Annotated in this window: 128 protein-coding genes and 4 pseudogenes (2 of these 132 running past the window's edge); 65 read left to right on the top strand and 67 right to left on the bottom strand. The window is 63.1% G+C overall.

Annotation, left to right across the window (positions count from 1 at the left end):
* Both BT264_RS17005 and BT264_RS17000 read left to right on the top strand, forming a co-directional pair.
* Positions 1-34, top strand: the 3' portion of a protein-coding gene (locus BT264_RS17005) for an extracellular solute-binding protein (RefSeq protein ID WP_072439022.1). 998 nt of this gene lie to the left of the window's left edge; 34 of the gene's 1,032 nt are visible here — the last part of the coding sequence; the start codon falls outside the window, past its left edge; its stop codon occupies positions 32-34.
* A gap of 533 nt (positions 35-567) precedes the next feature.
* Positions 568-867: an H-NS histone family protein gene (locus BT264_RS17000; protein WP_072439020.1), complete on the top strand. Its 300-nt coding sequence runs from the start codon at positions 568-570 to the stop codon at positions 865-867.
* Positions 868-1,546: 679 nt separating this feature from the next.
* On the opposite strand, the gene BT264_RS16995 is transcribed toward BT264_RS17000, so the two are convergent.
* The 3 genes from BT264_RS16995 to BT264_RS16985 form a co-directional block, all read right to left on the bottom strand.
* The gene (locus BT264_RS16995) at positions 1,547-1,966 is read right to left on the bottom strand and encodes a hypothetical protein (protein ID WP_218173347.1); all 420 of its coding nucleotides are present in this window, start codon (positions 1,964-1,966) and stop codon (positions 1,547-1,549) included.
* 317 nt (positions 1,967-2,283) lie between these two features.
* On the bottom strand, positions 2,284-2,505 hold the full coding sequence (locus BT264_RS16990) for a type 2 periplasmic-binding domain-containing protein (RefSeq protein WP_072439018.1): 222 nt from the start codon (positions 2,503-2,505) through the stop codon (positions 2,284-2,286).
* Between the two features lie 15 nt (positions 2,506-2,520).
* A complete protein-coding gene (locus tag BT264_RS16985; protein ID WP_072439016.1) occupies positions 2,521-3,147 on the bottom strand; it encodes a TetR/AcrR family transcriptional regulator in 627 nt (208 codons plus the stop codon).
* Positions 3,148-3,502: 355 nt separating this feature from the next.
* Here BT264_RS16985 and BT264_RS16980 point away from each other — a divergent pair, with 355 nt between their 5' ends.
* Positions 3,503-3,838: an H-NS histone family protein gene (locus tag BT264_RS16980; RefSeq protein WP_072439014.1), complete on the top strand. Its 336-nt coding sequence runs from the start codon at positions 3,503-3,505 to the stop codon at positions 3,836-3,838.
* A 76-nt stretch (positions 3,839-3,914) separates the two neighbouring features.
* Here BT264_RS16980 and BT264_RS16975 read toward each other — a convergent pair whose 3' ends face one another.
* A complete protein-coding gene (locus tag BT264_RS16975; RefSeq protein ID WP_072439012.1) occupies positions 3,915-4,673 on the bottom strand; it encodes an SDR family oxidoreductase in 759 nt (252 codons plus the stop codon).
* 139 nt (positions 4,674-4,812) lie between these two features.
* On the bottom strand, positions 4,813-5,757 hold the full coding sequence (locus BT264_RS16970; RefSeq protein ID WP_072439010.1) for a LysR family transcriptional regulator: 945 nt from the start codon (positions 5,755-5,757) through the stop codon (positions 4,813-4,815).
* A gap of 166 nt (positions 5,758-5,923) precedes the next feature.
* On the opposite strand from BT264_RS16970, the gene BT264_RS16965 reads away from it, so the two are divergent.
* Positions 5,924-7,138 carry an FAD-dependent monooxygenase gene (locus BT264_RS16965; protein ID WP_072439007.1) on the top strand — a complete coding sequence of 405 codons (1,215 nt, stop codon included), beginning with the start codon at positions 5,924-5,926 and terminating at the stop codon, positions 7,136-7,138.
* Positions 7,139-7,247: 109 nt separating this feature from the next.
* On the opposite strand, the gene BT264_RS16960 is transcribed toward BT264_RS16965, so the two are convergent.
* Together BT264_RS16960 and BT264_RS16955 are read right to left on the bottom strand one after the other, a co-directional pair.
* Entirely contained in the window at positions 7,248-8,189 is a 942-nt protein-coding gene (locus BT264_RS16960) for an alpha/beta hydrolase (RefSeq protein ID WP_072439005.1), read from the bottom strand.
* A 61-nt stretch (positions 8,190-8,250) separates the two neighbouring features.
* Positions 8,251-9,348, bottom strand: a complete 1,098-nt coding sequence (locus BT264_RS16955) for an OpgC domain-containing protein (RefSeq protein ID WP_072439101.1) — start codon at positions 9,346-9,348, stop codon at positions 8,251-8,253.
* A gap of 380 nt (positions 9,349-9,728) precedes the next feature.
* On the opposite strand from BT264_RS16955, the gene BT264_RS16950 reads away from it, so the two are divergent.
* Complete coding sequence (locus tag BT264_RS16950; RefSeq protein ID WP_072439003.1) at positions 9,729-10,883, top strand: porin; 1,155 nt, start codon at positions 9,729-9,731, stop codon at positions 10,881-10,883.
* 43 nt (positions 10,884-10,926) lie between these two features.
* Here BT264_RS16950 and BT264_RS16945 read toward each other — a convergent pair whose 3' ends face one another.
* Positions 10,927-11,838: a LysR family transcriptional regulator gene (locus BT264_RS16945; protein ID WP_072439000.1), complete on the bottom strand. Its 912-nt coding sequence runs from the start codon at positions 11,836-11,838 to the stop codon at positions 10,927-10,929.
* A gap of 69 nt (positions 11,839-11,907) precedes the next feature.
* Between BT264_RS16945 and BT264_RS16940 the strand changes: the two are divergent.
* Together BT264_RS16940 and BT264_RS16935 are read left to right on the top strand one after the other, a co-directional pair.
* Positions 11,908-12,294 (top strand): annotated as a pseudogene (locus BT264_RS16940) (aldo/keto reductase); the annotation flags it as partial.
* An 88-nt stretch (positions 12,295-12,382) separates the two neighbouring features.
* Positions 12,383-13,123 (top strand): sulfite exporter TauE/SafE family protein, encoded by a 741-nt coding sequence (locus BT264_RS16935; RefSeq protein WP_072438998.1) that lies wholly within the window; start codon positions 12,383-12,385, stop codon positions 13,121-13,123.
* Between the two features lie 102 nt (positions 13,124-13,225).
* Here BT264_RS16935 and BT264_RS16930 read toward each other — a convergent pair whose 3' ends face one another.
* The 3 genes from BT264_RS16930 to BT264_RS16920 form a co-directional block, all read right to left on the bottom strand.
* Positions 13,226-15,391, bottom strand: coding sequence for a hypothetical protein (locus BT264_RS16930; RefSeq protein ID WP_072438996.1), 2,166 nt, complete (start codon positions 15,389-15,391; stop codon positions 13,226-13,228).
* Positions 15,392-15,891: 500 nt separating this feature from the next.
* The gene (locus BT264_RS16925; protein WP_072438994.1) at positions 15,892-16,278 is read right to left on the bottom strand and encodes an ester cyclase; all 387 of its coding nucleotides are present in this window, start codon (positions 16,276-16,278) and stop codon (positions 15,892-15,894) included.
* Positions 16,279-16,324: 46 nt separating this feature from the next.
* On the bottom strand, positions 16,325-17,221 hold the full coding sequence (locus tag BT264_RS16920; protein ID WP_072438992.1) for a LysR substrate-binding domain-containing protein: 897 nt from the start codon (positions 17,219-17,221) through the stop codon (positions 16,325-16,327).
* Between the two features lie 504 nt (positions 17,222-17,725).
* On the opposite strand from BT264_RS16920, the gene BT264_RS16915 reads away from it, so the two are divergent.
* The 3 genes from BT264_RS16915 (at position 17,726) to BT264_RS16905 (ending at position 20,652) form a co-directional block, all read left to right on the top strand.
* Complete coding sequence (locus BT264_RS16915; RefSeq protein WP_072438990.1) at positions 17,726-18,574, top strand: peptidoglycan DD-metalloendopeptidase family protein; 849 nt, start codon at positions 17,726-17,728, stop codon at positions 18,572-18,574.
* A gap of 210 nt (positions 18,575-18,784) precedes the next feature.
* A complete protein-coding gene (gene bla / locus BT264_RS16910) occupies positions 18,785-19,684 on the top strand; it encodes a class A beta-lactamase (RefSeq protein ID WP_072438988.1) in 900 nt (299 codons plus the stop codon).
* 95 nt (positions 19,685-19,779) lie between these two features.
* Positions 19,780-20,652, top strand: a complete 873-nt coding sequence (locus BT264_RS16905) for a LysR substrate-binding domain-containing protein (RefSeq protein WP_072438986.1) — start codon at positions 19,780-19,782, stop codon at positions 20,650-20,652.
* Positions 20,653-20,705: 53 nt separating this feature from the next.
* On the opposite strand, the gene BT264_RS16900 is transcribed toward BT264_RS16905, so the two are convergent.
* From BT264_RS16900 to sapR, 9 genes are all read right to left on the bottom strand, one after another.
* Positions 20,706-21,041, bottom strand: coding sequence for a hypothetical protein (locus BT264_RS16900; RefSeq protein ID WP_072438984.1), 336 nt, complete (start codon positions 21,039-21,041; stop codon positions 20,706-20,708).
* 365 nt (positions 21,042-21,406) lie between these two features.
* The gene (locus tag BT264_RS16895; protein WP_034180284.1) at positions 21,407-21,661 is read right to left on the bottom strand and encodes a GlsB/YeaQ/YmgE family stress response membrane protein; all 255 of its coding nucleotides are present in this window, start codon (positions 21,659-21,661) and stop codon (positions 21,407-21,409) included.
* A gap of 129 nt (positions 21,662-21,790) precedes the next feature.
* A complete protein-coding gene (locus tag BT264_RS16890; RefSeq protein WP_072438982.1) occupies positions 21,791-22,567 on the bottom strand; it encodes an ABC transporter ATP-binding protein in 777 nt (258 codons plus the stop codon).
* The gene (locus tag BT264_RS16885; RefSeq protein ID WP_072438979.1) at positions 22,564-23,478 is read right to left on the bottom strand and encodes an ABC transporter ATP-binding protein; all 915 of its coding nucleotides are present in this window, start codon (positions 23,476-23,478) and stop codon (positions 22,564-22,566) included. Before BT264_RS16885 ends, BT264_RS16890 begins: the two co-directional genes overlap by 4 nt.
* Before the next feature lies 1 nt (position 23,479).
* Positions 23,480-24,394, bottom strand: coding sequence for a nickel transporter permease (gene nikC / locus BT264_RS16880; protein ID WP_072438977.1), 915 nt, complete (start codon positions 24,392-24,394; stop codon positions 23,480-23,482).
* A 66-nt stretch (positions 24,395-24,460) separates the two neighbouring features.
* Complete coding sequence (locus BT264_RS16875; RefSeq protein ID WP_072438975.1) at positions 24,461-25,531, bottom strand: ABC transporter permease; 1,071 nt, start codon at positions 25,529-25,531, stop codon at positions 24,461-24,463.
* Positions 25,532-25,541: 10 nt separating this feature from the next.
* Positions 25,542-27,143, bottom strand: a complete 1,602-nt coding sequence (locus BT264_RS16870; protein ID WP_072438973.1) for an ABC transporter substrate-binding protein — start codon at positions 27,141-27,143, stop codon at positions 25,542-25,544.
* Between the two features lie 61 nt (positions 27,144-27,204).
* Entirely contained in the window at positions 27,205-27,768 is a 564-nt protein-coding gene (ddpX, locus tag BT264_RS16865; protein ID WP_072438971.1) for a D-alanyl-D-alanine dipeptidase, read from the bottom strand.
* Between the two features lie 27 nt (positions 27,769-27,795).
* Entirely contained in the window at positions 27,796-28,665 is an 870-nt protein-coding gene (gene sapR, locus BT264_RS16860) for a sap1 transcriptional regulator SapR (protein WP_072438969.1), read from the bottom strand.
* A 497-nt stretch (positions 28,666-29,162) separates the two neighbouring features.
* Here sapR and BT264_RS16855 point away from each other — a divergent pair, with 497 nt between their 5' ends.
* Positions 29,163-30,419 (top strand): oxalate decarboxylase family bicupin, encoded by a 1,257-nt coding sequence (locus BT264_RS16855; protein ID WP_072438967.1) that lies wholly within the window; start codon positions 29,163-29,165, stop codon positions 30,417-30,419.
* A gap of 103 nt (positions 30,420-30,522) precedes the next feature.
* The gene (locus BT264_RS16850) at positions 30,523-31,830 is read left to right on the top strand and encodes an Nramp family divalent metal transporter (protein ID WP_072438965.1); all 1,308 of its coding nucleotides are present in this window, start codon (positions 30,523-30,525) and stop codon (positions 31,828-31,830) included.
* Positions 31,831-31,881: 51 nt separating this feature from the next.
* Here the strand turns inward: BT264_RS16850 and BT264_RS16845 are convergent, their stop codons facing one another.
* The 5 genes from BT264_RS16845 to BT264_RS16820 all read right to left on the bottom strand — a co-directional run bounded on the left by BT264_RS16845 (position 31,882) and on the right by BT264_RS16820 (position 37,903).
* Positions 31,882-33,471: an ABC transporter substrate-binding protein gene (locus BT264_RS16845; RefSeq protein WP_072438964.1), complete on the bottom strand. Its 1,590-nt coding sequence runs from the start codon at positions 33,469-33,471 to the stop codon at positions 31,882-31,884.
* A gap of 131 nt (positions 33,472-33,602) precedes the next feature.
* Positions 33,603-33,935 carry a sugar ABC transporter ATPase gene (locus BT264_RS16840; protein WP_034180272.1) on the bottom strand — a complete coding sequence of 111 codons (333 nt, stop codon included), beginning with the start codon at positions 33,933-33,935 and terminating at the stop codon, positions 33,603-33,605.
* A gap of 248 nt (positions 33,936-34,183) precedes the next feature.
* Positions 34,184-34,513 carry a hypothetical protein gene (locus tag BT264_RS16830; RefSeq protein ID WP_072438963.1) on the bottom strand — a complete coding sequence of 110 codons (330 nt, stop codon included), beginning with the start codon at positions 34,511-34,513 and terminating at the stop codon, positions 34,184-34,186.
* Positions 34,514-34,645: 132 nt separating this feature from the next.
* Entirely contained in the window at positions 34,646-35,566 is a 921-nt protein-coding gene (locus BT264_RS16825; RefSeq protein ID WP_072438962.1) for a bestrophin family protein, read from the bottom strand.
* Between the two features lie 12 nt (positions 35,567-35,578).
* Complete coding sequence (locus BT264_RS16820; protein ID WP_072438961.1) at positions 35,579-37,903, bottom strand: FdhF/YdeP family oxidoreductase; 2,325 nt, start codon at positions 37,901-37,903, stop codon at positions 35,579-35,581.
* Positions 37,904-38,058: 155 nt separating this feature from the next.
* Between BT264_RS16820 and BT264_RS16810 the strand changes: the two genes are divergently transcribed.
* Positions 38,059-39,480: an aminotransferase-like domain-containing protein gene (locus BT264_RS16810; protein ID WP_072438960.1), complete on the top strand. Its 1,422-nt coding sequence runs from the start codon at positions 38,059-38,061 to the stop codon at positions 39,478-39,480.
* Between the two features lie 51 nt (positions 39,481-39,531).
* Here the strand turns inward: BT264_RS16810 and BT264_RS16805 are convergent.
* Positions 39,532-39,732: pseudogene (locus BT264_RS16805) on the bottom strand (mechanosensitive ion channel family protein); the annotation flags it as partial.
* Here BT264_RS16805 and BT264_RS16800 point away from each other — a divergent pair.
* On the top strand, positions 39,725-39,895 hold the full coding sequence (locus BT264_RS16800; protein WP_371287106.1) for a hypothetical protein: 171 nt from the start codon (positions 39,725-39,727) through the stop codon (positions 39,893-39,895). The pseudogene BT264_RS16805 and the gene BT264_RS16800 overlap by 8 nt on opposite strands.
* Positions 39,896-39,908: 13 nt before the next feature.
* Here BT264_RS16800 and BT264_RS16795 read toward each other — a convergent pair whose 3' ends face one another.
* Entirely contained in the window at positions 39,909-40,775 is an 867-nt protein-coding gene (locus BT264_RS16795) for a LysR substrate-binding domain-containing protein (RefSeq protein ID WP_218173346.1), read from the bottom strand.
* 51 nt (positions 40,776-40,826) lie between these two features.
* Here BT264_RS16795 and BT264_RS16790 point away from each other — a divergent pair, with 51 nt between their 5' ends.
* On the top strand, positions 40,827-41,480 hold the full coding sequence (locus BT264_RS16790) for a LysE family translocator (RefSeq protein WP_083534060.1): 654 nt from the start codon (positions 40,827-40,829) through the stop codon (positions 41,478-41,480).
* A gap of 36 nt (positions 41,481-41,516) precedes the next feature.
* Here the strand turns inward: BT264_RS16790 and BT264_RS16785 are convergent, their stop codons facing one another.
* The 6 genes from BT264_RS16785 to BT264_RS16760 all read right to left on the bottom strand — a co-directional run bounded on the left by BT264_RS16785 (position 41,517) and on the right by BT264_RS16760 (position 45,998).
* Positions 41,517-42,968 (bottom strand): DHA2 family efflux MFS transporter permease subunit, encoded by a 1,452-nt coding sequence (locus BT264_RS16785; RefSeq protein ID WP_072438958.1) that lies wholly within the window; start codon positions 42,966-42,968, stop codon positions 41,517-41,519.
* Complete coding sequence (locus tag BT264_RS16780) at positions 42,965-43,528, bottom strand: isochorismatase family protein (protein ID WP_072438956.1); 564 nt, start codon at positions 43,526-43,528, stop codon at positions 42,965-42,967. The genes BT264_RS16785 and BT264_RS16780 overlap by 4 nt, the downstream gene beginning before the upstream one ends.
* A 67-nt stretch (positions 43,529-43,595) precedes the next feature.
* Complete coding sequence (locus BT264_RS16775) at positions 43,596-44,051, bottom strand: MarR family winged helix-turn-helix transcriptional regulator (RefSeq protein ID WP_072438954.1); 456 nt, start codon at positions 44,049-44,051, stop codon at positions 43,596-43,598.
* A 73-nt stretch (positions 44,052-44,124) separates the two neighbouring features.
* Positions 44,125-44,361: a DUF7661 family protein gene (locus BT264_RS16770; RefSeq protein WP_072438952.1), complete on the bottom strand. Its 237-nt coding sequence runs from the start codon at positions 44,359-44,361 to the stop codon at positions 44,125-44,127.
* Between the two features lie 44 nt (positions 44,362-44,405).
* Complete coding sequence (locus tag BT264_RS16765) at positions 44,406-45,488, bottom strand: serine hydrolase (RefSeq protein WP_072438950.1); 1,083 nt, start codon at positions 45,486-45,488, stop codon at positions 44,406-44,408.
* A 231-nt stretch (positions 45,489-45,719) separates the two neighbouring features.
* Positions 45,720-45,998, bottom strand: coding sequence for a hypothetical protein (locus tag BT264_RS16760; RefSeq protein ID WP_072438948.1), 279 nt, complete (start codon positions 45,996-45,998; stop codon positions 45,720-45,722).
* Between the two features lie 51 nt (positions 45,999-46,049).
* Here BT264_RS16760 and BT264_RS16755 point away from each other — a divergent pair, with 51 nt between their 5' ends.
* Positions 46,050-46,925 carry a LysR family transcriptional regulator gene (locus BT264_RS16755; protein WP_072438940.1) on the top strand — a complete coding sequence of 292 codons (876 nt, stop codon included), beginning with the start codon at positions 46,050-46,052 and terminating at the stop codon, positions 46,923-46,925.
* Positions 46,926-46,996: 71 nt separating this feature from the next.
* Complete coding sequence (locus BT264_RS16750) at positions 46,997-47,281, top strand: transcriptional regulator (protein ID WP_110281303.1); 285 nt, start codon at positions 46,997-46,999, stop codon at positions 47,279-47,281.
* 78 nt (positions 47,282-47,359) lie between these two features.
* On the opposite strand, the gene BT264_RS16745 is transcribed toward BT264_RS16750, so the two are convergent.
* From BT264_RS16745 to BT264_RS16725, 4 genes are all read right to left on the bottom strand, one after another.
* Entirely contained in the window at positions 47,360-48,103 is a 744-nt protein-coding gene (locus BT264_RS16745; protein ID WP_072438936.1) for a transporter, read from the bottom strand.
* Between the two features lie 76 nt (positions 48,104-48,179).
* Positions 48,180-50,942, bottom strand: a complete 2,763-nt coding sequence (mgtA, locus tag BT264_RS16740) for a magnesium-translocating P-type ATPase (RefSeq protein WP_072438934.1) — start codon at positions 50,940-50,942, stop codon at positions 48,180-48,182.
* Between the two features lie 46 nt (positions 50,943-50,988).
* Complete coding sequence (locus BT264_RS39230; protein WP_175959268.1) at positions 50,989-51,147, bottom strand: hypothetical protein; 159 nt, start codon at positions 51,145-51,147, stop codon at positions 50,989-50,991.
* A gap of 506 nt (positions 51,148-51,653) precedes the next feature.
* On the bottom strand, positions 51,654-53,306 hold the full coding sequence (locus BT264_RS16725) for a S8 family peptidase (RefSeq protein ID WP_072438928.1): 1,653 nt from the start codon (positions 53,304-53,306) through the stop codon (positions 51,654-51,656).
* Between the two features lie 444 nt (positions 53,307-53,750).
* Between BT264_RS16725 and BT264_RS16720 the strand changes: the two are divergent.
* A pseudogene (locus BT264_RS16720) lies at positions 53,751-54,155 on the top strand (transporter substrate-binding domain-containing protein); the annotation flags it as partial.
* Between the two features lie 63 nt (positions 54,156-54,218).
* On the opposite strand, the gene BT264_RS16715 reads toward BT264_RS16720, so the two are convergent.
* From BT264_RS16715 to BT264_RS38305, 25 genes are all read right to left on the bottom strand, one after another.
* Positions 54,219-55,346, bottom strand: a complete 1,128-nt coding sequence (locus tag BT264_RS16715) for a tyrosine-type recombinase/integrase (RefSeq protein ID WP_072438926.1) — start codon at positions 55,344-55,346, stop codon at positions 54,219-54,221.
* Positions 55,318-55,545 (bottom strand): excisionase, encoded by a 228-nt coding sequence (locus BT264_RS40500; RefSeq protein ID WP_072438924.1) that lies wholly within the window; start codon positions 55,543-55,545, stop codon positions 55,318-55,320. The genes BT264_RS16715 and BT264_RS40500 overlap by 29 nt, the downstream gene beginning before the upstream one ends.
* 48 nt (positions 55,546-55,593) lie before the next feature.
* Positions 55,594-55,716 carry a hypothetical protein gene (locus BT264_RS39950; RefSeq protein ID WP_256260645.1) on the bottom strand — a complete coding sequence of 41 codons (123 nt, stop codon included), beginning with the start codon at positions 55,714-55,716 and terminating at the stop codon, positions 55,594-55,596.
* Positions 55,713-55,958, bottom strand: a complete 246-nt coding sequence (locus tag BT264_RS38320; protein WP_143155734.1) for a hypothetical protein — start codon at positions 55,956-55,958, stop codon at positions 55,713-55,715. Before BT264_RS38320 ends, BT264_RS39950 begins: the two co-directional genes overlap by 4 nt.
* Positions 55,959-55,971: 13 nt before the next feature.
* The gene (locus tag BT264_RS16705) at positions 55,972-56,409 is read right to left on the bottom strand and encodes a hypothetical protein (protein ID WP_072438922.1); all 438 of its coding nucleotides are present in this window, start codon (positions 56,407-56,409) and stop codon (positions 55,972-55,974) included.
* 241 nt (positions 56,410-56,650) lie between these two features.
* Positions 56,651-56,926, bottom strand: coding sequence for a hypothetical protein (locus BT264_RS16700; protein ID WP_072438920.1), 276 nt, complete (start codon positions 56,924-56,926; stop codon positions 56,651-56,653).
* A gap of 235 nt (positions 56,927-57,161) precedes the next feature.
* Entirely contained in the window at positions 57,162-57,428 is a 267-nt protein-coding gene (locus BT264_RS16695; RefSeq protein ID WP_072438918.1) for a hypothetical protein, read from the bottom strand.
* Positions 57,421-58,338, bottom strand: coding sequence for a hypothetical protein (locus tag BT264_RS38315; protein ID WP_143155733.1), 918 nt, complete (start codon positions 58,336-58,338; stop codon positions 57,421-57,423). Before BT264_RS38315 ends, BT264_RS16695 begins: the two co-directional genes overlap by 8 nt.
* Before the next feature lie 3 nt (positions 58,339-58,341).
* Positions 58,342-58,881 (bottom strand): hypothetical protein, encoded by a 540-nt coding sequence (locus BT264_RS38310; RefSeq protein ID WP_143155732.1) that lies wholly within the window; start codon positions 58,879-58,881, stop codon positions 58,342-58,344.
* Between the two features lie 74 nt (positions 58,882-58,955).
* On the bottom strand, positions 58,956-59,300 hold the full coding sequence (locus BT264_RS16680) for a hypothetical protein (RefSeq protein ID WP_072438912.1): 345 nt from the start codon (positions 59,298-59,300) through the stop codon (positions 58,956-58,958).
* Positions 59,297-59,800, bottom strand: a complete 504-nt coding sequence (locus tag BT264_RS16675) for a siphovirus Gp157 family protein (RefSeq protein ID WP_072438910.1) — start codon at positions 59,798-59,800, stop codon at positions 59,297-59,299. Before BT264_RS16675 ends, BT264_RS16680 begins: the two co-directional genes overlap by 4 nt.
* Positions 59,797-60,471, bottom strand: a complete 675-nt coding sequence (locus BT264_RS16670; protein ID WP_218173345.1) for a hypothetical protein — start codon at positions 60,469-60,471, stop codon at positions 59,797-59,799. Before BT264_RS16670 ends, BT264_RS16675 begins: the two co-directional genes overlap by 4 nt.
* An 18-nt stretch (positions 60,472-60,489) precedes the next feature.
* Positions 60,490-60,987, bottom strand: coding sequence for an HNH endonuclease (locus BT264_RS40495; protein ID WP_083534057.1), 498 nt, complete (start codon positions 60,985-60,987; stop codon positions 60,490-60,492).
* Complete coding sequence (locus tag BT264_RS39225; protein WP_177318370.1) at positions 60,908-61,087, bottom strand: hypothetical protein; 180 nt, start codon at positions 61,085-61,087, stop codon at positions 60,908-60,910. The genes BT264_RS40495 and BT264_RS39225 overlap by 80 nt, the downstream gene beginning before the upstream one ends.
* Positions 61,084-61,215, bottom strand: coding sequence for a hypothetical protein (locus BT264_RS39945; protein WP_256260644.1), 132 nt, complete (start codon positions 61,213-61,215; stop codon positions 61,084-61,086). The genes BT264_RS39225 and BT264_RS39945 overlap by 4 nt, the downstream gene beginning before the upstream one ends.
* A gap of 461 nt (positions 61,216-61,676) precedes the next feature.
* Positions 61,677-61,946 (bottom strand): hypothetical protein, encoded by a 270-nt coding sequence (locus BT264_RS16655; RefSeq protein ID WP_072438895.1) that lies wholly within the window; start codon positions 61,944-61,946, stop codon positions 61,677-61,679.
* A 1-nt stretch (position 61,947) separates the two neighbouring features.
* Entirely contained in the window at positions 61,948-62,466 is a 519-nt protein-coding gene (locus BT264_RS16650) for a hypothetical protein (protein ID WP_072438883.1), read from the bottom strand.
* 300 nt (positions 62,467-62,766) lie between these two features.
* A complete protein-coding gene (locus BT264_RS39220; RefSeq protein WP_177318378.1) occupies positions 62,767-62,910 on the bottom strand; it encodes a hypothetical protein in 144 nt (47 codons plus the stop codon).
* 3 nt (positions 62,911-62,913) lie between these two features.
* Positions 62,914-63,120 carry a hypothetical protein gene (locus tag BT264_RS16645; RefSeq protein ID WP_072438881.1) on the bottom strand — a complete coding sequence of 69 codons (207 nt, stop codon included), beginning with the start codon at positions 63,118-63,120 and terminating at the stop codon, positions 62,914-62,916.
* Position 63,121: 1 nt separating this feature from the next.
* Positions 63,122-63,337: a hypothetical protein gene (locus tag BT264_RS16640; RefSeq protein ID WP_072438879.1), complete on the bottom strand. Its 216-nt coding sequence runs from the start codon at positions 63,335-63,337 to the stop codon at positions 63,122-63,124.
* A 54-nt stretch (positions 63,338-63,391) separates the two neighbouring features.
* Positions 63,392-63,676, bottom strand: a complete 285-nt coding sequence (locus BT264_RS16635) for a hypothetical protein (RefSeq protein WP_072438877.1) — start codon at positions 63,674-63,676, stop codon at positions 63,392-63,394.
* Positions 63,677-63,991: 315 nt separating this feature from the next.
* Positions 63,992-64,279: a hypothetical protein gene (locus tag BT264_RS16630; protein WP_072438875.1), complete on the bottom strand. Its 288-nt coding sequence runs from the start codon at positions 64,277-64,279 to the stop codon at positions 63,992-63,994.
* A gap of 25 nt (positions 64,280-64,304) precedes the next feature.
* Complete coding sequence (locus BT264_RS16625) at positions 64,305-64,532, bottom strand: hypothetical protein (protein WP_072438873.1); 228 nt, start codon at positions 64,530-64,532, stop codon at positions 64,305-64,307.
* Positions 64,529-64,717, bottom strand: a complete 189-nt coding sequence (locus BT264_RS16620) for a hypothetical protein (RefSeq protein WP_072438871.1) — start codon at positions 64,715-64,717, stop codon at positions 64,529-64,531. The genes BT264_RS16625 and BT264_RS16620 overlap by 4 nt, the downstream gene beginning before the upstream one ends.
* Before the next feature lie 493 nt (positions 64,718-65,210).
* Positions 65,211-65,708, bottom strand: a complete 498-nt coding sequence (locus BT264_RS38305; RefSeq protein WP_143155731.1) for a hypothetical protein — start codon at positions 65,706-65,708, stop codon at positions 65,211-65,213.
* Between the two features lie 110 nt (positions 65,709-65,818).
* Here BT264_RS38305 and BT264_RS16615 point away from each other — a divergent pair, with 110 nt between their 5' ends.
* From BT264_RS16615 to BT264_RS16435, 44 genes and pseudogenes are all read left to right on the top strand, one after another.
* Positions 65,819-66,013 carry a helix-turn-helix domain-containing protein gene (locus tag BT264_RS16615; RefSeq protein WP_072438869.1) on the top strand — a complete coding sequence of 65 codons (195 nt, stop codon included), beginning with the start codon at positions 65,819-65,821 and terminating at the stop codon, positions 66,011-66,013.
* A 108-nt stretch (positions 66,014-66,121) separates the two neighbouring features.
* The gene (locus BT264_RS16610) at positions 66,122-66,466 is read left to right on the top strand and encodes a helix-turn-helix domain-containing protein (RefSeq protein WP_072438867.1); all 345 of its coding nucleotides are present in this window, start codon (positions 66,122-66,124) and stop codon (positions 66,464-66,466) included.
* Complete coding sequence (locus tag BT264_RS16605) at positions 66,463-66,774, top strand: hypothetical protein (protein ID WP_072438865.1); 312 nt, start codon at positions 66,463-66,465, stop codon at positions 66,772-66,774. Before BT264_RS16610 ends, BT264_RS16605 begins: the two co-directional genes overlap by 4 nt.
* Complete coding sequence (locus BT264_RS38300) at positions 66,771-67,061, top strand: hypothetical protein (protein WP_143155730.1); 291 nt, start codon at positions 66,771-66,773, stop codon at positions 67,059-67,061. The genes BT264_RS16605 and BT264_RS38300 overlap by 4 nt, the downstream gene beginning before the upstream one ends.
* Before the next feature lie 85 nt (positions 67,062-67,146).
* A complete protein-coding gene (locus BT264_RS16600) occupies positions 67,147-67,737 on the top strand; it encodes a hypothetical protein (RefSeq protein ID WP_072439090.1) in 591 nt (196 codons plus the stop codon).
* An 85-nt stretch (positions 67,738-67,822) separates the two neighbouring features.
* Positions 67,823-68,548, top strand: coding sequence for a YdaU family protein (locus BT264_RS16595; protein WP_072438863.1), 726 nt, complete (start codon positions 67,823-67,825; stop codon positions 68,546-68,548).
* Entirely contained in the window at positions 68,517-69,161 is a 645-nt protein-coding gene (locus BT264_RS16590; protein WP_072438861.1) for a hypothetical protein, read from the top strand. The genes BT264_RS16595 and BT264_RS16590 overlap by 32 nt, the downstream gene beginning before the upstream one ends.
* Positions 69,158-69,721 (top strand): recombination protein NinG, encoded by a 564-nt coding sequence (locus BT264_RS16585; RefSeq protein ID WP_072438858.1) that lies wholly within the window; start codon positions 69,158-69,160, stop codon positions 69,719-69,721. Before BT264_RS16590 ends, BT264_RS16585 begins: the two co-directional genes overlap by 4 nt.
* Position 69,722: 1 nt before the next feature.
* Complete coding sequence (locus tag BT264_RS38295) at positions 69,723-70,067, top strand: hypothetical protein (protein ID WP_143155729.1); 345 nt, start codon at positions 69,723-69,725, stop codon at positions 70,065-70,067.
* Between the two features lie 115 nt (positions 70,068-70,182).
* Positions 70,183-70,566, top strand: a complete 384-nt coding sequence (locus BT264_RS16575) for a hypothetical protein (protein WP_072438854.1) — start codon at positions 70,183-70,185, stop codon at positions 70,564-70,566.
* Positions 70,567-70,616: 50 nt separating this feature from the next.
* Positions 70,617-71,285, top strand: a complete 669-nt coding sequence (locus BT264_RS16570; protein WP_143155728.1) for a hypothetical protein — start codon at positions 70,617-70,619, stop codon at positions 71,283-71,285.
* Positions 71,282-71,425 carry a hypothetical protein gene (locus tag BT264_RS39215; RefSeq protein ID WP_177318377.1) on the top strand — a complete coding sequence of 48 codons (144 nt, stop codon included), beginning with the start codon at positions 71,282-71,284 and terminating at the stop codon, positions 71,423-71,425. Before BT264_RS16570 ends, BT264_RS39215 begins: the two co-directional genes overlap by 4 nt.
* Positions 71,425-71,853, top strand: a complete 429-nt coding sequence (locus tag BT264_RS16565) for a hypothetical protein (RefSeq protein ID WP_072438850.1) — start codon at positions 71,425-71,427, stop codon at positions 71,851-71,853. The genes BT264_RS39215 and BT264_RS16565 overlap by 1 nt, the downstream gene beginning before the upstream one ends.
* Before the next feature lie 109 nt (positions 71,854-71,962).
* Positions 71,963-72,220, top strand: coding sequence for a hypothetical protein (locus tag BT264_RS16560; protein ID WP_072438848.1), 258 nt, complete (start codon positions 71,963-71,965; stop codon positions 72,218-72,220).
* A 2-nt stretch (positions 72,221-72,222) separates the two neighbouring features.
* Positions 72,223-72,411, top strand: coding sequence for a hypothetical protein (locus BT264_RS38290; protein ID WP_143155727.1), 189 nt, complete (start codon positions 72,223-72,225; stop codon positions 72,409-72,411).
* Positions 72,412-72,855 (top strand): terminase small subunit-like protein, encoded by a 444-nt coding sequence (locus tag BT264_RS16555; protein WP_072438846.1) that lies wholly within the window; start codon positions 72,412-72,414, stop codon positions 72,853-72,855.
* On the top strand, positions 72,848-74,287 hold the full coding sequence (locus BT264_RS16550; RefSeq protein ID WP_072438844.1) for a hypothetical protein: 1,440 nt from the start codon (positions 72,848-72,850) through the stop codon (positions 74,285-74,287). The genes BT264_RS16555 and BT264_RS16550 overlap by 8 nt, the downstream gene beginning before the upstream one ends.
* Position 74,288: 1 nt before the next feature.
* Positions 74,289-74,525, top strand: a complete 237-nt coding sequence (locus tag BT264_RS16545) for a spike base protein, RCAP_Rcc01079 family (RefSeq protein WP_072439089.1) — start codon at positions 74,289-74,291, stop codon at positions 74,523-74,525.
* The gene (locus BT264_RS16540) at positions 74,526-76,760 is read left to right on the top strand and encodes a hypothetical protein (protein ID WP_072438843.1); all 2,235 of its coding nucleotides are present in this window, start codon (positions 74,526-74,528) and stop codon (positions 76,758-76,760) included.
* A complete protein-coding gene (locus BT264_RS16535; protein WP_143155726.1) occupies positions 76,757-77,158 on the top strand; it encodes an FmdB family zinc ribbon protein in 402 nt (133 codons plus the stop codon). Before BT264_RS16540 ends, BT264_RS16535 begins: the two co-directional genes overlap by 4 nt.
* Positions 77,159-77,221: 63 nt before the next feature.
* On the top strand, positions 77,222-78,259 hold the full coding sequence (locus BT264_RS16530) for a hypothetical protein (RefSeq protein ID WP_072438839.1): 1,038 nt from the start codon (positions 77,222-77,224) through the stop codon (positions 78,257-78,259).
* A 14-nt stretch (positions 78,260-78,273) separates the two neighbouring features.
* The gene (locus tag BT264_RS16525) at positions 78,274-79,260 is read left to right on the top strand and encodes a phage major capsid protein (protein WP_072438836.1); all 987 of its coding nucleotides are present in this window, start codon (positions 78,274-78,276) and stop codon (positions 79,258-79,260) included.
* Between the two features lie 10 nt (positions 79,261-79,270).
* Positions 79,271-80,020, top strand: a complete 750-nt coding sequence (locus tag BT264_RS16520; RefSeq protein WP_072438834.1) for a hypothetical protein — start codon at positions 79,271-79,273, stop codon at positions 80,018-80,020.
* 75 nt (positions 80,021-80,095) lie between these two features.
* Positions 80,096-80,545, top strand: coding sequence for a hypothetical protein (locus BT264_RS38285; RefSeq protein WP_143155725.1), 450 nt, complete (start codon positions 80,096-80,098; stop codon positions 80,543-80,545).
* 23 nt (positions 80,546-80,568) lie between these two features.
* Positions 80,569-81,213 carry a coiled-coil domain-containing protein gene (locus BT264_RS16515; protein WP_072438832.1) on the top strand — a complete coding sequence of 215 codons (645 nt, stop codon included), beginning with the start codon at positions 80,569-80,571 and terminating at the stop codon, positions 81,211-81,213.
* A gap of 1 nt (position 81,214) precedes the next feature.
* A complete protein-coding gene (locus tag BT264_RS16510; RefSeq protein WP_072438829.1) occupies positions 81,215-81,568 on the top strand; it encodes a hypothetical protein in 354 nt (117 codons plus the stop codon).
* A 909-nt stretch (positions 81,569-82,477) separates the two neighbouring features.
* Complete coding sequence (locus BT264_RS38280; protein ID WP_143155724.1) at positions 82,478-82,717, top strand: hypothetical protein; 240 nt, start codon at positions 82,478-82,480, stop codon at positions 82,715-82,717.
* Entirely contained in the window at positions 82,717-83,448 is a 732-nt protein-coding gene (locus BT264_RS16500; RefSeq protein ID WP_072438825.1) for a hypothetical protein, read from the top strand. Before BT264_RS38280 ends, BT264_RS16500 begins: the two co-directional genes overlap by 1 nt.
* Positions 83,448-85,007, top strand: a complete 1,560-nt coding sequence (locus BT264_RS16495; protein WP_143155723.1) for a hypothetical protein — start codon at positions 83,448-83,450, stop codon at positions 85,005-85,007. Before BT264_RS16500 ends, BT264_RS16495 begins: the two co-directional genes overlap by 1 nt.
* A complete protein-coding gene (locus BT264_RS16490) occupies positions 85,007-85,477 on the top strand; it encodes a GNAT family N-acetyltransferase (protein WP_072438821.1) in 471 nt (156 codons plus the stop codon). The genes BT264_RS16495 and BT264_RS16490 overlap by 1 nt, the downstream gene beginning before the upstream one ends.
* Entirely contained in the window at positions 85,431-86,462 is a 1,032-nt protein-coding gene (locus BT264_RS38275; RefSeq protein WP_143155722.1) for a tail fiber domain-containing protein, read from the top strand. The genes BT264_RS16490 and BT264_RS38275 overlap by 47 nt, the downstream gene beginning before the upstream one ends.
* Positions 86,462-87,055: an iron-containing redox enzyme family protein gene (locus tag BT264_RS38270; protein ID WP_072438819.1), complete on the top strand. Its 594-nt coding sequence runs from the start codon at positions 86,462-86,464 to the stop codon at positions 87,053-87,055. The genes BT264_RS38275 and BT264_RS38270 overlap by 1 nt, the downstream gene beginning before the upstream one ends.
* Entirely contained in the window at positions 87,052-89,031 is a 1,980-nt protein-coding gene (locus BT264_RS38265) for a hypothetical protein (RefSeq protein WP_072438817.1), read from the top strand. The genes BT264_RS38270 and BT264_RS38265 overlap by 4 nt, the downstream gene beginning before the upstream one ends.
* A 140-nt stretch (positions 89,032-89,171) precedes the next feature.
* Complete coding sequence (locus BT264_RS16475) at positions 89,172-91,115, top strand: hypothetical protein (RefSeq protein WP_256260643.1); 1,944 nt, start codon at positions 89,172-89,174, stop codon at positions 91,113-91,115.
* A gap of 216 nt (positions 91,116-91,331) precedes the next feature.
* Positions 91,332-92,123 carry a tail fiber domain-containing protein gene (locus BT264_RS38260; protein ID WP_177318376.1) on the top strand — a complete coding sequence of 264 codons (792 nt, stop codon included), beginning with the start codon at positions 91,332-91,334 and terminating at the stop codon, positions 92,121-92,123.
* Positions 92,120-92,578, top strand: a complete 459-nt coding sequence (locus BT264_RS38255; protein WP_143155721.1) for a hypothetical protein — start codon at positions 92,120-92,122, stop codon at positions 92,576-92,578. The genes BT264_RS38260 and BT264_RS38255 overlap by 4 nt, the downstream gene beginning before the upstream one ends.
* A 172-nt stretch (positions 92,579-92,750) precedes the next feature.
* Positions 92,751-93,194: a lysozyme gene (locus tag BT264_RS16470; RefSeq protein ID WP_072438813.1), complete on the top strand. Its 444-nt coding sequence runs from the start codon at positions 92,751-92,753 to the stop codon at positions 93,192-93,194.
* A gap of 1 nt (position 93,195) precedes the next feature.
* Positions 93,196-93,771, top strand: a complete 576-nt coding sequence (locus BT264_RS16465; protein WP_072438811.1) for a hypothetical protein — start codon at positions 93,196-93,198, stop codon at positions 93,769-93,771.
* Positions 93,768-94,007 (top strand): hypothetical protein, encoded by a 240-nt coding sequence (locus BT264_RS16460; protein ID WP_072438809.1) that lies wholly within the window; start codon positions 93,768-93,770, stop codon positions 94,005-94,007. Before BT264_RS16465 ends, BT264_RS16460 begins: the two co-directional genes overlap by 4 nt.
* A 125-nt stretch (positions 94,008-94,132) precedes the next feature.
* Positions 94,133-94,657 (top strand): annotated as a pseudogene (locus BT264_RS16455) (ABC transporter substrate-binding protein); the annotation flags it as partial.
* 428 nt (positions 94,658-95,085) lie between these two features.
* Positions 95,086-95,928, top strand: coding sequence for an ABC transporter substrate-binding protein (locus BT264_RS16450; RefSeq protein WP_072438807.1), 843 nt, complete (start codon positions 95,086-95,088; stop codon positions 95,926-95,928).
* A 102-nt stretch (positions 95,929-96,030) separates the two neighbouring features.
* Entirely contained in the window at positions 96,031-97,533 is a 1,503-nt protein-coding gene (locus tag BT264_RS16445) for an amino acid ABC transporter permease/ATP-binding protein (RefSeq protein WP_072438805.1), read from the top strand.
* A gap of 90 nt (positions 97,534-97,623) precedes the next feature.
* Complete coding sequence (locus BT264_RS16440) at positions 97,624-98,907, top strand: amidase family protein (RefSeq protein WP_072438803.1); 1,284 nt, start codon at positions 97,624-97,626, stop codon at positions 98,905-98,907.
* Between the two features lie 61 nt (positions 98,908-98,968).
* Entirely contained in the window at positions 98,969-99,367 is a 399-nt protein-coding gene (locus tag BT264_RS16435) for an ectoine synthase (protein ID WP_072438801.1), read from the top strand.
* A 67-nt stretch (positions 99,368-99,434) separates the two neighbouring features.
* On the opposite strand, the gene BT264_RS16430 is transcribed toward BT264_RS16435, so the two are convergent.
* Entirely contained in the window at positions 99,435-100,109 is a 675-nt protein-coding gene (locus BT264_RS16430) for a GntR family transcriptional regulator (RefSeq protein WP_072438799.1), read from the bottom strand.
* A 78-nt stretch (positions 100,110-100,187) separates the two neighbouring features.
* Positions 100,188-101,048, bottom strand: coding sequence for an urea carboxylase-associated family protein (locus BT264_RS16425; RefSeq protein WP_072438797.1), 861 nt, complete (start codon positions 101,046-101,048; stop codon positions 100,188-100,190).
* A gap of 369 nt (positions 101,049-101,417) precedes the next feature.
* On the opposite strand from BT264_RS16425, the gene BT264_RS16420 reads away from it, so the two are divergent.
* Positions 101,418-102,665, top strand: coding sequence for a multidrug effflux MFS transporter (locus BT264_RS16420; RefSeq protein WP_072438795.1), 1,248 nt, complete (start codon positions 101,418-101,420; stop codon positions 102,663-102,665).
* A gap of 5 nt (positions 102,666-102,670) precedes the next feature.
* Here BT264_RS16420 and BT264_RS16415 read toward each other — a convergent pair whose 3' ends face one another.
* Complete coding sequence (locus tag BT264_RS16415; protein ID WP_072438793.1) at positions 102,671-103,363, bottom strand: hypothetical protein; 693 nt, start codon at positions 103,361-103,363, stop codon at positions 102,671-102,673.
* A gap of 561 nt (positions 103,364-103,924) precedes the next feature.
* On the opposite strand from BT264_RS16415, the gene BT264_RS39940 reads away from it, so the two are divergent.
* Together BT264_RS39940 and BT264_RS16405 are read left to right on the top strand one after the other, a co-directional pair.
* The gene (locus tag BT264_RS39940; RefSeq protein WP_239483178.1) at positions 103,925-104,980 is read left to right on the top strand and encodes a TPM domain-containing protein; all 1,056 of its coding nucleotides are present in this window, start codon (positions 103,925-103,927) and stop codon (positions 104,978-104,980) included.
* A 90-nt stretch (positions 104,981-105,070) separates the two neighbouring features.
* Positions 105,071-105,691 carry a LemA family protein gene (locus BT264_RS16405; RefSeq protein WP_072438790.1) on the top strand — a complete coding sequence of 207 codons (621 nt, stop codon included), beginning with the start codon at positions 105,071-105,073 and terminating at the stop codon, positions 105,689-105,691.
* Positions 105,692-105,708: 17 nt separating this feature from the next.
* Here BT264_RS16405 and pbpC read toward each other — a convergent pair whose 3' ends face one another.
* Positions 105,709-107,934: a penicillin-binding protein 1C gene (gene pbpC, locus BT264_RS16400; protein ID WP_072438788.1), complete on the bottom strand. Its 2,226-nt coding sequence runs from the start codon at positions 107,932-107,934 to the stop codon at positions 105,709-105,711.
* A 7-nt stretch (positions 107,935-107,941) separates the two neighbouring features.
* Positions 107,942-109,838, bottom strand: the 3' portion of a protein-coding gene (locus BT264_RS16395) for an alpha-2-macroglobulin family protein (RefSeq protein WP_072438786.1). The gene runs 4,136 nt beyond the window's last position; 1,897 of the gene's 6,033 nt are visible here — the last part of the coding sequence; its start codon lies beyond the right edge, outside the window; its stop codon occupies positions 107,942-107,944.

The raw sequence follows: 109,838 nt of genomic DNA, 5'->3' as shown, positions 1-109,838 counted from the left end.
CAAGGTCTGGCTGAAGCTGAAGGGCAATCAATGAGCGGCGCCTGCGGCCTGGCCTTGGGGTACACACCAAGAGACCATCATGGCTGAACGTAGATTACGACAGCATCGGCATCCCGAGCCAGCTTGCATAAGCGCACCACTGTGCGCATGTACGGGGGGCGCGGTAGCCGTTCGCAGTCCGCCGCGGAAGCGAAATCGTCGTCTGAACGAAACCCGGTGCACGACGGCCGTGTCCTTGCTCACGTTCCGGACGAAGATATCGACAACGGCATCCGAATCTCGTGTCCGTGGCGGTTGCGCTCTCGGCACGCCCGAGGGCCGTCGGGCAGTCAGTCGCTCGAGTCTTCCGCGCAGGATCGACTAGCCCCGGTCGTTGGCTCCGCCTGTGTTCGGCGATTCATTACCTCTCGGCACAGGCGGCTCGCGATTTCCCCTCTCGATCGCGCTTTTTATTCCACGCGGCATCGCGGACATTCAAAGCTAAATATTATGTATTGCGAAACAGATTGGGTCGATGCGTGCGCAATCTTTCCAGATTCACGATTCTCACATTGCCGAGGAAACGACATGCAAACCTACCTGGACCTGAAAGCCAAGATCCAAGCACTGCAAACTCAAGCTGAACTTGCACGCAAGACGGAATTGCAGAGTGCGGTAAAAGAAATTCAGAAATTGATCGCCGACTTCGATTTGAAGCCGGAAGACATTTTCGACGGTATTCGGTACAAGCTACGTCGGCGGCGTGGCCCGGCTGTCGCAAAGTACCGTGATCCCGTCTCCGGCGCCGTCTGGAGCGGGCGCGGGCGGGAACCTCGTTGGATTGCCGGTCGCGATCGAACGACGTTCCTGATCCAGGCCGAGACGTAAATAATCGTGGGTCAAGGTACGTCCAGACAAGAGCATCTTTTCGTCCGCCATGTCCAGAACAGCCCGATCGAATCGAATCAATTGCACTGCAAACTTGATACGAGCAGCCGTCCACGCTTGCATTCCCGCTTGGTACTGGAAGCGTCGATTCGGTCGGCCTTCGGCGTCGAAACTCGCCGATGCTTTCGCCACCGAGTGCGTCCACGTGGCTAACGTTGCCGCCGCGGGCGCGGTAGCATGCGCCGCGGAGCTTGAGAAATTGGCTGTACGGTATTCGACGCTGGCTACCTCTCATTTTCCGAGTACGCGTGCCCAGGTGGAGCTAATCGGTAGTCGCATCCAGAAAGCTCGCATCCATGCCCAGCGGGCACGTGATCATGCCGACACCGTGATGTCGATCCTTCAGGACAAGGCTGATGGCAACATCGGCTCGCGGTCCGAATGGGCCCGGCACCATGCCAATCTCGCGAGACAAGCGCACCTGCATGCATTCGACCTCCTCGAACTATCGCTTGCGCGAGAGCGGCGCGAGCGGATCCGCAATTCGAGGCGCCGTTCGTCGAGATAAGAGGGTAGATCCGGATGCTTGAGGGTATTTGATTGGATAGAGGGCCTGCGCCCGGCATTCATACCCGGCCGCATTGATCCACACTCGGGGCATCGACAAGCGGGTACGGATTCAATCCTGGGGGGCGATCAAGATCCCTCGATTGGCAAAATAACGATCGAAGGTTTCGCGCCGCATCGTCACGTTTTCCTGCGTGTCCCGTTCAAACCCTGACGGATTATGAAAGATCCAGTCACCGGACATTGCGTCTACGCCGAGCACGAGTACCAGATGGCCGCCACGCCCCGGCGGCTCGAAATCCTGATGCCGGATTCCTGGATGGACCGACGCCATGAGCATATGTCCGTCGCGAAGCCGTTCTTCAAGGACCGCCGATCCCGTATGCTCGACGACGCTGCCTCGAATCTGAAAGCGCTCGCCGAGCCATTGCACGAACGGTCGGTATAGCAGGCGTTTGCCGCTATCGCCCAGTTCAGGGCGATACACGCCGAAGGTCACTGCGTCGCGAACCAGTTCGAGCAACGGGAACACGCGCTTCGTCCGATGCGCGAGCATGCATCTTCAGGCATGCGATGCCGCAGATGTGAGGGCTCCATCGAGCGTACTCTTCGGGATTGTGGGCACCCGACTCGCGCCAGAGCGGATCGTCTTCCGAACGGAGTTCACCGGACAGAAACTTGTCGATCAGCATCCTTGATTCCCACTGGGAGAAATACGGTACGTCAGTCATTTTTCATCCGATAAACAGTATTGCTGCGCCGACGGCCGCCACAACGCCAAAGACGCGTTGTTCGCGGAGTTTGCCTTCAGCATGGATCAATGTGTCGCAGGGCGATTGCACGCGACAGCTACACTTCCATCTCCCGCGCAATCTCCGCAATCTGCTGCCGCAGCCATCCATGCGCGGGATCGTCGTGCGTGCGCTCATGCCAGATCATCGACAGCGCGAACGGCGGCACCTCGACCGGCAGCTTCACTAGCGTGACCGGCATCGACAACGCGACATGCCGCGCAAGGCGTTGCGGCAACACCAGCGTCATGTCGCTGTTCGCGACGAGCGTCGGTGCCACCAGAATCTTCGCCGGTCAGCGCACCGGCGCCGCCGTCGCCAGCAGGCTGCGCAGGAACACCATGATCATGTGCCCGATGGGCACGTCGGACAGGATCGACTGCTGCAGCGACAGGCCTTGCGAGAGCCCCATGAACGACACGGCCAGGACGGCCGGCGATTCGGGCGGCACTTTCTTCATCCTCGCGAAAATCTGTTCGATGCAATAGGCGAGGCCATCGCGGTGGCCGTCAAGCAACGCCTGCGACGCCGCTGCGAACGCGGGGTTGCGACGCCCCTGGAGCTTGAACTCGACGCCCAGCACCGACCACTCGGGCTCGGCGTCGACGGTCCGCGACCAGACTTCCAGCGCATTCAATATTTCGTCCCCGGTCGCGGACGGGTCGCTCAACGCCCGGGCGATGTCGGCCACTTGCGTCTTCGATCGCTCCCGCATCAACTCCACGAACAGCTCTTCCTTGCTCGCGAAATTCGAATAGAACGCACCCTGCGTATAGCCGGCCTCGGCCGCGATATCCCTGAGCGACGTAGCGCCGAAGCCGCGGTCGACAAACAGCCGCTTTGCCGCGGCGAGCAAATGTGCGCGGGTCTGCAGTCGACTTTCTTCGCGGCTCAGCCGCGGGGGAAGGGGCGCCGTATTCATGGCGGGAAGGATATCAGTTGATATTTGAGATGGATACCATTACGATTGGGCTTCAAATATCACTTGATATGTGAAATGCGGCGCGCGATGGTGCTTCTGGATGTCTCCAGCGGGGAACTTGTCCCGGGTGGACGATCGTTTCGGCAGGACGCGCCTGTCTGTTTGCGGCATCGGAGTGTATGCCGCGGCGTCGGCGTTCCGCGGATTGTCCGTCTCTTCGCGTCGCGTTGTCCGGCGCGCAGCGATGCGCCGCATGCGATCAAGTTAATGTTGCTGTCACGGGGCGTTGTAAAACAGTCCGTTAGTCATGCGAATCATGTCGATTCGCATGCGGATGCGGGACAGGAAGCAAAAGATGAGCGTGAGCAAGACCTATGCGCAGCTCGTGGTCGAGCTGTCCGAACTGGACGAGGAAATCGAGCGCGCACGCGCACGTGAACGCATCGATGCGATCGCGAAGGTTCACTCGCTGATGGATACCTATGCGATCAAGCATCGCGACCTGGTCGGCCGCAACGGTCGCCGAGGTACGTATATCGTGAAAGTACTGCCGGCACGGTATCGCGACCCGGCGAGCGGGAAGGAATGGAGCGGGCGCGGCAATGCGCCGCTCTGGATCAGGGGCAAGGACCGCCGTCAGTTCGTGGTACGCAAGCCGTCGCCCGCAGCCAAGAAAGCCAAGTCAGGTTGACGAAACATGGCCGGGGCGCTGCCTGCATCGACGGATACGACGGTAGCGTCGTGCCCGTCTGTCGCGCCGCTCGCGTTTATCCGCGCCCCACGAAAGGCATCGCAGTGGCCATGATCGTCATGTTCAGGATGTTCGTGTCCAGCGGCAGATTCGCCATCTGGACGACCGCGTTCGCGACATGCGCGACGTCCATGCGCGCCTCGGGCGCCAGGCTGCCGTCCGCCTGCGGGACCCCTTGCGTCATCCGTTCCGTGAGCGACGTCGCCGCGTTGCCGATGTCGATCTGGCCGCACGCGATGTTGTACGCGCGGCCGTCCAGCGCAAGCGACTTGGTGATGCCCGTCACCGCGTGCTTGGTGGCCGTGTACGCGATCGTGTCGGGGCGCGGCGCGTGCGCCGAGATCGAGCCGTTGTTGATGATCCTGCCACCCTGCGGCGTCTGAGCTTTCATCAGGCGCCACGCGGCCCGCGCGCACAGAAAGACGCCGGTCAGGTTCGTCGCGACGACGCTGTTCCACACGTCGAATTCGTATTCGCCGAGTGAAACGGGCGGGGCGTTGCGTCCGGCATTGTTGAACAGCACGTCCAGCCGGCCGAACTGCTGCGCGATTTGCGAAAACGCGCGGTCGACCGACGCTTCGTCGGTGACGTCGGCGGGAAACACGTGCGCGTCGCCGTCGGCGGCACGGATCGCGTCCTGCGTTTCGCGCAACGATGCTTCGTTGCGCCCGAGCAGCGCGACGGTGAATCCCGCGTGGGCGAGCGCGACGGCCGCCGCACGACCGATGCCGGATCCGGCGCCCGTGACGGCTGCGAATTTCTTCGTGACAGACATGGCTTGATTTCCTGCTGGTTGAATTGGGAAAGAGGGGCGAGCGATCGATGTCTTCGCCACCCGGTCAATGCATTCGAAATGTGCCCGGAGCAAGCTCAAGCGACATCGTACCGCCCGCTCGATTGCGCGATGACCGCGACTATTTCATCCGCCGGGGTGCCGCCTTCCGCGCTCGCGCACTCGTTTCCGCAAATAGATCGACCACCACGCCGCGCAGCCATCGGTTCCCTTCGTCCTGATTGACCCGCGTATGCCAGAGCATATGAATCGGCGCACCGGGCAATGTGACGGGCAGCGCGCGCCAGCCCAGCGAAAACGGCGCGGCGAGTTGCAGCGCGAGATGCTCCGGCACGGTCGCGATCAGGTCGGTGCGCTGCAGGATGTAGCCCACGCTCATGAAATGCGGCACCGTCAGCCGCACCCGGCGCTTCACGCGGCGCCGCTTCAGCCATTCGTCCACCTGCCCGTGGCCGGTGTCGGCCGACACCACGACCAGGTGCTCGGCGTCGCGCCATGCATCGACTGTCAGCGGCGCATCCTCGAGCGGATGCCCATGCCGGAACAGGCACACATAACACTGATCGAACAGCCGGCGCTGATAGAACCCGCCCTTGAGATGCGGCAGCAGGCCGATCGCGAGATCGACGCGGCCGTCGGCCATCTCGTCGCTCAGGTTGACGCTCGTGTTGCGCACGGTATTGAGCGCGATGCCCGGCGCCGCTTGCGACAGGTGTTCGAGCAGCGCGGGCAGGAACACGACTTCGCCGATATCGGTCATGCCGATCGTCAGCGTGCGCGTGGCGCGCAGCGGATCGAAACCGGTCTCGGGATTGAGCGCGGCGTGCAGCGTCGCGAGCGCGTGCGAAACGGGCTCCGCGAGACGCAGCGCGAACGGCGTCGGCACCACGCCGCCCGGCCCGCGCACGAACAGCGGATCGCCGAGCCGGCGGCGCAGCTTCGCGAGCGCGTTGCTGACGCCCGGCTGGCTCATGTTCATCTGCTCGGCGACGCTCGACACGCGCCGCTCCTGCATCAGCCGCTGAAAAAGCAGCAGCAGGTTCAGGTCGATCTCGCTCAGTTCCATGGGTTTCGCATTGCCCGGCTCATTGCATTCGGTGATGAAGCAGATTCATTTCATTTTATTGCGGGATGAATGTCCACTCCTGAAACTACCGATACGGCGCATGCATTCGACATGACCGCTGCGCAGCACGCAGACCCCAAATCTGAATATCGGAGACACCTTCATCATGCAGAAGAACCTGAAAATCGCGATCGTCGGCGCGGGCATCGGCGGCCTGACGCTCGCGCTCGCGCTGCGCGAGCACGGCATCGACGCGCAGCTCTACGAGCAGACCGACGAATTGCGCGAAGTCGGCGCGGCCGTCGCGCTGTCGGCCAATGCGACGCGCTTCTACGAACGCATGGGCTTGCGTGCGGCCTTCGACGCGGTGTGTGCGGACATCCCGGGCCTCGTCTATCGCGACGGGCGCAGCGGCGCGGTGATCGGCCATCATCGCGGCGAACCCGACTATCGCCGGCAATTCGGCGGCGCTTACTGGGGCGTGCATCGCGCGGATCTGCAGGCCGTGCTGTCGAAGGCGGTCGGTCTCGACTGCATCCATCTCGGCCATCGGCTCGTCGATCTCGCGCAGCACGCCGATCGCGTCACGCTCGCGTTCGACAACGGCGAGCGCGTCGAAGCCGATCTCGTGATCGGCGCGGACGGCGCGCGCTCGATCACGCGGCGCTGGATGCTCGGTTATGACGATGCGCTGTATTCGGGCTGCTCGGGCTTTCGCGGCGTGGTACCGGCCGCGAGCATGGACCCGCTGCCCGATCCCGACACGATCCAGTTCTGGGTCGGGCCGCACGGGCATCTGCTGCACTATCCGATCGGCGACAACGGCGACCAGAATTTCCTGCTGGTCGAGCGTCATCCGTCGCCGTGGCCGTCGCGCGACTGGGTCATGCCGGCGGAAGAGGGCGAGCAACTGCGCATGTTCAGGAGCTGGCATCCGGCGGTGGTGCAGATGATTACCGCCGTGCCGATCAGCCAGCGCTGGGGGCTGTTCCATCGGCCGCCGCTCGGCCGCTGGAGCCGCGGGCGCGTGACGCTGATCGGCGACGCCGCGCACGCGCTGGTGCCGCATCACGGGCAGGGCGCGAACCAGTCGATCGAGGATGCGGTGGTATTGGCGGCGCAACTGGCGAAGGCCGGCCCGGGCAACTGGTGCGAAGCGCAGGAAGCGTACGAGCGCCTGCGTCGCGGCCATACGCGCAAGGTGCAGTACGCGTCGATTTCCGCGGCCGACGTGCTGCACCTGCCCGACGGGCCGGCCGCGCAGGCGCGCAACGCGCGTCTGGCCGAACGCGACAGCGTGCTGCACCATCTGGACTGGATCCACGATTTCGACGCGCTCGCCGAGGAGCCGAGCGAGCGGCAGGGCGGCACGTGGCTTTGAGCCCGGCGTGCGCGCCTGGCGCGCGCGCAGTGCATCGCGCCAGTCGACGGACGATGGGCCGGGCATCGGCCGGCTTGACGAAAACGGGCGGGACCACGCCCGCCCGCCGTCACTTCACGCACTCGAGCGCGTACTTCAACCCCTGCCCGAGCAGTCCGCGCCATACGTCCCACGTATGCCCGCCGTCGACGATGCGCAACTCGGCCGGGTTCTGCGCACGGCGCAGCTGCGTGTACAGCACGCTCGATTCCGCCTGGATCGTCAGGTCGTCGTCGCCGGCGGCGATGAACATCGGCACGCGCCAGCTACGCGCGAAATAGCCGCGCATCAGCGCCGGGTAGTTGAGCTCGTGCCACACGCGCGAGTCGAACTGCCGGTCGCCGAACACGCCGACATAGCGCGCGGCGGAATTGAGCGGCGGCTCGTTCGCATAGATCGCGGGGCTCAGCAGCATCGCACCGCAGAACAGGCCGGGTTCGAGCAGCGAGAAGCGCAGCGCACCGAAACCGCCCATCGACACGCCGCCGATCGCGCGGCCCGCGCGCTGGTTCGACACCGCGAAGTGCGCTTCGACTTCGGGCAGCAGGTCGTTGAGGAACGCGCTCTGCATCTTCTCCTTGCGGTCGACGTACCAGTCGGTGCCGCCCTGCGGCATCACGATCACGACGGGCGGAATCTCGCGGCGCTCGATCAGCGTGTCGGCGGTGGCCTGCAGCCGGCCCTGCGTGATCCAGTCGTTCGCGTTGCCGGCATTGCCGTGCAGCAGGTACATCACCGGGTAGCGCGCGCCTTCCGGGTTATAGCCGGGCGGCAGGTAGACCGTGTACGACCAGTCGCGCTTCAGCGATGCCGACCGGAACGTGCGCAGCGCGACGCTGCTGCCTGGGTTGACCGGCGGCTCCTGGGCGGCCGGCGTGACCGGCGCGGCCTGGGTGGCTTGCGCGGCCAGCGGCGGCGCGGACGAACCCGTCGGCGCGGCCGGCGTGGCGCGGGCGGTGGCGATGGAGCCGGCGATCAGGGCGACGGTGAACGGTAGGGCGAGTCGGCGCATGGCGAATCGTTTCAGGAGAGGCGCCGGCTATCGTAGCAGCGGCGCATGACGGCGCGGCGCGTCATTGCCGCGAACGGAACGGCAGCCGCGCGACGAGCGGCCCGTAGAGTTTGGCGACGAGATACAGCAGGCCCATCGCGACGGCATCGGCGGTCAGGCCGAGCGGCACGTCGAGATAGCCTTCGGTCGCCTGGTAAAGCAGCGAATCGACCGCGAGCGAGATGCCGGTGCCCGCTACGAAGCACAGCAGCCCCTGCCGGCCGATCGTGCCGATCCACGGCATCGCGTGCGCGACCTTCTTCATCCAGCCGAGGTGCACGAGCTTGGCCGCGAGCCACGCGATCGCGAGGAAGTTCGCGAGCCGCAGCGCGCCGAGGTTCTGCTTGATCGACGGATCGGTCGGGAACGGCTCGATGCGCAGCCGGTAGTACGCGCCGGCCGCGACGATCGCGAGCGAGGCGGCCGTGAGCAGCCAGCCCTGCGGCTTGGGCGCGAGCGTCTGGTAGACGGGCTGGCAGCGCGCGATCACGCCGAGCACGAACAGGAACTGCCACGCGAACGGATTGAAGTCCCACGGCGCGCCTTCGACGGTCGGCAAAAAGCGCGCGACGTGCGGCGCCGCGTACCACAGCGATCCGCTGAACGCGAGCATCAGCCACGGCTGCGTGCGCGCGAGCGGCAGCGCGAGCGGGACGAGCAGCGCGAAGAACGCGTACATCGGCAGCACCGACGCGAGGTACGGCTGGCGGCGGAACAGCAGGATGTCGCGCAGCGCGGCGAGCGGTTTGTGGAGCAGGCCGTCGAGATCGTTGGTCGGCATGTTCGGGCCGTCGATCGCGAACGCGTTCAGCGCGGCCGTGATCAGCAGCATCAGGCCGGCCGTCACGAGGAACGCGCGGTAGATCTCGAACGCGCGCAGGATGAAGCGCTGGCGCGCGGCGGCCTCGTCGTGCCGCTCGGCGAGCGAGTTGTACGCGATCGCGGTCGCGAAGCCGCCGAGGAACACGAATACCTCGGCCGCGTCGCACAGCGCGTACGCGTGCAGCGTCACGCGCGACAGGATGCTGCCGCCGATATGGTCGACGACGATGACGAGCAGCACGAGGCCGCGGAAGAAATCGAGCTCGGCGTAGCGGCCGGCCCGGGCAGGCGCGGTCATCGGACCGCCGCCCGGCGCGGGCCGCGTGCACGGCCGGCACGCGCCGCGCATGAATCGGGGTGAAGCATGACTTCGTGAAGAAATGGCGAACGGATGCGCATTGTGCCACCGATGCGGCGCCTGTCGGGTTTACGCGGATGGCGGGCCGGGTCGCCGTGCCGACAAGCCCCGTCAGGCTGTCTGCGCAACGGGGCAGTTGGGAGAGCGCAACGCTTTGCGCGCGGTTTCCTTGCCCCGATGGACGGACGGTTTGCGACGTGACACCATTTTGTCCTCACGCGGCCGCACACCGCGTCGTCCGCCCTGCGGGCCACACACAAAACAGACCAAACATTCGCCGGGCGCTCGGCCCGCCCGGCCCTCGGCTCCGGAGATCCGTCATGAAGAAGCACGTCATTTTTGCCGCCGCGCTCGCTGCCTTCGCCGCGCCGGCCTTTGCCCAGAACAGCGTGACGCTGTACGGCCTGATCGACGAAGGCTTCAATTACACGAACAACGTGAACGTCAATGGGGTCGGAAAGACGAATTACCAGCTCGCGAGCGGTTTCGCGCAGGGCAGCCGCTGGGGCCTGAAGGGCAGCGAGGATCTCGGCGGCGGGCTCAAGGCGATCTTCACGCTGGAAAACGGTTTTGACGTGAACAACGGCCGGCTCAACCAGGGCGGCCGCATGTTCGGCCGCCAGGCGTTCGTCGGGCTGAGCGAGTCGCGCTTCGGCACGCTGACCTTCGGCCGCCAGTACGATTCCGTCGTCGACTATCTCGCGCCGCTGACCGCGAACGGCAACTGGGGCGGCACGCTGCTCTCGCACCCGTTCGACAACGACAACACGGACAACTCGTTCCGCGTCAACAACACGGTCAAGTACGCGAGCCCCGACTGGAACGGCCTGACGTTCGGCGGCACGTACAGCTTCAGCAACAGCACCGGTTTCTCGAACAACCGCCAGTACAGCATCGGTGCGCAGTATTCGCTGGCCGGGCTGCAGGTCGCGGCCGCGTACCTGCAGGCGAACAACCCGGGCGTCGGCAGCGCGGGCGCGATCGCGGCCGACGACGCGAACTTCGTCGCCGATCGCCTGCGCATCTTCGGCGGCGGCGTCAACTACACGTTCGGCCCGGCAACGGTCGGCTTCGTTTATACGAAGACGGACGTGAAGAACCCGGTGTCGACCGTCTACCTGCCGGCCTCGACGTTCGCCGGCCTCGGGCTGACCGCGACGAAGTTCCAGAACTTCGAGATCAACGGCAAGTACCAGCTCACGCCCGATTTCTATCTCGGCGCGCAGTACGTATACACGGACGGCAAGTTCGATGCCGCGGCCGGCTCGTTCAAGCCGAAGTACCACACGGTCGGCCTGATGGCCGACTACAGCCTGTCGAAGCGAACCGACGTCTATCTGCAGGGCGCGTGGCAGAAGGTCGGCGGCGACAAGACCGGCACGGCGGCCGACGGCGGCTACGTCGTCGGGACGGACGGGCCGTCGTCGTCGTCGAACCAGTTCGCGGTGCGCGCCGCGATCCGCCACAAGTTCTGAACGGGGGGGCGGCCGGGGCCGAGTGCCCCGATGCAGGCCCTTGTCAGCCCGCCTGGCGCGTGCCGCCGAGCGTTTCCGCGAGCCAGTCGACGAAGATCCGCACGCGCGGCGCGAGATGGCGCCCGTGCGGGAACACCACCGACACGGGCAGCGGCTCGGCATGCCATTCCGGCAGCACCTCGACCAGCGAGCCGTCGGCGAACAGCGGCGCGAGCCCGTCGCGCGGCGCCTGGATCAGCCCGAGGCCGGCGAGACAGCACGCGAGATACGCCTGCGAGCTGTTCACCGACACGATGCTGCGCATCTTCACCGCGTGCAGCTCGCCCGTATCCATGTCTGCATATTCCCAGTCCAGCTCGCGGCCCGTGCGGCTCGAGAAATAGCCGACCGCGACGTGGTCGGGCAGTTCGTCCGGTGATCTCGGCGTGCCGTGGCGCGCGAGATACGCGGGCGACGCGCAGTTGATCTGCGCCATCTCGCCGATCCGCCGCGCGACGAGCGACGTGTCGGACAGCACGCCGACCCGCACCGCGCAGTCGATGCCGTCGGAGACGAGATCGACGAAGCGATCGGTCGTGCTGATCATGACGCGCAGGTCGGGGTAGCGCGCATGAAAATCCGGCAGCGCCGGAATCACCTGGTTCAACGCGAAGCGCTCGGGCAGGTCGACGCGGATCACGCCGCGTGGTGACGCGCGGGCGTCCTCGAACAGCGATTCCGCATCGTCGAGATCGACCAGCAACTGCACGCAGCGCTCGTAATAGGTCGCGCCCTCGGCGGTCAGCGCGACGCGCCGCGTCGTGCGCTGCAGCAGGCGGATATTCAGGTGCTTTTCCAGATACTGGACGGCGTTGCTCACCGTCGGGCGCGGCAGTTGCAACTGCTCGGCCGCTTTCGTAAAGCTGCCGAGATGGGCGACGCGCGCGAAGATGCGCATTGCTTGCAGATGGTCCATACGGGGCGGGAGCGTTGGCGGATTGGAACAGGCTCCATTGTTGATCAGCGTCGAATGGTTTGGTGGAGCGTTTCGCGTTTATCGCGCGCCGCGATGCACCGACAATCCGGTCCGTCCACTCACCACTCGAAGGTCGACGCGCTGCGCGCGATCGCCGACGAGAAGGGCAGCAATCCGGCCCGGGGCGCGATCGCGTGGGTGCTGTCGCGCGGCATCGACATCGTGCCGCTGGTCGGCGCGCGCAAGCGCACGCAATCGACGGACGCATTGCACGCGCCTGAATTGCAACTAACGGTCAATGATTTCTCTCGCATCGAAACGGCGGTTCCCGCCGGGGCGGCTGCCGGCGACCGCTATCCGGCTTCACAGATGGCTCACCTCGACAGCGAGCAGGCGCGAGGGGTGATCCATGGGGCCCGAACGGAGGGCCTGACAGGCCCGCTCGACGGGCCCTAGCCAGCCTCAGGCAAAACCAGATGGCGGGCAGGCTGACGGCGGTTCACCATCGGCGCCGTAATCATCCCAACCGGACGGAACGCCCTCCATGCAAATTCATACGCTGACGATCATCGTGCTGGTTTTCCTGCTGGCCGGCGCGGTGAAGGGAATGATCGGGCTCGGGCTGCCGACGATCGCGATGGGGTTGCTGACGCTCGCGATGCCGCCGTCGGCCGCGGCGAGCCTGCTGCTCGTGCCGTCGTTCATCACCAATGTGTGGCAGTTGTGGCTCGGCCCGTCGTTCGGGCCGTTGCTGCGTCGCCTGTGGCCGCTGCTCGCCGGTCTCGCGATCGGCACGCTGACGGGCGGACTGCCCGCGCTCGCGGCCGGCAGCACGTGGACGCATGCGGCGTTGGGCATGGTGCTGATCGCCTACGGGCTGTGGGGGCTGGCCGCCGCGCGGCTGCCCGCGCCGGGGCGTCACGAAACCTGGCTGTCGGCCGTGGTCGGCTACCTGACGGGCGTCGTGACGGCCGCGACCGGCGTGTTCGTCGTGCCGGCCGTGCCGTACCTGCAGGCGCTGCGACTGTCTAAGGACGACCTGATCCAGGCGCTCGGGCTGTCGTTTACCGCATCGACGATCGCGCTCGGTCTGCAGTTGCGCGTGACGGGCGCGCTGCAGACGGTCGATCTCGGCGTGTCGGCGCTCGCACTCGTGCCGGCGCTGGCCGGAATGGCCGGCGGGCAATACGCGCGGCGCGTGATGAGCGAGAAGGCGTTCAGGCGCTGCTTCTTCGTCGGGCTGATTGCGCTCGGTGCGTACATGGCCGCCTCGGGGTGGCTGTAAGCGGGTATCGCCGCGGAGCGTGATGCCCGCCGTCCCGAAACATCCCGAAGCCGGTTTCTGCTGCCGGCTTCGGGAGCTATAACAGGACGGCGGTCGCACCGCTCAGGCCGGATCGGCGTACTTCAGTGTCCAACCGAGCGTGCGGGTCGCGCCCGCGCCGAGCGCAAACGGCTTCGTCGTGCACGCGAAGTTCGAATGCAACTGGCCGATCGGCGTCGTCGACAGCGGATTCGTCGTGCCGTTTGCCGCGTCGAAGGCGGACAGCACACAGTTGTCGAACCCGGATGCCGCATAGCCGGTCGCAGCGCTGTTCGCGTATGCCACCGATACGCCGTCGCCGTTGGCGTGCGTGGACGCGAAATCCGCGAACGACGTGAAGTCCGTCTCGACCGACAGGTTGCCGGCGAGCGTGCCCGAACTCAGCGTGTCGCTGCGCGCGACCGTGCCGCGCGCGAACGTCAGCACCGTATGCACCTGCAGGTCGAGATCGGTCGTGTACGCCGCGTTCTTCGACGCGAGACGGAATTTCGCGGTATCGAACGACACGATCACCTGGCCGTTGGCCTGCTGCACGCTCAGGTTCCTGTAGTACGTGACGGGAATGTAGGTCTTCCCGTTGTACGACACCTGCGGCACCAGCAGCGCATAGCCTAGATCGGTCGTGCCGTAGATCAGCTTGTCGGAGAACGGCACCGGGTAGTACGGCGTGAACGAGTTGTAGTCGGGCGCCTGGCTGAGGTTCAGGTTGATCACGCGCCGGCCGTCGCGCACGGTGAGCAGCGCCGCGCTGTACGGATGCGCGGTGTCGCCGGGCTGGTTGTACCAGGTGAGCGTATAGCGCGGCAGCGCGTCGAGCCACGCGTTGTAGTCCGCATCCGCCATCGGCGCCTTGCCGCCGAAGCCGAGCTTGTTCCACCACGCGTTCACGTACAGGTACTGGTGCAGCAGGCTGAAGTTCTCGCCCATCACGCGCGGCTTGCCGCGATACGTGTCGGTGCCGCGACCCTTGACCCACATGTTCACCGACGGCGTCGGCAGCGACGGGTCGTACCAGTAGGTGTCGAAGCGATGCGCGGCCCGGTAGATGAATGCATACGCGACCTGCTTCTCCTGGTCGGACAGCACACCGGCGTTGGCCGCGGCCGTCAGCACTTCCATGAACGCGGAATCGCCGTACGGGCCGATCGAGCGGCCATAATTGAAGCCCTGGCCGTCGGTGTTCAGCTGCGGCAGGATCAGGTCGACCGACTTGCGCAGATAACCCTTCAGCTCGGGCGTGAGATTCGCTTCGTTACCCATCTCGAACGTGCGCTCGACCACTTCGCCGATCAGCAGCGTGCTGTAGCGGTCGAAGCGCGCCTGGTCGTAATAGGTGGTGTGCGTGTTCGACGCCTCGTCCGAGAACCCGCCCGACGAATCCTTGCGGATGTGGTTCGCGAGCGTGTACAGCAGCGCGTCGCGCGCGCCCATCGTCGCGACGGACGGATCGGTCGCCGACGCGAATGACGGGCTGCTCCAGCCGAGCTTCTGCCGCAGCCCGGCGATTCCGTAGGACACCGCATAGTAGTTCTGCGCGGTGTTGAGCGACGCGATGTCGATCGGCGTGCCGGCGGCCGGGCACGTACTGGTCTTGCCGCTCGCGTCGGGGCCGAACATGTCGCAGAAGGTGAGCCGCTGCTGCAGCGTCGCGAGCATCGCGTCGCTGAAGACTTCGTTGAGCATCCCGTGCGCCTTCAGGTTGTTCAGCGCGACGAGGTAGTAGTACTCGCCCCACGACGTATTCGCATATGCGTAGTTGCCGCCCGACTGCGCCATCATCGCGGTCGTGATCGACTGGTACGTCGCGAGGTAGCTCGCGTATTGCGGGTCGCCCTTCGACTTCATGTCGATCAGGATGTACGACAGGCCGAGCGCGAGCTTGCCGGGCAGGAATTTGTCGCCGGTGTTCGTATCGAGCACGTGCACCGGCGTGCCGTCGCCGAGATCCATCACGACCTGCGTGAAGTCGGGCGATTTCCGGATCAGGTCGAACAGCGCGCGCATCTGGCCCATCATCGTGACGGGAATGTTCGTGCCGGCCGGCACGCTGGTGTCGGGCGCGCCGTAGACGAGCGCCTGCAGCGAGTTCGCCGCGAGCACGGGTGTCGAAGAGGGGGGCGGCGACGGCGGCGGCGTGTCGGTCACGTCGCTGCCGCCGCACGCGCTGACGAACAGGACGGAAAGGGCGCTGAGCGCGGCGCCGAGCGTGAATCTGCTGCGCGGATGCATTGTGTCTCCAGTTTGAATAGTGATGAAGGACGGGCAGGTATGGCCGTTGCCGCGCTCGACGCCCGTACCTGACCTCCGCCATGCAACCCTGATCCCTGACGACGGATGGCCTGAATCACAACTCGAGCGGGCAAGCGTTCCCCCTGCGCGGGCCGAGGCCGGCGTCGCGCTGATGCATTGGGAAAACGTTTTCCAAATTTAGGCATCGAACGGCGTGATGTCAATGAACTTTGACTCCGGAGGCGCCGGTAGAAACCCGAATGGTGGGAAGAGAGAGGAGGCTGGGGCGAGATCGGGATTACACGTAAATTACGGGGAATTTTTGCCGAAGTCGATTAGACGCAGTGCGGGACGCCGACGCGGAAGCGGCCGGCGGGTGTGCTCTCCAGTGATGCGCGTTTGATCATATTTGAGAGAAAACGTTATCCATGACGATCGAAGCGAATCAAACCGGGCATCGGCGCATCGATCACGACCGGTGCCCGGCCGCGCCGGTGCTGCTAAAGCTGGGCCTCGATCGCCGCCTTGTCGATCACCGACCAGACCTGTCGGATCTTGCCGTCGTGGAACTCGTAGAACACGTTCTCGGCGAACGTGACCTTCCTGCCGTCGACGGCGAGCCCCATGAACGTCCCTTTCGGCGAACACGCGAAGCGAAGCCGGCTCGCGACGCGCGGCGGCTCGCACGCGAGCAGCCGGATGTTGAAACGGAGATCGGGGATGTCGCGAAAGTCCTGTTCCAGCATCGCGCGGTAACCGGCGAGGCCGAGCGGCCGGTCGTTGTGGATCACGTTGTCGTCGACATACCGGCCGAGTGACGGCCAGTCCTGCCGGTTCAGGCAGTCGATATACGCGCGGTAGCGGGTGGCGAGATCGATGTCGGTCATGGCCGTGCCTCCGTATGCCGGTGGGGTGGGTCGAATGCGGCGCGCGTCACCGCGGTGCTGTTTCGCCGGACAAAAACGCCACGAATTCTCGCGTGTACTTCGGCAGTGCATCGAACGACCGCGCGCAGAGCGTCAGCTTCCGGTGGCTCCATGGATCGGCCAGTTCGACGAGCCTCACGTCCATCGTCTGCATCGCGCGCTCGGCCGCGTGCCGCGACACGATGCCGATGCCCACGCCGCTCGCGATCACACGGCAGATCGCATCGAAGCTCTTCAACTGCACGCGATAGCGGATCCGCTTGCCGAGCGCGCGCGCCTGGTCGGCCAGATGCACCTGCAGCGCGCTGCCGTCGGTGAGGCCGATGAAATCGGCATCGGCGATCGCGTCGAACGCGACTTTGTCGTGCGACGCGAGCGGATGCGCGGCCGGCACGACGACGATCAGCCAGTCTTCGCGGAACGGTTTCTGTTCGAGCCCGCCGAGCCCGACCGAATCGGCAACGATGCCGACCTCCGCCGTCTTGTTGCGGATCGCATGTACGATCTCCTGGCTCGAACGCTCCTCGACGCTGATCGACAGCTTCGGATGATGCGGCAGGTAATCGGCCAGCGCGTCGGGCAGGTATTCGCTCAGCGACGCCGTGTTGCACAGCAGCCGGATATGGCCGCGCAGCCCCTGACCGTATTGCTGCAGTTCGCCGCGCATGTGGTCGATCTGTTGCAGCACCGTGCGCGCGTGGTGTTCGAGCGCGCGGCCGGCGTCGGTCGCCTGCGCGCCCGACTTGGTCCGGTGCAGCAGCGGCACGCCGAGCTCGTCCTCCATGCCGCGGATGCGCTCGCTCGCGGCCTGCAGCGTGATGTGCGTGCGTTCGGCGCCGCTCGTGATCGTGCCGGCCTCGCAGATGTTCAGGAAGAGCCGCAGGTCGGTCAGGTCGAAGCGCATGATGGGCGGGGAGCGATAGCGTTGGAATGGCCGATAAGTTAGCAGGAACCGCAGCGCCGGTCTCAGGCGCAGCCTGAGGCCCGATTCGGCGGTTCCGCATTTTCGGGGCACGATCGATGCCCGATCATGGCCGCATCTCGACACCGGGGAGCCAGTCATGCAGATCGATTCGTCGTGGGGCGTGTCGTTCAAGATCGCGTTGCATGTGTTGTTCCTGTGCATCGGCATCGCATGGGCCTGTTCCGAACTCGTCGCATGGTTGCGTTGAGCGCGGCGGCACAATCCTATTGAAATCAATCCGCCATAGTCTCCTGAGACGAAAATTCTTCCGTTTTCGCGCGAAAAGACCATCAAGTTTTTCGGGATCGGACCGTATTACCGGTAGCGAATGTCGGCCGGCGTCCCGTTCGTGATCGTTTGTCATCATTGTTTGCATCCGGTTACACGTCGGCCGTTCCGTTTTTGAGATGCTTGAAAGATTGTCAAACCGGAGTCGGATCGTCCATGAAAACGCGCGAGATTTGCCGCAATGCGGCTTGGCTGTCGGGCCTGGCCGCCGTGCTCGTCATGGCCGGTTGTGCAAACACGCAGTCCGTCCCGCCGAGCGACACGCTGGCGGGGCAGCCGTCGCCGTCGAGCCAGCCCACAGCTGCGCCGTCGGCCGCCACGCCGCCGCCGGCGCCGATTCTCGTCGCGCAAAAGTACGTCGTGAAACGCGGCGACACGCTGACGGGCATCGCGTCCGCGAACGACTGCAGCGTTGCCGACCTGCGCACCTGGAACAAGCTGGGCGCGAACGGCAAGCTGCGCAAGGGGCAGGTGCTGCGCATCGTCAGGCAGCAGCCGCTGCCGCCGTCGGGCGCGGCCGGCACGCAGGCCGCCGCGCCGGCCGCCGCGAGCGATGCGGTGGCCGGCAATCAGGCCACGGCATCGACGGCGAGCAACCGTCAGGTCGTGAAGGAAACGAAGCGGCATGCGGGCGGCGTCGCGCTCAAATGGCCCGCGAACGGCAAGATCGTCGAAGGGTTCCGGCCGGGGCAGAACCGCGGCATCCAGATCGCCGGCCGGCCGGGCGACCCGGTTCGCGCGGCGGCCGACGGCCGCGTGATGTACGCGGGCACCGGCCTGAACGATTACGGCAGCCTGATCATCGTCCAGCACAACGCGGATTTCCTGACCGCCTATGCGCACAATCGCAAGGTGCTCGTGAAGACGGGCGACATCGTGCGCCAGGGCGACGAGATTGCCGAGATGGGCGATCTCGACAACTCGCGCGTCGCGCTGCTGTTCGAAGTGCGGCGCGATGGCAAGCCGGTGAATCCGATGCCGTACCTGCCTTCTTCGCAAGGATGAAGCCGGGCCGTTCTGCTGGAACGCGACGACGGTCGCTGCTAGGCTAGGGGCTGTTTGCGAATCCCGCGCTTCGCGCGGGGCCGACGGCCGTCTTTCGGGGATGCGCGGCGAATGCCGTCGCGGGCCGGCAGTCGGCGTGAACGGGCGTGCATCGCCGATGCGTGCCCGCGTTGCTTCGTGCCATCGTTTCCGACAGAACACTATTCATCCATGGAACACTCTCCGACACGCCGCTCGCTGTTGCTTGCCGCCGTTGCCGCGCCGTTCGTCGCCGCGTGCACGTCAGCGCCGGTCGCCGACCAGGGGCGCGCCCATGCCGCGCAAGCCGAACTCGCCGCACTCGAGAAAGCGTCGAACGGCCGGCTCGGCGTCGCCGCGCTCGATACGTCGAACGGCGTGCGCATCGCCCACCACGCGCGCGAGCGCTTTCCTCTGTGCGGCACGTATGCGGTCGTCGCCGCCGGCGCGATACTCGCGCGCGGCGCGCTCGACGCGTCGCTGCTGCCGCGCCGCATCCTGTATCGCCGCTACGAAGTCGTGTCGGGTTCGCCGATCACGGAAAGCCATGTCGACACGGGCATGACGATCGCGCAGCTTTGCGAAGCGATGCTGCGCTCGGGCGACAAGGGCGCGGGCAACCTGCTGATGGGCGTGCTCGGCGGCCCGCAGGCCGTCACGTCGTTCGCACACGAGAGCGGCGACACGACGTTTCGCCTCGATCACTGGGAACCCGAACTGAACAAGGCCGTGCCGGATGACGAGCGCGACACGTCGACGCCGGTCGCGATGATCGACACGCTGCAGCGGCTGCTGCTCGGCGACACGCTGCGCGAACCGCAGCGCGCGCAACTGACGGAATGGATGGTCGGCGGCGCGCGCGGCGCGACCGGCATCGCGGCGGGCGTGCCGCCCGGCTGGCGCGTCGCGGACAAGGCCGGCACGGGCGGTTACGGCACGACGACCGACGTCGCGGTGCTGTGGCCGCCGTCGCGCGCGCCGCTCGTGATGGCCGTGTCGTTCACGCAGCCGCAGGCCGACGCGGCGGCCCGCGCGGACGTCGTCGCATCGGCGGCGCGCATCGCGGCGGGCGCACTCGCCGCGACGGCCTGAGCGTCGCGCGCCTCGCGCAAAGCCGGCGTTTGGCTTATCGTGTCGGTCAGCGCGCGCCGGCGTCGGCGCGCGGTCCTTCCGTTTCCTGTCTCTTCATGCGCCGACTTCCGCCCCTGCACGCGCTGCAGATCTTCTCGACGGTGGCTCGCCACCGCAGCTTCACGCGCGCGGCCGAGCAGCTATGCATCACGCAGGGCGCGGTGAGCCGGCAGATCCAGACGCTCGAGGCGCATTACGGCTTTCCGCTGTTCAAGCGCCATGCGAAGGGCCTCACGCTGACGGCGGAGGGCGAGCAACTGCTGCCGGTGGTCAACGAAAGCTTCGCGCGGATCGAGGACATCTCGATGAAGCTTACGCGTCAGCGCACCGATCTCGCGCTGAAGGTGCCGACCTGCGTGATCCGCTGGATGCTGCCGCGCATCATGCGCTTCCAGGGCGAGCATCCCGATCTCCATGTGCAGATCACGACCGCGTGGCAGCACGTCGTCGATTTCTCGACCGAGCCGTTCGACGCGGCAATCGTCTACGGCACGTCGCCGGGCGCGGGCGTATTCGCGCTGCCGTTGTTCGACGAACGGCTGACGCCGGTATGCGCACCGGAGTTGCGGCAGGCGTCGCCGCTCGACACGGTGGGCGATCTCGCGCGCCATACGCTGCTGCATCCGACTCGCGACCATCGCGACTGGCGTGCCTGGCTCGATCATGCGGGCGAGCGCGGCGTCGATCCCGCGCGCGGGCCGACGTTCGACACGCTCGATCTCGCGACCAACGCGGCGATGCAGGGCTTCGGCGTCGCGATCGGCGACGTGACGCTCGTCGACGACGACGTCAGCGCGCGCCGGCTCGAACGGCCGTTCGACATCGTGCTCGAGACCGGCGCACGCTACTTCTTCGTCTATCCCGAGAACATCGGCAACCAGCAGAAGATCCGCGCGTTCAGCGACTGGATCGCGCGCCATCGCGACTGACGTGCGGTCGCGTCGGACCCGCCGCGCGCCGCACGCCGCGCGGCCGGCCGGTGTTACTGGTAGGTCACGACGGCGATCATCGGCGCGAGATTGTTGCCCGGACGGTTCGGTAAAACGATTGCGCGCGACGCCTGAGTAAAGGTCGTGGTCTTGACGGCCTGCATGCTCGCCGCGTCGACGAACGCGATCTGGCCGGTCGCCGGGCGCGGGCAGTCGGCGCGCACGCGAGCGGGCGCGGCGTTGGGCGTATCGAGCGCGAACGAGCAGGGCGGCTCGACGATCATGCCGGAGAAGTGGATGATGCCGGACGCGCCGGCGGCAAAGGACGAGGACGTGGCCAGAAGCGAGGCAGCCAGGGCGAACGAGGCGGCGAACGGGCGATGCTTCATGACAGGCTCCAGAGAGGAAGCGCGTCGCAGCGGGGCCGCTCGGGTGGCAGTCCGTCAACGCCGCGATGCTGACTGCGTAAACGGCAAATCCATCGGACCTCTTGAATGAAAAAACGGAAATAGCGGGAATAAGCAAACAGCGGCGTATTCCTTCAATCAATTTATCTCAAAATTGAGCGGCCGCAAGCCCGGGTAATGCCGGTGTAGTAAACCAGAGGGACGGTTGCCGGCGGACGCCGTTTTTTGCGGGTGAATCGTTGCGGAATCAACGAATCGGTAGTAGCGCGAATCGTCGTTGGCCAAAAGAAAACGGCCGCTCGGTGATCCCGAGCGGCCGTTTTGCGTGGGGCGGTGTGGCGACGCGATCAGGCCATGCGCTTGCGCACCGCGCCGACGATCACCAGCAGCACGATCGCGCCGATGATCGATGCGATCCAGCCCGCACCCTGGCCCGGCGCATACCAGCCGGCCGCGCGGCCGACGTAGCCGGCGACCAGCGCGCCGACGACGCCGAGTACGGCCGTCATCAGGATGCCCATCTTGTCGTCGCCGGGCTTGAGTGCGCGGGCGAGGAGGCCGACGATGAGCCCGACGACCAGGGTTTCGATGAATTGCAGCATGAACGCCTCCCTATTGCTGTTGAGCTGTTGACGAAAGGAAATTGACCCGTGCGACGCACAAGGGTTCCATGCGGCGGCAAGCCGGCGCGTGGTGTGCGGAGTATCGCATGCCGGCGCGTCGCGCAGATGTCAGGCGGCCGGCGCGTCCGTGACCGGGTCGAGACGGCGGTAGCCTTCGGTCGCTTGCAGCAGCGTGCGCGTGTAGTCGCGTGCGACCTGCCCGGTGCGCACGTCCTCGACTCGAAGCTGCTCGACGATCTCGCCATGCTGCATCACGGCGACGCGCTGGCACAGGAAGCCGATCACCGCGAGGTTGTGGCTGACGAGGATCATCGTCAGATTGCGTTCGCGATGCAGGCGGCGCAGCAGGTTCAGGATCTCGGCCTGCACCGACACGTCGAGCGCGGACGTCGGTTCGTCGAGCAGCAGCACGCGCGGCTCGACGATCAGCGCGCGTGCGATCGCGACGCGCTGCCGCTGGCCGCCCGACAACTGGTGCGGATAGCGGAAGCGGAACGCGGGACCGAGGCCGACCTCGGACAGCGCGCGGGCGATGCGCGCATCGGCGTCGCCGATCGCATGGATCGACAGCGGCTCGCGCAGCGTCTGGTCGACGGTGAAGCGTGGATGCAGCGACGCATACGGATCCTGGAACACCATCTGCACGTGGCGGCGGAACGCACGGTCGGGGGTGCCGCCGACCGGCCGTCCGTCGATCGACAGGCTGCCGGCCGCGAGCGGCACGAGGCCCGTCAGCGCGCGCAGCAGCGTCGACTTGCCGGAGCCCGATTCGCCGACGAGCCCGAACACCTCGCCGTCGCGCACCGCGAAGCTTGCGTCGCGCACGGCGTCGACGTGACCCGTGCGGGTCGGGAAACGGATCGATGCGTGATCGACGTCGATCATCGTGCAGCCTCCTGGCGATCGGCGGGTGTGGGCGCATGCGGTGCGGGATCGAGCCAGGCCGGATCGCGCCGCAGCACGGGCAGTTCGTCCGGCGGGTTCGCGAGCGGCGGGTTCGCCGCGAGCAGCCCGCGCGTATAGGGATGAGATGCGTCGCGCAGGTCGCGCGCGGCGCAGGTTTCGACCACGCGGCCCGCGTACATCACCGCGACGCGATCGCAGAACGACATCACGAGCGGCAGGTCGTGGCTGATGAACATCAGGCCCGTACCATGCCGCGCGATCATCGCGTCGAGCACCGCGAGCACCTGCATCGAGACCGCGACGTCGAGCGCGGACGTCGGTTCGTCGGCGATCAGCAGGCGCGGGCCGGTCGACACCATCATCGCGATCATCACGCGCTGGCCCATGCCACCCGACAACTCGTGCGGATACGCATCGGCGACGCGCGCCGGATCGCGGATCTGCACGGCCGCGAGCGCGTCGACGATCCGTTCGCGCAGCGCGCGGCCGCGCAGCCCGGGCTCGTGCAGGCGGAACGCTTCGCCCATCTGCTTCGCGACCGTCATCACCGGGTTCAGCGAATACTTCGGGTCCTGCAGGATCATGCCCATCTGGCTGCCGCACAGCCGCCGGCGTTCGCGCGGCGACATCGCGAGCAGGTCGTGGCCCGCGAAGCGCATCGTGCGCGCCGACCAGCGCGCGGCGTCGGGCAGCAGGCCGAGCAGCGCGCGGCCCGTCAGCGACTTGCCGGAACCCGATTCGCCGACGATGCCGAGCCGTTCGCCGGGGGCGAGCGTCAGCGACAGGTCGCGCACCGCGTCGGTGACGACGCCGTCGTGCCCGCGAAAGCCGATCTTCAGCCCGTCGATCTCGCAGAGCGGCGCGGGCGCGGTGGTGGAATTCATCGGCATGTCATGCTCCATGGCGGGGATCGAAGACGTCGCGCAGCCCGTCGCCGAGCAGGTTGAACGCGAGGCTCACGAGCAGGATCGCGATGCCGGGCAGCGTCGCGACCCACCATGCGTCGAGCAGCACGTTGCGGCCCGACGCGACCATGAAGCCCCACTCGGGGCTCGGCGGCTGCGCGCCGAGGCCGAGAAAGCCGAGGCCCGCGACGGTCAGGATGATGCCGGCCATGTCGAGCGTCGCGCGCACGATCACCGACGACATGCACAGCGGCATGATGTAGCGCAGCAGGATCCGCGGGCCCGACGCGCCTTGCAGCCGCGCGGCGTGGATGTAGTCGGCCTGCGCGATGCGGATCGTTTCGGCGCGCGCGAGCCGCGCATACGCGGGCCACGCGGTGATCGAGATCGCGACGACCGCGTTGATCACGCCGGGCCCGAGCGCGGCCGCGAATGCGAGCGCGAGCACGATCTTCGGGAACGCGAGCGCGATGTCGGTGATGCGCATCAGCACGCTGTCGACGAAGCCGCCGCAATAGCCGGCCGTCGTGCCGATCAACAGGCCGATCGGCACGACGATCACGACGACGAGCAGCGCGATGCCGAGCGTGAGGCGCGAGCCGGCGATCAGCCGCGAGAGGATGTCGCGGCCGAGCTGGTCGGTGCCGAACCAGTGCGACGGCGAGCCGGGCGGCAGCAGGCGGTCGGACAGCACCTGGCGCAGCGGATCGTGAGGCATGATCAGCGGGCCGACGATCGCGACGACGATCAGCGCGACGAGGATCGCGAGCCCGAACAGGTTGAGCGGGTTCGTGGCGAAACGGCGCCAGCGTCGGTACGCGAGGCCGAGCGCGGCCTGCGAGCGCGACGCGGGCGCATCGGAAAGCAGCCACGCGCGCAGTGTGAGGCGCTCGGCGCTCATGATTGGATGGCCTTCGGCATGGACGATGAAAGAAGCAGGGTGGAAGCGGTCATGTCGAAACGGCCCTCAGCGCGCACGCGGATCGAACACGCGGTACAGCGCATCGGTCAGCAGGTTGACGGTGATGAACATCGCGCCGATCACGAGCGTCGAGCCGAGCACGGCGTTCATGTCGGCGTTCAGCAGCGCGCCGGTCAGGTATGAGCCGAGCCCGGGCCACGCGAACACGATCTCGGTCAGCACCGAGCCTTCGAGCAGGTTGCTGTACGTGAGCGCGATCACCGTGAGCAGCGGCACCGCGATGTTGCCGAACGCATGCCGCCAGATCACGCGCCGCTCGGACAAGCCCTTCGCGCGCGCGGTGACGATGTATTCCTGGCTCAACTGGTCGAGCATGAACGAGCGCGTCATGCGGCTCAGGTACGCGACCGAGTAGTAGCCGAGGATCGCGGCCGGCAGCGCGATGTGCGATACCGCGTTGCGGAACACGTCCCATTCGCCCGCGAGCGCCGCGTCGATCAGCAGGCTGCCCGTGCGCGGATCGACCATCCCGTCGTACACAGGGTCGAGCCGGCCGGGGCCGCCGACCCAGTGCAGCCGCGCGTAGAACAGCAGCAGCCCCATCAGCCCGAGCCAGAACACCGGCACGGAATTGCCGATCAGCCCGACGAAGCGTGCGATGTGGTCGATCGGCCGGTTGTGCTTCACGGCGGCCGCGACGCCGAGCGGCACGCCGATCGCGATGCCGATCAGCGTCGCGATCGTCGCCAGTTCGAGCGTGGCCGGGAACACGCGCCTGATGTCGTCGAGCACGGGGTTCGACGTCAGCAGCGACATGCCGAGATTGCCGTGCAGCACGTCGCGCGCGTAGATCAGGAACTGCGTGACGAGCGGCTTGTCGAGGCCGAGTGCGATGCGCTCGGCCGCGTACGCATCGGCCGACGCGCGATCGCCGAGGATCGCGAGCACGGGGTCGATCGGCACCTTGCGGCCGATCACGAACGTCAGCGCGAGCAGCCCCGCGAACGTGACGGCGAGCGTGAGCGCCCAGCGCAGCACGCGCAGTGCCCAGCGCACGGCCGGGCGCCGCGCGGGCAGCGTGCGCAGTACTTCGAGGGAGGAGGCGGGAGTCGACATGCGGCGAATCTTATTGCTTCTTCAGGTCGCGGTACGACACGAGATCGTTGATCGGCCCGACTTCGAGCCCGCTCACGCCGGGCCGCGTCGCCACCTGCGCGACTTTCTCGAACATGATCACGAACGGCGAGCGCGCGAGCATCTCCTTCTGCATCGCCTGGTACCGCTGCGCGCGTTGCGCGGCGGTCGGCTCGGCGAGCGCGGCGTCGGTTTCCTTCGTCAGTTGCGGAATGTCCCAGCTGTTGCGCCAGGCCAGCATTTTATAGCTCGACTTGTCGGAATTGTCCGGATTCCACGCGAAGCCCTGCGCGTTGCTGTGCGGATCGATGTAGTCGGCCGACCATTCGCCGATGTAGATGTCGTGCTGGCGCGCGCGGTATTTCGCGAGCGTCTGCTTGTTGTCGCCGGGGATCAACTGCACCTTGATGCCGGCCTGCGCGAAGTTTGCCTGCACGGCCTGCGCGATCTCCGTGTACGGATAGTCGTTGCGCACGTCCATCGTCACCGAGAAGCCGTTCGGCACGCCGGCCTTCGCGAGCAGCGCCTTCGCCTTCGCGACGTCGAGCTTGTACGGGTTCGAATTCAGCGTGCCGAGGAAGCCTTCGGGCAGGAAGGTCTGGTGCACCTTGTACGTCGTCTTCACGACGTTGCCCTGGATGCCCGCATAGTCGACCAGCCACTTCAGCGCTTCCTGCACGTCGGGCTTCGCGAGCGTCGGGTTCTTCGTGTTCAGGCCGAGATACAGCAGCGTCGCCTGCGGTGACGCCGCGACCTTCGCCTTGCCGGATTTCACGACGGAAGCGAGATCGTCGGGGCTCAGGTCGCGCGCCGCGTCGACGTCGCCGTTTTCCAGCAGCAGCCGCTGGCTCGCCGCTTCGGGCACGTGGCGCAGCACGATGCGCTTCATCGCGAGCGGCAGCCGGTAGCCGTCGAAACGCTGCAGCACGATGCTGTCGCCAGCCGTCCATTTGACCAGCTTGTACGCGCCGGAGCCGGCCTCGTTGGTCTTCAGCCACGCATTGCCGAAGTCGTTGCCCTGCTGGTGCGACAGCAGCAGCTTCTTGTCCAGCACCGACGCGGGCCACGAGCCGAGCACGTTCAGCACGAAGGTCGGCGCGTATTTGCGGTCGGTCGTGACCGACACAGTCAGGTCGTCGAGCTTCTTCACGTTCGCCGCGACGTTCGCCTTCGTGAGGCCGATGCCGTTCAGCACGGCGGCCGGGCCCTTGTCGAGCAGTACCGCGCGCTGGATCGACCATGCGACGTCGTCGGCCGTCAGCGGGTTGCCCGAATGGAACTTGAGGCCGGCGCGCAGCTTGAACGTATAGGTCAGCCCGTCGGTGCTCACCGTCCACGATTGCGCGACATCGCCGTTGAATTTCGACGGATCGCGCAGGTCGACCCGCACGAGCCGGTCGTACGTGTTCGCGACGTATTCCTCCGGCACCAGCTCGTAGATCTCGCCCGGGTCGAGCGTCGTGAATTCGTCGAGCAGCGTGGCCATCACGAACAGGTCCTTCGGCGTTTCCGCATGGGCGGCGGAAAGCGGAACGGCGGCGAGAACGGATGCGGCGGCCAGCGCCGCGACGAGCCGGGATGTCAGGGGTTTCATTTGCGCTCCATCGTGAGGTGAACGTGCAATGGGTGAACGTAAAACGGCAACGGGACGTGCGTTACATCAGGCGCCACGGGCCGCTTGCCGCGTTGTCGATCTGCGGTAGCGCGTGCGAGCCGGGCAATTCGTAGTGCCACCATTCGCTGTCGATGTGCGCGAAGCCGGCCGCGTGCATCACGCCGAGCAGCAGCAGGCGGTTGCGTTGCACGGCTTCGGGCAGCCCCGCGTGGAAGTGGCCCGACGCGGCGACCATTTCATCGAAGCCCGTGCCCATGTCGAGCGGCTCGCCGTTCGTGCCGACCAGCGTCAGGTCGACTGCGGTGCCGCGGCTGTGATTCGAGCCGCGGCCGAGATCGGCGATGAAGTCCGGATCGGGCAGGAAATCCCACAGCACCTGCTGCGCTTGCGGCGGCCGGTATGCGTCGTAGATGCGCAGCGTGAAGCCGGCCCGCGCGGCGACGTCCACCGCGCGGCGCAATGCGGCTTCGGCCGGTTCCAGCAGCAGACAGTGCGCGCGGCGGTAGATCGGCTTGCCGGTCAGGTTGCGGTCGGTCGCGTAGACGAGATCGATGTCGACGCGATGCGTGGCGGGCGTGATTTCGACGAGGCGGTGGTCGTTCATCGGCGGTTCAGGTCGGTTCAGGCTCGCTCAGGATTCGAATTGGTCGAACGTGTGCTGCAGTTCGCGATTGCGCGCGACGCGCCGGTCGATCGCGGGGCCGAGGCGGTCGACGACGGCGGTGATCAGCAGGTTGAACAGGCAGGTGAGCGGCGCGAGCGAATCCCAGAACTGGCCGACGTCGGTCTTCACCTGCAGCAGGTCGGCCGGCCATTCGCGCGCCCACGGGCACGAGAGATCGGTGACCAGCGCGAACGGCTGCCCGCGCTCGGCGGCCGCCTGGCAATAGCGGCGCGCGCTGCGCGAATACGCGCGCGTATCGGTGACGATGCAGTACGGCCGCTCGAATTCGGAGTTCAGCGAATCGACGTACGAACCCGACTGGCCGTCGGAATAGAACACGCGCGGGCGCAGGTATTCGAGGTAGCTGCTGAACGCGTTGCTGATCCCGCGCGTCGACTGGATGCCGAGGATGAATACGGCGTCCGCCTGCGCGATGCGATCGGCGACCTGCGCGAACACGGGGCCTTCGGCGAGCCGGTACACGTGGCGGATCGCATCGAGTTCGCGTTCGAGCGACGACGCGAGCGTGCCGTCGCTGCCTTCGGCCGGTTGCGTGCCGGCGGCGCGGCGGTATTCGTCGAGCCGGTCGGTGATCATCCACGGGCGATCGCCGCCGCCGCGCAGTTCGCGTTTCAGGTCGTCGAGATTGCGGTAGCCGACGCTGCGCAGGAAGCGCCCGACCGAGATGCCGCTCGTGCCGGCCTGCTGCGCGATCTGGTCGGCCGTCTCGAGCCCGAGCCGGTCCAGGTTCGCGAGCATGTAGCTGGCGATGCGCTTGGCGGTCGGCGTCAGCTCGGCATAGCGGGATTCGACGGTACGGGCGAACGCGCAGGTCATCGGCTGTTAGATCGTTGTCGTATGTTGATCGAATGTCATCTATCTAACAAAGCCAAAATCATTCGCGCCAGCGGATAAAAACTATGGTGTGAGGATGGGTGATAGGGTCGAAAACGCGTTCAAGGGGGCGGGTGAGGGCGTGCAAGGGTACGTTTTATGTCTGTCAGGCATATTTTGCGTTTATGCCTGGCGTTACACGTCTGGATTTCCTCTTGTCGCCATCCGAGGCACCGCGACCGGACGCGGTCGTATTTCCACATTCACCGTACCTGACCGATTCGCCGACATCCGTCGCCGCCCTGCATCCCTCCGCACCGCAATAATTACAAAATTAAATTCGATCAGTTTAAATCATTAATTCAGGTTAATAATTCATTTAAGTTTTGCGGCGATTTGTATTTAACTTGCGTCACGGGATGTTTGATTTTCGATAATCCGAAAAACGGCAAGTGTTCCGTAACGGGAATTCGCTTAATCGCAAGAATGAAGAGGAAATCATGACGAATCTTTCTCGACGCAAGATGCTGGCGGGTACGGCCGGCGCCATTGCCGCCGCGGGCATTGCGGTATCGGCCAAGGCCGCCTCGTTCGGCAATCCGGACAGTCCGCCGGAAGGCGCGGTGAATGCGCGCAACCGTCAGAGCCTGACTGACCCGGGTCCGAAAAATCCGGCAATCGCCAACCAGTTTCCGTCTTTTCAGGATCCGCCGGCCACGGATATCAACGGGATGCCATTATTCTGGGCGTCGTTCAATAATGCCCATAAACGAATTCAAAATGGCGGATGGGCGCGCGAAGTCACGCAGGACGATTTTGCGATTTCTGAAACCATTTCCGGCGTCAACATGCGCCTGACGCGCGGCGGCATTCGCGAGATGCACTGGCACCAGCAGGCCGAGTGGGCGATCATGCTCGACGGCCGATGCCGGATCACGGTGCTCGACGAACTGGGGCGGCCGTCGGTGCAGGACGTGAAAACCGGCGATCTCTGGTATTTCCCGCCCGGCCTGCCGCATTCGCTGCAGGGCCTCGGCACCGACGGCGCCGAATTCCTGCTCGCGTTCGATAACGGCCGTGCATCGGAATTCAATACGCTGCTGCTGACCGACTGGGTCGCGCATACGCCGCCCGACGTGCTCGCGCTGAACTTCGGCGTGCCGGCCGATGCATTCAGGAACGTTCCGCTCGACAACCTGTGGATCTTCCAGGGCGACGAGCCCGGCCCGCTCGCGGAAGCCCAGCGCGCGTCGGCTTCGTCGGCCGGTGCGCCGCCGCATCCGTTCATCTTCTCGCTCGGCGACATGAAGCCGGTCAGGAAGACGCGCGGCGGCGAAGTGCGGATCGCGGACAGCACCAACTTCAACGTGTCGACGACCGTCGCGGCGGCGCTCGTCACCGTGCATCCGGGCGGCATGCGCGAGCTGCACTGGCATCCGAACGCGGACGAATGGCAGTACTACCTGCAGGGCGAGGCCCGGATGACCGTGTTCGACACGGGGCCGAAGGCGCAGACGGCCGACTTCCGCGCGGGCGACGTCGGCTACGTGAAGAAGAGCCTCGGACACTACGTGCAGAACACCGGCAAGACCGACCTGGTGTTCCTCGAGATCTTCAAGACCGACCGCTACGCCGAAGTGTCGCTGTCCGACTGGCTCGCGCATACGCCGCCGAAGCTCGTCGAGGCGCACCTGAACGTCGCGCCGGACGTGATCGCGCAGTTTCCGCGCAACCGTCCGGACGTCGTGCCGCTGTAACGCTGTCGTCGTGCCACCACGGCCGGCAGCCGGCAGGCGGCAGGCCGGCCGTGGTGCTCGCTTCCGGGCAAGCCCTCCTTATCCGAACTGAACACAACACACCATGATTCCCGTCACGAGCAAACCTGCCGGCGGCTTCGCGCTGCCGGCCCTGTCTTCCGAGGGCGCCGACGGCGCGGCGCGCGCCGCGCTGGAAGGGCGCCGCACCGGTGTCGCCGCGCTGCTGCCGTTCGTCGGCCCGGCCGTGATCGCGTCGATCGGCTATATGGATCCCGGCAACTTCGCGACCAACATCCAGGCCGGCGCCGCGTACGGCTACCGGCTGTTGTGGGTCGTGCTGGCCGCGAACGCGATCGCGATGCTGTTCCAGGCGATGTCGGCGAAGCTGGGCATCGTGACCGGCCGCAATCTCGCGGAGCTGTGCCGAGACCGTTTCCCCGCGCCGGTCGTGTGGGGCATGTGGGCCGCGTCCGAGATCGCCGCGATGGCGACCGATCTCGCCGAATTCCTCGGCGGCGCGCTCGCATTCGGGCTGTTGTGTCACCTGTCGCTGTTCGCGGGGATGATCGCGACGGCGTGCGCGACCTGCGCGATCCTCGCGCTCGAAAGGCGCGGTTTCCGGCCGCTGGAAGCAGCGATCGCGGCGCTGGTCGGCGTGATCGGCGCGTGCTATCTCGGCGAGCTGCTGATCGCGCCGCAGGACTGGCACGCGGCCGCGTTCCACCTGGTCGTCCCGCAGATTCCGGATCATGCGGCGCTGACGATCGCGGTCGGGATCATCGGCGCGACGATCATGCCGCACACGCTGTATCTGCATTCGGGCCTGACGCAGGATCGCACCGCGCCGCGCGACGACACGGAACGGCGGCGGCTCGTGCGTTTCTCGAACCGCGAGGTCGTCGTCGCGCTCGGGCTGGCCGGGTTCGTGAATCTCGCGATGGTGATGATGGCGTCGTCGGCGTTCCACCTGAGCGCGCCGGGCATGACCGACATCGGCGACGCGTATCACACGCTGATCCCGGTGCTCGGGCCGGCGGCCGGTGCGCTGTTTCTCGTTGCGCTGCTGACGTCGGGCGTGTCGAGTTCGGTGGTCGGCACGATGGCCGGGCAGGTCGTGATGCAGGGTTTCATCCGCCGCCGCATGTCGGTATGGATGCGGCGCGCGGTGACGATCGTGCCCGCGTTCGCGGTGGTCGCGCTCGGCTGCGACGTCACGCGCGCAATGGTGGCGAGTCAGGTCGTGCTGAGTTTCGTGCTGCCGATGCCGATGATCGCGCTGCTGATGCTGTCGGCGCGCGAGGACGTGATGGGTGCTTACGCAATGCGGATGCCGTTGCAGATCGTCGCCGGCGCGGCGACGATCGTGATCGTCGGGCTGAATGCGTATCTGGTGTGGGCTGCGTTCAATTGAACGGCAGCAGTAGGCGGCTACCGGGGGGCAGCCGCCTACTGCTGCCCGCGATTACTTCGCCAGCGTCCGGTATGACACGAGGTCGTTGATCGGTCCGATTTCCGGCCCGGTCGCACCGGGGCGCGTCGCGACCTGCACCACCTTCTCGAACATGATGATGAACGGCGAGTTCGCGAGCACGGCTTTCTGCAGCGCTTCGTAACGCTGCGCGCGCTTCGCGGGCGACGGCTCGACGAGCGCGGCCTCGGTGTCCTTCGTCAGTTGCGGAATGTCCCAGCTGTTGCGCCACGCGAGCATCTTGGTCGGCGACTGGTCCGAGTTGTCCGGGTTCCACGCGAAGCCGCGCGCGTTGCTGTTCGGGTCCATGTAGTCGGGCGACCATTCGCCGATGAAGATGTCATGCTGGCGCGCGCGGTACTTGCCGATCGCCTGCTTCGCATCGCCGGGGATCAGCTTCACGCGGATGCCGCCCTGCGCGAAGTTCGCCTGCAGCGCCTGCGCGATCTCGAGGTACGGATAGTCGTTCGGCATGTCCATCGTCACGTCGAAGCCGTTCGGCAAGCCGGCCTTCGCGAGCAGCGCCTTCGCCTTCGCGACGTCCTGCTTGTACGGCCGCGCGTTCAGCGTGCCGAGGAAGCCTTCGGGCAGGAAGGTTTCGTGCACCTTGTAGGTCGTGCTGACGATGTTGCGCTGGATGCCGTCGTAGTCGACGAGCCATTTCATCGCCTGCTGCACGTCGGGTTTCGCGAGGTTCGGGTTCTTCGTGTTCAGGCTCAGGTACAGCAGTGCGGACACCGGCCACGACGCGACCTTGATCTTGCCGGCCTTCGTCAGCGCGGCGAGGCTGTCGGGGCTCAGGTTGCGCGCGGCATCGGCGTCGCCGTTTTCCAGCAGCAGCCGCTGCGCGGACGCTTCGGGCACGTGGCGCAGCACGACGCGCTTCATCGAGTACGGCGTGCGGTATTTGTCGAAACGCTGCAGCACGATGCTTTCGTTCGGCGTCCACTTGACGAACTGGTACGGGCCCGAGCCCGCGTCGTTGGTCCTGAGCCAGCCGCTGCCGAAATCGTTGCCCTGCTGGTGCGACAGCAGCAGCTTCTTGTCGAACACCGATGCCGGGCACGCGCTCAGCACGTTGAGCACGAAGCTCGGCGCGTACTTGCGGTCGGTTTCGAGCACGACGGTCTGCGGGTCGATCGCGCGTACCTTCTGCATCACGTTCGCCTTCGTGAGGCCGAGATCGGCGAGCACGCCGGCCGGCCCCTTGTCGAGCAGGATGGTGCGCTGCAGCGACCACGCGACGTCGTCGGCGGTCACCGGGTTGCCGGAGTGGAACGTGAGGCCCGGGCGCAGCTTGAACGTGTAGGTCACGCCGTCGGCGCCGACCGTCCACGATTGCGCGATCTGCCCGTCGAAGCGCGTCGGGTCCTTCAGGTCGACGCGCACCAGGCGTTCGTAGGTGTTCGCGACGTACTCGGACGGCACCAGTTCGTAGATCCCGCTCGGGTCGAGGGTCGTGAATTCGCCGAGCTGCGTGGCGACGACGAAGATGCCGGGCGGCGTGGCGGCCTGCACCGGCAGCGCCGGAACAAGCGCGACGAGCGCGGCGCTGACGAACAGCCGGGACAGCAGGTGCTTCATGCGGGCTCCGTTGAAAAGGAATCGTGGGTGCGATTCTCTCATCGACGGCTACCCGGATGAAAATATTCGATGCGCGCGCGGTGGCGCGCGGGAGCGGGCCGGGCGGGCGCCCGGCGCCGGCAGGCTGCGGATCAGATCACGCAGCGCGCGATCGCGAAGCGCATCGCTTCCTCGGGCGGCTCGCTGCCCGAGCCGCGCACGACCTTGACGACCGAGCCGTTGCCCGACGGCGTCAGCGTGACGAAGTACGCATTCGAGCCGACGGCAATGTCGGTCACGCCGTTGTGCTGCGACTGCTCGGTGCCGGACAGGCGGCTGTCGAGGCAGTTGGCGATCGCGTGGGCCGGACGTTGCGACGACACATAGATCATCGGCGCTGCGCCGGATGCGGCCGAGTTGGACGAGGGAGCGGAGCCGCAGGCGGCGAGCAGGGCGGCGGGAAGGAGCAGCAGGAATCGTTTCATGGTCGGATCGTCGAGTGTCTCGTGTCGAGGCTGGGGCGCGGGGGAGGCGAAACGCGAAGCTTCGCGACGAAACCGCCCGGAATCGGGCCGTTTTTGACGGTCGATACGGCGAGCGGCTGACGACGGAGTATACCCGCGGCATTTGACGCGGATGGCACGTTGAAACGATTCGATACAACAAGCACCCGCTGCCGCACGGCGGCAGCGGGCGTTTCAGGCGATGGCGATTGGGCGCTTGTTGTGGTCGCTTACTGGCCGATCTTGTTGCCGACCGCATTTTCCTGCTGGTTCAGCACGCGCTGTTCGCTCTTGGTGATGTGGCCGTGATCCTGCGCGGCCATGTCCCGCTCTTCCCGGCGGATCTTGCGGTCGTCGCGGTGCAGGCGCGCGGCCTGTGCGTGCGACATCTCGCCTTCCTTCACTTCGTGATGGATACGGCGATTCTGGTTCGCGAGACGCTGGTTGACCTCTTCGCGGCGCGGATGCGCCTGCTGCCACGGCGTGTCGGCGAACGCGGTGCCGGTCAGTACCGACATCAGGGTGGCGGAGATCGCGAGATGGCGGGTAAGGGCTCGCATGGTGTTTTCTCCTGTCGTTGCGCGCCCGAATCGTGGGCGCTTGATGAAAAAACGCGGAGCGGGCACCGGCTGTTGACGTTTCCGCCTGTATCGATTGCAAGCGTTCGTTACGTCTGGTGTTTGCGGCGCGCGTCAGGTGAGCCGATAGGATCGGCCGGGCGTCACTTCCGCCGGCAGCGGTTCGCGGTTCAGTTCGAGCAGCGTGCGTTCGATCTGCCGCGTGATCGCATCGAGTGCGAGATGGTTCGGCCCGTCGCCGAACGGCTCGGCGATCGCATGCGCGATCGCGTCGAGCGCGATCAGCGTATACGCGACGAACACGGTGACGAACGGCGTCGCCGCGCCGATCGAGTCGACGAGGCCGAACGGCAGCAGCACGCAGTACGCATAGATGGTCCGGTGCAGCAGCACGTCGTACGAGAACGGGATCGGCGTCGACGCGATGCGCTCGCAGCCGCTCACCATCGCGACGAGATCGTCGAGGCGCGCGTCGAGCATCCACAGGCGCGTGTCGGCGAGGCGGCCCGCATCGGCGCGCGCGGCGAATGCTTCGCGCAGCCCGTGCACGATCGCGACCGGGCGGAACCGCGCGGCGGCGACGTGCGCATAGGTGCCGCTGTCGAGCAGCGCGCGCAGGTCCGCGGCCGGATCGGTGCCGCGCAGTTGATGCTTGAGCGCATAGACGAACGCGACGACCGTTCGCACGAACGCGCGCCGCGCATCGTCGTCGCGATCGACCGCGCCGTAGCAGAGCGCTTGCGACACCAGCGTGCGTGTGGCGGTCAGCACGCCGCCCCACAGCTGCCGCGCCTCGCGGTAGCGGTCGTAGCTCGCGTTGTTGCGAAACCCGGCGAAGATGGCGAGCGTAAGGCCGATCAGCGTGAACGGCGTCGGGTTCAGCGGCACCTTTTCGCCGAGCACGCGGCCGCCGCCCCACACCGCGACGAGGCTGATCGCGAGCGTCAGCACGAGCTGCGGCAGGATGGTCGGCAGCACCGAGCCGTTCCAGACGAGCAGCATCCGCAGCCAGTGCTCGCGCGGACGAACGATCATCGTCGGGCTCCGTCAGGCGGCGATCGATGCCGGGGCGGCCGCGCGATGCAGCAGCACGGGCACCGACTTCGACGTCGGCGTGTTGCACACGTCGCCGACGCTGTCGAGCGGCACGAGCGGGTTGGTTTCCGGGTAGTACGCGCCGATGCAGCCGCGCGGGATGTCGTACTCGACGAGCAGGAAGCCGTCCGCGCGCCGCTCGATGCCGTCGTGCCACACGGTTTCCATGTCGACCCATTCGCCGGCCTTCAGGCCGAGCATCGCGAGATCGTCGCGGTTGACGAACACCACGCGGCGCTGGCCGAACACGCCGCGATAGCGGTCGTCGAGCCCATAGACGGTCGTGTTGTACTGGTCGTGCGAGCGCGTCGTCATCAGCGTCATCAGGCGTTCGCCGTGCAGCGCGCGGGCGCGCTGGATCGGCGTGTCGGTCGGCAGCGCGTGTGCGATGAAGTTCGCCTTGGCCGTCGGCGTGAGCCATTCGCGGTCGCGCGAGGCGACGCGCAGGTGGAAGCCGCCCGGCCGCGCGATGCGCGTGTTGTAGTCGTAGAAGTCGTCGAGCGTCGCCTCGATCGCGTCGCGGATCTTCGCGTAGTCGTCCTTGTACGCGAGCCAGTCGATCTTGCCGCTGCCGAACAGCGCGTGGCCCATATGCGCGACGATCGCGGGCTCCGACATCAGGTTCGGCGATGCCGGCTTGTTCATCCCGTACGACACGTGGACCATGCTCATCGAATCCTCGACCGTCACGCCTTGCGCGACGTTGTCCTGCAGGTCGATTTCGGTGCGGCCGAGCGTCGGCAGGATCAGCGCGTCGCGGCCGTGGATCAGGTGGCTGCGGTTCAGTTTCGTCGTGATGTGCACCGACAGGTCGCAGCGGCGCATGCCTTCCCACGTGCGCGGCGTGTCGGGCGTCGCCATCGCGAAGTTGCCGCCGAGGCCGATCAGCACCTTCACGCGGCCTTCGAGCATTCCCTCGATCGTCTCGACGACGTCGTAGCCGTGATGGCGCGGCGGTTCGAAATCGAACACGTGGCCGAGCCGGTCGAGGAACGCCTGTGACGGCTTTTCCTCGATGCCGACCGTGCGGTTGCCCTGCACGTTCGAGTGGCCGCGCACCGGGCACAGGCCCGCGCCGGGGCGGCCGATGTTGCCGCGCATCAGCATCAGGTTCGTCAGCATCTGCACGGTGGCGACCGAATGCTTGTGCTGCGTGATGCCCATGCCCCACGTCGCGATCACGCGCTCGCTGCGCGCATACAGCTGCGCGAGGGCGTCGATCTGCTCGTACGGCACGCCGCTTTCGGCCGTCAGCGCGGACCAGCTTTCATTGCGCAGGTCGTCGGCGAACGCGTCGAAGCCGGCCGTGTGCTCGCCGATGAACGCGGTGTCGAGCACGCGCGGCGCACCGGCGGCGCGCGCGGCGTCGTCGAGTTCGAGCACGCGCTTCGCCATCCCCTTGATCAGCGCGAAATCGCCGCCGATCGTCGGCTGGATGAACGTCGATGCGATCTTTGTGCCCGACATCGTCAACATCTCGAGCGGGCTTTGCGGATCGGCGAAGCGTTCGAGGCCGCGCTCCTTCAGCGGGTTGATCGACACGATCGTCGCGCCGCGCTTCGCGCACTCGCGCAGTTCGCCCATCATCCGCGGATGGTTGGTCGCGGGGTTCTGGCCGAAGATCAGCAGCGTGTCCGCATGCTCGAAATCGTCGAGCGTGACGGTACCCTTGCCGACGCCGACCGACGCGGGCAGCCCGCGGCTCGTCGCCTCGTGGCACATGTTCGAGCAGTCGGGGAAGTTGTTCGTGCCGTACCGCCGCACGAGCAGCTGGTACAGGAACGCCGCTTCGTTGCTCGCGCGGCCGGACGTGTAGAACGCGGCCTGGTTCGGGTCGGGCAGTGCGCGCAGGTGGCGCGCGATCAGTTCGAACGCATCGTCCCACGCGATCGGCACGTAGCGGTCGGTCTGCGCGTCGTACACCATCGGGTCGGTGAGCCGGCCGTGCTGTTCGAGTTCGAAATCCGACTGTTCGAGCAGCTCGGTGACCGTATGCGCGGCGAAGAATTCGGGCGTCACGCGCTTGCTCGTCGCTTCGGCGGCCACCGCCTTCACGCCGTTCTCGCAGAATTCGAACGTCGATGCGTGCTGGCGGTCGGGCCACGCGCAGCCGGGGCAGTCGAAGCCGTCCGGCTGGTTCTGGCGCAGCAGCGTACGGTAGTTGCCGCCGGCGACCTTTTCCTTGATCAAGTTGATCGTGACGGCTTTCAGCGCGCCCCAGCCGGCGGCCGGGTGGGTGTACGGTTCGATGCGCGCGGTGGCGGATTTCTTTTTCATGGTGCAGCAGGTGTCGGGGTCGATGGGTGCAGAGTACGCGCGGCACCCGTCCGGCTGTGTGTACACCTGTTCACTTCAAAAAAGAGTACAGTTTCGGCCATTCATACAGTGCGGATCGCAACTGTGTTGTTGAAGGGAAGTTGAAAGGGAGGCGCGTGAAGCGTTACGAACAACTGGCCGACGATCTCCAGGCGCAGATCGAGCGCGGCGTGTATCGGCCCGGCGAGCGGATTCCTTCGGTGCGGCAGGCGAGCCGGCAGCAGCAGCTCAGCGTCACGACGGTGCTGCGCGCATACCTCGTGCTCGAAAGCCGCGGCCTGATCGAAAGCCGGCCGCAGTCGGGCTATTTCGTGCGGGCGCGCGCGGCGGCGCCGACCGAGGCCGAACTGCACATGTCGGCGCCGGCCGCCGAGCCGTCGGCGGTGGACGTGAGCCGGCTCGTGCTGTCGACGCTGCGCTCGATCGCGCGCGACGATGCGGTGCCGCTCGGTTCGCCGTATCCCGATGCATCGCAGTTCCCGGTGCAGCGGCTCGCGCGTTATGCGCAGGCGATCGGACGCCGCCGTACGCGCTGGGGCGTGATCGACGACCTGCCGCCCGGCAACCAGGAACTGATCCGCCAGATCGCGCGGCGTTATGCGGAGCGCGGAATCGCGGTCGAGCCGGGCGAGATCGTGATGACGATCGGCGCGACCGAGGCGATCAACCTGTGCCTGCAGGCCGTCGCGAAGCCGGGCGACACGATCGCCGTCGAGTCGCCGACGTTCTACGCGATGCTGCACGCGATCGAGCGGATGGGCATGCGCGCGCTCGAAGTCGCGACGCATCCGGTCGACGGCATCGATCTCGACGCGCTCGAACGGATCCTCGAGCGCGAGCGTATCGCCGCGTGCATGGTGATGCCGAATTTCCAGAATCCGCTCGGCTTCCAGATGCCCGACGCGCGCAAGCGCGCGCTCGTCGAGCTGCTGGCGAAGCACGGCGTGCCGGCGATCGAGAACGACGTCTATCACGAGTTGCACTTCGGCGACACGACGCCGAGCGCGCTGAAATCGTTCGATCGCGACGGGCTCGTGCTGCATTGCGCGTCGTTCACGAAGAGCCTGTCGCCGCGCTACCGGATCGGCTGGGCGATGCCCGGCCGCTACCGCGACCAGGTCGAGAAGCTGAAATTCCTGAACACGCTCGCGACGCCCGCGATCGAGCAACTGGCGATCGCCGAGTACCTGAAACATGACGGCTACGATTTCCATCTGCGGCGCATGCGCAAGCAGTACGCGCAGCAGGCGAGCCTGATGAGCGCGATGGTGCGGCGGTTCTTTCCGGAAGGCACGCGGCTGTCGCAGCCGCAGGGCGGGTATGTGCTGTGGGTCGAGCTGCCGTCGCAGGTCGATGCGATGAGGCTTTACACGCTCGCGCTCGCTCAGCGGATCACCGTTGGGCCCGGGCACATGTTCTCGGCGGGCACCGATTACCGGCATTTCATCCGGCTCAACTACAGCTATCCGTGGTCGCGGCAGATCGAGGAAGCGCTGAAGCTGCTGGGGCGGCTCGCATCGGAGTGCGCAGCGAGGTGAACGGCGCAATGCCGGGTGGCAGGCGGCGGCCGCGCCGAGCGTGCCGTTTCATTGCTCGATCGCGTCGACCTTGTCCTCGAGATAGTCCTTCAGCAGCGTCAGGCGTTCGAGCCGTTCGATCTCGTCGTTCGCGAGAAAGCGTACGCTCGTCGCGTCGACGAACAGCGCGCGCTTGATGCGGCGGCCGCCCGCTTCGGTCATTCCGCGCCAGTTCTGGTAGCTCTCGGTGATCAGTTCCCAGGTCATGACCGATCTCGTCAGGATGCTGCCCGCGCGCGGGATCGGCGTGCTGTTCGGGCGCGTCAACCGCTATCTGCGCGCGGACATGGATCGTCACCGGATCACCGAGGTCGTCGGCGCGTCGCGCATCTTCGAGACGCTGCATCAGGCGCCGCAGGAGCCCGGCACCGTATAGCGTGAACCGCGCGCTACGCGGCCGCGCGCAAGCGCGCAAAGCCGTTGCGCAGGTGGCGGGCCAGTTCCGTCGCGGCCGGCGTGCGCTGGCCGCGCGGCAGATGAAGGTTGATCGCGAAGTTCGGCAGCGCGGGCAGGCCGCTGCCGGCCGGCAGGATGTCGAGGTCGGCCGGCACGGTGGACGCGAGCCACACGGTCACCGCGAGATCGGCGCGCACGGTCGCGGCCGTCGCGTCGAAGCTGCCGTTCTCGAACATGGTGCGCCACGCGCGATCGCTGCCGCGCAGCGCGTCGAGCACGGTCGGGCGGAACGCGCAGGTCTGCGCGACCATCGACACCGGCAGCGGCGTGTTCCGGTGCGCGGTGCCGCCTTTCGCACCGACCCAGACCAGCCGGTCGACCGCGATGCATTCGCCGCGCGACGGCCCGACCGGCGCCTCGATCAGCGCGACGTCGAGATCGCCCTGCGTGAGCCCCCGGCGCAGTTCCGGCGATGCCGCGCACACGAGCGAGAGCGCGACCTGCGGATGCGCCTGCGCATAGCCTTTCAGGATCGGCGCGAGACAGGTGCCGACGAGATCCTGCGGTGCGCCGAGGCGAACGGCGCCGTCGACCGCGCCGGCCGTCAGGTCGGTCAGCAGCGCGTCATGCACGGCGAGCAGCCGGCGCGCCTGTTCGAGCAGCCGCTCACCGGCTGCGGTGAGCAGCAGGTTGCGATGCTCGCGGACGAACAGCGGGCCGGACAGCGTTTCGAGCCGCGCGACCTGCTGGCTGACCGCGCCTTGCGTCAGGTGCAGCGCGCGGCTGGCCGCCGTCATGCTGCGATGATCGGCGACCGTGACGAAGGCGCGCAGCAGCGCGATGTCGAGATTGCGTACCATGCGTCGGATTATGAATGCTAATGGCAGACATAAAAAGCTTTCGCTGTCGTAATGGCAAGATCGCGGGTAAAACGGGAGCTTCGACGACGACAACCGGGAGCTTCCGTGCTGCTTCGCGACTACCTGCCGCTGATGCTGTTCGTGATCGTGTCCACCGTGACGCCGGGCGGCGCGACGACGCTCGCAACCGCATCGGGCGCCCATTTCGGCTATCGGCGGTCGCTGCCGCTGATGGCCGGCATCGCGGCCGGCCTGGCGTCGATGGCGGCCGCCGCCGCGGCCGGGCTCGGCAGCGTGTTGCTTGCGCTGCCCGCGTTGCAGCTCGCGATGAAGGCGGCCGGCTCGCTGTATCTCGTGTGGCTGGCCGTGCGCATCGGGCGCGGCGGCAAGCCGCGGCTCGATGCCGCCGTGCACCGGCCGCAAGGGTTCGTCAGCGGCGTCTGGATGCTCTGGCACAACCCGAAAGGCTGGGCGATGACGCTCGGCGCGGCCGCGTCGTTCGCCGCGCTCGCGTCCGGGCCGGCGCGGCTCGGCGTATTGCTCGGGCTGGCGTTCGGCTTGGCCGCGATGGCGTCGTTGTCGCTGTGGTGTTTCGCCGGGCTGTTGTTCGCGCGCGTGTTGCGCACGGAGCGGCAGTGGCGCTGCCTGAATGCGGGGCTGGGCGTGCTGCTCGTGGTGTCGATCGTGCCGATGTGGCTGCCGTAGCGACGCTGCGCGCGCATCGCGGCGGCGCGTCCACGTTCAGCGCGAACCGGCGCGCGCGGCGCCGGCAGTTCGTCCGCCCGTACCGGCCGACCACAACGGCAGCCGCAGCGTCGTGACGAAGCTCGCCGCATGCAGCACGCAAAGCAGGCCGAACGCCCACGCGTATGCGGCGGCTTGCGTGCCCCCGCCCGCCGACGATTCGGCCTGTAGCCGCCATGCGAGGAACAGCGTGCATATCGTCGTGAACGTCGGGCCGCCGAGGCGCTGCACGATATTGAGCGATGTCGTCGCCATCGGCAGGTTGCGGCGCTCGACCGACGCATATGCGGCGGAGATCGACGGCGCGCCGATCGCGCTCTGGCCCATGCCGCGCAAAAACAGCGCGGCCACGAGCACGTACGGATCGTAGCCGGTCAGCGCGAGGGACACGAACGGCAGCGTCGCGACGAGGGCGAGCAACGCACCGGCGGCGGCCAGCCGGCGCACGCCGAACCGGCTCGTCAACGCGCCCATCGACGGATAGGTGACGAGCATGCCGAGCCCGAGCGGCGCAAGCAGCCAACCCATCTCGCCCGGCGAGCGCCCGCACGCCTGGATCAGGAACACGGGGATCAGCATCTGGCCCGCGTACATCGCGCCGTTCGACAGAAACTGCGTGCCGGCCGCTGCGCCGAATACGCGGGAGCGAAACAGCGCGAGATCGATCAGTGCGTGTTCGCCCTTGCGTTGCTCGAAGCGCAGGAACGCGGCGAGCAGCAGCGCCGAGCATGCGATCGCGGCGATGCCGGGCGCCGTGCCGATCCGTTCGGCGCCGTACAGGAACAGCACGAGGCCCGGCGACAACAGCGCGAGACCGATCCAGTCGAGTTCGCGTCGTTGTGCTTCGTCACGGTCGCCGGGCAGGAACCGCACGGCCAGCGCGAGCGCCAGCACGCCGACGGGCAGGTTCACGAGAAACAGCCAGCGCCACGACGCGTATTGCAGGATCGCGCCGGCGACCACGGGGCCGAGGATCGGCGCGAGCAGCACGGGCACCGCCGCGTAGCCGATCACGCGCGCCATCTGCTGGCCGGCGACGCGCGCGATCATCATCTGCGCCATCGGTGCGAGCAGCCCGCCGCTGACGCCTTGCAGCACGCGGAACGCGATCAATGACGGCGCGGACCACGCGAGCCCGCACAGCGCGGATGTGAGCGTGAACGCGGAGAAGCACCACAGGTACAGCGCCTTCGCGCCGATGCGGTCGACGAGCCAGCCGTTCAGCGGCAGCACCAGCGTCAGCGCGAGCAGGTAGCCGCTCGTCACCCACTGGATCGTCGACAGGCTCGCGTGCAGGTCGGTCGCGAGGCTCGACAGCGAGACGTTGACGATCGTCGCGTCGAGCTGCGACAGCAGCGAGCCGAGCGTCGCGACCGCGCTGACCTTCCAGATCGACGGATCGAGCCGGCCGGCTGCGGGGCCCGCCGGCTGCGCGCGTCGGTCGCTCACGCGCCGCGCCGGTCGAGCAGCGCGACGATGTCCTGCGTCGAGCCCGTTTCGCCGAGGCGCGGGAACACGCGCTCGACGCTGTTCGCGTGCGCGTCCGAGTTGAGGTCGGTCATCGCGTCGACGGCGAGCGTCACGTTGTAGCCGAGTTCGTGGGCCTGTCGCGCGGTCGATTCGACGCCGATGCTCGTCGCGACGCCGGTCAGCACGATCTGCGTGACGCCGGCCGCCTTCAGGTGCGCGTCGAGATCCGTACCGGTAAATGCGCCCCAGGTCTTTTTCGTCACGGCATGGTCGCCCGGCTGCCGGTTCAGCTCGGGCACGAGTTCGGTCCAGTCGGCGGGCAGGGCGTCCACGCGCACCTGCTGCTGCGTGCGGCCCGGCGCGCCGCCGGCGACGTTGACGAGCACGACCGGCAGGTCGCGGCTGCGGAATGCGTCGAGCAATTCACGGGTGTGCGCGATCACCGGCGCGACCGGGTGTGCGGTGGGGAGGGCGACGATGCCTTTCTGCAGGTCGATGACGACGAGTGCCGTGTTCGTGTCGAGACGGGTTGCGCTCATGATGGGGCTCCGTGGAATGGACGAAGGAAGGCGGGCGCGCGAATGCCGCGTGGCACGCAGGCCGGGGTCATTGCTCGCCGATGCGGCGAATCAGCGGGATCGCGGCGGCGAGCGTGTCGATGTCTTCGGGGGCGAGCCTTTCGATCGCCGCGCCAAGCCACTTGTGCTTCGCGGCATTGCGCTTGCGGCGTGCGTGGAGGCCAGCGGCGGTCAGCATGAACAGGATCTGGCGACCATCGGTCGGATGCGGTTCGCGTTCGACGAGACCGTCTTCCTCGAGGCTCGCGAGGATCGCCTTCATCGACTGCGGTTTCATCGCCTCGGCGCGCGCGAGATCGGCGGTCGTCATCGGCCCGTGCCGTTCGAGCCGCGCGAGCGCACTCGTCTGGGACATGCCGAGCCCTTCGGATTCGATCTCGGAGCGCAGCCGACGGATCAACTGGCCGACCGCGAGGGTCAGGTCGGCGGCGACGAGGTCGGCGGAAACGCCGGGTTTGCGTGGCGGGTTCATGCGGCGGATCATAGAACACGACAGTTAAACTTGCAAGTTTAACTGTCGAATTGGCCGGCAGATCGCGGCACCGCCCGGCACGCGGTTACGTGCGGCGGGGCAGGGCGACCGGCACGACTTCGCTGTATTTAGGCGTGGCGTTCTCGTGCAGCAGGTCGCCGAGATATTGCGCGAGTTCGTCCGCGGCGAGCGCGGATGGAATCTGCAGGTCGGCCGGGCGCCGCTTGCCTTCGGCGCCGAGATCGAACACGGTCCAGCGGCCGTTCGCGCGCACGACGGCGAGCAGCCGTCCGAATGCGCTGAAGCGGTATTCGCGCTGCATGGCATCGCTCCCGTAGGGTGAACGCGCCGGCCGCCTGTGCGCGCTTACTGGATCGAGCAGGTCAGCCAGCGATGGATTTTGAGTGCGTCGCTCGATACGCCGGCGCGCGTCGGCGCGCCGAGCAGCACCACCGTTTCGCGGCGGCCCTTCACGCGCATGCGCATCACGACGCCGTGCCCCGATTCGTTGATGAAGCCCGTCTTCTGCAGCCGGATCGGCAGGCGGCGGTAGCGGACGAGCGGGTCGGAGTTCACGTACAGCAGCTCGCCGTCGCCGGGGCGCACGGTGGTCGACGTATCCGTCGAGAAATAGCGGATCAGCGGATCCTGCGCCGCCGCGCCGACGAGCTTCGCGAGATCCTCGGCCGTCGACACGTTGTGAGGCGACAGGCCGGTCGGCTCCCTGAAGTGCGTGCGGCGCATGCCGAGCCGGCGCGCTTCGCGGTTCATCGCCTTGACGAACGCGGCGCGCCCGCCCGGATAGTCGCGGCTCAGCGCGGCGGCCGCGCGGTTTTCCGATGACATCAGCGCGATATGGAACATGTCGCGGCGCGACAGCTCCGAGCCGACCTGCAATCGCGAGCCGGTGAACTTGATCGTGTCGCGATCGTGCGCGGTGACGCGCAGCACGCCGTTCAGCGGACGGTCGGCGTCGCGTGCGACGACGGCCGTCATCAGCTTCGAGATCGACGCGATCGGCCGCACGGTGCGCGCGTTGCGGGCCAGCAGCGGCGTGCCGGAGTCGACGTCGAGCACATAGGCTGCGCGTGAATGCAACAACCTGATCGCGCGCGGGCTATAGCCGCAGCTTGCCATCAGGCGCGGTTTGGCGGCCGCCGGGCGCGGGCGTACGGCGGTCGTGCGCTTCGCGCGGCGATGTTGCGGGGCCGGCGCCGCATGACGCTTGACTGCACGATGCTTCGCGTGCAGACGGCGATGCTTGACGGCCTTGATCTTGCGGTGGGCAGGCTTCTTCTTGACCGCCTTCGTATGCGCGTGGGCGTGCGCGGTGCGATGCGGCTGCGTGCGCTGCGCGGACGCGTTCGCGGCGAACGCGAGCAGCAGGAACGAGAGGGCGAGGATCAGGGTGGTCCGGGCGCGAGGCAGGCGCGCGATGAGGCCGGTCAAGCGAAAGTCTCCTTTTCACGCGCGATGCGGCTGCGCGGAATGTATGGGCGGTCAGCGGGTGCGGGAAATTATACGGTCGATCGCGTGGCGATGACGATTGGATCGCGCGCAATGGCGCGTGATGCACGCAGATTCGTGTCGTTATTTTGCTGCCGGTCAACGGCGTGCGTGTGATGAAAATCGTAAAGGCGCGCCGTGCCGGACAGGCGCACCGCAGGAGGTGGGCGCAGTTCAGCGCGGCCAGTTCCGCCGCGACACGACCGCAAAACTGATCGCGATCGAACCCGTCACGGCGCGTGGCGGCGCGTCTTCGATCGCATCGCCGAAGCGAAAACGGCGGCTGCGTCCGTCGCTGCGTTCGGCACGACGTTTCGGTGCGCGCGTATCGACGGCGGCGGTGCGTTCGTTTGCAACCGCGCCATCGCAGGATGGGGCCGCCACGCATTCGGACACGTGATCTAGTGACATGACAGTAAATTCCGGGAAGGGCATGCCCGTATTGAACGTCATTGCATTCGATCAGTAAAATGAATATTTCGATCGTTACGATTCCCTTCAAGAATGGAACTGAAACTGCTGCGAACGTTCCTGACGGTCACCGAGCTGTGCCATTTCAGCCGCGCGGCCGGTGCGTTGCACATGAGCCAGCCGGCACTCAGCAAGCAGATCGGCGCGCTCGAGGCGAGCCTCGGCGGCAAGCTGTTCGAGCGCGGGCGGCACGGCGCGGAGCTGACGCCGTTCGGCGAACGCTTCCTGCCCGACGCGCAGGCGCTCGTGCGCGATGCCGACGAGATCCTCGCGCGTGCGCGGGAGGCGACCAGCGGACAGCGCGGGCATCTGCGGCTCGGCATCTGCCTGTCCGTGCTGACGCTCGTGCCGAAGCTGGTCGCGGAATTTCGTCGCCGCAATCCGGGCATCGCCGTCACGCTGAGCGACCTGTCGTCGTCCGAGCAGACGCGCCGGCTGCGCGCAGGCAAGCTCGACGCCGGCTTCCTGCGCCTGCCGTCCGACGACGGGCTGTCGTCGTTCAAGGTGATCGACGAAGGGCTCGCGCTCGCGGTGCCGCCGCACCTCGGCTTCAAGCGCGTGCCGGCCGACCTCGACGTGCTCAACGAGATCGGTTTCATCGCGCTGCAGCGGGCGCGCGGCCCGGGGCTCGCTGCCCAGATCGACCGATGGTGCATCGAGCGCCGCTTCGTGCCGCACGTGACGCAGCAGGCGGAAGATGTGCAGTCGGTGCTGACGTCGGTCGCGGCCGGTGTCGGCGTCGCGTTCATCCCGTCGCGCGCGCAGTACCTGCTGCGCGACGCGACGGTGCTGCCGCTCGACGGCAGGGACGCGAAGTGGCGCGTGGGGCTGGCGTGGCTGTCGGGTCGCGACGATCCCGTCACGACGCATTTCGTGTCGTTCATGCGTGCCGCGATCAAGGGTGCGTGACGCGGCGTATAGTGTCCGCGATTGCATCCTGGATGACTGCCGGTCCGGCACCGGCTCACGAACCCGAACCGATGACTTCAGAATCCGACGAATCCCCGCTCGATCCCGCACTCGTTGCGACGCTCGCGACGCTGAACGAGGCCGCGAGCGATCCGGCCGGCAAGACGTGGTCGCTGCCGAAGATCGCGAAGCGCGCGCAACTGCCGATGAGCACTTTGCGCCGCGTGCTGACGCAGCTCGATGCCGCGGGCCTGAGCGCGACGACGCTGAACGAGGACGGCACCGGCAGCGCCGCGCTGACCGACGAAGGGCGCACCGTGTGCGCGCAACTGTTCGGCGCGAACGACGCCGGATGAATGAAAAAACGGGCCGCCGTGAATGAACGGCGGCCCGTCGTGTTGCGGCTCGACGCGTGCACCGCGCCAGCCTGTGTATCACCACCGCGCCGTCATGCCGCCCATCACCGAATGACGATAGGTCTGGTCGTTCAGCCCACGCCGGTAGCCGACGTCGAGATCGAGCCAGCGTGTCGGCGAATAGATCGCGCCCGCGAGCACGAACGCCGGATTCGCGCCGGCGGTGCTTTCGGTGTTGCGCGACATGCCGACGTCGACCACGAGCTGCAGCCGGTCGGTTGCCTTGTAGAGCGCCGCGCCCGACACGGCCCAGACCGACGTCAGGTCGCCCTGACGATTCGGCTGGTACGCGAGGCCCGCATTCGCGAGCAGCGAGAAGCGCGCGACGTCGGCCTGTGCGAGCAGCGTCGCGCCGGTGCCGACGCGGCCCGTGCCGAGCCCGCGACTGTCGTTGCCGGTCGGCATCGTCACCTTCGGTTTCAGCGCGAGCGACAGCGGCCCGCGTTCGACGAAGCGCCATTTCATGCCGATCTCGACATCGCCGATTCCCGCGCCGTTTTCGTCGGTGCGCGTTTGCAGATGCGTATAAGGCGTGTTGACATAGAGGTCGACGTGTTCGCCGAACCCGCGCGTGAGCGTCGCGTTCCATAGCTGGTGGCGGCCGCTGTCTTCCTGTTTCGAGGTTTCCTCGGCGTTGAACTCGAACTGCCAGTTCGCATTGCCCTGCGTGCCCGTATCGTCGCTGACGAGCGGGTGGGCCGGATAGGCGTCGAGCGGTGCGAGGAGTGCGCTCGCGGCTGCGAGCGGAAGGATTCTTTTCATCGCATTACCCTTGAAGCGTCGTGAAAGGCCGGCCCACGCGCATCGCGCGGGCCGGCACGTCGTTATCCGAACGGAATCAGAACCACTGCTTGTAGCGACGCACATAGATCGTCTTGACGATCTGCGCGAGCAGGATGTAGCCGACCATCGTCGCGGCGAGCCACAGCCAGAAGGTGCCCGGCAGGTGCATGAAGCCGAGCGCATCCGCGAACGGCGAGAACGGCAGCCAGCAGCCGATCGCGATCGCGGTGACCGTCGACAGCAGTACCGGCAGCGCGGCCGTGCTTTGCAGGAACGGGATCTTCTGCGTGCGCAGCAGGTGCACCACGAGCGTTTGCGACACGAGGCTCTCGATGAACCAGCCCGAGTTCATCACGATCTGGCCGCCCGTGCCGCCGTGCAGGTGATACATCGCGCCCGCGCCGAACACGGTCCACATCAGCACGTAGGTCGTGATGTCGAACACGGACGACGTCGGCCCGACCCACAGCATGAAGCGGCTGATGTTGCCGGCTTCCCACTTGTGCGGCTTCTTCAGGAACTCGGGATCCATCTTGTCCCACGGCAGCAGCATCTGCGACGTGTCGTAGACCAGGTTCAACACGAGCAGCTGCGTCGCGAGCATCGGCTCCCACGGCAGGAACGCGCTGGCGACGAGCACCGAGAACACGTTGCCGAAGTTCGAGCTCGCGGTCATGTTCAGGTACTTCAGGATGTTGCCGAACGTCTCGCGGCCCTTGATCACGCCTTCCTCGAGCACCATCAGGCTCTTTTCGAGCAGGATGATGTCGGCGGTTTCCTTCGCGATGTCGGCGCCGCTGTCGACCGAGATGCCGACGTCGGCGTCGCGCAGCGCGGGCGCATCGTTGATGCCGTCGCCGAGGAAGCCGACCGTGTGCCCGTTCGCCTGCAGCGCCTTGACGATGCGCGCCTTTTGCAGCGGCGTCAGCTTCGCGAACACGGTCGTGCGTTCGACGACCTGCGCGAGCGTTGCGTCGTCGAGCGCCTCGATTTCCGCGCCGAGGATCGGCTTGCCGGGTTCGAGGCCGACCTGGCGGCACACCTTCATCGTGACGGTCGGGTTGTCGCCCGTCAGCACCTTCACCGCGACGCCGTTCTCGCGCAGCGCGGCGAGTGCCGGCGCGGCCGACTCCTTCGGCGGATCGAGGAAGGTGAGGAAGCCGCGCACGACGAGGTCGCGTTCGTCGGCGGTGCGGTACTGCTCGCGTTCGTCGCCGCGCGGGATCGTGCGCGTTGCGAGCACGAGCACGCGGAAGCCGTCCTCGTTGTATGCGTTGGCCTGTTCGAGCAGCCGCTTGCGCGCGACGAAGTCGAGCGGGCGCACGCCGTCTTCATCCTGCACATGCGTGGAGACGGCCAGCATTTCCTCGACCGCGCCCTTGCAGACCAGCAGGTGCGTGCCGCGCGTATCCTCGACGACGACCGACAGGCGGCGGCGCACGAAGTCGAACGGCAGCTCGTCGATCTTCTTGTAGCCCTGAGGCTTCGCGCGTTCGCCGATCTCGTCGGCGCGTGCAACGACCGCGATGTCGATCAGATTCTTCTGGCCGCTCTGGTGGAAGCTGTTCAGCCAGCCGAGCCGCAGGATTTCCTCGTTCTTGTGACCGGACAGGTCGAGGTGGTGTTCGAGGATGATCTTGTCCTGCGTGAGCGTGCCGGTCTTGTCGGTGCACAGCACGTCCATCGCGCCGAAGTTCTGCACCGAGTTCAGCCGCTTGACGACGACCTTGCGGCGCGCCATCGCGATCGCGCCGCGCGCGAGGTTCGCGCTGACGATCATCGGCAGCATCTCGGGCGTGAGACCCACGGCCACCGCGAGCGCGAACGTGAGTGCGCTCAGCCAGTCGCCCTTGGTCAGGCCGTTGATCATGAACACGATCGGCACCATCACGAACATGAACTTGATCAGCAGCCAGCTCACGCTCGCGACGCCGCGGTCGAAGCTCGTCTCGATGCGCTTGTGGCTCACGACGTTGCGCGCAAGCGAACCGAAGTACGTATCTTCGCCGGTCGCGACGACGACGGCCGTCGCCGTGCCGCTGACGACGTTGGTGCCCATGAAGCAGACGTTCTCGAGATCGAGCAGCGGCGTCGACGCATCGTTCGCCGCGCCGGCCGTGCCGGTGCTCGCCGATTTGCCGGCGACCGCGCCGAGCGTGTCGTATTTCTCGACGGGCAGCGCTTCGCCCGTGAGCACGGCCTGGCTGATGAACAGGTCGCGCGACGCGAGCAGGCGCACGTCGGCGGGGATCATGTCGCCGGCCGACAGGTGCACGATGTCGCCCGGCACGACTTCGCGCATCGGCACCTCGCGGCGCGCCGGCTCGGCGGTATCGGTGATCGCGCGCTGCACGGTGGCCGTCGTGCGGACCATCGCCTTGAGCTTCTCGGCCGCGCGCAGCGAACGGAATTCCTGCACGAAGCGCAGCAGCGCGCTGATCGTGACCATCGTCAGCAGGATCGTCATGCCGACGTAGTCGCGATCGCCGGGCGCCGCGAAGTAGACGTCGGTGAAGAAGCTGATGGCGGCCAGCACCAGCAGCACGTAGACGAACGGGTTGTGGAATGACATCAGCAACTGGCGGGACCAGTGCGGCGGCTTGTCGTGCGCGATTTCGTTCGGGCCGTGGTGCTGCAGGCGGTCGGCGGCCTGGCCGTAGGTGAGGCCGCGCGTGCTGGTACGCAGCGACTTCAGCGTGTCTTCGAGCGGGCGGGCCGCTTCCTGCGCGGCGCGCATGATGCGCGGTTCGTTCTGCTGACCGGGGCCGGTCTTGATGAAGCCGCGCTGTTTTTTCTGGGAATGGTTTCGTTGTGTCATGGTCGCTCCTGGCGCGCGAGGCGGCGGGCGGGGAGCGGCCGTGACGTTATCGACGCACGAGCGCTCCCCGCCGCGTCGCGTCAAACGCGATCGGCTGTGGATCGGTAAAGGCGGGAACGCTCGCCGGCGCGCGGAGTGCGGTCGGACGGACGATGCGCAGCGTCGCACCGGCGAGCGGTAATCGACTACTGTCGTCTGAGTTCATCTGCACTCCTGTCGGTTGCGGGTAATCGGCACGGGCGATCGGTAGCCGCGCACGCACGAAGGCGCGCGGCCGGACGGCACGCGAACGGAAAACGCACGCGGCTGGCGCCGCGCGCAACACGAACGCACACGCGCGACGGCGCGTCGCGTGCATTCGACAACATCGAAAAATTCGGCGGGGAATCTGGCCGGTCAGGCCGGAAGGACGCCGCATCCTGCTTCCCGGGATGCGGCAGAAGACGAGGCTCTGCGCGTTTTCCTCAGGCAGCAGTCAAGTTGGTCGAGCACCAACTACAACTCGCATCGGTGTTCACAGAACACTCCATGTAATTAGACGGGGGCGATGGTAAAGGCTCGTCGTGCGAAGCGTCAACCTTTTTGTCAGGTGTTATTTCGAGAAACGGAATGGGTCGATGAGCGATCGCCGGGCCGCCGGCCGCCGGAAAAAAACAAACCGCGCGCACGCCATGTCGGCATGCGCGCGGCTGCGTCGAGGCAGGGCACCGGTTACTGGTTGGCTGCCGCGACGGCGATCCCTGCATCGAGAATGCCCGAGCCCGCCGGCATCGCGGTGCACGACGTGCCGGCCGCCAGCTTCGCCGCGCGCGTGCCGCCTTGCAACTTCTGCTGGATCTGCGCGGGCGTGAGGTTGCCGTTTACCGCGAGCATCAGCGCGGCGACACCCGTCACCTGCGGCGTCGCGAGGCTGGTGCCGCTCGCCGGGCCGTAGGTGTCGCCGCCCGGCGTCGTCGTGCCGCTGTTGGCCGTCGACAGGATGTTGACGCCCGGCGCGCTCAGCGTGATGTTGGCGCCGAAGTTGCTGAACGATGCGCGGCGGCCGGTCGCGTCGGTGGCGCCGACGCTGATCACGCCGCGGCAGTTCGCGGGCTGGTCGAGCCCGGTCGACAGGCCGTCGTTGCCGGCGGCGACGACGACGGTCACGCCCTTCGCGTTCACGTCGTCGATCGCCTGCTGGAACGTCGTGCTGCACGCGCCGACGCCGCCGAGGCTCAGGTTGATGATTTTCGCGGGCGTCGGGTTCGTCGGTACGCCGGTGACGGGAATGCCGGCCGCCCAGCGCATCGCGTCGGCGATGTCGCTCGTCACGCCGCCGCACTTGCCGAGCACGCGCACCGGCAGGATCCGGCCGAGCCACGACACGCCGGCGATGCCGATGCCGTTGTTGGCGGTGGCGCCGATCACGCCCATCACGCGCGTGCCGTGCCAGCTGCTGGCGCTCGGTTCGCTCTCGCAGTGATAGAACGGGCCGCTCGCGTTGTCGAGTTCCTGCTGCGTGACCCAGTCGCCCGGGTCGGCCGCGTCGGGGCCGCGCGACACGCCGTTGTTGCTGGTGTTGACGTTGGTGATGAAGCTGTAGCCGGGCAGCAGGTTGCCGACGAGGTCGGGGTGCGGCCGATAGCCGGTGTCGAGCACGGCCGTGACGACGGTCGGCGAACCCTTGGTCGTGGTCCATGCGGGCGGCAGGTCGATGCCGGCGGTCGGGTCGGACATATACCACTGCTGGCTGTAGCTGGGGTCGCTCGGCGTGTCGCGGATCTTCATCGGGTGATCCGGTTCCGCGTAGTCGACGTCGGCGTCGGCGGCGAATGTCTGCGCGAGCGCCGTCGCGTCGGCGGCCGCGACACGCTGGCCGAGCGACAGCACGGCAGCGCCGTTCGAGATCGTTCGCTCGACCTGCACGTTCAGCGGCGTCTGCGTCGTCGAGGCCGCATACGCACGTGCGGCGCCGGTCGCCGTCGGCGCCGTCCAGCGCGTCATCGAACGCTGGATCACCGCATCGAGCCGCGTGCCGTCGTCGATGGCCGCCATCGCACGCGTGGCCGTCAGCGTCTTCAGCTTGACGATCAGGTGGTCGACCGGCGGCTCGTCGGGCGTGGTCTGGGCGGCCATCTGCACGGCGGCTTGCTGGGTCGTGCAGGCGTTGCTGCCGGACGTGGTGGGCGGGGCCGTCGGGGCGGGCGCGGGGGCCGGCGTCGGGGCGGGGGCCGGTGCTGCGTTGGTCGGCGACGGGTTGCTGCCGTCGCCGCCTCCGCCGCCGCAGCCGGCGAGGGGCAGGAGGGCGGCGGCAGACAACATGCCGGCGAGCATGCGCGCATGAGCGGAACGCGCCAGCGCGAAATTGAAACGTTTGGCTTTCATGTTGAAAGTCGATCCTCGTATAGAACCGTCGTGCCGGCGGTGTGCCCGGTCCGGCAAAACCGGACCTTGTCGTTTTTTGTCTGGTGGTCGCGGCGGGGTTGCTGCGACGCGCCATGCACTGGGTAACGGCCGCTGTGGCGGCTTCTTGAGTATGTTTTGTGTGAAAAAAGAGCAAGACGCAAACGATTACGTTGCGGCATTGCAGCATGAACGCGCGTTTGGAACGGATGGCACAGAAGATGGGGGCGAGCCCGCAAGCGGCCGGTCGGGCGAAACGCGCGGGCGCGCGCGTTTTTGCGCGCCACGGAAAACGGCTGCCCGCGGCGTAGCCGCAGTTAGCCTCAGTTAGCCGCAGCGGAGTGCGCCTGACGCTTTCCCTGATACGGGGCGAATTTTGTCGGGCGTACGATCGCGACTCGATCAACGTTTCGTCAGGAGAAAAGCATGGATCGCCGCTTCCGTTTGCTGGCTGTCGCGCTGTCCTGTGCGCTGGCGGGCGCCGCGCATGCGCAGGCGCTCACCGGTACGCTGAAGAAGATCAAGGACACGGGCATCGTGTCGCTGGGCATTCGCGAATCGTCGGTGCCGTTTTCGTATTCGGACAACCAGCAGAAGAACATCGGCTACTCGCGGGACATCGCGTCGCGCATCATCGACCAGTTGAAGACGGAACTGAACCTGCCGAACCTCACGGTGAAGGAGATTCCGATCACGTCGCAGAACCGGATTCCGCTGCTGCAGAACGGGACGATCGATTTCGAATGCGGATCGACGACGAACACGCTCGAGCGGCAGAAGCAGGCCGCGTTCTCGAACAGCATTTTTCTCTATGGAATACGCTCGTCGTCTTATCGACTTATACGACGGCCTTCTGCGGCCATCGTCCAAAATTATTCAAAAGATCGTCAAAAACTAAATACCGTTTGAGATCTTGATTTCGGTCCAGTCTTGCCCTCTGGAGTCGCGATAGACGGCCGTCATGGCTGCCGACTTGTGGCCCAGCAGAGACTGTGCGAAGTCTTTCCCGTATTGATCCGAGTAGAGCCGAGCGGCAAGCGACCGAAGCTCGTGGAACGTGGGTGGAGTGCGCCCTTTCTCCGTCTCGATCTTCGCTGCGTTCCTTGCCACTTTGAATGCTTGACTGAGTGTTCCAGGTGCTGCTGGCGCCCCCGGCTTCGCCTTTGAAATGGCATGCGAAAAGTGGATCAGATGTTTCGACACCACTCTATCGCGGCACTTCTTCACCACGTCTCCCAGAACCAACCCGGCTGCGGGGAGGGCCAAGGTCAAGGGAATGCAGAGCTTGGGCCTGTTCGGTCCGCGCCCCTTGGTCTGCTCGACCCATAAGAAGCCGTCGTGCACGTCGTCAAACGACATCCTGCATACGTCCTCCAGACGCTGACCTGTTACCAAGGCCAGTTCCATCGCATTCGCTACCCACTGACGACTTTTGTGGCTTCTCGCTTCGGCCAGAATAGCTCGATACGTATCGAGCGTCAGGCGACTGCGTTTCACCTCTACCTTCGGCTTATATGTCACCTCGACAGGGTTCTTACCAACCTCGATAGCCCCCCGTTCCATGGCCGATCTAAGCACGTCACGCAGACGAGAGCGAATCTTCGTAGCCATTGGTGCGCCGCGAGCCTGTTCACACCGCTCTATAAATTCAGCGACATGGCGCGGGGCAATGTGAACCAGGATCATGCCTCCGATCTCATCGTCTCGTATCGCAGCAAGTTGGGATCTGATCGATCTCATGGTGTTCGGCTTAAGACCTGTCAACCCTTCTTCGTATGTGTCACACCACTTCGAAAGGAGACTATCGCCCCCATCCATGCGAGCGAGCAGGGAAGTATCGCCGCGGCGCCGCTCAATATCAGCGTTCGCAGTCTTCGCCTGAGAAACGGCCGCTTCCTTGTTTCTGCCAAGCCCGAACGTCTCTTTCGTGATCGGGTTGCGAAACCAGAAGTAGCCGTCTTTCTTCTGGTAGAGGTTGGGCGGCAACGTGCGGTTACGCACGCTTCGTGGTCTGGCGGCCATGGATCATCCTATTGATTCGATCTGCTGTTTCATCCACGTACTCGGCGTCAGGTTGGCAAAAGTACCCCCGACCTACCTTCATCGGCCGAGGCAGTATCTTTCCCGAGTGAACCCATCGCATCAGGGTGTTTTGATGCGGCGTGTGGTCTCCGAAAATGGCTGCTGCCCATTCCTTGATCGGTATCAGCTTCGTCGCCATATCCCCATTCCTTGCGTGTGATCTCTAAGATTCGTTGAAGCGCGCTGGTCACGTATTCGCCTTGCAAACAACGGGTTCGGGACCGTAGTACAGACGAAAATGGCCGAGGCCAAGCATCCCGGCGACAGAGAGTGCCGAAACGAAAATACCGACGTAGGCGAAGATCTTCATTTCTGTTCTCCCTCACTAGCAGGGGTGCGGCGACGGAATTCCGTCACATCATCGGGCCACGGTTTGTCGTCTGGGAACTCGTAGTCGTGCGTCACTTCTGTGGGCTTCTCGAGGCCCATCTGCCGCGCGTGAACCCGCGCACGCAGGACTTGCATTGCATGATTCTTGAGCTTGTGGAGTGACGCTTTCCAACCGCCGCTGGCCTCGGCAGTGATGCCAGTCGGCTTGTGGGTGATTCGCACCCATTGCCTCGGGTTACACCATCCGCTCATCGTCTTCCCCTTCTTGTCGTTGCGCGAGGGCGGCGTCAATAGCCTCTTGTGCCGAATCGAACCGGCATCGCGCTAAAAACTCGTCAGTCCGCGAACTTGGCAGAGGTTCATATTCCCACTCACCGCTCTTGTTGAGGCAATGGGAGCCTTCAATGACCTTCCATTTATCCGGTCCGCTGCGTTGCGCAGTGCGAATGACCGCTACGCCCGATGCAAGACAATATTCGGAGACTTGCACGCCATCCGGCAGCGCATCCCGCCTATGCGCTTCTCGGGCTTCGAGTTCCGATAGGAGGGTGTCGATGGCGGTGGCGGCCATAGCGAAATCTTGCGCCGTCTCAAACATCTTGCATTCTCTGCACTGTTCATCAGCGTCACGAAGGTGTGCCGCCAGCGTTTTCATATTCGAGATGTCGATCATGCTTTCACTCCAATTCGTGCCAAGTTTCGGATCGCGAATTGGATCATCGACTTCCTCCAACCTCGCTCGAAAGGGCGCGGGCACATTTCACCGTCATCCCACTGATCTCCACATCCCGCACAAATCATTCGGGCGCCATACCACTCGTAGTAGCTCACGAACATGCGCCGCATGCGCTGACATGTCGGACAGAAATTGCACTGACAGCTTTCCTCGAAAGGCTTGGGTGCATGGATGTGGATCATCCCTTCTCTCCATTGGGGGCGGTCTTGAGCTTCTGGAAATGTTCCCGAATCGTCCAGATCTGATCGCTAGACAGTTCTCCGGTCAACTTCCTCACGTCCCAAAGCGCCAAGCAAAGTTCATCGATGATCTCCTCCCTGTCGGGCGTGGTGCGGCGGCCGGCTTGGAAGGCAGCGAAGGCGAAGCGAGGCCAGTCTTTCTCGACCAGTTCTGCTCCATCATCGGGGCGCCATTCGGTTGCAACCCAATTCACAAACTCTTCTCTCTCAGTCACGTTGTGGCTCCTTGTTGAGGCCGAATGAAGCGTGCATTGCGCTCTTTCTCAAGAATGTCAAGGACCTGTTGCGTCACCTCAGCCCATTTTCGATGCTTTTCGGCACATTCTTTGCAAACTCCGTAAAGGGTTCCGAATGGCCCAGGCGACGAATGGAAGCACGATCCCAAGCGATACCATCCGCCGCAGTTCGGGCACTGTTGCGCAGCGCGAACGCGAGTGTCATCGATGATCTTCACGGCTTGCTCCGGGTGAGGGCGTAGACGATGCGAGTATGGTGCGTCAAATCGAAATCATCCTTTTCCACATCGCGCCATAGCTCATTTCCGTCTCCGATCTGGTAGATCGGCTCCCCGAAAACCTTCCCCAGAACGGCGGCTTCGATGGCGGCAGCAAGGTCAACGAACCGCTGCGTCGACAGCTTGTCCCGGTCGTTGTTCTCCTTAAGCGTCTTGCGGACGATCTTGAGGATCTGGTCGCGCGAAAGAATCGGTTCAGTCATTGTCCTTCTCCTGCGCGGGCGGCGCGGCTTCAAGAGCACAACCCCACGAGTGCGAGCCGATACCACTGGCGCGCATCATTGGCTGCGTGATCACCTTCGGCACGAGCACATAGCCAGCCGGAATCGCTGTTGCCTCTTGCCCCGCTGCCGCTGCTGGCTGCGATGCTGCCGCGCGGGCCGAAAGCATAGCGGCCATGCCGGCCTCATATCCGTCAGAGAAAGCGGATTGGTCGTATGACGAAATCTCGCGGTACTTCCCGGCCTCAATGCGCCATGCACAAATGGCATCGCTCATGTTGAGAAGCGCCATGCTCACCGCCTGCTCGTCTTGCGCAACAAGATGCGGGATCAATGACAGCGGCGCATCCAAATGCACGTCTGCCAGCGCTGCCGCTGCGGGCCGCGATGCTGCCGCGCGGGCTTGCCGGAATGCGGCGCGGGAAAAAGTCATGGCTTGGTTCCACCCATCCTTGAAGGCCCTATGTTTTTCTGTGTTCGATGACGCATGCGTATAGCGACCAGCTTCCAGCGCTGCGGCCAGCGCAGCCCGTTCGTCTTTCGGCACTGCATTTTCGATCTCGACTTCCACACCGAGCACGTCTTGAAGAAAATTGACGGCTTGCGACGTGGTGCATTCGACGCCATGAGCGTCCGGAGCGCGCCAATACGTGAAGCCGTGATCGAGCGCCTTCTGCTGCCAATCTTCTCGTTTCGCCACTGCCGGCGCTGCCGCTGCATCTGCGGAGGGAGGATGCGGGGCGCGTTTGAATATGCACCGCAAGAATCGAGCACAAGTATCGGCATCGCCAACAAATAGCGACTCAAATTTGTCCATTTGATCCGGTGAAAGACATTCGCATGCAGCCGAAAATAGAAGGTCATGCGAGATGCTATTTTCTGGGTTTGTCATTGATTAATCCTCCGTAGGGGCATCAGGGGCGGCGCAAAACATTGCCTGCCAAGCATCTGTCGTCGTGCCGATCCAATGCCATTGCTCACAACCGGCTTCGATCATTTCTTTCGTTGGAATGTGTGGCACCAGTTTCCACCCTTCCTGCACCGCTCCCGCCACCTCAGTGCGAGGGGTGCGGGAAAGGGCGTCGATTGCGTCGCGGACTACTTCCCATGCGCCCACATCGTCACGTAGCTTTCCTCGTAACACGCACAGGCGCTTGATGAGGGCATCCGCCCCATTGCCCGTGCCTTCGAGCGGGGCGGAGGGTGCATCACGTTTCTTAGAGATTGCCTCCATACGCGCGTTAAATCCTTGCATGTCTTTTGCAACTGCACGACGCGCAAGTTCGAAGGCGTCAGGTTTGGCCGGCGCTGCTTCGTGCTGCTCGACAGTTGACGTTTCGCGCTTGCACGGCCCAGTGCCGCAGTCTCGCGAGCATTGGATGTCAGCGATTGCGCAAACTCGGACGGCTGCGGGGCTCTTACCAGTATTGCTCATCGTCATCCTCAATCAGTAGTAGTGGCAAAAAGTCGGGCGCTTTACTAGCCGCCCTAATCACCACGGGGACGGCGTTAAATCGTCTTTGCCTCGATGCGCCTTGTGCTTTCCAAGGTGCGCCATGCCTCAATACGTGCCTGAGCGGCTACCATCCGCCATCTGAGCGTTTCCTCGGCCTCGACGGCGGCTTTAAGGGCATGCAGCGTCTGCACATATTCGGCGCTAGCGTAGGCGTCCCTCTCTTGTCCGGCAGTCGTCTTCTGTCCGCCGCATTCTGCTTCTTTCATCAACATGGCTTTATGACTTTTTCGCCATTCTTCCAGATAGACGCGTTCAGCCCGAGCCTTCGCCAATGCCGGTGCGTTATCGCGAATCCAATCGAGCGCACGGAAGATGTTGAGGTCCGATTCTTCACTCATTTCACGTCGAGCCTTTGTCCACGTTCCATATGTGCGCCGGGCACTTCATAGCCGTCCTTGATGGCCTGAGCGATCAGTTTCTTGTCGGGAGCGGGCGGCGGCGGAAGCGGGTCGGTCAGGTAGTCTTGCGGAATCTGCTTCTCGTCGTCGATCACGACTGCCGGCGGATTGTCGCGGATTGCGATCTTGAACAACGGGCATTCGATTTTCGTGATGCCGGCGAAGATCATGCTGTCCATGACATACTGCTTGATGCGCGTCGCTCGCGCCTCGTATGCCTTTCGGCGTTCAGCCATTGCTTTCTCGGCCGCTTTGATCTGCTCGGCAGTCGCTTCGAGGTTGCGAACCAGCATGATCGTGTTCGTTGCTTTGGCTTCGAGATCGCCGGAAAGCGATTCCAACGTGTCTGAAATGGTCTGATCGTCTAGCTCCATTTCTGCCAGCTTGTCGGCGGCGTCCTTATACTCGCCAGCCAGAGCGTAGAGGGTGATAGCGGTCATGATGTAACCTCTTCCAGTTCAAGTTTTCGGGCGTCTTTCGCTTCATTTATGATCTCTTCTGCAACCGTGTCGCGAACCGCATGCGCCGCCTTGTATGCGCTTGCGTGAAGAGATTTGAGGGAATTCATATCGGGAGCTTTCTTGATAGCCTCGACATGGGTTTTCAAGGAAGAAGCTGCCAATCCTTTGTGAGGTGTTTCTACCTGAGGATTTTCCTCACCGTCGCCTTCTTCAGGCCCATGAAGATCACCCTTGTGCCACAGATCAAGCGCAGCACCGAAGCGCATCGCGGCATTTCGCAGTGCATCACCGATCCGCTCCTTCGTGGCGTCGGGCCCGGTCTTCCCTTGCGCATCGCCATACCCCAGACGAGTCACACCGCAGACGGTCAGGCGAATCCACATGCCGCCGTCACGATCCAGCAAGGGCAATCCATCGGGGCCAAGTGCCAGCGGCTCCCAAGACCAGTTTTCGTCGCATTCAAGCAGCCGGTCGGTGAGGGCGGCATGCCCGACATAGCTCAGATGGACAGCAGGAAGGCCGTGCCAGCCGCCGCACTCGCTACACTTCCCCTTCGGGGAATCCCGCTTGTAGGGTTTGGGGAGGAGGCTTATCTGATGTTCTGGGAATGGCTCCCGCAGCCTTTGCAATCCGGTTTTCTTCTCGCTCACGATTCTTTCTCCGATCCATCAAGGCAGGTCAACCCAAGTTTTCAAATTCGCGATCATCCTGACCATGCTGCAATCAATGCCAAATTCCTTGGCGATGCTCTTCACAGACTCGCCGTTCTGTTCCTTGGTCCGAATTGCCATCACATACGAGGGGCTTAATTTCTTGGCGCGGCTTACTCGCATTGCCGAAGTTCGCGCTTCGGTGTGCCATCTCCCCTTGATTGCGCAATCCAGCATGTTGTCCGATCGAGTACCAATCTCAAGGTGATTCGGGTTGATGCATTTCGGGTTGTCGCACTTATGGAGAACATGAAGATCTCCTGGCGATACCCCTGTAGCCAACTCATAGACAACACGGTGAGCCCACCTATGCGTACCTGAGTACCAAATCTTCACGTACCCGTTTTCTTGAATCGGTCCAAGCCATTCACGGCAACTAGTCGGGGAGAGTTGCGTCCTGCTCAGCAGGAAGTTCAGCAGCTCCACTCCATCGATCTTGGTTTTTCTTCGAGGCATTTTTGTCCCTCATTTGCTCGTTTGCTTCCAATGCTTCTCGGATTTCCAGTTCTTCCTGCGCCTGTTGCGCCATCCAGTAATCCGGTCCGTCGTCTGTCATGTCTGCCCCCACTGCGCAACAGGCTGATCGATATATGCCGGATCAGCGGGTAGAACCAGCCAGAACACGAACAGCACAATCCAGCCGGCGAAGACCTTGGTGAGGTCGTGGGTGAGGATCTTCTTCATGCGTCGTCTCCGCTTATCGCGTAACTACGGAAGTCCTCACTGCCAGTCTCGATGTGTTCGAGATTGCCTAGCCCATTGGTCTTGAACATGCCTTTCGGCAGAAACACGCGGTCGAATTCGCCGTGCCACGACCCGTTACCAGTCGATGATCCATCTCGGAATTTCGACGGTGCGCATGCACTGCACAGCTTCATTCCTTTTCGATCTTCGATTCCAGTCCAGACATACACGTCGTGATCGCGGCCCAGTAGTGCCCCAGCGCCGTGTTTTCGCAGCACCCGCAGTGCTCGCATTGGTACAAGCTCATACTGACCTCGCAATAACGTCGCCAAACTGAACCGTGAGAGACACCACGATCAACACGCAGCAGATCGCGGCAAGACCTGCGTAAGCGCGACCGCACGCACGGATAAGCAGATCGTTGTCGTCTACCTTGCGGATGCTTTGGAGTGGGGCGCGCATCATGCCTCCTCACGCATCAGATCATCGATATCTCGGCCTTCTTCGTCGTACCAATCTACCCAGCCCGGCTCACCCTCCCCAGCATCGTCGACATACTCGGAAAGGCCGCCAGCATTGCAGTAATCCGGCTTCACGTTGTTTTCGTACTGGAACAGGTCATATGCGGCCAGCACCGTAAGAATCTTCTTTGCTTCCTCAATGCTGGCAACCGGGACCGTGAAGGCCTTCATCGGTACTTGAGGAATCCACCAAACTTGCAATGCACTCATCTCACTCTCCCGTCCTAACCGGCGCTTCCTTACGCCCTGCCTTTATCAGCGCAGCGTCGAGGTCTATGCGGACGCCGGGGGTCAGCAGCGGCTGTCCGTTGCTTCGCGCAAAGTCGTCATCGGCGGCGATCATTTCCAAGACCAGCAATGCATCAACTTGGGCATCGTCTTCTCGAGCCACTTCCGCGCGTTCCAACTTGGCGATTCGCCAGAAGTTCGCTGCGCGTTGCTCGGCCGTCAGCCAGCCCTCCTGCAACCCCGCGATGAGCGTCCATTCAGTGCCAGTAACGCTGCGCATCTTCACGCGAGACAAGCCTAGTACAGCCGGCTCTGGAGGACCGGCGAAGCAAAGCGGGTTACCATCGTTCGGCTCAGTGAGAAGCCAATCGGCAAGCTGTTTCACAGCTTTCGTCATGACATCTTCTCCCATCCTTTTCTTAATCTGAGGAACGAACCCATCGCCTTTCAGGGCTTCGCGGATTTCTTCAATATCTCGGCGATTGCCGTCGGTGATCTTCATGTAATCCCTCTGGGTGGTGTCAGTTACCTTCGTGAATCCGGGCGGCCCACCGGCATGCGCCCTCGAAAGTCGAGAATCGCAGTATTAATGGCGGCCAAAGAGCGCGGACCTTCCAATAGCCGTGTTGCTTAAACAGGTGCGGTCGCATATCAACTCCTTCGCAATGCTTACTGCTCTGTAGGGAGAGGGCCGGTGCTGATCTCTGGCATCTGAGTAGCTTTTCACTCTGCCTACCGCAACCCTTCTCAGTCTGGGCAGTCATAGCGCATCAGCCTGCGCATTCCTCTCCCTACAAAACAGTCAGCACCAGATCATCCACTTCGCATCCCAAGGGATCGTCTCGTTGTGGTCCTTGATTCGATGCCCGTTCGAACAGACGTATTCGATGACCAGCATCATTGCGTACTGGAGCGGGATGAAGGTGGTCACATATCCGGTGCGCATGATCTATCTCTCGTCAAAATTGATGGCTTCGGCAAGCTCGAGATCGGACTCCGTACAGCAATGCGTCTCACGCGCGCTGTACACCGTCCGTTGCTCGCGCCGGATGCTCATGATCTCCAGCGCTGCCTCGTGCGAGGAAAACGAACCGATCCACCGGGATCCGGCGTACATCGTGCCGTTGTTGATCGTGAGTTCCTGGTACCAGTCCATTTCAGTTCTCCCGTTCTCGGAGCATGGCGTCGGCAACCGCATATGAGTCAGATGCAATATCGGCCATGTCGTGGTTGATACTTTCCTCACGCGCGCAATATCCTTGCATCGCCTTCGCCGCGAAGTAGTCGCGGAGTGTCATTCCCGTCGCGACATTGCATTCAGTGCTGGGCTCGACGAAAGGAAACGCCGGGCCGCCATTTTTGGCTTCGTTCATCTCACACCTCCATCCGATCGCGCACAGACTGCTCCGCGATCTGGTCGTTAATCGTCACGCTTCGATTGCCAGAAGCGATTGGATCTGCGCGTCAATCTGCGTGACACGCATTTGGAATTCCGCCTTGATCCGCTCTTTCTCGGCCTTGAGCCTTTCAACCATCTCGGGGCGCGGATCGAAATCGTCCGGGACCTCAAGCGAAAGCGTTTCAGGCCGAACTGTGACAAAGCTTTCACCGTTGGGCTCGTAATCCTTGAAGCTGAAATACGGGTTGTCGCCGCAGCGGGCTTCATGCTCGTAGCACCCGTAGACGATGAATCCCTTGATCTCGATTTTCATGTCAGTCCTCTTCCGTTTCTTCGTCAGACTCTTCGTCCACTTCGGGCTCGTCATCGGGTAGATCGCGAGTCAGCCAGTCGTCATACCCGATCCATTTGTCGACGAGCCGCATGATCAACCCCGACCCATACCACCCGAAGCAGCGCCACGACCACCGCGGCCACCGACCGAGCCAGCACTCCCGCTATGACCACCCACAGCCTGGTGATCCTGCGTATTCCAGACTCCACCCACGCCAATCGTCGTGACCGGTTGGGACGTACACGCCACAAGGGCGATCAGAAGTAGTGCGGCGGCGTATTTCATGGCTATCCCCTAGACGAACATATAGAGCGCGTCGTACTCGCCATCGAACCAGACATGGCACGCTGCGAGTTGCTTGATGTGATCCGGCGTCGCGACCTTGGAAAGCTCGTCAAGATCGACATCAAGCCAGATTTGGTCGTGCTCGGCGGCGCTCACCATGTCTCGAGTGCCGGGAAGCAATTGGTTGAGCAAGATGAACGCGTGAAGATCAGGACGGCTGCTCAGCTTGGGTTCGATGTCCTCGAACTTCGGCGTTTCGTCCTCGTACTTTGCGTACTCTTCTCCGATTTCGATCATGGTCTTTCTCCTGTAGCGGGAGCGGTTAGGCGTCCTTGTGCAAGCCGAGCACGCCACGGTCTCTCATGATTTTTGCGAGGGTAACCAGCCAGTGACCGCATACGCAGGGAAGCAACGTGCGTTCGATTTCTTTATCGCTGGTGTTGGTAGCCTTCTCGGCGAGCATTCGACCAATAAGCACATCGCCGTATCGACCGATGAACGCATCAGCGTTGCCCTCAATCTCGTCCTTTCGGGTCGGGTCGATGTTCACACCAGAACTCCAGCAGCCAACATGTTTTGCAGGTTTTCTTTGTGGGCTTTGCAGAAATCAAGGTGCTGTTGCATGTCGGCCGGACGCAAGGACGCGTCGCGCGGCTCTTCCTTCGCAATGAATCGGTCGCAGTCCGCGATGGCGCTCTTGATCTTGCTGATGTGATAGGCGGTCAGTTTGCTCATCGTCGTTCCCCTTCGTGGTTGCGTTGTTCGTCTGTCGTGACGTTGAATCTAGCTTAGGTGGACCTAAAGGTAACGTCAAGAATTATTTTAGGCGGGGCTTATACTGAGGACGAAAAAAAGCCCGCCGAAGCGGGCTGCTGATGGGCGGTGTGAGCTAGATTCCGCGTCCCATACCTCCGGAGGCTGCGCTGCGCCCTCCGCGCGCGCCGGCCGTGCCGCTCGAACCGCTGCCGTCACCAGCCGCCTGATGGTCTTGAGTGTTCCAAATGCCGCCGACCCCGATCGTTGGCGGTGTAGAAGTACCTGTAGTGCATGCTGCCAAGATAAGGCAGGCCCCGATGATGATTGGTCTCATGATTTTCTCGTGGGTATTTTGATCTCGGACAGGATATCCGCGACCTGGATGATGTGCTCCACTATGAAAGAAAAATCCTCGTAGAATTTTTGATAGTCGTCTGGCTCGATATTTCCCCGTCGAGCCTTCCGATATTCGTCAAGTCTTGTTACCTCTGGACTTGCTTGGAGATTTTGCATGTCTGGTAACCCCTGGCCGAAGGTTGCGAAGGCGTTCCGCCGCCTTTCTCAAATCATGGGAAGACGGAACATTCCTACCGTATGAATGTTCTTCCGCTCCCGGAAGATAGGGTAAACCCGATAGTGCTCCTAGAGTCTTCCCAATTTCCGTATGAAGAAATTGCAACTTCATGATTAGTTGATTCATTTCTTGCAAAACGTTTGCATCGGGAATTTTTTCATTAGTGTTTTCGATACCCCCATCTGGGCGCATCGTGCCGCTCTCATAAAGAATCCACTCCGGCCGCACATTCAGTAGGCGGCATGCCTTCATCAGATGCGTCGCTTTGATGTCCTGCGCCGGCTTGATCGAGGCCGCGGCCACCCATCCCGCGACTGAGGGTGCGGACACCCCCACGTCTGCGGCGAATCGGTTGACGTTGCCTTCGTAGATGCTGTCGGCCAGAGCCTTGGCCATTCGCTGATTCCATGTGTTCATTAGTCCAGCCTAACGCATTTTGTTTTAGGCAAACCTTGCGTTCCAGCTTAGGTTGACCTAAAATTTGGCATGTACCTTGAGGACTCGCTATGCAACATGATCCGAACATCGTTATCGACGGGCTGGGCGGCACAACGGCCGTCGCCAAGATCTGCGACTGCAAGCCCCCGTCTGTCCATCAATGGCGTACGGACGGCATCCCGAAGTACCGCATGCAATTCTTGCGGCTGGCTTTCCCGGAGTTCTTCGCTGAGCTCGACAAGAAGCAAGAAGCTGCCGTTTAACCGTTTCATCTTTTCGTAAGGCGTCGTTAGGACGCCTTAAATTTCGTCCCGGATCAACTGGTGATTCAAGCGGTTATCCGATGAAATTTTTCTAAGAAGGGCAGAAAAATGAACAACTTACCGCTGCTGGGAGGCGCGGTTAATGGGCCTAGCTTCTTGCCCGTTGACGAAGTGGCGAAATGCCTGACGTACCGCGAGATCGTGCGCCTGTCATGGGCGCATCGCCGGGTGAAGGGCATGACGCAAAGGACGTTAGCCGAGCTGATCGGCTGCTATCCGTCTCACGTATCGGACTACCTGCAATCGGACGACAAGCCGGCGCGCCGGGATCTCCCGGCCCAACGCCTCGGTGAATGGGCGTCTGCGGTGGGTAACTGGGGCGTACAGCAGTGGCTCAACCGTCAGGCCAACTTGACGATCATGGAAGAAGTCATCGCGCAGAGGGCGGCATGAGTATAAAGGCGGGCGATCTTGCAATCATAGTGCGGAGCAGAACGAGCCTCGGCCGGAAATTCATCGGGTCGATTGTCGAGGTGGTATGCGTGGCCCCGCTGGCTGAATTCCAGTTGCCGGATGGGCATCAGCATGTTGCCGGCGATCCCGGTGATTGGGTAGTCAAAGCGATCGGCATGCGGTTCGTTGTCCCTATGTCGAATGGCAGCATTCGGCAAAGCCTCTATGCGGTGGGCCACGAGTCATGCCTTCGCCCGATCAGCGGCCTCCCCATCACCGACGACATCAAAGATGAGGTGACGGCATGAAGAAGTTCCGAGTGGGCGCCTATTCCTCGTCGATCGAAGAGAGGGAAGTCTCGAAGGAAACTGCATCGACGGTGACATGGATTGACCGTTGGAGAGATCAAGCAGTCGAGAGAAAGGAACGCAAAGTCACAACCATGCATCGGTGGTTCGAAACGTGGGCCGATGCAAAAGCATGGCTTATTGAAAGAGCTGAACTGGACGTCATCAGTGCTCGGCGGAAGCTCAAACAGGCAAATGCGCGTCTCGGTAACGCAAAAAGCTTGAAAGCTCCTTCGGAGGCAGCATGACACCCCTTCTCGGAGCATGTATCGCATGGGGCGCCTTGTTCATCGGGCTGCTCGGATTGCTTGGTTGGTTGACGCGGGGGAAGTCATGAGCACCTTTGCTTGGTCTGAACGGATGATCGGACGTGCGATCGCTACTCAGACCTTCCAGAAGAAGTATCTGGTTGTCGTCCCGAACTGCAATTTTACGGGATACGAGGCTGATCTTCTGGCGGTTACAAATAACCTTCGGTTGATCGATGTCGAGATAAAAATCAGTCGATCTGATCTGAAGGCGGATGCCGCTAAGGATAAGTGGGTACATCGAACCTTCGCTGGCTATGGCCCCGAAGAGAGGGTGGAGAAAGACGGTCGTTTAATCAGTATCCGCCGCCCCTCCATCTGGGATCAAGTTCGTCTGGAATGGCCCCGCAGCATCTGGAAGCACTATTACGCGCTCCCCGCTGAAATCTGGATGGATTCGCTTTTCGAAACGCTCGGAAGCCCCGCATCTGGCGTCCTTTTGCTGAAGCAAGGGCGCACAGGGCTGGAGGTGAAAGTGGCCAGGAAAGCGAAACCGAATAAGGATGCGCAGCCGATTTCCGCGCCGACTGCCGTCAATCTCGCGCGCCTCGCCAGTCTGCGTATGTGGGAATCGTATGCGCAACTTGACGCGATGCGAGCACGGGAGGCCGCATGAACTGGCTCACTGACGGCTTCCTCTGCGGCTTCTTCGGCATGCTGTTTGTTGGCCTGCCGTATCTGATTGGATCGGGCGAATTCTAGTGTACGCGTACTACCACCACATCGGTGATTACCGGAAAGACACAGCCCACCTGTCGCTGGTGGAGCATGGGATCTACCGGCAGTTGCTCGATACGTACTACCTCGATGAGAGGCCTCTGACGCTCGATCATGCGAAGCTCATGCGATCGCATTCCGTTCGCAGTGCAGATGAAGTGCAGGCATTCGAAAACGTATTGCAGGACTTCTTTGTGCGCACCGAAGAGGGGTATGTGCACAAGCGGTGTGAGAGTGAAATTGCGCAGTTCAAGGCCAAGTCTGACAGTGCATCGAAGTCCGCAAAGGCACGCTGGGCAAAGCATAGAAGCGATGGGAGTGCGGGCGCTATGCGAACGCATACCGAAGGCAATGCTAACCAGCAACCAGTAACCGATAACCATAACCCTTCACCTGCGGTGAAGGGAACGCGCGGATCGCGCTTGCCCAACGACTGGGCCCCTTCAGATGACGACGTTGCTTTCTGCAAAACCGAACGCCCCGATCTCGACTGGAGGCAAGTTGCTGCGGAGTTTCGCGACTACTGGACGGCAAAGAGCGGGAAGGATGCGGCGAAAACGAAATGGGACGCCACGTGGCGGAACTGGGTGAGGCGGCAGAGGGCAGCTTCCGGCCGAAGTCCTCCCAACTTTTTCGATGAGCGCGCAGCAGTGATTGCAGGACTGACCGGAGCAACGAATGAGCACGACGACAGAACCATCGATGTATGAACGCCCTGAGAAGCCAGATTGGCCCCTGAACGCCATTCCGCGTCCGTGGGTCGAGAAGCTTTTCCGGATGATGCTGTCGACCTACGGCGCGAAGTTCGCGGATCTCTGGCGAGGCATCAACCTTGATGACGTGAAGCGATCGTGGGGAATCGAGCTGAACAAGCTTTCTCCGGAGCAGTTAAAGGCGGGCATGGAAAACCTGATGGCACTTCCGAAGGCGCCGAATCTGCCGGAGTTCATCGGGCATTGCCGTGCCGCTCGGGCGGAGCAAGCTGCTGCTGCGGCGCCGAAGCTGGCCGACGAGAAGCGTGCTGACCAAGCCACTGTCGATGCCAACCTGGGTCACATCCGGGCCGCTAGCGCGCGCCTGATGACCAAGGAGCCGACTGCGGAATGGGCTTTCAAGCTCATTATTCGCGGCAAATCGGCCAGCGGTAAGCCGTTGCCTTTCGCTGTCGTTACCTGCGCTACGGACGCGATCACGTCTAGCGCTGGTAAGCGCGTGGGCGATTCATGCGCCGACCCCGAGCTTAAGCGCCAGTATGCCGAGATCCGACAGACCGTCGTTGACGATTATCGGACGCGCGGGAAGCCGCTTTGGGACGTTCGATGAATCGAGTGCTGAAAATGAAGCGCTGCAGAATCTGCGCCCGCGACTTCACGCCGATCTCGAGCATGAGCAAGGTCTGTTCGGTGCCGTGCTCTTTGGAATGGGCGAGGAAGCTATCAGAGAAGAAATGCCTCCAGGAGTCACGAGAAGGGCGCAAAGCGGTCCGCGAGGCACGCAGTAGGGTGAAGACACGTTCCGATCATCTTCGGGAGGCTCAGGCGGCTTTTAACGCTTGGGTCAGAGCAAGGGATGAAGGTCTGCCATGTATTTCATGTGGTAGGCACCACGAAGGCCGCTGGCATGCGGGGCATTACCGCTCGGTCGGATCGGCTCCTGAACTTCGATTTGAGCCGCTGAACGTCCACCTCCAGTGCGCCCCCTGCAACCTGTACCTATCGGGGAACCTGACCGCATACCGCATCAACCTGATCGAGAAAATAGGGCTCGAAAAGGTTCAGTGGCTCGAGACAGCGCATGCACCGTTAAAGCTGACCATCGAGCAGATCGAGCAGATGAAGAAATTCTACCGCGCCGAGGTTCGGCGCATCAAAAAGGAGATGTGAGATGAACAACATGGCCCAAGCTCAATGGCAGGCATCGCTCGGCGCGGCTGGAATCCCTTCAAACGCTCAAATGCAGAAAGAATGGGCGCCCGAGACTATAACGGCAGACACCGTCCGCTCTTTGTTGGAAGCCGCACATCAACACATGGGACTGCTTGAGCAGGAAACGCAGAGGCTCGGGGAATCTCTTTATCCGGTGCGCTCGGCAGTTCCGGCAAATGCCTTTCAAAAGCAGGAGAACTATGACGGCCATCCTGAATGCCTCGAATCCCTCCATGTGTTGATCAGAAAAATCCGTCAGGTAACTGAAAATATTCAGACTCTTACGGCTGAGATTCGTATTTGACGGCCGAGGTTCGGCGGATGAAAAGGGAGACATCATGAGTAAGAAAAGGAAAGCATATCGGCCGCGCCCAGTCAGGCTGAACGCCTGCGCCACTGCGCTTGAGCGGAATCGGGTCATGAAGCAAGCCGTGACGGCGGACTTCACGGACGAGTTGGAGATTGCTGCATTGGCTGCCATCGATGCGGTTGCTCGCGGTCATGGGACGAAGGACCAGTGGGACACGCTGGCCAATTGCCTCAACCACGGCTGGCTGTTGGCAAAGGCTGGGCTCGGTGCTGAGGCACGGGAGACGTTCAATGACGCCCACGAGGCAATGCGCCGGATGGTTCCCGTCTACCACGAGACAAGCGTTCTGGCGTTTCAATCAAAACCCGATCAAGAAAGCGTCGAGTCGGCGATCGCTCTCTGGATCGAGCAATTGAAGATCATCACCATCGGCGAGCTGGCTGGCGCCATGCAGGTCGTTGAAGAGAACTACTGGAAGCATCGGGAGGCATGATGGGCGGTCAAATATGGACAGAGGCGGATGTCGCGAAACTGCGGAGCCTCTTGGAAAGCAACAAGAACTTCGAGCAATGCGCAGCCGAGCTTCCGGGGCGCAGTGCGAAGGCAATCCAGCAATTCGCAATGCGTCATGGCATGGAGAAAGCCGAGCCGTACGAATGGCCCGAAAGGGAAATCGAAATCCTGAAGCGCATCTACGCGTCTCCGAGGGCCATCAAGGAAAGCATGCACCTGTTGCCGGGGCGCAGCTATGTAGCTGCTGCGGCAATGGCCCATAGGCTCGGTTTCCCAGCGAAAGGGAAGCCGTTGAAGGGCAGCACGTCCGTTGTATTCAAGCTCTGCGTCCCCGTCATCCTGGAATTCGGGCCTTTGACGGCCGACGAGCTGGCTATCAAGACTGGTCAGAACGCCCAGACTATCCGCGAAGCCATGCGGCGCAATCACGGGAGAGACTCGAGAATCGGGGGATGGAAGCGCACCACCCCTCATCATTGGGCCGTTCAATGGGCGATCGGCTCGGACCCAGATGTGCCGCGTCCCGAGGCTCTCACTAAATCCGAGCAAAACCGTGCACAAGCGAAGCGGAAGAAGGCACGCAAAGCCAATCCGTTCTTGGTTGCGGCTGGCGAAGTTAAGCCCGTTCTGACGGGCGCAGGGCGCGAGTTCAAGCAGGACATGACTATCCATCTCCACGACGAACTGGAGGCAGCATGAAACACGAGTCGGATCATGCCGCTGTCGGCGGCGACAGCAAGATGGATAAGGGCCGCCTTGAGCGTATCTGGGACGAGGTTCAGGCCATGAACCGGGCAGCGGGCCCGTGGGGAATCTTCGGGAAGCGCAAGGAGGCTTAATGCTGGCGGAAATCGAATTGCGCACACCAATAGCGGGGATCACCATGTACGACGAGATCGACGATGCTCTCTACGCCTGGTACAAATGGGCCGATGGCTATCACGAAGTCCGCGGGCATTCTGGCGCCGATCCGACGTGCCGGGATTTCCGCGCCAGCCGTCAATGGATGGATTACAACGACCTGAACGATTTGGTCGATTACCAGCTCCAGAAGACCAAAGGGGAATTGATTGATCCTCTGATTCAGAAGCTGGGGCTGCGTCATCGGGTCGCCATCAACACCGCAATGCGGAATATGGAATGTGGCGGCAGCGTATGGTCGAGCAACAGGAATCCAGATACGCAGGAGGACGACTATCGAGAAGCCAAGGAATTGCTGCGCCCAAAACTTGCATCTATGGGGCTTGTAAACCGCAAAGAGGTGTAATAGAATCAGAAATTGAAGTGGGCAGAGTCGCGCCCAGAGAAAACCGAACCGAATACCAGAAGTCCGCTAGGCAAGCCGCCAGCGGGCTTTTTGCATTGGAGCCCGTGAAATGGCAAAGCTGAGTTCCGCATCCCGCGACAAGCTGCCGAAAGGCGAGTTCGCGGGCCCTGATCGTTCGTATCCAGTTCCGGACAAGAGTCATGCAGCGAATGCTAAGGCTCGCGCCACTCAAGCCGTGAAGGCTGGTCGCATGTCAGAAGGCGAGAAATCGAAGATCGATGCCAAGGCGAACAAGGTCCTCGGAAAATCGAAGGCTGACCCGAAGAAGGTCGGCGCTCGGCTGGCGACGTACAAAAGCGGGTATTGATCGTGAGCTTTCACCAAGTAATGCATGCAGCTATGCGAGCTAAAGTCTATGAACCGGCGCAGCGCAACAAAGATGGCATGCGCTGGATTCGCCATCGCTTCCCAATCAGGGGCGGCATTTCGGCGCTAGACATCATGCTGCTGAATATGAGCCAGAACAATGCACTGTTCCGCCGCTTGATGGGTGAATAAATGACTGGTCGCCCTTCGTCCTATAGCCAAGAGATCGCAGACCATATCTGCGACGAGTTGGCAGCGGGGAGAAGCCTTCGCGCAATCTGTCGGGAGGATGAAGAGATGCCCGCCGCCTCGACAGTATGTCGATGGTTGGCGCAGATCGATTCCTTTCGCGAACAATACGCGCGCGCGAGGGAGGCTCAGGCGGATGCTCTGTTCGACGAGATCTTGGACATTGCTGATACGCCGCAAGTTGGCCAGAAGAGCGTGAGCAAGGCAGCGGGCCTTGAAATCACTGAAGCTGACATGATCGAGCATCGCCGCCTTCAGGTGGATGCGCGCAAATGGATCGCAGGCAAGTTGGCGCCGAAGAAATATGGCGATAAGGTCGATGTGAACCATGGCGGAGATATTGGCCTAACGGTCAAGATCGTACGGCACGGGGATCCGGATGCCTGAGATCGTCCTGCCGGCGAATGGCTGGATACCACGAAAGCACCAGCGCCGGATTTGGTCGTATCTCGAGAACGGTGGGCGCTATGCATATCAAATCGCGCATCGGCGTTGGGGCAAGGATGATGTGGCGCTGCGATGGACTTCCGTGGCTGCTTTTGAGCGTCCGGGTGCGTATTGGCATTTGCTGCCTGAAGCTGCTCATGCCCGTAAGGCTATTTGGACGGCGGTGAATCCCCACACGGGAATGCGCCGGATCGATGAGGCGTTTCCGGTTGCGCTGCGCAAGACTACGCGCGAGCAGGAAATGTTCATTGAGTTCGTGAACGGCTCGACATGGCAGGTTGGCGGGTCTGATCGTTACAACACGCTTGTCGGCTCGTCGCCCGCTGGCGTGGTCTTCTCCGAGTGGGCACTCGCGAATCCTGCGGCCTGGGCCTATGTCCGTCCGATCCTGCTGGAAAATGGCGGATGGGCGGCCTTTATCACGACGCCGCGGGGCCATAACCATGCGGAACGGATGCTGAAGGCGGCAAGAGAGATGCCCGGTGCATTTGCCGATGTCTCAACGGTGCGAGAAACGGCGATCTTCGCGCCTGAAGCGCTGGAACGTGAGCGCCTATCACTGATCGCTGAGTACGGCCCTGACTTCGGCCAGTCGATCTTCGATCAAGAATATATGTGCAGCTTCGATGCTGCCGTGATGGGGGCGTATTACACCGCTTGGATGGTGCAGGTTCGCGCCGAGAAACGGATTACGGATATTCCGGTCGATCCGAATCTTCCGGTGAACTTTGCCGCAGACCTTGGGCGGACTGACGATACGAGCATCTGGCCGTTTCAGGTGCCATGGCGAGCTGTCCATGTACTCGGCTTCCATTCGAGCCACGGCCATGATGTGGCGTTCTACCTCGACTATATTTGGTCATGGCTTCAGAAGCGGGGCGCGAAGCTCGGCAAGCTCTATCTGCCGCACGATGCTAAGGCCAAGACGCTCGCCAGCATGGGTAAGAGCGTACAGGAGCAGTTCATTGAAGGCGTCGAGAAGGACGGCCGGAAGATTCCCGGTCTCGGCTGGGATCACGTCGAGATCGTGCCTTCGCTGAGCGTTCAGGACGGCATACAGGCGGTTCGGGCAATGTTCCCTCGCGTCTGGTTCGACGCGTCATGCGACAAGGACGATAGCGCGGGCTTCACTGGCATTGACGCGCTATCTCAATACCGCCGCGAATTTGACGACGATCGGAAAGTGTTCCGCGAAATCCCGCTGCACGACTGGTGTTCGAATCCGGCAGACGGATTCCGCTACTTGGCGATCGCAGCGCAAGAGGAAAAGGCATCCAAGCCCCCTCCGCCGCCGCCGAAATACCCGCAAGACCTGACCATCGATCAACTGATCGCCCGCTCGCGTGCGCGCCGGCTGGCAGAGGACGCCTGACATGCAAACTGGCCCGTATAGCATCTACAGTACCGCCGCGGCGATCACGCCCAGCGATACGGCAGCCCAGACCTATCGCGCAATCTATGTTGGCGGGGCAGGGAATGTGGCTGTAAAGACGACTGGCGGGAATACGGTCACGTTCACGGCGCCTCCGGTTGGCACCATTCTGCCCGTCGAGGTTCAGTTAGTTCTCGCCACTGGCACGACTGCCACGCTTCTGATCGGGCTGGCGTAAATGGCTGAACTCGACACCACCGCACTCGCGACGGTCGATACTCCGAAGGACTTCGGCCGCGGTGCCGAGGCGGAATATCGTCGCTGGTCGGTGGAACTCGCCTTGGCGAAGAAGCGCATGAAGGATTGGCGCACGCAGGCGAAAAAAGTCTGGGATATCTATCACGGCAAGAGTGTTCAGCGGAAGAAAAACAGTTTCAATGCCTTGTGGGCGAATACGGAAATCCTCGCGCCCTCGATCTATAACACGCTCCCCACGCCTGACGTGCGGCGGCGTTTTGCGCAGCAGGATCCGCTTGGTAAAACCGTCTCGGAAGTCATGAACCGGTCATTGACGTTCAACGCTGAGACGACCGATTTCGACGCTGAGATCCAGATGGACATTCTGGACATGCTGATCGTCGGCCGCGGCCTCTCGCGCGTGCGGTACGTGCCGGATCTGGTGCAAGTTGGTGATGTGCAGCAAACCGGTATCGAAGCGCAAGAGACGAATCTCGAGCACGAGGCGCAGGAAGGCGAGCAGAACGAGGAACTCGCATGGGAGACGGCGCCGGTCGAGCATGTGAAATGGGATAAGTATTTGTGCGGGCCCGGACGGTCGTTCAAGGAAATCCCATGGTGGGCCTTCGAGCATGATCTGACGCGCGATGAGCTGGTTGACCGGTTCGGCGACGAGATCGGCAATACGATTCCATTGAACGGTGGTCCGGCTGATACGGATGTTGAGCGCGAGCGCATCAACGACGATCAGTCGCTAGCACTGTTCAAGACTGCCAAAGTATGGGAAATCTGGGACAAGGACAGCCGTACGGTGAAATGGCTAGCCGAGGGCTATCCGAATGGCTTGGCGAAGGTCGAAGCGGATCCGCTGAAGCTGCAGCAGTTCTTCCCGTTCCCCAATCCGCTGCGCGCGATCGCAGACTCGGACACATTCGAGCCAACGACGCTGTACGAGCAGTACAAGGAGCAGGCGGAAGAGCTTGATCGCGTCTCGACGCGCATCAACAAGATCATGAGCGGCCTCAAGCTGAGGGCGATCTACGATCCGTCGCTTGGCACGCAGGTTGCAGAGCTGTTCCGCGGGGAAGACAACGATTTAATCCCTGCAGATAGCTCGATCAAGCAGTTGTACGAGGCAGGCGGTATTGCCAGCGCTATCTGGTGGGCGCCGATCGAGCAAGCAGCCAAGGTGCTTGATGTGCTTCGGCAGCAGCGCGAGCAATGCAAGCAGGTCATCTATGAGCTGACCGGCCTCGCGGACATTATGCGCGGGGCTTCTGACCCGTCCGAGACGAAGGGTGCGCAGGATCTCAAGGTCGCATTCGGCATGACGCGCCTTTCGCGCATGCAGCGGGACGTACAGCGATACATCCGTGATCTGTTCGCGCTCCAAGCAGAAATCATGTGCGAACGTTTCCAGATCGACACGCTCAAGCAGATGACGCAGGTTCAATTGCCTACTGACGCTGAGGTGATGAGCCAGATGATGCAGGTTGTTGTGACTGCGAAAATGCAGGGCGCCAACGTCCCGCCTCTGCCGCCGAAGCCCATCACTTGGGAAGACGTGAAAAAGGCCATGTCGGACGACGCCCAACGCACGTTCCGCGTAGACATCGAAACGGATTCGACGATTGCCGCCGCCCAACAAGAAGATGCAAGCGATCTGCAGGCCGTTTTATCGGCAATCGTTGAGCTGGTGAAAGAAGTAGGCCCGATGGTGCAGATAGGCGTATTGCCATTCCCAGCATTCAAGGAACTGCTGCTGATGACGGCGCGCAAATTCCGCATGGGATCAAGCGTCGAGGATGCAATCGACCAGATGCAGCCGCCGAAGCAGGGCCAACCGCCTGTCCAATTGCAGGTGGAGCAGATGCGGCAGGAAGGTAAAAAGCAAGAAATCGCGGCTCAGGTTCAAGCCGATCAGCAGCGCGCGCAAGCAGATGCGCAGGTCGAGTATGCCAAGCAGCATGCTCAAGCATTGCAGGCTCAGCAGGAAAACGCACTCGAAGCGCAGCGCAACCAGTTGCAGGCTCAAAACGAAGCCATGCTCGAACGTATGCGTGTTGAGAGCGATGCCGCACTTGAGCGGATGAAGGCTGAAATGCAGGCGCAAACGCAGCTCATGCTGCAGGCCATGAAGAACCAAAGCGCACTGGAAGTGGCTGAAATCACGACTGGCGCGCAATTGCAGGCGGCTCAGATCAGTGCAGCTAGCGCTGGTTCGGGAGAAGAATGATGCCCCTTTACACATTCCGGTGTCCGCAATGCAAGCGCACCGAAACTGGCTTCCGAAAGATCGCAGATCGCGACCATCTGCCTGTTTGCGAGTGCGCGGGCGAGGATCGCGGCATTTTCCCAATGGCTCGGATCGTGGAAGCGCCCGCAGTCCAGACTGATCTGCCAGGTTATACATCCCCCATCGATGGCCGCTGGATCGAAGGGCGCCGCGCGCGCACTGAAGACCTGAAGCGCAATGGTTGCCGTCCATGGGAAGGCATGGAAACCGAACGGAAAGAGGCGATCAAGCGCGCGGAAGCTGCTGACGCCGAGTTCGGCAAGAAAATCGAGAGCGGAATTGCCGAGGTCTACAACGGCATGAGCACCGATAGCCAACGAGCATTGCAGCAGTTATGAAAACGAACGCACAACAACATACAGCCGCCTTGAGCGGCTTTTTTTACGCCCAAGGAGCCTGAAATGTCGGAAAACGTGACGATCGACGATACCTTGCGAGACACCTACGCGAGCATCATGGGGCGCGGACAAGAGGGGGATTTCGCTCAGGAAACGGAAACTCCGGAGGTTGAGCAGCAAACCACCGAAGAAACTCCGGAGGTTGCGGAAGAAACCACCGAAGTCGAGCCGGAACAACAGGAAGCCGAACAGCAGCAGGAGCCGACGGAGCAAGAGGCCGCAGTTTTCCGGCCGCCATGGAAAAAGGCAGCTTTGGCCGAGTGGGAAAAGCTTCCGGAAATGGCGCGTAAGGAAATCGAGCGGCGCGAGAACGATTTCCACAAGGGCATCGAACAATACAAGGCCGGAGCCCAAGCGGCGCAGGAGTTTGAGCGCGCGGTTCAGCCCTATATGGCGACGATCCAGAGCCTCGGCGTGACGCCGCAGCAGGCAGCTTCGCATCTGATGGGAGTTGACCATCAATTGCGGTATAGCGCCATGCCGCAGAAGGTCGGGGTGCTCCTGCAGATCGCCAATAGCTATGGGATCGATCTGCAGACGCTTGCCAATGGCATCCAAGCCCATGCCGGCGAACAGGTTTGGCAGCAACAAAATCCGGTCGATCCGCGGCTGCACCAACTGCAGCAGCAGGTCGGCCAACTTACTCAACAAATCACCAATACGCAGCAGCAAGCCCAGATGGCCGAAAACTCGGCAATCGAGAGCGACATTGCTGCGTTTGCCGCGGATCCAGATCACGAGCATTTCGGAATTCTTCAGCAAGACATGGCTCTGCTTTTGCAGAACGGTCGCGCGAAGACTCTCGAGGATGCATACGATATGGCTCTTCGGCAGAACCCGCAGACGTACCAGATTTGGCTCGCTCAACAGCAGCAAGAGTGGGACGCACAGCGGAAAGCGAAGGTTGCGAAGGCAAAGCAGGCAGCAGCAAACAACGTTCGGCCCAACGGTCGGGCAAGTGTCGGTCAGCCCTCAAATGCCAACGAAACCATGGAGCAGACGCTCGAGCGCGTGGCGCGCGAGCAAGGCCTCATCAACTGAATTAGGAGCCCATCATGGCATCTCCCGGTCAGTCGAGCCTGTTCAACGCTTTCACCGAACTGGTATCGACCACGTATCGCAATCACAAGAAGACGGTCTCGGACAACGTGTCCAAGCACAACGCCCTCTATCGGCGCATCGCGTCGAAAGGCCGTGTGCGCCTGGAAGACGGCGGTCTGTCGATCGTTTGCCCGCTGGATTACCAAGCGAACTCGACCTATCAGCGCTATAGCGGCTACGATGTGCTGAACATCAACGCCGTTGACGTGCTGACTGCAGCGGAATATCCGTGGCGCCAAGCCGCGGTGAACGTCGCCGCTTCGGGCCTCGAGCTTCGCACGAACTCTGGTGCCCAGCGAATCATCAACTTCACGAAGGCGAAGATCACGAACGCGCAACGCTCGTTTGCCAACGGCCTCTCGTCGGACATCTATTCGGATGGCACGGCTTCGAACCAGATCAACGGTCTGCAAGCCATTGTCGCAGATAGCGGTGTCGGCACGGTCGGCGGCATCAGCGCATCGACATGGGCTTTCTGGCAGAACATCGTCCAGTCGGCTGCGGCTCCGCTTCAAGGCGGCGGCGCAATCACCCCGAGCGCGACCACGATCGAATCGCTGATGCTCCCGCTCTGGATCAAGCTGACGCGTGGCACGGACACGCCGGACATGATCGTCATGTCTGACGACTACTTCGCGTTCTACGAGCAATCGCAGACTTCGCTGAAGCGCTACGCGCCGGAAGACAACGGCCAAGGCGGTATGGTGTCGATGAAGTACAAGAACGCCGATGTCTTCTTCGACAGCTCGGGCGGCATTCCGGGTCAGCACGCGTATTTCCTTAATACGGATTTCCTCGAAATGGTCGTCCATCGCGACGCCAACATGGATATGCCGGAGGAACTGCGCAGCGTGAACCAGGATGCTGTCGTGATGCCGATCCTGTGGCAAGGGAACTTGGTCTGCTCGGCCCGGTTCCTTCAAGGCGTCCTCAAGGCGTAAGGAGAACGACATGACCACCGCAGCAACTCAGTATCCCCTCATCGGCTCGCAGCCGGTGGGGAACTTCTTCACGCCGGACAACATCCAGCGTCATCCGCTCGGCGCGCAAATCTCGTTCGACGATCCCTATTGGGGTGGTGGCGATGCGATGTATCTCGCCATTCCCACTTCGACCGCGCTGAAGGTTGGCGAAGTCGTGGTTTGGGACGGGACGAACAAGATCGTCGATGTTCCGAACACGGCAAACCTCGGTATGCCGGTAGCGCTGGCCCTGAACGCCAACAACTCGGATGCCAACAACGTTCAATATGGCTGGTTCCTGATCTCGGGCCAAGGTGTCGCTCTGTCCACGGCAAGTGTTGCCGCCGCGGCTCAGATCGGCATTGCAGCTGCTGGCAAGCTGGGTGCAGTTTCGGCCGGTAAGCAGATCCTGAATTGCCGCGTCGAAATTGCGGCAACCACGACTGTCGTCAAGGCGAGCACGCAGACTACCAACGGTTCGCCGTTGCTGCGCGTTTCGAACTCTGACGGTTGGTTCGTTGGCGCCGCACTCAGCGGCACGGGCATTCCGGCCTCTACGTCGGTCGGCGCAATCTCGGCTGACGGTCGTACGGTGACGATGGTGCAGACCGGCACGACTACGGCGCAAAACGCAACCGCAACCGGTTCGGTCTCGGTGACTGGCACGTACAACGACGGCACGAACTTCTGGAACGTGCTGGCGATCAACGCGCCGTTCGCACAAGGCCAGATCACGTAATCCCTGCTGTCTCCTTGGGGGTCCTTTGCGGCGCATTCCTTCGGGTCTGCGCCGCGCTTTTTGGAGGGTTGAGAAATGTCGGATGAAGTGAAAGAAGATACAGCGCCGTCCAGCACGGAGCCGGTGCAAGCCGTGGAACAGCCGGGGGAGCAGTCCGCCGTTGCGTCGGATGCGGCCGCGTCATCTCCCGCCGAATCGGCCTCTGTAATGCCTGTCTACACCGACGCTGGATCGTCGCAACCCGTCGCAAGTTCGCCCGTTGAATCGATCAAGTTGACTCCGGAAGAATCGGTGCATTTTGAGAGCGTCATGGCAGATCCGCCGCAGCCAAATGAGGCATTGCAACAGGTATTGGCTAGCGCTTCGCTCACATTCGAACAACGCGTCGAACAGCGATTCTTGCAGGTGGAAGCATTCATCGTGAAGCTTCCGTATTCGATCGCACATGCGCTCCATCAAGGAAGCGGCAGCGTCGAAGAACTGGCCCAACGGGCTATCGCACATCTGTTCGGCAAAGACCAATAACCGATCAATCCAAGGAGAATGTCATGGAAAACCTGATGCTGCAGCAAAAAGGTAGTCGCCCTCACATTCGCTTCGAGACGCGTCCGATCGAAGACCGCGCCGCATCCATTGAAGCGGGCCGGAAGGTCTATGTCGATATCGATTGGGTAATCATCACGCCCCCGGGTGGGAAGGACGTTCGCGAAGACCATGCAGAAGCGTGGCTCGCGAAGATCAAGGCTCAGTCCGAAGTCGGCCAATATGACTTCGAGTGGGTTGACGCCTTCAAGAAAATGTACGCGATGTACAAGGAAGGCAAGGAAATGCCGGAAAACGGCACGCCGTTGCGCATGTGCACGACGCTGTTTTCGCCGGCAGAGATCGCGAACTGCCTCGGCGTCAACATTCGCACGCTCGAGGATCTGGCCGGCGCAACTGAAGAAGCGCTGGGGCGCCTCGGAATGGGCGCTCGTGCGCTGAAAACGCGGGCCCAGACTGCATTGAATACTGGCGAAGGGAAAGAAGCAGCAATGCGCGTCGAGGCTCTCGAAGTCGAGAATACATCGCTGAAAGAACGCGTCGCTGATCTGACTGCGGTCGTCAACGAACTCAAAGATCAGATGGCAACCATGATGCCGCTTGAGCAGCGTCGTGGCCCCGGTCGGCCGCCGAAACAGGAAGGAGCGTAACGTGCAGAAATACCAGAACAATATCATTTTGAGCCCCGGTGGCATCGCGGTCCCGAATGCTAGCGTTCTGGTGACCAACTATCCCAGCGGAACGCCCGCCACTATCTATTCCGATAATGGATCGACGGTGACGGCCAATCCGCTCACGACTGACCAGAATGGCGCATTTGGCTTTTATGCGGCCGATGGTCACTATCAATTGCAGATCAGCGGGAATATCTATGGGAACGCTATCACCCCGGTAACGGTGAATGACGTTTTGCTGGTTGATGTCCTCCCCGCTGATCTCTCCACTTCATTGCCCGCAGGTTCCGGCCAGCTCTGGAACAATGGCGGCGCCATCTCGGTTTCCTGACATGCTCAAACGAATCCTAATTGCGGCCATCATGTGGCCGCTGATGGCGCTCGCCGGTACATATCCTAGTCCCACCTTCCAGAATTTGACGGTTCTCGGGACATTTACGGCTTCAGGGAATGTTGGACTTCCCAGCTTAGCTGCGCAGGCGGCCAATACGGTCGTAGCGAACGTCACGGCTTCGAGTGCGTCCCCGACTGCCGTTGCGCTGCCGAGTTGTAGCGCTACGGGGAGTGCGCTCGGTTATACGAGCGGAACTGGCTTTACGTGCTTCACTGGTTACGCACCACTCGCTTCCCCGACGTTCACTGGCACGCCTGCGGCACCAACTGCCACGACCAATACCAACACGACTCAGATTGCGACGACTGCATTTGTGGAAGGTGAGTTCGCCAATCCGCCATCAGGCGGTTTCGGTAGCACGACACGCCGCCCGGTGTTAGCTACGACGATCAGCGCGAATAGCACTATCACCCCATCTAGTACGGCGGGCATTGTCGGCACGGCGACGAACGACAATGCGAATGCGGGGAGCATAGGGGAGTTTTTATCTTCCACGATTTTAGTTGGATCTGCGGTTTCGTTGACAAATGGTGTCAATGCCAACGTCACTTCACTATCCCTTACTGCAGGAGATTGGGACGTATGGGGTTCTGTGTCGTTTAACCCTGGCGGTACGACCGTAACAAACTATGTATATGGATGGATAAGTACCGTTTCGGCTACGAATCCTACGCCGCCCCAATCAGGGATGACTACGGTATCAACTTCCGGAGCGGCATTTTCGTTAGCCATCCCCCCGCAGAGGTTCAGCATAGCGTCTACGACCACCGTCTATCTTGAGGCCCAATCAGGGTTTAGCACTTCAACCCAGGCTGCATATGGATTCATCTTTGCTAGGAGACGGAGATGAGTTCGTACGTCGAATCACCGGCAACTGTCATTAAAGCGGTCTTCCAGGGACTTTCTTCTCCTGGATCAGTTTCTGTACAAGGGCTGCAAGTAGGCGACGCAATCATCAAGATTATTCCAAATGGATTTGAGCTCGGATTTGAAGAAGTTGTTTCAGTGGCTGGACAAGTTCAGCAGACAACTCTTCTTGATTGGTCGTCCGTTCAGTTCACATTCTATTTGTTGAGGGGCGTCTGATGCCTATCGTCGTCCAAGGCCAAACAGGCTCCGTCTCGTGCCTTTATCTGATTCAAGATGTGGCGCAGCGTCTGAACATTCCGTCTCCTTCGGTCGTCGCCACATCGACCGATCCGGCGATTCTTCAGCTTCTCGCACTTTCAAATAAGGAAGGCGAATGGCTGGCGAATAAGAACTGGCAGGCACTGACTCAGGAAGCGACGTTTACGACTTCGGCGCAGGAGAATCAAGGCTCACTCTCGTTGATCGCGCCGTACATGAAGAACATCATCAATGACACGATGTGGAACCGCGATTTGCGGCGCCCTGTGTTCGGGCCGATGACGGCGCAGCGGTGGGAGCAATTGAAGGCGATGGTGATGCAAGGCCCGTGGAATCAATTCCAGATCCGCGGCGGGAACGTTCTGTTCATACCTATTCCAATGGCTGGTCAGCACATCTGGTTTCAGTACACTTCGCGCAACTGGTGCCAGTCTGCGAGTGGAATGGGGCAAGTCAAGTTTCTGGCCGATACAGATACATTGGTGCTTCGGGATGATCTGTTCAAACTCGGACTCGAATGGCGGTGGCGTAAGGCGAAGGGTCTGGAATACGCTCAGGATTTCGCTGATTACGAAGATTTCATGCAAGACTGTCTCGCAACTGATGGGACGAAGGATGTCATCAATATGGGCGATGTGAAGTACGACATCTATCCGGGGATCTTGGTGCCGTCCGGGAGCTGGTCGTAATGATGCGCCGACCAGTCGTCGCTCCGCGGCGCGGCCAAGCATCGCGGACGGCTAGCGTTTCTGCGCCGATCGGTGGGTGGAATGCACGCGATTCTATTGCTCAGATGCCACCTGAAGATGCGGTTATCTTGACGAACTGGTTTCCCACGCCATCAAATGTAGTCCTGCGCCAAGGCTCCACAGACTGGTCCACCGGCCTCGGGAATCAGGTTAATTCGCTGATGCCATACAACCCGGCCGGTGGGCCTGGAAAGCTATTTGCTGCGGCGGGTGGCTCAGTTTTCGATGTGACTAACAGTGGTGCCGTAGGGGCCGCAGTCATTTCTTCGCTCTCGAGCGACAAATGGAAGTACGCCAACTTCGCGACGAGCGCTGGTCCCTTCCTCGGCATGGTGAATGGTTCCGACGGTTATTACGTCTACAATGGCACGACGTGGCAAAAGGTAACATCCGTTTCAGCGCCAATCTCGATCACTGGCGTTGATCCGACAACGCTTTCAGATATTACGATGTTCGCGCAGCGCCTTTTCTTCATCCAGAAAGGCTCGCTGAACGTCTATTACCTGCCAGTGTCGAGCGTTGGTGGCGCGGTCACGTTATTCCCGATGCAATCGCTTTTCCCGCGTGGCGGACAGCTTGTCGCGATGGGGGTATGGACGGTTGATGGCGGGTACGGAATGCAGGACTACCTTTGCTTCGTGACAAGCGAAGGGGAGATTGCGATCTATCAGGGAACCGACCCGTCTCAACCGACTACTTGGTCAAAGGTTGGCGTCTACCAGGTCGGCAATCCGATGGGGAATCGCTGCTTCATGAAATATGGGGGTGATCTTCTCTATATCGGAAAAGATGGCCTTGGCCCGATCTCGAGACTTCTTGCATCGTCTCGCGTGAATACGCAAGTCGATCTTAGCTACAAGATTCAGAACGCCATTTCTGCCGCTACGTCTGCATATGCGACGAATTTTGGTTGGGATCTCGTCCTGCATCCTGTAGCGAATGCCCTAGTCCTGAACGTTCCCGTCGCGTTGGGTCAGCAACAGCAATATGTGATGAATACGATTACGGGAGCGTGGAGCAATTTCACGGGATGGGCAGCGAACTGCTGGGTTCGCTTCAATGATGCGCTCTACTACGGTGGAAATGGGGCTGTAGTTCATGCATGGACAACGGCAAACGATGACAACGGCAATCAGATTGTCGGCGAATCGTTGCCAGCATTTAGCTATTTCGGGACGAACCAACTGAAAGAATGGACGATGGTTCGTCCAATTTTCCAGTCGAGCGGCACCCCTGCTGTAGTGATGGGGCTGAATATCGATTTCGATACGACGGCACCGACTGCTTCTCCGAGTTTTTCTCCCCAAGCTGGGGCGCTTTGGGATCAAGCGCTTTGGGATCAAGCAACGTGGGGTGGGCAGCAGCAGATGATCAAGAATTGGCAAACGATAGCAGGCATTGGTTATGCTGCAGCTGTGCATATGAAGGTCAGTGCGCTTGATATTCCTGTCGCATGGATCAGCACCGACTATCTGATGATGGACGGGGCCGTTCTCTGATGAAACGCATTGTCTGGAGTGAGCGCGAGCGTGTGCTCGATTTTCTGTCGCCCCGTGTAGATGCAGAGCGTTTTGGCCCAGATGCACAAGGAATCGGCCTCGAGACGGATGGCGAGTTAGTAGCTGCAGTCGTCTTTGAGGGGAAGTCTGGAGCCAACATACTGATGCATGTCGCATCGAATGGCTCTCGGCATTGGATGACGCCGGCCTATATGGCGGCATGTTTTCGCTATCCCTTCGTCCAGTTGGGATGCAATCGAATCACAGGCCTTGTGCGGGCCGACAACATCGACGCGCAGCGTTTCGATGAGCACTTGGGGTTCAAGCGTGAAGGACAACTCCGCGCGGCTTGCACCGATGGAATGGACTTGATCGTCTACGGCATGCTGAAAAGCGAGTGCCGTTTCATCGAAGGCAAATACCATGCGGCACTATTGGCTGACATCCGACGCGCCGGACTTGCCCGCTAACGCGTTCAAGCGCGGGCTCGGCCGGAACCGTCCGGCAACTCTAGAAGGCGGCAAAGGCGGTGATGCGCCGCCGCCCCCCGATCCGTGGCAGACGGCCGCGGCCACGACCTTCACGAACCAACAGTCGGCGGCCTATAACAAGGCGCTGAATCTAAACAACTACACGAATCCGTTTGGTTCGCAGCAATCGACACAGGTCGGCAAAGACCCGAATACCGGCGCCCCGATCTACAATACATCAATCACCGCAAATCCGCAGCTTCAGGGGATGTTGACAGGATTGTTGGGGATGTCTGGGAACGTTGGCGGGATAAATACTAATGCTCTGAGCGGATTGTCTGGCCTTGGGGCACAATACCAGGGATTAAATGATTCTTTATCTGCCCTTCGATCATCGATTAGCCCGCAAGCGGCTCAGCAAGCCCAGCAACAAGGTCAAAACGCGGCATATGCTGCGCAGTCTCAATACCTAGATCCCCAATTTTCGCAATCGAAAACGGCTCTTGACGCCCAGCTCGCGAACCAAGGATTGACGCAAGGTTCAGAGGCATACAACAATGCTCAGAACAACTTTGCTCTCCAGAAGCAACGTGCCTATAGCGATGCAGCGAATCAATCGATTCTGACCGGCTCTCAGATTGGGACGCAGAATCTACAGAATCAGTTGGCGAACCTACAATCTCAGTCCGGGCTACTCGGAATGATGGGCCAGAACCTAGGACAGCAGGCCGGCCTATACGGTCAGCAAGTTGGGATTGGTCAGACTCCATTTTCCAACCTGCAAACGATCGCGCAGATGATCCCTGGTTATTCGGGAACCGGTCAATCCGCAGCCGCGCCGGCCGATATCGCTGGATATATGAACAATGCATACCAAGGACAACTCGCTAACCATAACGCCGATGTTTCAAGCTCAAATGCCACAACGAGTGCTCTCGGTGGTCTGGCAAGCGCCGCAGTTATCGGCGGCATGATGATGTTCTAATGAAAAATTCAGAAAAGCTGTTGAATGTCGTGCGCGATGTAATGGCTCAATGGCCATGCGCCGACTTGAATAATCGGAATGTCTTCCTGAGCAACCTCGTTTTCATGCATCGCATAATCATCGCCAGTGAGCCTTTGCTCGAGGAAGCGATGGCTCATGCCAAAGGCGCATTGCGCGCTTATCTTGCCAATCATCTCGAGGAAGAACGTCGCCATGATGAATGGCTGGCCGAAGATCTTGCTTCGATTGGAATTGATGTCGCAAATTGCCAATTCCCGTCAGAGGCAGTAGCGGCGGCGGGAGCGCAATATTACCTGATCCGGCATGTTGATCCGTGTGCGTTGCTCGGCTATATGGCCGTTCTTGAATGCTTCCCGATGCCGACGGATCGGCTAGAGAAACTCGAAGAAGTTCACGGCAAACAGCTTTGCCGGACCCTTCGGCACCATGCTGAACATGATGTTAGTCATGCTGCTGATCTCTTGGCGCAAGTCGATTTGCTCAATGATCGACAGTTCGCGCTCGTAGCACAAAACGCAGTCCAAACGGCCATCTACATAGGATCGGCCATTTCCAAGTTCGAGGTGCAATGATGGCCGGAGCAAGCCCGTTTGTGCTGCCTCAGTTCCAAGGCAGCCTCTATGATCTGCAGCGGCAGCAAGCGCTTGCCAATGCCCTAATGGAACGATCGCTGACGCCGCAGCAAGTTGCGCCCGGAGCTGCAGTAGGCCCGTACCAAGTGCAGGCCCGCATGTCGCCCTTGGTGCCGATTTCGCAGCTCGGACAAGCTCTTTTGTCCGCGAAAATGGGCAGTCAGGCGGGGCAAGGTCTCAATGATCTCGGACAGCAACAATGGGGCGCGTTGACAAGCATGCTCGGGGGGGGGGCTGGCATGCAATCCCCACAGCTCAACCCCGGTTCCGCAGACGCAAGCGGGGCCGGGGCTAACGCCGTTGCTGGGAATGTTGGGGGGGATGGGAGTACAGCCGCAAATGCAGGCGGACCAGCCGTCACTGGCAACGCTTCTGGGGTTGGCGGGGGCAATGGCGGGGTAGGTTCGTCACCGCTTAATCCGCTCGGCATGAATCCCGGCATGGCTGCGATGATGATGATGCAGTCGCCTGACAAGTATTGGGAGAGTCAGGCTGCAGCGTACAAGCCCGCGGATATCGTTCAGCAGATTCGCGCAGCCGGGATCGATCCAGCTAGTCCCCTTGGGCGTCAGATTGCGCAGAACATGCTGGCAAAGACGACTGCTCCCGACTATGCATCTTTCCGCCCGGGCGGTTATGCGCTCAACAAGACAACTGGCCAGATGGAACAGTTGCCTAACGTTCCGGAAGGATTCACTGCTCAACGCGGCGAGAATGGTCAATGGCAGATTGTTCCTGTGCAAGGCTCGCTCCGGGCGATGAGCGATTCTGCAGCAGCAAAAGCTGGTGGCGCAGCGCAATATGAACTCAAGGAAGTTTGGGATCCTAGCGCGAATGGCGGTCAAGGCGGCTACGTTCAGCAGAGCGTTTCCAATGTCGCGAATGCTGCGAATGGTGGGGGCATGCGGGGAGTTCCGAATAGCAGTCTGGCAGGGATTTTCGCTCAGCAAGAAACGAGCGGGGGAAAGACCGATCCGAACAATCCGTTTCAGATTCAGCGTCCGACGTTCGATCGTTTCGCGCAACCAGGCGAATCATGGAATAACGTTGCAGACCGCAACGCAGTTGCGCAGCGGATGCTCACGAAATTCAATCAAGATTATGGCGGCGATCTCGGTCGTATTGCTACAGCATATTTCTCTGGCGAGGGGAATGTTGCGCCGGCTGGCAGCCCGACTCCTTTCCTGCGTAATGTGTCCGATCGAAATGGGAAGTCCGTTGCTTCGTATGTGGGTGACATTCTAGGACGCGCAGGCGGTGGATCACCACAATCCGGCCCAATGGCTTCGCAACCTCAGGCAGGTTACACGAAAGGCCAAGAGGACCTGCAGGGCGATCTGACTAAGAAGTGGGGTTCGCTGAACGAGGCGAATTCTCAAGCACAGAACACGATTTCGTACCTGCAAAACATCCACGATCTGGCGTCTAAGGCAGCTCTAGGTCAGCAGTCGGACAAACTGAATTACATCAATGGATTGTTGTCGTTGGCTGGAAGCGAGAAAGCGACCAATATGGTCACCGCAAACAATTTGCTCGACAAGTACAGCAATCAGATCGTCGCTCGTCTCGGCACAGGTGGCCTTGGTACTGATTCTGCTCGAGCGATTCTGCAGTCGGCATATCCGAATGCCCACATGACGAAGGGCGCCATTGATGAGGCCGTGCAAAATCTCGTGGGTGCCAGTCAGATGACGCAGGCAAAAGCGCGTCTGTTGCAGGGCGATTACAATTCGCGCAATCCGCAAGCGTACAACCAGAAGGAAATGGTATTCGACCAAAACGCGGATCCGCGCATCTGGCAATACAAAAACATCTCAGACCCGAATGCCCGGAAAGCCTTCGCAAAAGAAGTGCTGCAGCAAGATCCTAATTTCGGTGCAAAGATCAAAGCTCTAGAGAGCATTGGAGCGCTGTAATGGCAAGCCTAGCCGATCAGTTCGCAGCAGATGCTGGTACAGCTAGCGGGAAAGGTGCCTCTCTTTCGGCGCAATTTGCCGCTGACGCAACAGCCGCCCCTGCTCCTGCCGCAACTCCCGCTCCGACTCAGCATGCGTCTATGCTGGAACAGTTGGGGCACCAGCTTGGCCTTACTGCGCGTGCTGGGGCTACCGGGATTACTGCGCTTCCAGCGATGATGGGCGATGCGCTGAACTCCGGTGTAAATCTCGGCATCCGCGGCATCAATGCAGTAGCAGACTCGCATATCCCGGAACTTCAAATGCCTTCGCAGGTGATCCAGCGAGGCATGAATTCGGTTGGCCTCCCACAACCGCAGAATCCTACTGAACGGATTGTGCAGAGTGCGGCGGCTGGAATGGCGAGTGTCCCTACGTCGATGGGGATGGGTGGCGTTTTGGCTAAATCCGCCAGCCCGGTAGCGACTGTAGTGGGGAATGGGCTGCGCACTGCTCCTGGCATGCAGATGTTGGGCGCAGCCGGGGCCGGGGCTGGTTCGCAAGGCGCGGCAGAACTGGGCTTGAATCCGTGGTGGCAGCTTGCAGGCGGTGTCCTTGGGGGCGCTGCTGGCGTGGCTGCTGGCTCTGGAATGACGGCGGCAGCTCGGGGTATCGGGAATGCAGTCGGTCGAGCCACTCGGCCACCAATGACTGCTCCTGCTGCGGCTGCCAAAGCAGATATCGGAGTGGATCGCGCGATCAGTGAATTGGGCCCCCAAGGAGGTGCTCAATTCGCCCCGAACGAGATCGATCAGCTCAAACAGGCAGTTGCGCAACAGATCCAGCAGTTCCCAGATGTTAGCCCTGCAGCAGCAGTCCGTGCGCAGGATTTTCGCAATCTCGGGATCCAGCCGACGCTAGGTCAGATTACGCGCGATCCGATGCAGTTTGCCCAAGAGGCAAATATTCGCGGCGTGCAGGGAGTGGGCGATCCACTCACACAACGTTTCAACGCGCAGAATGCTCAGTTGCAAAGCAATCTCTTCGGACTTGCCGGTCGCCCTGCAGATACCTTTGCCGCAGGGAGTCAGCTCCAGCAGACGTTGAAATCGATCGACGATCAGATGGCTGGTCAGGTGCGGTCCGCTTATGAGGCCGCACGGGCATCGAGCGGTAAGAATCTCGATGTCCCGCTGCAGGGGCTGGCTCAGGATTATGCGCAGGTATTGAACGATTTTGGCGATAAGGTTCCCAGCGGTGTGCGCAACAACTTCAACCAGCTTGGGCTGATGACCGGAACGCAGCAAAAGACATTCTCGATCGAGAACGCCGAGAATCTGCTGAAAGTCATCAATGCGAACCAGAGCAATGATCCTGCAACGAATGCGGCACTTGGGCGCCTGCGCACAAGCGTGAAAAGCGCAATTCTCAATGCTGATGATCAAGGCGGCGTTTATGCGGGAGCACGACAACTTGCAGCCCAACGCTTCGCATTACAGGACCAAGTACCAGCGTTAGAGGCGGCTGCTAACGGCTCGGTTGCCCCCGATGATTTCGTGCGCCGCTTCGTGACGAACGGGAAAACAAACGACGTTCTATCTCTTGCCAATCTGCTGCGCGAGCAAAATCGGCCGAGCACACTGCAGGAAATGCGCAACCAGGTCGGAGGCCAGCTTGCACAAGCGGGCTTTGGCGCCAATCCGGCAGGAGATGCAAAGTTCGGGCCGGTCGCCTATGCGAATGCTTTGCGCAACATGGGCGATACGAAACTCAGCGCTTTCTACACGCCAGAAGAAATCGCACAGTTGCATACGATAGGTCGCGTTGGCGGCTACATCAATAGTCACCCGGCAGCAGCTCCGGTCAACACATCGAATACCGCATCAGCCATCTTTGGCCTTATGGGTAAGGGTGTCGAGGCGGTTCCGTATGTAGGGAAGTTGATCCAAGGCGCTCAGAATCGTGCTTTCGTGCAACGTGCCTTGGCAGCATCTCTGGCAAATGCTCAGGGCGCGCCGACAGCTAGCTACCCGGCACCAGCCAATGCTTTAGCGGCGGCGCTGCTTCGCGCGCAAGCGCCGAATGGCGGAAACGGTTCCCCATAATACGTGATAGATCGCGATGGTTCCAAGAGGGGCCAACGCGATGATAGCTAGGTTGAGATTCATGTTTGAACCCTCAAAAGGTCGCCTCGAGCGGCCTTTTTCATTTGCAGGAGCCTAATTATGCCCCGGAACGGAAGCGGCACCTATTCTTTGCCGGCTGGGAACCCTGTAGTCACCGGTACGACCATTTCATCGTCTGGCTGGGCGAATCCGACCTTGGCCGATATCGCCGCAGCGATCACGGCATCAATCGCGGTAGATGGCCAGACGGTGCCTACGGCGAATCTGCCGATGGGGAACTTCCGTCACCTAAATGTCGCGAACGGCCAGAATACAAACGAATATGCAACCATAGGGCAGATTCAGGCTGCAGGTTTGGCGCTCTTGGGGGGGGCAACTGTTGGGCCTATGTCTTTAACTGGACTTACCGTAAGTGGTACATCGGCTACTATCGGCACCGGCCAAAATGCAGAAATTGATGCAATTTTAACTAATTCCAATACATCTGGGGCAATTTTCATTAATACATCAGGAGTAATGGGATTTTATGATAGAACTCGCGGCGCTATCAGATGGCAGTCAGATACTTTTGCAAATTTTTCTTCCACAGGAAATATAAGCAGCAGCGCTGCTATTTCTGCAAGTGGGAATATTTCAAGTGGCGGTAATATTACGGCCACAGGAAATATTACAGCTACAGGGACAATTAGCGGCTCAAACCTTACCGGCACGTCCGACGAACGCCTGAAAGAAGACTGGCAGCCGATGGATCGTGATTTCCTAATCCGAATGTCGAAAGTATTGCATGGAACTTTCTCGTGGAAGACTGATGGAACTCGGAGTGCAGGCGTCGGCGCCGCTTCTTTACGCGAAGCGTTCCCGGAAGCTGTTCATGAAGACGCGCGCGGGATGCTTTCGGCGGCCTACGGACATGCGGCGCTGGTAACGGTCATCGAACTCATTCCGATTGTTCTGCGGCTACTCGAAGCGCATGGAGAAACGCCATGACTCTGCCCGCATCTTTCCCGATGTCCATGTCGCAGATTGCCACTGAGCTAGGGCTATCTCTGCCGCTATCCATCAACCACGCATGGGTCATTGCACTCGCCGGCAAATCAGGACTTCCTGTCAGTTTCAGTGATCTGCTTGGCAAGACTGGACGATATGATGGCAATAATGCAGTAGGAGGTGTGAATCCTGCCAATATTTCACTAAATAATCCCTTCTTCGGCGGAACACTTTCTGCGATGAACCAAAGCACGACGAACGGCAATATGACTCTTTCCTTCTCGGTTGCTCCAAATTGGTCTGGAAATATTTTCGCTAAGAACAATACTACTGGCGCTAGCGCGATTCTCGCCATGCAGAACTCAACTACATGGTCTGTAAATGGCGCCAGCGGAAATATTTTGGCGCTTCGAGAAGGTTTCACCGACAGTTTCACCATTCTTCCATCCAACTAACGATAATCGGGGATCCCATGAACACTCACCAATCGATCATTTTATCGATGTTGCCGCCGTGGGTAGGAGTCGGATTGGCTCATTTGGTCGATACCATCACGTTGCAGAATATCGCCACAGTGGCGTCGATCGCATATTGCTGTGTCGGCGTCTTTGTCATGCTGAGGAAAAAATGAACTGGCTCGAGATGGCAATAGACCTTGCCAAACAATTCGAGGGGTGCGAGCTAAAAGCCTATCCCGATCCTGCTAAAGGCTGGCTCGTCCCGACGATTGGGTATGGCGCTACCGGCTATGGCATCAACCGCGACACGGTATGGACGCAGGATCAGGCCGACTCGGATCTCGTCAATCGGATGCGCACTATCGGCAGCCAACTCAATACGCTCGTGAAGGTACCAATGACGGATGAACAGAAGGGCGCGTTGGCTGATTTCGCCTACAACCTCGGACTGACGGCGCTTTCGAATTCGACGCTTCTGCGTCTCTTCAATTCTGGCGATGCACAAGCCGCTTCTGGTGAATTCGGAAAATGGATCCATGCCGGAGGCGTGACGCTTCCGGGTCTTGTGAAACGCCGTGATGCGGAACGCGCCTTGTTTTTGCTGGGGAGTTGATATGGACTGGTCTACCGTAAAAGGCGCAATCGGCACTATCGCGCCGTGGATTGCAGGAACCCTCGGGACGCCTGTTGCTGGCGTCGCTGTCAAAGCTCTTTGCGATGTTCTTGGTTTGTCGCCAGACAAGGCTAGTCCGGACAATGTGACCGCGGCTCTCGCGGGCGCCACTCCTGAACAACTTCTGGCGTTGAAGGCAGCGGATCAGAAGCATCAGGAATTCATGGCCCAACTCGGATACAGTCATATCGAATCCCTGCAAGAGATCGCGGCCAACGACCGCAGCAATGCGCGCAACCGAGAGATCCAGGTCAAGGACCGGACGCCCGCGCATCTTGCCTACATCATCATTGGCGGCTTTTTTGGCGTGGCGATCGCCCAGCTAGTTGCCCTGATGGGGTGGCCCGATGAAGCCGCCAAGATTCCACCTCAAGGCTGGGTGATCATCGGCAACATTAGTGGCTATCTCGCGGCCGAGGCCAAAGCAGCCGCCTCTTACTACTTCGGGTCGTCTAGCGGCAGCGATGAGAAAACGCGCCTTCTTGCGAAGGCTCAGCCCGTCGAGGATCCACAATGACCAAGATTGGCCGCTACCTCCTGAACTTCGCCATCTGGATCGATGAGGGCATTAACACCATCTTCGGCGGTTCCCCGAACGAGACAGTCAGTGAGCGCGCTGCAAAGGCTCGCAACGCTGGGCGCAAGTGGGGATGCGTTCTCTGCCGTGCGCTGAACTGGATCAACCCCGGTCATTGCGACAACGCTCTGGCATCGACCATCGGGGATGATGCGGTAATCGCAGATGGGAAGTGAATTCTTCCGAAACGCACTTGTATGTATTTGATTTTATTTGTGTACGACAGTGTGTTTTAGTAGTACTGAATTTGCCTTTAAGATATGTGGAATGATATAAAAATCATGTGGTTACGCCATTCCCGACGATATTCCTCTATGGGATCCGTTTCAGCACGCGCAAGGATTCGGGCGTGAAGGATTTTGCGGACCTGGCCGGCAAGACGGTCGCGACGACGGCCGGCACGTCGGACGAGCGCCTGCTGCGCAAGCTCAACGAAGAGAAAGGGATGAACATGACGATCATCAGCGCGAAGGATCACGCCGAAGCGTTCATGAACGTCACGACCGGGCGCGCGGTGGCGTTCGTGATGGACGAACCGCTGCTGTACGGCGAGATCGCGAAGGATCGCAACCCGGGCGCGTACGCGGTGACGGGCACGCCGCTCGTCCACGAAAACTACGCATGCATGATGCGCAGGGACGATCCGCCGTTCAAGCATGTCGTCGACGGCGTGATCGCGAAGATGCAGACGTCGGGCGCGGCCGAGAAGCTCTACAACCAGTGGTTTACGCGGCCGATTCCGCCGAAGGGCGTGAGCCTCGACTATCCGCTGTCGGCGGAGATGAAACAGTTGTTCAGGAATCCGACTGACCAGGCGCAGTATTGATCGCGATCTAGCAGTGTGGCATGGTCCGGTGCGTCGCTCTGCCGGTCCATGCAGTCGATGCGCGCCGCGTATGCCGGCTGACGAGTCGGCTTTCATCTCGGCTGCGTTGCAGAAATCGTTGCGTCCGCAATGGGCGCGCACACCTCGGCGGTGATCCCAGGGGATCGCCGCCTTCTCCCGCTCATTTCTCCCCGTCCTGAAACTCGCGTCCGGCACCGGACGACGGCGCATGCGTGCGCGGATGATTCGCGCACGGTGACGCCGTTTCTCGCGTAAACCCGGATTCAGTTATCAATTTTAACTGGTCAGAATCGGCCGAAATTGTTCAACAATTTTCGGTGAAAAATCTCGCAAAGCCGCATGTGGCGGTGCGCGGGAGGCGTTGTGACGTCTATGCGCAGGAGCCGAAAAACCTCAGGAGCCATGCCATGCCCGGTCAGTTCTCGTTTCGACGTTTTCTCGGCGGCGCGTTTGTGCCGCTGGCTTTCGCGTGCTCGCTCGCATCGGCGGCATCGCTGCAGACGGTGCGGCCCGGCACGCTCCTGGTCGGCTCCGACTTGACGTATCCGCCTTACGCGTACCTGGACGGCGGCAAGCCGGCCGGCTTCGACGCCGAGTTTTCGCGGCTGCTCGCGCGCCACCTGAAGCTTGAGCCTGTTTTCCTCGATACGCGCTTCCCCGACCTGATCCTCGGGATGAAGGCGCGCCGCTTCGACGTCGTCGCGTCGGCACTCTACGTGACGCCCGATCGCCTGAAGCAGGTCGATTTCGTGCCGTACCTGAAGACGGGCGCGTCGCTGCTCGTCGCGAAGGGCGGCGCATACCTGCCGAAAACGCCGCAGGACCTGTGCGGCAAGCGCGTCGGCACGATCAAGGGCGCGTCGTGGACGCCGAAGCTGCGCGTGGTCTCGCAGGACACCTGCAAGGCGGCCGGTCGCGGCGAGATTGCGATGCTCGAGTTTCCGACCTCGCCGGAAGCGACGTCCGCGCTGATGTCGAGGGCCGTCGACGTGCAGATCGAGGATGCGGCCGTCGCGCAGGGCATTCCGAAGCAGACGAACGGCCGTGTCGAACTCAGCTCGACGACGCTGCTGTACCCGATCGTCATCGGCCTCGGCGTGACGAAGGATGACGCGGGTCTGCTGCGCGCGCTGGAGGGGGCGCTGGACGAGGCGAAGCACAGCGGCGAGTACGACAGTCTCGTGAAGAAGTACGGGTTGCAGGTGCCGACCGATGCCGACGTCGCGAACGCGCTCGGCACGGCGAAGTAGTCGCGAAGCGGCAACCGCGCGCCGGGCCGGCGCGCTCGCCCGCCCGGACGCGCGACCCGCGCCGGGCGCTTGCATCACCTATCGGCGGTTGAGGAGTCTTCGATGCAGTTCGATTGGCACTACGCGTTACAACTCTTGTGGGACAGGGATTTCTGGCGCGCCTGCGTCGTCGTCGTGAAGCTCAGCGTATCCGCCTGGTTACTCGGTGTGTTGCTCGGCTTTCCGGTGGCGCTCGCGAGGCAGTCGCACCGAACTGGTCTGAAACGCGCCGCGAGCGTGTATATCTGGTTCTTCCGCAGCCTGCCGCTGCTCGTGCTGCTTGTGTTCATCTACAACCTGCCGCAGGTGTTTCCCGCCACCAGCGCGGTGCTGTCCGATCCATTCACGGCCGGCTTGATCGCGATGGTGTTGAGCGAGACCGCCTATTTCGCGGAGATCCATCGCGGCGGGATCCTGTCCGTACCGCGCGGGCAGCTCGAAGCCGGCCGCGCGCTCGGCATCCGTTTCACGGGTATCCAGCGGATGATCGTGATGCCGCAGGCGATTCGTGTCGCGCTGCCCGCGCTCGCGAACGAATTCATCACGATCGTGAAGCTGACCTCGCTCGTGTCGGTGATCTCGCTCGCCGAGATCCTGCTCGTCGGGCAGCGGCTGTACACGCAGAACTTCCTCGTGTTCGAAACGATGCTGGCAGTCGCGTTCTATTACGTGCTGATCGTCACGGTGTTCAGCCGACTGCTCGGGTATCTCGAACGGCACCTCGACGTCAGCCGCCGCACGCCGGCCCAGGCGGGCCCCGCGACCATCGCACTGCCGCTGTCGACGCCGGCCGTCGCGCCGCGAAAGCGCGCGAGTGCCGAATTCGCATTGCGGCTGAAAGGCATCCAGCAGCGCTACGGTCGTCACGAAGTGCTGAAGGATATCCATCTCGATGTCGCGCCGGGGCAGGTCGTATCGATCATCGGCCCGTCGGGTTCGGGCAAGACGTCGCTGATCCGCACCGTCAACGGCCTCGCGCCGGTGAACGCGGGCGAGATCGATCTGTACGGCGAGCCATTCATTCGTGCGTCGGGCGCGCATCCGCCGCGCGTGCCGCACGACCGGATCCTCGACATCGGCATGGTGTTCCAGAGCTTCAACCTGTTCCCGCATCGCACGGCGTTGCAGAACGTGATGATGGCGCCGTGCTATCACCGGCAGGCGGATACGGAGGCGATCCGGCTGCAGGCACTGTCGCTGCTGTCGAAAGTCGGGATGCTCGACCATGCGAACAAGTACCCGCATCAGCTGTCGGGCGGCCAGCAGCAGCGTGTGGCAATCGCGCGGGCGCTCGCCACGCGGCCGTCGATCATGCTGTTCGACGAGCCGACGTCGGCGCTCGATCCGGAGCTCGTCGGCGAAGTATTGAAAGTGGTCGAGACGCTCGCGAAGGAGGGGATGACGATGATCATCGTGACGCACGAGATGAACTTTGCGTTCAGGGTATCCGACCGGATCGTCTTCATGGAGAACGGCCGGATCCTGTACGACGTGCCGCCCGAGCGGATTCGTGCCAGCGCCGATGCGCGCGTGAAGGACTTTCTGCGGCACGTCCATTTCGCATGAACCGCAACGAGCGATCGGCGAGGAGGAACGACAATGGACGCTTCTGATTAACGGCATCCCGACGCGAACGGGCAGGCGTGCGTCGAGCGGTTGCGTACCAGCCTCGCGCGTGCCGATGCACATCCTGACGACATCGGGACGGCATGGCTCGCGCGGCGCGACAAAGCGGCGCTGGACGACGCGCGTGCAACGGATGCATCGGCACGCCGCGATGCGAACGCCGTGCCGCTGGCCGGCGCGGTGCTGACGGTCAAGGCGTGTTTCGATTGCGAAGGCTGGGTCACGCACGCCGGCTCACTTGTCCTGGCCGGCGACCCGCCTGCGCGAACCGATGCCGCGCTCGTGGCAGCGCTGCGCCGCGCCGGCGCTGTGCGAATTGCGCAAACCGCGATGACCGAGTTCGCGTACGGCGCGCTCGGCGTGAACCGCGCATACGGTACACCCGCGACGCCGCTCGATGCGCGACGCGAGCGCGTGGCCGGCGGATCGAGTTCGGGCGCGGCGGTGTCGGTGGCGCTCGGCGCGGCCGATCTGTCGATCGGCTCGGACACGAGCGGTTCGGCGCGCATTCCGGCCGCGTTCTGCGGCGTGGCTGGCTTCAAGCCGTCGCGCGGCCGCTATCCCGATGCGGGCATGCGTTTCCTGTCGACGACGTTCGACGTGCCGGGGATCCTGGCCGCGACGGCTCGCATGTGCCGGCGGGTCGATGCGGTGCTGCATGGCCGCACCGCCGGCCGGCCCGTACCGGCGAGCATCAGGGACCTGCATTTCATCGTCCCCGAGCGCTTCGCGACGGACGACGTCGACCCGGCAGTCGGACAGGCATTCGACACGTGGCTGTCGCGGCTATCCGCACAGGGCGCGCGCATCGAGCGCAAGCGGCTCGATTGTGCGGTCGAGGCCGGCGCCGCCGCGCGGGCGGGAGGCGTCATCGCGGCTGAAGCGTTCATGCTGCATCGCACGCTGCTGGAAACGGCCGCGGATCGCTACGATCCGCTCGTCGGACCGCGCATCGCGGCTGGTGAGTACGTGCGCGCTCACGACTACGCGGCCGCGCTGTTGCGCCTGGCGGCGCTGGCCGATGCGTACCACGCGGAACTCGGCGATGCGCATGCGGTACTGACGCCGACGGTGCCGATGCTGCCGCCGCGCCTTGTCGATCTGGCGGACGAGGCCATATATCTCGCGGCGAACGCACGCGCATTCCGTCTGACCGAATTTGCGAATCGGCTAGACCTGCCGAGCATCAGTGTGCCGGGCGACTGTCGACAGAAGCAGCCGATAGGCCTGTTGCTGACAGGCCGCCGCGGCGACGACGCGTGGCTGCTCGATGTGGCGGTGTTGGTCGAACGGGCAATGGCCGACTCCGAATGAAACGATTTCCGTCGGCAGGCATAGTCTTGCCATCTTTCATCGTCATTATTCAGAGGTGCTCATGATTGTCGTAAGATCGGCCGATATCGCCCATACCGAACGCCACGCGCACGGCCCGGGCTGGGACAGCAAGCGCATGATCGTCAAGCAGGACGGCGTCGGCTATTCCGTTCACGAGACGCGCGTGCAGGAAGGTGCGGAGTTGCATCTGCACTACAAGCATCACTTCGAAACCAACTACTGCGTGGCGGGCGAAGGGGAAGTCGTCGAAACGGCGACCGGCAAGGTGCACCGGATCACGCCCGGCACGATCTACGCGCTGAACCGGAACGACGCGCACATCCTGCGGGCGACGCGCGGCGATCTGCATCTCGTGTGCGTGTTCAATCCGCCGCTGACGGGGCGCGAGACGCATCGCGACGACGGCAGCTACGCGCTGCCGGCGGGCGAGGAAGCGTGACGGCGTTAGATGCCGGATTCGTGCGTGCCGCGTCGCGCGGCACGCATGCGGGAAGCAGGGCGCCGGCTCAGGCCGCGTCGCGCTGGCTGCGCCGGATCGCGTCGAGCAGCATCCGCTCGGAATCGTCGAGATAGCGTGCGAGCGCGGTGACGGCTTCGCTGCGACGGTTCTGCGTGAGCAGTTCGTAGATCCGGTATTCGCGCTGGATCCAGTCGGCCGTCTGCACGCGCTTCTCGTCGGGATCGGACGCGAATACGAGGCGCAGCTGTGCCGAGATGGTCCGGAAGAACTCGTCGAGCAGCGCCGACTTCTGCAGTGCGACGATATGCTGGTGAAACCTCAGGCTGTGCGTGCCGACGGCCTGCCAGTTCTCTTTGGCGAGTTCGCGCTCGGCGGCGCCGATGGCCGTCTGCATTTTCTCGAGCAGCGCCGGCTGTGCGAGTTCGGCCGTGTTCAGCGCATGCAGTTCGAGCGTGCGGCGCGCGACATAGAGATCGCGCACGTCCTGGCGATTGAGCGTGCGTACGACGACACCCTTGTGCCGCACGAACGTGACGAGCCCTTCGCGGCCGAGCTGGTGCAGGACTTCGCGAAGCGAGTTGCGCGACGTATCGTATTCGGCCGCGAGGTCCATCTCGACCAGCGCCGTGCCGGGCGGCAGCTTGCCGCTGATGATGTGTTCGCGCAGTTGATGGCTGATCCGGTCGGCGACCGATTGTCCCCGCGCTTTTTCGCTTGCCATGCTGTCCGTTTGCTCCTCTCCTGATCGTATGCCGGCGGCGTCGCCGGCCGGCGGCGTTGCGTCATTCTACGGGCTGTGTCACACGGTCTTGCCGTGCTGCCAGTCTGCCTGGGGCGGCTGCATCCCGTGCAGGCCCTTGTACGGCGCGACGGGAGGCGACGACCATCCTTCCAGCAGGCCCGGATCGAGCCGATATACCTCGACGCCGAGCGGCCGGCAAACGTCGATCGGGTCGCGCGCATCGGGGCCCCACATCGGCACCGACAGGTCGCCGCCCGGACATGTGGACATCGCGCACAGCAGGTCGATCTCGGCGAAGAACTCGAGATAGTCGCCCGCCTGCGCGGGGCAGGCCTTCATGAAGTATTTGTCGTCGTCGTTCAGGCCCGTGCACTGGAACACGTTCAGCACGTCGTGGACGTCGAATTCAGTCAGCCCGTACGGCGCGACCGCGCGCACGAGATTCGAGTGGCAGTGGAAATGGAAATCCTCGCCGGTCAGCAACTTGTTGACGTACGGATCGCAGCGCGTGCCGAGCAGGTCGTGCACGCGGCCGCCGTCGTCGTCGACGCCATAGCCGGCAAGCGTGTCGTCGGTGATCGTGACCATCGGGCGCAGGTAGGGCAGCGTCGACCAGATGCGGTCGAACGTCGTCACGTGCGCCGCCTGCAGCTGGCGCGTGCGCGACGCCCACATGCGCTCGCGAGGATTGTGCAGGTTCCACATGTTGAAGTCGGCGACCTGCGGACCTTCCAGCGTGACGATGCGGAATACGTGACCGGCAGGCACCGTCCACGCGAAGCCGCTGCGAATCGGCACGACGTGCGATTCGATGCGTTGCCGCGCGTCCTTGCGTTGCGCGATCGCGGAGTAAAAGGACCGGTCGACGTTCAGGACGGAGCCTTTGGTGACCTGATAGGCGGCGGGATAGTTCGACATGACGCGGTGCTCTCGGGGAAATTTGCAGACGTGGATATCCGGCCGAAATCCTTGTCGGTGGCCGGTCAGGCGTCAACGAGCATGTTGGATTGTTCAACAATTAGTGGCGCTGCGGGGAGTATAGGGCGAAGGCGGGGAGGCGTGTCAATGGGTGGAAAGTACGGGGGCGGCGGACGAATGCGCAGGCGGCTCGGCGAGTGTGTCCGGGCATGCCCCGATGGACGTTCAACCTCGCCCGCGCCATGGGAATCGCATCGGTCGCCGTAACAACAGGCACAATATGCGACCCGGCACGCTGCGCACGCGTGTTCACAATGCGAACACACGGGTCGCGCCGCGTCGTCGCCGCCCGAATCCTTCCCAGTCGTCATGAACGCCACGCTCATTTCCGCGCGCGAGTCGAATTCGCCGCGCTTCCTGCTGTTCCTGATCTGCCTGTTCGCGTCCGCGGGCCAACTCGCGATCGACATCTACGTGCCCGCGCTGCCCGACATGGCGCGTTCGTTCGCGACGACGCCGCAGGCGATCCAGTCGAGTGTGTCCGGCTACATGGCGGCCTACGCGCTCGGCCAGCTCATCTTCGGCCCGATCGCCGACGCGTACGGGCGCAAGCGTGTGCTCGCGTTCGGGCTCGTGATCTACACGATCGGCTGCCTGCTGTCGCTCGGCGCGCAGAACCTGGAGACGTTCGTGCTGGCGCGCTGCCTGCAGGGCTTCGGGATCGCTACCACCAACCTGCTCGCGAAGGCGATCATCACCGATTCGTTCTCCGGCCAGGCGCTGATGCACGCGTTCACGTACATGTCGATCGCATGGGGGCTCGCACCGATCGTCGCGCCGGTGATCGGTGCGCACCTGCAGGAATGGTTCGGCTGGCGCGCCTGCCTCGTGTTCCTGCTCGTCTACTCGCTGGTGATGTGGGCGCTGCTGTGGCGCTATCGGGAAACCTTGCCGAAACCGGTGCATCTCGAGCCGCGTACGCTGATGGCGAACGCGGGCAAGGTGCTGGCGAGTCCGGTGTTCCAGAGCTGTTTCCTCGCGCAGGGGCTGTGCTACAGCATCCTGCTCGTGTTCAACATCGTCGGGCCGTTCATGGTGCAGACCACGCTGCACAAGCCGCCGACGTTCTTCGGCTATCTCGCGCTCGGGATCGGCCTGATGTATTTCCTCGGTGGGCTGTCGAACCGGATTCACGGGCGCGGGCTGCCGAGCGCCGAGCAGCGGCTGCGCATCGGCGCGCGCGTGATGGCGGGTGCGTCGGTCGCGATGCTGGTGCTGGCGCTGACCGTCGGCCTGCGCGTGTGGACGCTCGCGACGCCGGTGCTCGTGATGGGCTTCTGCGCGGGCGCGATGTATCCGACGCTGATGGCCAAGGGCAATTCGCTGTTTCCGCATATCGCCGGCCTGACGAGCGCGATCCTCGGGTGCGCGCTGCTGCTCGTGTCGTCCGCGATGATGGGGCTGGCCGGCTTCGTGTCGATCCACGTGCTGACGCCGCTCGCGGTGTTTTTCGTCGCGCTGTCGTTCATCGTCGTATGGATGGTGACGAAGCTGCTGCGGTATCTGACGCAGCAGCAGGCCGCGACCGTCGTGTGCGGGAGCAGTGAGGCCGCGTAAGCCGCCTACAGCGGATGCGCGGCTCCGGCCTGCGTCAATAGCGAAACGGCGACCGGATCCGGCAATCCATTCGAATCGATCGCGCCCGCTTTCGCCAGCGCACCGAGATCGCTGTCGACACCCGGTTGCCCGACCACGAACGACGTGGTCAGGAACGCCGGCGTCGTCAGCGTGACCGCATACCGCTGCTGCAGGTTCGTCACGACGGCCGCTTGCGCGGCCTGCACGGCGTTCGGGCTGCCCATCACCTGCTGGAAGTGCAGATTGCCCTGGAAATTGCCGATCAGCCCGGCCGTGTTCGTGCCCAGCTGTGCCGCGAGATAGACCAGCATCAGCTCGGTTTCGGGCGTCGTGTTGAAGGTGCCGCCCGCGTACGCGAGCGAATGCAGGCTCGTGCCGCCCGACGTCACGGTGATGACGCACGGCAGCGCGGCGTTGACCGTCACACGGTAGTTGCCGCCGCCGTCCGTCAGCGTCGTCGCCGAGCCTGTCGCGCAACTGACCGCTACCGACGCGCTCGCGAGCGCGCCGCCCGTGGCGGCCGTGCCGGACAGCGAGACGGTTTGCGTGTCGTTGTTGTTGAAGCAGACATCCACGCCGAAGCAGGCGTCGCCGTTGCAGGCCTGGAGCGTCGCGAGCGCTGCGACGCAGAGCGCGCCCAGCGCGGGGCGGGTGAAGCGCGTATGGCGAATGTTCATGGTCGCGGGTGTCCGGGAGAAGGAAGCAACCGGTGCGCCCGGGGAAGCGGCGCTGTTCATATTCTAGATTCCCGATCCGCGTACTGCCTGCCCGTTTGCCTGCCCAGCCGGAAACCTTTCAGTTCCCTTCGCAATTGGTTATGCTGCGGGACGACTAAAAACGACGAGAGAACGCGCCGTTGCTGAGGGAGCAGGCGTGCCGTTTCCGACATGAACTTGAAACGACAGACGGGGCGGCCGCGCCCGGCGGGTTGCGAGGGCGATCCGGCATCGCGGGCAGGCACGACCCGACACGACGGACGCCCCACGCGCACGCGCAGCACGATCGCCTTTACCGGGATAGGGAAAGCGGTGACTGCCGTGCTGACGGGCGCAATACTCCTTTACAGTTTGGCGTTCGCCGCGCCGGCCGGCGGCGTAGATGGCGCCATTGCGTCGGCAGCCGGCGCATCGTCCGCGTCGGCGCCATCGGCCTGCACGCACGCGGCTGTAGCAGCGGCTACTTATCCTGTCGCCACTGATCCCGAAGCGGCGCCGCCGCTGAAAGGCCGAGTGACGGACATGACCGGCGCGCTGAGCGCCGCATGCGCGGCCGAACTGACCGAGCGCCTCGCTGATCTCGAGCGCCGGCTCGGCGTACAGATGGCGGTGCTGCTGGTCGGCTCGACGGGCCACGCGACGATCGAGCAGTTCGCGACTGCGGTGTTCGAACAATGGCGTCTAGGCGAGAGCAAGATAGACAACGGCCTGCTGCTCGTCGCGGCGCTCAACGACCATACCGTGCGGATCGAAGTCGGCTATGGGCTTGAAGGCGCAATTCCGGATATTGTCGCGGGCCGGATCATCCGCGAACGGATCGTGCCGGCGTTTCGCGAGAACCGGATCGAGGCCGGCGTGAACGATGCAGTCGCTGCGCTCACGCTCGAGATGACGCCGCCGGAGATGGCTACGTCGACCGACGCGCGGCGGGATGACGAGGTGGCCGACCTCGCGTCCCGCGACAGCCGGGCGGGCGATGAGCGGCGGATGTCGAACGGATTGCTCGAGAAGCCGCCGGTCGAGTACGGCAGTTTCACGTTCTGGCTCCTGCTCGGGCTGGCCAACGTCGCATTGGGTGCCGTGACCGCGTGGCGCAAGCTGCGCTGGCAGGTGATGCTCCCGGCAAGCTATCTCGTCACGACGATCGTGCCGATCGTGATGCTGCCGGTCGGCGCGATCTTCGACGGCAATCTCGAGGCGATCCTGGCGGCCCTGGCATTGGTTCCGACGAGCGTGGGCGTCGGGGCATGGCTGCTCGGCATCGGTGTCGTCCGGTCCGCACCCATCCGCAAGTACGCGGCGATCATCGGCGGCACGCTGCTGGCGTTGATCGCGATCGGGCACTGGATGGGCTATTCGCCCGGCGAAGTCCTGGTGACGGTATTTTGCGTGTTGACGCTGATCCTCGGAATCATCGACAAGCTCACGGGCGGAAGCTCGTCGTCTTCGTCCTCGTCGTCATCCGGTTTCAAATGGCCGTCGTCAGGCTCGCGCGCGGACTCCGATTCGTCGAGTTCCGATTCGTTCAGCGGCGGCGGTGGGTCGAGCGGCGGCGGGGGCGCATCGGGTCGCTGGTAACCACCAGGCGCCATACGCAGCGCACCTGCGCAAACAACGTTTCTTTTCACTACCGCTCCGCCCGGAGCGCTCAACCGGAAGTCTTCAACAATGAAATGGTTTCGAATCCTGCTCGTGTGCTGCTTACTGGCTCCGCTCGCGGGGTGCGGCTATAACGCGATCCAGTCGTCCGACGAGGACATCAATGCGGCGTGGTCCGAAGTGCTGAACCAGTACCAGCGCCGCGCCGATCTCGTGCCGAATCTCGCCGCGTCGGTGAAGGGCTATGCGTCGCACGAGGAGCGCGTGCTGACCGAGGTGGCCTCGGCCCGTGCGCGCGTCGGCAGCGTGCAGATGACGCCGGAGATGGCGAAGGATCCGGCCGCGCTCGCGGCGTTCGATCAACGGCAGGGCGAACTGTCGGGCGCGCTGAGCCGGCTGATGGTGGTGTCCGAACGCTACCCGGAGCTGAAGGCCAACGAAGCGTTCCGCGACCTGCAGACGCAGCTCGAAGGCACGGAAAACCGCATCGCGGTCGCGCGCGGCCGCTACATCAAGACGGTGCAGCACTACAACGTGCAGATCCGCCAGTTCCCGGGCGTCGTGATCGCGAAGATCTTCGGCTACCAGCCTCGCCCGAACTTCAGCGTTGCGAACGAAGCGTCGATCTCGACAGCTCCGGCACTCGACTTCTCCGCGCAGCCGCAGAAGGCGAACGCGGCCGGCCAGTAGGCAGCCGGCTCACGCGCTCAAGGCTTGCGCGCAGCCGTCTTCGCGAACGCGCCGCGCACCTCGAAGCCGATCGCATCCGCGACGTTGCCGCGCGCGTCGACGAGTTCGAGCCGATGCCGGCCCGGCCACGGCATCCACGCGACGCGGTCGGCATGCCCGATCACCTTGTCGTCGAGCCGCCACGCGAACCGCGCGGCGCGCCCGGCCGAGCGTTCGAACCAGATCCGCTGGTTCTTCGGCGGAATGTCCGGGTCGATCGCGAAGATCGTGCCGTCGGTCGGCGCGCCGATCGTCAGCGGCGCGCGCGCACCGTCCTTGCCCGGCGTGACGGGCGCGGCGAGCCGGATCGTGTCGACCGCCGTCCCCGCGATGAACCACTCGCTGCGCGCCGGCTCGATGTCGCGCTCGAACGTGATGCGGCGCGTCTCGACGCCCACCGGCGCGCGCGGCGCGCGGCTCGGCAGATCGCGGTGCAGGTAGCCGACGACGGCCGACCACACGGGCGACGCGCCCGTGACGCCCGACACGTCCCACATCGGCGAGCCGTCCGCGTTGCCGACCCACACGCCGACCGTATAGCGCGACGTGAAGCCGACGGTCCAGTTGTCGCGCATGTCCTTGCTCGTACCGGTCTTGACCGCCGAGAAGAAGCGCGTCGCGAGCGGGTTGTCGAAGCCGAACGTGCGTACGCGCGCATTGTTGTCGGAGAGGATGTCGGTAACGACGAAGCTGGCCGCCTCGCTGAACACGCGCGTGCCGCTGTCCGCATGCGCGGGCGCGCCGGACGCCGGCGCGGGCAGGTCGGCGACCTTGCGCGCGACGCCGCCGTTCGCGAGTGCGCGATACGCGTTCGTCAGCGACAGCAGCGTGACGTCGGCACTCCCGAGCGCGAGGCTGAAGCCGTAGTAGTCGCCTTCCTGCGCGAGCGGCAGGCCGAGCGCGGTCAGCGTGCGCGCGAAGCGGTGCGGCGTGACGAGCACGAGCGTGCGCACGGCCGGCACGTTCAGCGAACCGCCGAGCGCGCTGCGCACGCTCACCCAGCCCTTGAAATCCTTGTCGTAGTTCTGCGGAATGTACAGGCCGCCGCCGGCGGCGAGGTTGATCGGCGCGTCGTCGAGCAGCGACGCGGCCGTCAGCCGCTTTTCGTCGAGCGCCTGCGCATAGAGGAACGGCTTGAGCGTCGAGCCGGCCTGGCGCGGCGCGAGCACGGCATCGACGTCGCGTGCGCTCGACAACGCGCCCGACGATCCGACCCATGCGCGAATCTCGCCGGTCGCGTTGTCGATCACGACGACCGCGCCGTCCTGCACGTTGCGCCGGTGCGCGGGCGCGTTGAGTTCGGTCAGCGCGCGCATCAGCGTGTCGCGCGCAAAGCGTTGCAACGGCGCATCGAGCGTCGTGCGGACCTGCGCGCCGGCCGCCGGCCTGACCTCGGCCGCGATGCGCCGCGCGAAGTGCGGGGCGAGGGCCGCACCGTCGTCGCGCATGGCGTTGGTTGGACGCGCTGTGACGAACTGCACGTAGCCGTCGAGCGACGCGCACCCCTGCTCGGCATGCATGTCGCGCAGGATCCGGCACGCGCGCTCGGCGACCTTCGCGGCCGTCGCGTTGGGCGCGCGCACGAGTGCGGCCGCGATCGCGGCTTCGCGCGCGTCGAGGCCCGACGGCGCCTTGCCGAACAGTACCTGCGACAGTGCGCCGAGCCCGACCGTCTCGCCGCGGAACGGCACGAGATTCAGGTACGCCTCGAGGATCTGGTCCTTGCGCCAGCCGCGTTCGAGCAGCAGCGCGTTCATCGCCTGCGTGGCCTTCTGCGGCAGCGAGCGCTGGCCCGAGCGGCGCGGCGAATCGCTGAGCAGCCCGGCGAGCTGCATCGTCACGGTCGACGCGCCGCGCGTGCGCTCGTTCCACAGGTTGCCCCACGCGGCGCCGGCGATCCCGCGCCAGTCGACGCCGCTGTGTTCGTAGAAGCGCTTGTCTTCGGAGACGACGATCGCCTCGCGGAACGCGGGCGACACGTCCGCGAGCGACACCCAGTCGCCGCGCCGTTCGGTGAGGTCGACGCGCGTGCGCTGCAGCGGCGTGCCGTCGCGCGCGAGCAGCACCCAGTCGGAACTGCGCCAGTCGCGGCGCACGTCGTCGTAACCGGGCAGCGCATGCGCGACGAGCGGCGCGGCCAGCACGATGGCGACGAATATGCGGCCGGCCAAACGCGCCGGCCGCGGCAAAACCCGATCGATCATCACGCGCTCACTGCTTGGCCGCGTCGGCCGGCTTCACGGTCATCGGCGGGTTCGGCCACAGGCCGTACACGGATGGCGCGTACAGCGCCTCGACGCGCGTCGGCGGCAATCCGAATGTGCCGACGTTGTTCAGCCGCACCGTGTACTCGACCGAGAATTTGCCCTTCGGCAGATAGTCGTAGTACGCGCGGTAGCCGTCGAAGTCGCGCTCGATGAACGCCGGCCACGCGCCGTCGGGCGTCTTCTCGCCCTGCGTCGCCGCTTCGGAGTCGCGGCCGAGGCCCGAACCGAGGATCGTCGCGCCGGACGGGATCGGATCGTTGACGACGACCCACGTCATGTCGCTCTGCGCATCGATGTCGAGATGCACGCGCACGACGTCGCCGCGCGTCAGCACGCCCTTGACGGCGGGCGACACCGGCGTGACGGTTTTCGTGATCCGGTAGCCGGCGGCGAACGGCGAGCGCAGCGGCACGGCCGCGAGGCTCTCGACCGTCGCCCACGGGCGCCCGGTGCCTTCCTGCGTGACGGACAGCGTGGCCGGCGCCTGCGACGCGCGCGGCCACGGCATCAGCACGCTGCGCGCGGCGGCGGCGCGGGTCGCGGCGGTGGCCGACGCCGGCGTGTCGGCCGGGGCCGGCGCCTGCGACCACGAGATCGCGCGCTCGTTGCCGCCGAGCGCGACCTTCGTCGCGCCGGAGACGGGCGTGCTCTCGTAGGTGCGCGAGAAGCGTTCGACCGCGAGCAGCCCGAGCGCGTTCGACGTCGTCGTCTGCCACGCGCCCTGGCGCTGCAGCGCGAGCAGGCCGGCCGTGACGCGCGGCATCTCGTCCTTCCACGCCGGGTCGCCCGCGAATTCCATCGCGAGCCGCGCGGCGTTGGTCTCGTTGCTCGTCATCAGCCACCACAGGTCGTCGTCGCGCGCGGTCGAGAACACGAGCTGCGTGCCTTGGTACGTGAGGCGCGCGCGCAGGATCTGTTCGACCTGCGCGCGTTTCTCGTCGCGCTGCGGGATGTCCTTCACGCGCGTCAGGATCGCGTGATAGTCGATCACCGCCGACGTCGGCCACTGGTTCGGTGCGATCTCGATCGAACCGAGCATGCGGCCTTGCGCGGCACCGTAGCGCGACAGCGCCTCGATCGCGGCGAGCTTGCGCAGGTCGCGATCCTGGCGCGGCGCCCACGCGTTGCGCTCGATGCGGCCGTCGACGAAGCGCGCGAGCCCGGCTTCGAGCTGCGTGCGCAGGTCTTCCGGCAGCGCGAAGCGCGGGTCGGCGCGGCTCGCCTCGTCGGACAGCACGAGCAGGTACGACGACAGCGTCGGGCTGCCGTAGTGAGAATCGTCGGACGACGGCGGGAAGTAGCTCGCGAGCCCGTCGCTGTCGAGATAGACGGGCATGCGCGCGACCAGCGCCTGCCATTGCGCGGGGTCGCGCAGGCCGATCGCGCGCGACGCCTGCTGTTCGAGGCAGCGGTACGGATAGCGCTCGAACCAGCGGCGCACGCCGGGCAGGCCGTCGGCAAGCTTCGACTGCAGCGACACGGCGATGCCGCCGCGCGGCGCGCCCTGTGCGTTGCTCACGGCGCCGGCCGGTGCCGACACGGGCACCGTCAGCGTGCCGTCGACCTGCGCGAGCGTCGCCTGCTGCACGGTTACCGGCAGTGCAGGGACGACCTTCTGCGCGACCGCCAGCGCGTCGGACGCGCGCTTGCCGCCTTGCTCGGCCGCTTCGATGCGCCAGTTCAGCGCGCCGGCCGCGTCGAGCGCCTGCTCGGGCACGGTGATCGTCCACGCGACCTCGGTTGCCGTATTGGCCGCGAGCGACACGGTTTGCGGCGCGACGTCGAGGCCCGTCACGCGCGGCGTCACGACGACCTGCATCGCGCGGTCGGTCGTGTTGCGC

The sequence above is a fragment of the Burkholderia sp. NFPP32 genome (genome assembly GCF_900119325.1).
Classification (GTDB): Bacteria; Pseudomonadota; Gammaproteobacteria; order Burkholderiales; family Burkholderiaceae; genus Burkholderia; species Burkholderia pyrrocinia_C.
This window is presented reverse-complemented; position numbering and strand designations above follow the sequence as displayed.

Bases quoted from the DNA above. Each gene is read 5' to 3' on its own strand.
- BT264_RS17000 (WP_072439020.1), top strand. From the start codon at position 568: ATGCAAACCTACCTGGACCTGAAAGCCAAGATCCAAGCACTGCAAACT.
- BT264_RS16985 (WP_072439016.1), bottom strand. From the start codon at position 3,147: ATGAATACGGCGCCCCTTCCCCCGCGGCTGAGCCGCGAAGAAAGTCGA.
- BT264_RS16980 (WP_072439014.1), top strand. From the start codon at position 3,503: ATGAGCGTGAGCAAGACCTATGCGCAGCTCGTGGTCGAGCTGTCCGAA.
- BT264_RS16975 (WP_072439012.1), bottom strand. From the start codon at position 4,673: ATGTCTGTCACGAAGAAATTCGCAGCCGTCACGGGCGCCGGATCCGGC.
- BT264_RS16970 (WP_072439010.1), bottom strand. From the start codon at position 5,757: ATGGAACTGAGCGAGATCGACCTGAACCTGCTGCTGCTTTTTCAGCGG.
- BT264_RS16965 (WP_072439007.1), top strand. From the start codon at position 5,924: ATGCAGAAGAACCTGAAAATCGCGATCGTCGGCGCGGGCATCGGCGGC.
- BT264_RS16960 (WP_072439005.1), bottom strand. From the start codon at position 8,189: ATGCGCCGACTCGCCCTACCGTTCACCGTCGCCCTGATCGCCGGCTCC.
- BT264_RS16955 (WP_072439101.1), bottom strand. From the start codon at position 9,348: ATGACCGCGCCTGCCCGGGCCGGCCGCTACGCCGAGCTCGATTTCTTC.
- BT264_RS16950 (WP_072439003.1), top strand. From the start codon at position 9,729: ATGAAGAAGCACGTCATTTTTGCCGCCGCGCTCGCTGCCTTCGCCGCG.
- BT264_RS16945 (WP_072439000.1), bottom strand. From the start codon at position 11,838: ATGGACCATCTGCAAGCAATGCGCATCTTCGCGCGCGTCGCCCATCTC.
- BT264_RS16935 (WP_072438998.1), top strand. From the start codon at position 12,383: ATGCAAATTCATACGCTGACGATCATCGTGCTGGTTTTCCTGCTGGCC.
- BT264_RS16930 (WP_072438996.1), bottom strand. From the start codon at position 15,391: ATGCATCCGCGCAGCAGATTCACGCTCGGCGCCGCGCTCAGCGCCCTT.
- BT264_RS16925 (WP_072438994.1), bottom strand. From the start codon at position 16,278: ATGACCGACATCGATCTCGCCACCCGCTACCGCGCGTATATCGACTGC.
- BT264_RS16920 (WP_072438992.1), bottom strand. From the start codon at position 17,221: ATGCGCTTCGACCTGACCGACCTGCGGCTCTTCCTGAACATCTGCGAG.
- BT264_RS16915 (WP_072438990.1), top strand. From the start codon at position 17,726: ATGAAAACGCGCGAGATTTGCCGCAATGCGGCTTGGCTGTCGGGCCTG.
- bla (WP_072438988.1), top strand. From the start codon at position 18,785: ATGGAACACTCTCCGACACGCCGCTCGCTGTTGCTTGCCGCCGTTGCC.
- BT264_RS16905 (WP_072438986.1), top strand. From the start codon at position 19,780: ATGCGCCGACTTCCGCCCCTGCACGCGCTGCAGATCTTCTCGACGGTG.
- BT264_RS16900 (WP_072438984.1), bottom strand. From the start codon at position 21,041: ATGAAGCATCGCCCGTTCGCCGCCTCGTTCGCCCTGGCTGCCTCGCTT.
- BT264_RS16895 (WP_034180284.1), bottom strand. From the start codon at position 21,661: ATGCTGCAATTCATCGAAACCCTGGTCGTCGGGCTCATCGTCGGCCTC.
- BT264_RS16890 (WP_072438982.1), bottom strand. From the start codon at position 22,567: ATGATCGACGTCGATCACGCATCGATCCGTTTCCCGACCCGCACGGGT.
- BT264_RS16885 (WP_072438979.1), bottom strand. From the start codon at position 23,478: ATGCCGATGAATTCCACCACCGCGCCCGCGCCGCTCTGCGAGATCGAC.
- nikC (WP_072438977.1), bottom strand. From the start codon at position 24,394: ATGAGCGCCGAGCGCCTCACACTGCGCGCGTGGCTGCTTTCCGATGCG.
- BT264_RS16875 (WP_072438975.1), bottom strand. From the start codon at position 25,531: ATGTCGACTCCCGCCTCCTCCCTCGAAGTACTGCGCACGCTGCCCGCG.
- BT264_RS16870 (WP_072438973.1), bottom strand. From the start codon at position 27,143: ATGAAACCCCTGACATCCCGGCTCGTCGCGGCGCTGGCCGCCGCATCC.
- ddpX (WP_072438971.1), bottom strand. From the start codon at position 27,768: ATGAACGACCACCGCCTCGTCGAAATCACGCCCGCCACGCATCGCGTC.
- sapR (WP_072438969.1), bottom strand. From the start codon at position 28,665: ATGACCTGCGCGTTCGCCCGTACCGTCGAATCCCGCTATGCCGAGCTG.
- BT264_RS16855 (WP_072438967.1), top strand. From the start codon at position 29,163: ATGACGAATCTTTCTCGACGCAAGATGCTGGCGGGTACGGCCGGCGCC.
- BT264_RS16850 (WP_072438965.1), top strand. From the start codon at position 30,523: ATGATTCCCGTCACGAGCAAACCTGCCGGCGGCTTCGCGCTGCCGGCC.
- BT264_RS16845 (WP_072438964.1), bottom strand. From the start codon at position 33,471: ATGAAGCACCTGCTGTCCCGGCTGTTCGTCAGCGCCGCGCTCGTCGCG.
- BT264_RS16840 (WP_034180272.1), bottom strand. From the start codon at position 33,935: ATGAAACGATTCCTGCTGCTCCTTCCCGCCGCCCTGCTCGCCGCCTGC.
- BT264_RS16830 (WP_072438963.1), bottom strand. From the start codon at position 34,513: ATGCGAGCCCTTACCCGCCATCTCGCGATCTCCGCCACCCTGATGTCG.
- BT264_RS16825 (WP_072438962.1), bottom strand. From the start codon at position 35,566: ATGATCGTTCGTCCGCGCGAGCACTGGCTGCGGATGCTGCTCGTCTGG.
- BT264_RS16820 (WP_072438961.1), bottom strand. From the start codon at position 37,903: ATGAAAAAGAAATCCGCCACCGCGCGCATCGAACCGTACACCCACCCG.
- BT264_RS16800 (WP_371287106.1), top strand. From the start codon at position 39,725: ATGACCGATCTCGTCAGGATGCTGCCCGCGCGCGGGATCGGCGTGCTG.
- BT264_RS16795 (WP_218173346.1), bottom strand. From the start codon at position 40,775: ATGGTACGCAATCTCGACATCGCGCTGCTGCGCGCCTTCGTCACGGTC.
- BT264_RS16790 (WP_083534060.1), top strand. From the start codon at position 40,827: ATGGCAAGATCGCGGGTAAAACGGGAGCTTCGACGACGACAACCGGGA.
- BT264_RS16780 (WP_072438956.1), bottom strand. From the start codon at position 43,528: ATGAGCGCAACCCGTCTCGACACGAACACGGCACTCGTCGTCATCGAC.
- BT264_RS16775 (WP_072438954.1), bottom strand. From the start codon at position 44,051: ATGATCCGCCGCATGAACCCGCCACGCAAACCCGGCGTTTCCGCCGAC.
- BT264_RS16770 (WP_072438952.1), bottom strand. From the start codon at position 44,361: ATGCAGCGCGAATACCGCTTCAGCGCATTCGGACGGCTGCTCGCCGTC.
- BT264_RS16760 (WP_072438948.1), bottom strand. From the start codon at position 45,998: ATGACGTTCAATACGGGCATGCCCTTCCCGGAATTTACTGTCATGTCA.
- BT264_RS16755 (WP_072438940.1), top strand. From the start codon at position 46,050: ATGGAACTGAAACTGCTGCGAACGTTCCTGACGGTCACCGAGCTGTGC.
- BT264_RS16750 (WP_110281303.1), top strand. From the start codon at position 46,997: ATGACTTCAGAATCCGACGAATCCCCGCTCGATCCCGCACTCGTTGCG.
- BT264_RS16745 (WP_072438936.1), bottom strand. From the start codon at position 48,103: ATGAAAAGAATCCTTCCGCTCGCAGCCGCGAGCGCACTCCTCGCACCG.
- mgtA (WP_072438934.1), bottom strand. From the start codon at position 50,942: ATGACACAACGAAACCATTCCCAGAAAAAACAGCGCGGCTTCATCAAG.
- BT264_RS39230 (WP_175959268.1), bottom strand. From the start codon at position 51,147: ATGAACTCAGACGACAGTAGTCGATTACCGCTCGCCGGTGCGACGCTG.
- BT264_RS16725 (WP_072438928.1), bottom strand. From the start codon at position 53,306: ATGAAAGCCAAACGTTTCAATTTCGCGCTGGCGCGTTCCGCTCATGCG.
- BT264_RS16715 (WP_072438926.1), bottom strand. From the start codon at position 55,346: ATGGCCGCCAGACCACGAAGCGTGCGTAACCGCACGTTGCCGCCCAAC.
- BT264_RS40500 (WP_072438924.1), bottom strand. From the start codon at position 55,545: ATGGCGACGAAGCTGATACCGATCAAGGAATGGGCAGCAGCCATTTTC.
- BT264_RS39950 (WP_256260645.1), bottom strand. From the start codon at position 55,716: ATGAAGATCTTCGCCTACGTCGGTATTTTCGTTTCGGCACTCTCTGTC.
- BT264_RS16705 (WP_072438922.1), bottom strand. From the start codon at position 56,409: ATGATCGACATCTCGAATATGAAAACGCTGGCGGCACACCTTCGTGAC.
- BT264_RS16695 (WP_072438918.1), bottom strand. From the start codon at position 57,428: ATGACTGAACCGATTCTTTCGCGCGACCAGATCCTCAAGATCGTCCGC.
- BT264_RS38315 (WP_143155733.1), bottom strand. From the start codon at position 58,338: ATGACAAACCCAGAAAATAGCATCTCGCATGACCTTCTATTTTCGGCT.
- BT264_RS38310 (WP_143155732.1), bottom strand. From the start codon at position 58,881: ATGAGCAATACTGGTAAGAGCCCCGCAGCCGTCCGAGTTTGCGCAATC.
- BT264_RS16680 (WP_072438912.1), bottom strand. From the start codon at position 59,300: ATGAGTGAAGAATCGGACCTCAACATCTTCCGTGCGCTCGATTGGATT.
- BT264_RS16675 (WP_072438910.1), bottom strand. From the start codon at position 59,800: ATGACCGCTATCACCCTCTACGCTCTGGCTGGCGAGTATAAGGACGCC.
- BT264_RS40495 (WP_083534057.1), bottom strand. From the start codon at position 60,987: ATGCCTCGAAGAAAAACCAAGATCGATGGAGTGGAGCTGCTGAACTTC.
- BT264_RS39225 (WP_177318370.1), bottom strand. From the start codon at position 61,087: ATGACAGACGACGGACCGGATTACTGGATGGCGCAACAGGCGCAGGAA.
- BT264_RS39945 (WP_256260644.1), bottom strand. From the start codon at position 61,215: ATGAAGAAGATCCTCACCCACGACCTCACCAAGGTCTTCGCCGGCTGG.
- BT264_RS16655 (WP_072438895.1), bottom strand. From the start codon at position 61,946: ATGAGTGCATTGCAAGTTTGGTGGATTCCTCAAGTACCGATGAAGGCC.
- BT264_RS16650 (WP_072438883.1), bottom strand. From the start codon at position 62,466: ATGAAGATCACCGACGGCAATCGCCGAGATATTGAAGAAATCCGCGAA.
- BT264_RS39220 (WP_177318378.1), bottom strand. From the start codon at position 62,910: ATGCGCACCGGATATGTGACCACCTTCATCCCGCTCCAGTACGCAATG.
- BT264_RS16645 (WP_072438881.1), bottom strand. From the start codon at position 63,120: ATGGACTGGTACCAGGAACTCACGATCAACAACGGCACGATGTACGCC.
- BT264_RS16640 (WP_072438879.1), bottom strand. From the start codon at position 63,337: ATGAACGAAGCCAAAAATGGCGGCCCGGCGTTTCCTTTCGTCGAGCCC.
- BT264_RS16635 (WP_072438877.1), bottom strand. From the start codon at position 63,676: ATGAAAATCGAGATCAAGGGATTCATCGTCTACGGGTGCTACGAGCAT.
- BT264_RS16630 (WP_072438875.1), bottom strand. From the start codon at position 64,279: ATGATCGAAATCGGAGAAGAGTACGCAAAGTACGAGGACGAAACGCCG.
- BT264_RS16620 (WP_072438871.1), bottom strand. From the start codon at position 64,717: ATGAGCAAACTGACCGCCTATCACATCAGCAAGATCAAGAGCGCCATC.
- BT264_RS38305 (WP_143155731.1), bottom strand. From the start codon at position 65,708: ATGGCCAAGGCTCTGGCCGACAGCATCTACGAAGGCAACGTCAACCGA.
- BT264_RS16615 (WP_072438869.1), top strand. From the start codon at position 65,819: ATGCAACATGATCCGAACATCGTTATCGACGGGCTGGGCGGCACAACG.
- BT264_RS16610 (WP_072438867.1), top strand. From the start codon at position 66,122: ATGAACAACTTACCGCTGCTGGGAGGCGCGGTTAATGGGCCTAGCTTC.
- BT264_RS16605 (WP_072438865.1), top strand. From the start codon at position 66,463: ATGAGTATAAAGGCGGGCGATCTTGCAATCATAGTGCGGAGCAGAACG.
- BT264_RS38300 (WP_143155730.1), top strand. From the start codon at position 66,771: ATGAAGAAGTTCCGAGTGGGCGCCTATTCCTCGTCGATCGAAGAGAGG.
- BT264_RS16600 (WP_072439090.1), top strand. From the start codon at position 67,147: ATGAGCACCTTTGCTTGGTCTGAACGGATGATCGGACGTGCGATCGCT.
- BT264_RS16590 (WP_072438861.1), top strand. From the start codon at position 68,517: ATGAGCACGACGACAGAACCATCGATGTATGAACGCCCTGAGAAGCCA.
- BT264_RS16585 (WP_072438858.1), top strand. From the start codon at position 69,158: ATGAATCGAGTGCTGAAAATGAAGCGCTGCAGAATCTGCGCCCGCGAC.
- BT264_RS38295 (WP_143155729.1), top strand. From the start codon at position 69,723: ATGAACAACATGGCCCAAGCTCAATGGCAGGCATCGCTCGGCGCGGCT.
- BT264_RS16575 (WP_072438854.1), top strand. From the start codon at position 70,183: ATGAAGCAAGCCGTGACGGCGGACTTCACGGACGAGTTGGAGATTGCT.
- BT264_RS39215 (WP_177318377.1), top strand. From the start codon at position 71,282: ATGAAACACGAGTCGGATCATGCCGCTGTCGGCGGCGACAGCAAGATG.
- BT264_RS16565 (WP_072438850.1), top strand. From the start codon at position 71,425: ATGCTGGCGGAAATCGAATTGCGCACACCAATAGCGGGGATCACCATG.
- BT264_RS16560 (WP_072438848.1), top strand. From the start codon at position 71,963: ATGGCAAAGCTGAGTTCCGCATCCCGCGACAAGCTGCCGAAAGGCGAG.
- BT264_RS16555 (WP_072438846.1), top strand. From the start codon at position 72,412: ATGACTGGTCGCCCTTCGTCCTATAGCCAAGAGATCGCAGACCATATC.
- BT264_RS16550 (WP_072438844.1), top strand. From the start codon at position 72,848: ATGCCTGAGATCGTCCTGCCGGCGAATGGCTGGATACCACGAAAGCAC.
- BT264_RS16545 (WP_072439089.1), top strand. From the start codon at position 74,289: ATGCAAACTGGCCCGTATAGCATCTACAGTACCGCCGCGGCGATCACG.
- BT264_RS16540 (WP_072438843.1), top strand. From the start codon at position 74,526: ATGGCTGAACTCGACACCACCGCACTCGCGACGGTCGATACTCCGAAG.
- BT264_RS16535 (WP_143155726.1), top strand. From the start codon at position 76,757: ATGATGCCCCTTTACACATTCCGGTGTCCGCAATGCAAGCGCACCGAA.
- BT264_RS16530 (WP_072438839.1), top strand. From the start codon at position 77,222: ATGTCGGAAAACGTGACGATCGACGATACCTTGCGAGACACCTACGCG.
- BT264_RS16525 (WP_072438836.1), top strand. From the start codon at position 78,274: ATGGCATCTCCCGGTCAGTCGAGCCTGTTCAACGCTTTCACCGAACTG.
- BT264_RS16520 (WP_072438834.1), top strand. From the start codon at position 79,271: ATGACCACCGCAGCAACTCAGTATCCCCTCATCGGCTCGCAGCCGGTG.
- BT264_RS38285 (WP_143155725.1), top strand. From the start codon at position 80,096: ATGTCGGATGAAGTGAAAGAAGATACAGCGCCGTCCAGCACGGAGCCG.
- BT264_RS16515 (WP_072438832.1), top strand. From the start codon at position 80,569: ATGGAAAACCTGATGCTGCAGCAAAAAGGTAGTCGCCCTCACATTCGC.
- BT264_RS38280 (WP_143155724.1), top strand. From the start codon at position 82,478: ATGAGTTCGTACGTCGAATCACCGGCAACTGTCATTAAAGCGGTCTTC.
- BT264_RS16500 (WP_072438825.1), top strand. From the start codon at position 82,717: ATGCCTATCGTCGTCCAAGGCCAAACAGGCTCCGTCTCGTGCCTTTAT.
- BT264_RS16495 (WP_143155723.1), top strand. From the start codon at position 83,448: ATGATGCGCCGACCAGTCGTCGCTCCGCGGCGCGGCCAAGCATCGCGG.
- BT264_RS16490 (WP_072438821.1), top strand. From the start codon at position 85,007: ATGAAACGCATTGTCTGGAGTGAGCGCGAGCGTGTGCTCGATTTTCTG.
- BT264_RS38275 (WP_143155722.1), top strand. From the start codon at position 85,431: ATGCGGCACTATTGGCTGACATCCGACGCGCCGGACTTGCCCGCTAAC.
- BT264_RS38270 (WP_072438819.1), top strand. From the start codon at position 86,462: ATGAAAAATTCAGAAAAGCTGTTGAATGTCGTGCGCGATGTAATGGCT.
- BT264_RS38265 (WP_072438817.1), top strand. From the start codon at position 87,052: ATGATGGCCGGAGCAAGCCCGTTTGTGCTGCCTCAGTTCCAAGGCAGC.
- BT264_RS16475 (WP_256260643.1), top strand. From the start codon at position 89,172: ATGCTGGAACAGTTGGGGCACCAGCTTGGCCTTACTGCGCGTGCTGGG.
- BT264_RS38255 (WP_143155721.1), top strand. From the start codon at position 92,120: ATGACTCTGCCCGCATCTTTCCCGATGTCCATGTCGCAGATTGCCACT.
- BT264_RS16470 (WP_072438813.1), top strand. From the start codon at position 92,751: ATGAACTGGCTCGAGATGGCAATAGACCTTGCCAAACAATTCGAGGGG.
- BT264_RS16465 (WP_072438811.1), top strand. From the start codon at position 93,196: ATGGACTGGTCTACCGTAAAAGGCGCAATCGGCACTATCGCGCCGTGG.
- BT264_RS16460 (WP_072438809.1), top strand. From the start codon at position 93,768: ATGACCAAGATTGGCCGCTACCTCCTGAACTTCGCCATCTGGATCGAT.
- BT264_RS16450 (WP_072438807.1), top strand. From the start codon at position 95,086: ATGCCCGGTCAGTTCTCGTTTCGACGTTTTCTCGGCGGCGCGTTTGTG.
- BT264_RS16445 (WP_072438805.1), top strand. From the start codon at position 96,031: ATGCAGTTCGATTGGCACTACGCGTTACAACTCTTGTGGGACAGGGAT.
- BT264_RS16435 (WP_072438801.1), top strand. From the start codon at position 98,969: ATGATTGTCGTAAGATCGGCCGATATCGCCCATACCGAACGCCACGCG.
- BT264_RS16430 (WP_072438799.1), bottom strand. From the start codon at position 100,109: ATGGCAAGCGAAAAAGCGCGGGGACAATCGGTCGCCGACCGGATCAGC.
- BT264_RS16425 (WP_072438797.1), bottom strand. From the start codon at position 101,048: ATGTCGAACTATCCCGCCGCCTATCAGGTCACCAAAGGCTCCGTCCTG.
- BT264_RS16420 (WP_072438795.1), top strand. From the start codon at position 101,418: ATGAACGCCACGCTCATTTCCGCGCGCGAGTCGAATTCGCCGCGCTTC.
- BT264_RS16415 (WP_072438793.1), bottom strand. From the start codon at position 103,363: ATGAACATTCGCCATACGCGCTTCACCCGCCCCGCGCTGGGCGCGCTC.
- BT264_RS39940 (WP_239483178.1), top strand. From the start codon at position 103,925: ATGACCGGCGCGCTGAGCGCCGCATGCGCGGCCGAACTGACCGAGCGC.
- BT264_RS16405 (WP_072438790.1), top strand. From the start codon at position 105,071: ATGAAATGGTTTCGAATCCTGCTCGTGTGCTGCTTACTGGCTCCGCTC.
- pbpC (WP_072438788.1), bottom strand. From the start codon at position 107,934: ATGATCGATCGGGTTTTGCCGCGGCCGGCGCGTTTGGCCGGCCGCATA.